The following is an 84,185-nucleotide window of genomic DNA, read 5'->3' on the forward strand; positions in this document are numbered from 1 at the left end:
ATCGCCCAGATGAAGGCATAGGCCTTGGTGCCCGATCCCATATGCACCGACCAGGGCGGCGAGATCACCGCTTCCTCATTGGCCATGACGATATGCCGCATCGCCTCGCCCTCGCCCATATAGTGGAAGACGCGGTCGGCCGGGCCATCCAGCTCGAAATAGAAATAAATCTCGCTGCGCCGCTCATGGATATGCGGGGGCATGGTGTTCCAGACCGAACCGGGCTTCAGCACCGTCAGGCCCATCACCAGCTGCGCGCTGTCGCAGATGCCCGGGATCACCATCTGATAGATGGTCCGCTCGTTCGATTCCTCCAGGCTGCCCCGCTCCAGCGCGGTCGCATCGGCGACCGAGATCAGCCGGGTCGCGAACCCCTTATGTGCCGGGCAGGAGGCCAGATAGAAGCGCGCACCAGCGCCAGCGAAGATCACCTCCTTCGCGCCCATCGTTACATAGAGGCAATCCTTGTTGCCCAGCGTGAAGACCTCGCCATCGACCGTAACGGTGCCTTCCACGCCCGATACATTGACGACCGCCAGCTCGCGCCGCTCCAGAAAGGGATGGCCTGCGGCAGACGCGGGCTCGGTCTGCGCGGGCAGCGCCACCGGCGCATCGACCACCACTACGCCGCCGATCACGAACCGCTCGGCATGGGTATAGTTCAGCACGCACTCCCCGTCGCGGAACAGGCCCCCGATCAGATAGCGATCCCGCAACTCCTTGTTCGACACGCACTCCATCATGTCGGGATGCGTCGCATAATAGGTCTTCTCGAACATCAGCTATCCTCTCCCTCCTATGTCCACACGGACACCGGTGTCATAAGCATCCGTCTATCAGCTTGCGGAAGGTGGCGCAACCGATCCGCGACGGATCAGCGTCGAGCTGAACATGGAAGGTTCGTTGACATCCTCGTCTTCCCCGATTGCCGTGCCGATCAATTTGAGCGCAGCGGCCCGTCCCATCGCCACGATCGGCCAGCGCACGGTCGTCAGCGGCGGCCAGACCCTGGTGGTGACCGGCGTGTCGTCAAAGCCAATGATCGACAATTCGTCCGGCACGGATATGCCGCGCAAGCGTGCAGCATAGAGAACCCCGGCCGCCATTTCGTCATTGCTTGCAAAGATCGCCGTCGGTCGCGGGGACAGGTCGAGCAGGCTTTCCGAGGCGGAAAGACCGGATTCGAACGTATATTCTCCCTGGGCGATCAGGCTGCGCGGCAAGCCGATCTCCGCTTCCGCCAACGCCAGTTCGAACCCTTCACGCCGCTCCTGCGCAGACCGAAAACCATGCGGCCCGGCAACCAGGCCGATCCGTCGATGCCCCTGACTGATCAGGTAGCGAACGGCATCTGCCACCGCCTCCCTGTCGTTCGAAACCACCATATGCTCCGGATCATCCAGCACGGCAGAGCCCATGCGAACATAGCGGCACCCCTGTTCGTCAAGCATTCGCGCCAGGGCATCATTTTCGGACAATGGCGGCAGGATGACAACGCCGAACAAGCGCTGTCGGGTCACAAATCCCTGAATATCCTCCATCACCTGCCGGGAGCCGCGATCGACCGGGCGAATCACCAACTCGAACTCGGTGCCGTGCAGCGCCTCCAAAATGCCCTTCTGCATGCTCAGGATCATCTGCACATTGGGATTGTCGTAGACGAGGCCGATCAGGAAGTTGCGGCCCAGCGCCAGCGCGCGCGCCTGCGGATTGGGAACATAGCCGGTTTCCCGGATGATCGCCTCGACCTTGTCGCGGGTTTCGCGGTTCAGAAGTGGCGATCTATTAATCACCCGACTGACCGTCTTCTTGGACACCCCGGCCATACGGGCGATGTCGTTTATCGTCAGTTTGGGCGCCTGCCCCTCATCCTGCTTCTGCTTTGCCATGGCGCCTTATAGCGTAGAATTGACCGGACGCCAGAATGACCCGCTTGCCAATGACACCGGTTTCCATTACTCAGCCGATCAATAGCGAAGGCAAAGGACAGGCGAGTGAACGCTAGCAATGATGCAGAGAGGATTGCGGCCTTTTTCCTGGACGCACGACGGACCACGGTCGGCTTTACAGACTATCCCGGCCCGGTGCCGACCACGCTAGAGGAAGGTTACGCCATTCAGGCAGAAGCCCTTGCGCATAGCAATGATCCGGTAGCGGGCTGGAAGGTCGGGCGGATACTGCCTCCCTTATCGGATCAGTTCGGCTGCGATCGACTCGCGGGTCCTATCTTCGCCCCAACCGTCGTCGCAGCGGACGCGGATGCCGTCGGCCTGACTTTCTCCCAGGGCTTCGGCGCTGCCGAAGCCGAATTTCTGTTCCGCATCGGCACGCCACCCCCCGCCGGGAAAAAGGAATTTACGCTGGAGGAAGCCGCCTCTCATATCGACGCCGTCCATATCGGCATCGAGATCGCCAGTTCGCCATTTCAGGGGATAAACGGCATGGGGCCTGCCGTCACCATTTCCGATTTCGGTAACAATAATGGATTGCTCGTCGGTCCGGCAGTTCCAGATTGGCGTGATGGCACCTATGCGCTGCAATCCGTTTCGACCCGCATCGACGAGGTGGAGGTTGGGACAGGAACAGCATCGGCTTTCCCGGACGGCGCGATCGGATCGGTCCGCTTTCTTCTGGAAAATCTCGCCAAACGCGGAATCATCATACAAATGGGCTGGTGGATTTCCACCGGGGCGGTTACCGGTGTGCATCCGGTTCAGCCCGGACAAACGGTGGAAACGGATTTTGGCCCCCTGGGCATCCTTTCCTGCCGCATCGCAGCGCAAGAGCCGCGCTAAGACGGCCAGCGGAAAGAGGACAGGAGCAGGATGAAAAAGGATATGGACATCGCAGCCCCGCCCCCCGGCCGCTATCGGTGGGTCGTGGTTGGCTTGCTGTTCGCGGCAACGGCGATCAACTATGTCGACCGCCAGATGATCGGCGTGCTCAAGCCCACCTTGTCGGCGGAGATGCACTGGTCCGAAACCGATTATGCCAATATCGTCTTCTGGTTCCAGGCCGCCTATGCGGTCGGTTATCTGGGCTTTGGCCGGATCGTCGACCTGATCGGAGCGCGCTTTGGCTATGCCATCGCCGTGGTCATCTGGACGATCGCGCATATCGCCCATGGCGGCGTCCATGGCGTCACCCAGTTCGCCATGGCCCGCTTTGGCCTGGGCGTGGGCGAATCCGGCAATTTCCCTGCTGGCATCAAAGCGGTAACCGAATGGTTCCCGCAGAAGGAACGCGCCTTCGCCATCGGCCTGTTCAACGCCGGCGCCAATATCGGCGCTATCGTCACGCCGCTTCTCGTCCCCTGGCTGACCCTGGCTTATGGCTGGCGCGTCGCTTTCTATGCCACCGGCATCTTCGGCATAGTCTGGCTGATCGCCTGGCTCATCTTCTACCGCCGCCCCGAAGATCATCCCAAACTCACCGCCGGTGAACTGGCCTATATCCGTCAGGACCCGGCCGATCCGGTCAAGCCGATCGGCTGGGCGCGGATCATCACCGTCAGGGAAACCTGGGCCTATGCGATCGGGAAATTCTGCATCGATCCGATCTGGTGGTTCTTCCTCTTCTGGTTGCCTGGCTATCTGGGCACGCGATACGGCCTCGACCTTGTCAGCTTCGGCCCTCCCCTTGTCGCCATCTATATCCTGTCGGACGCTGGCAGCGTGGTCGGCGGATGGATGTCGGGGCGCATGATGAAGGCAGGCAAGAGCGTCAACGCCGCACGCAAGCTGACCATGCTGCTCTGCGCCTGCGCCGTACTGCCCATATTCTTTGCCCAGTCGATCGACAATCTGTGGCTGGCCGTGCTGGTGATCGGTATCGCCACCGCCGCGCATCAGGCCTTCTCCGCCAATCTCTACACCTTGCCATCCGATCTTTTCCCTCGTGGCGCCGTCGGCTCGGTCGTCGGGATCGGCGGCACATTGGGTGCAGTCGGGGGCATGGTGATGGCGAAATATGCGGGCTATATCCTCGATAGCATCGGCAGCTACACGCCCCTGTTCGCCGTCGCGGGCAGTGCTTATTTCGTTGCCCTTGCCATGGTCCATATCCTGTCCCCGCGCCTTGAGCGTGTGACCGTCGCCGAACCGGATAGATGAACGCCATGTCCGAAACCCCTGCCATCCTGCTGGTCCATCCAGACGACAGCGTCGTCATCGCCATGGCGCCCATCCCCGCCGGCACGCAATTGATGGTTGGCGAGGAAACGCTCCTCGTTACGCAGGATATCCCGCAGGGACACAAGATCGCACGATATGCCGTTAGGACGGGCGATCCGGTGCTGCGCTACGGCTTTCCTTTTGGTGTCGCCACGACGACGATCCAACCGGGTGACCATGTCCATAGTCACAATGTCCACACGGCGTTGAGCACCGGCAATGCCTATCGGTACAGCATGCCGGACAAGGCATCAGAAGACCGGGGGCAGGAAAGGCATTTCCAGGGCTATGTGCGCCCAGACGGCTCTGTCGGCACCCGGAATGAAATCTGGATCATCCCGACCGTCGGCTGTGTCGGCCGCACGGCTGAGCGACTTGCGGCACAGGCCAGCCGCACTTTGCCGCCGGGGATAGATGGCATTCACGCCTTCCCCCACCCCTTTGGCTGCTCCCAATTGAGCGACGACCTTGAGGGGACAACCGGCATATTGGCGGCGCTGGCGCAGCATCCCAATGCCGGCGGCGTGCTGTTGCTGGGGCTGGGCTGTGAATCGAACCAGATGGCTCTGATGCTGGAACATATCCCGCCCGAGCGACGCGCGCGCATCCGCATGCTGGGCGCGCAGGCATCAGTGGACGAAATGGAGGAGGGGCTTGCTGCCATTACCGAACTCGCGGCAATCGCCGGACAGGACCGGCGCCAACCGGCGCCGCTTTCTGCGCTAAGACTAGGAGTCAAATGCGGTGGCTCCGACGGGCTCTCGGGGTTGACGGCCAATCCGCTGATCGGGCGCATGGCTGACGCGATAGGCAAGGCCGGCGGCCGCGTGCTGCTCACCGAAATCCCCGAAATTTTCGGCGCCGAACAGATATTGATGGACCGTTGCGTCGATGAACAGACGTTCGACGCGCTGGTCGATCTGGTGTGCGGGTTCAAAGACTATTTCGTCGCCCATGGCGAGCCGGTGTCCGAAAATCCCAGCCCCGGCAACATTCGCGGCGGCATCACCACATTGGAGGAAAAGTCGCTCGGTGCCGTGCAGAAAGCTGGACATGTGCCCGTTACCGACGTCCTGCCTTATGCTGGTCGCGCAAGCCGGGCCGGGCTGACCGTGCTGGAGGGGCCGGGCAATGACGCGGTGTCGACCACCGCTCTGGCGGCGGCTGGCGCCACTGTCACGCTCTTTTCCACCGGGCGTGGCACGCCGCTCGGCAGCCCGATTCCGACCGTCAAGATCGCCTCCAACAGCGCATTGGCGACGGCCAAGCCAGGCTGGATCGATTTCGACGCAGGAACTGTCCTGAACAAGGGCATGGACGCCGCAGCGGAAGACCTGCTGGATACCGTCATCGCGATCGCATCTGGCAAAGCCGCCCGCAACGAGATCAATGAAGAACGATCCATCGCCATCTGGAAACGCGGTGTGACACTGTAAATCGCACCGCTCTTCAGTCCCTCGCAGTCCCTTCAGCCGGGACCGTGATCGTTACACGCAGCCCCGGCTCCGCATCGCTCAGGACGAGATCGCCGCCGTGCAGACGTGCAACCGCGGCCGCCAGCGACAGCCCCAGCCCCGCGCCGGTAATATGCCGTGACGCATCCAGCCGGGCGAAACGCCGAAGTGCCTCGACCCGGCGCTCCTCGGCAATACCGGGGCCATTGTCGGACACCTCGATGACGATCTGCCCATCCTGTCGATAGGCAGAGAGATGGATGCGATCCCCACCATATTTCAGCGCATTGTCGATCAGATTGGACAGAACCTGCCCGAATATCTCGCGATGAGATCGAATGCTCAGGGCCGGTTCCGCCTCGACCGATATGATGATGTTCCTGTCGTCAGCGACAGCGCCATACATGTCCTGAAAATCATAAAGCAGCGCGGCGACATCGACCGGTGCAAAGCTGTCGCGCCCGATCCCGGCCTCAGCCCGGCTGATCAGCAGCGCCGCATCCAGCATGCGAAGCAAGATATCCCCTTCATCCAGCGCGCGCTCCAGCGCTCCGATCGCACCATCATCCTTGCTTTGCGCCAACGCTCGTTCCAGCACCGCCCGCAATCGGGTCAGCGGTGATCGCAAATCATGGGCCAGCCCATCCGTCACCAACCGCAATTCACCCACAAGTCCGGTAATCCGGTCCAGCATGGCATTGATTTCGCTACCCAATGCATCGAACATATCGCCGCTGTCGGTCAGCGCGATGCGGCGCTCCATCGCCCCCGTACCCACTGCGGCCGCTGTATCTATGACCGCACGCAACCGCCGCTGGATGATCGCGGCTGACACCCATGCTGCCCCCGCAGCCAGCGGCAAGGCCAGCAATATAGCCCCCAATAATGCCGCCTCCAGATAATGGTCGAAGCGGATGTCCCGTTCGATCACATGGCCTGTCAGCAGTCTGGTACCGTCAGGGAACCGCGTGCCCACAATGCCGATCGCCTGCGCCTTGCCTGCGCGGCCATCAGGATGGAATGTCACCGGTCGCCAAGCCCCTGCGGTCCCGACATCGGCAGGCCAACGGTCCAGATTGCCGGCAATGCGATGGCCGTCGGGCGCCAGCAGCAAGATCACCGCACTGCCACTCGGATCGGCAGCAATCCGGTTTCGTACGGTCGCCCCGGCCGCCGCCAGTCCAGCCGCTGCATAGGTCGCTGCGATATCATCGCGCAAACCGATCGCTATCTCCCGACTGGCATGATCGACCGCTCGCCCCGTGAATTGATGCACCGCCCACAGGGCCAGCAGAACGCACGCGATCTGCATTAGAAAAACGAGCGCTGCAAAGCGCCAGATCACAGAATGGCGCCAACGCATCGGCAGCGTCAGCCCTTCTCGCTCAACCGATATCCCGCCCCGCGCACGGTGTGGATCAGCGGCATGTCGCCTTCCTCATCGATCTTGCGCCGCAGACGGCTGATATGAACGTCGATGACATTAGTGCCGGGATCAAAATGATAATCCCACACGCCTTCCAGCAGCATGGTGCGGGTAACGACTTCATCCCGATGACGCAGCAGATAGTCTAGCAGCCGGAATTCCCGCGGCTGGAGATCGATGGCGCGCGCCCCGCGCCTGACCTTGCGTGACAGCAGGTCCATTTCCAGATCGCCGCACGCCAGCCGCGTTTCGACCGCCTGCGCACTGGCACGGCGTCGCAAGACGATCCGCAACCGTGCGAGCAATTCGGCAAAGGCAAAGGGCTTGGCGAGATAATCGTCCGATCCTCCCGTCAGCCCCTTCACCCGCTCGTCTGCCGTGGCCAATGCGGATAGAATGATCACAGGCGTCTCGATCCCGGCAGCCCGCAGAGCAGCCAACACCGCCAACCCATCCATGCCCGGCAGCATCCGGTCCAATATAATGGCGTCGTGGCTCCCCTCTGTCGCCAGAAACAGCCCGTCACGGCCATTGTCGGCACGGTCGACAATGAAGCCTTCTTCCTCCAGTCCCTTGGCAATATAATCGGCGGTCGTGGCGTCATCCTCGACCAGCAGCAATTTCTCACTCATGACGCCCCTTGCCCTCCATCTTCATGCCGCGCGGCGGCAACCTGCTGCATTCTGGCAGCAGCGCTTGTCTTTCCACCGCCGATCAACCGCTGCAAGTCGACCATCGCCCGCGCCATCGACACACCCTGTGGCCCGGCGATGAAGCGCGGTTCCCAGTGCGGCGCGAATTTCGACTTATAGGCCCGAAGCCCGCCAAAGCCATAGAAGCTGTCGCCATGACGATAGAGAAAGGCACCCGCCTTCGCCCATAGCGGCGAGAGCCGACGTGCCTCCAATCCCGACAATGGCGCCAGTCCCAATGTAAACCAGCGATAACCCTGCTCCTGCCCCCAGAGCAGGAGGCAGGAAAACATGAAATCCATGACCCCATAGGGAGCATCCGCATCATGGCGCATCAGATCTACGGACAATTCATTCCCGTTCGCGGTCGACAGGATGTTGGCAAAGGCCACGATGCGCTCGCCGCGTCGAACGATGGCACAATCGAACTGCCTCATATAGGCTGCATCAAAGCGGCCCACGCTGAAGCTCTTTTCGGTGCTACCCTTGCTGGCAAGCCAATGATCGGAAATCGTCTGCAATTGCGGCAACAAGTCCGGCACGGCGGCGGCTGGAACGATCTCGAACAGCGCGCCATCACGCTCCGCACGCCGGGCAGCATGACGCAGCGGTCGGGCATCCGGCCCGGCCATTGTGAACTGGCGCAAATCTATACGGGCCTCTTCGCCATATTTGACGATCGACAAGCCTAGCTCAACGGCCAGCGGCAAGGCGTCAAGACTCACCTGATAGAGAAGCAAGCGCCCCTGCGCCGCATCGGCCTGCTCTCGCATCTGCCACAATAGATCGCGCCATTCCGCCGGATCGCCGACCGGATCGCCCATGACTATCCAGCTATGCCCCTGAGTCTGATACATCAGAAAGGCCCGCCCCGTCGGCGAAATCAGGAACAGCTTGTCGGCAGTCAAGGACAAGAAAGCATCAGTGCGCTGGGCAAGGGCCAGCGCCGTCCCGCTCGGCCCCGGACAAGCCCCCCGTGTCGCTAGGTTGAAAGGGGCAGGGCGCAGCAGACTGCGAACCGCGACGCCAACTACCAATATGCCCGTCAGCAACGCCGCCCGCAGAAATCGCGATGCATCCTGATGGCGTCCAAATTGCCACCATAGCTCGCTCTGATAATCGACATGGCGGTAGGCGATAAAACCGATCCAGATCGACAGGCCTACCGCCACAGCAAGAGCGGCTGTCCAATAGGGCGTCAGGATCGCCGACGTCAGACTGGTCCGGCGATAGAAGGAACGCCGACACCATTGCAGCAGTCCCGCGATAACCAGAAGGACCAGCGCCTCCTCATAGTCCAGCCCCTTGGCAAGAGAGAAGAGAGCGCCGGCGATCAGCAACAATCGCGTCAGCCAGAAAGCACCGTCAAGTCGACGATAAAGGCCGGATGCCAACAGCACCAGCATCGCCCCCGTCATGCTAGCGGCCAGATGCGATGCCTCGACGAAGGGCATCGGCGCGATTTCGCTCAACGCCCTGAACCGCACTGGCATGGCGGGCAGAGACCCCGACACCAGCAACATCATCCCTCCGGCCGCGACCAGCGTCGCCAGCACCGTGGGGGCCATGCCCCGCACTATTATCATACCCCCCTTTATCAGGCGTCGCGCGGGACGAGCCCAGGCGCGGCCTTCATGACCCGCCATCAGCAGCAGGGCGATAGCGAGGGGAAGCAGATAATAGATGCATCGATAAACGATCAACGCGGCGATGAGGCCTGGCCGATCGACGTTCGGTAAAGCCGCCAGTACGATAGCTTCGAATACCCCAAGCCCACCCGGCACATGACTGATCAGCGCCAGGATGATCCCAATCACATAAGCCAGAAAGAAGGTAGGATAGAGCGCCAATCCGGCATCGGGGACCAGAACAAACAGCGCCGCGCTGGCCAGAGCCAGATCGACACAGGCAATGCCGATCTGAACGATCGCCTGACGACGGGACGGCAGCCGCAACGCCCAGCCCAGCAGTCGGACCGCCACCGGGCGATCGCGCAGCAGGAAGAATATGATCGCGATGCCTGCAAGCATTACCCCGCCGATCGTGCGCTGAATCGCCGAGTCAAGCGGAAGCCCGCCGAGCGTTACCGGATGGAGCGCCATTACCAAGGCACCCATCGAAAAGACACCACCCCAGAATGCCAGGCTGGCTGACGCGATAACCCGCGCGACATCCCCCGGTCCCAGTCCTGCCGCGCCATAGATCCGCAAGCGCGCCGAACCGCCTGTAATCAGGCCAAGGCCCAGATTGTGGCTGAACGTGTAACTGCAAAAGGAAGCGAGCGCGGCCGTCCTCCACCGGACCGGGTGCTCCCCAATCTGCACAGCGAGATGATCATATAAGGTCAGCGCAAGATAGCTGCATATCGTAAACAGCAAGGAGGTGGCGATGGTGATCGGCGCCATGGCGTAGACAGCGATGCGCACATCAGCCAGATGAACCTGCCCAAATAGATGATGCAAGGCGGCAAGACCAAGGGCCGTGACCGCCAATAGCGCCAGGATTGCAAGGCGGGGCTTATACGCCCGCCCAAAAGAGGGCTGGGCTAGTGCCGTCATGCGCGCCGGGCGCGGGAAGCAAGAGCCTGATCGACGGCCGGCAACAGCACGGCTGCAACCGCGTCAGGATCATGCGCCAGAGCATGACCGCCGGGCAGGCCCATGCGCACCGCGTTGGGCTGACGCAACGATGGGCAAAGGCTGGCCCCTTCTGCCACCCCATAGATGCAGAGCAGCGGCACCCAGCTCAATCGGCGCGCGGCAGTCACGGAATCTTCTTCCGGTTCTCCGATCGAAAAAATCTCGGACGGAGAAGCCCGCCATTGCCGAGTGGCGCCAGGCACAATCAGGCCAATGAAGGCTATGCGCCTTCGCAGCGCAACCGGTACATAAGGCAAGGAAGGCGCGATGACGTCAGCACCGAAGGACTGCCCCAGCAAAAGTAACTGAGCATCCGGATCAATCGCCAACGCACGGCGAAGCCCTGCCGTGATCATCGCGCCAGCCTCTTCCGGCGTTCGGCGCGTGCGGAAGAAATGCAGGCTGTTCTCTGCCACCACCGCGATACCTCGCTGAGTCAGTCGCTCGGCCATGTCCGGCCCCAGTCCGGCGTGGAACCCCATGTCGCCGGACAAATAAAGCGCAACTGCGCGCCTATGCTGCTGCGTGGATTTTGCAGGCAGTACGTCAAACAACGCACCGCCAACATAGCCGACGTGCCACAAAAAAAGCAGCCCCACGGCCAGCAGGATCGACAGGACGCGGACCGCTATCCTCACGCCGCCTGGCTCCATCCATCAGATCCGCCGGTCGAAGCCTCTGCCGATTGAACGCGGCCGCTACGCTCCAGTTTGCCCCAGCCGACCCACGGCCCCAATATCGCGGTAAAGACGGCACGGATCACCACGCCATACATGATCTGGCGATAGATGAAGCGCTGCGCGATCAGCAATAGAGCGGGATAGCGCCGTTCGCGCGGTTCAAGGCGATAGGCCACGGCACCGCAGGCAACATCGATGGCGGCGAAGGCAAGCCAATAGAGCGCCATGCGCAAAACATCGCTCTGTGTCTGCGACCATCCATGTTGCTGTACACGTACGACCGTATCGATGCCGCTCACGATCAGGGCCAGGTCGATGATCGGCGAGACCACTGCAAATCCGATCTGGAACAGCCATGCCTGCGGCAGGCCAACCCAGGCCAGTCCGGCAGGCCGCCCAGCGCGCCAGACGCCTCGGTGCTTCCACAGGCATTGCAACGTGCCATAAGCCCAGCGGAAACGCTGTTTTGACAGGGCACGGAAGCTTTCCGGCGCCTCGGTCCAGGCCACCGCTTCGGTGTCATAGGCGATACGCCACCCGGCCCGCTGCACAGCGATTGTCAGGTCCTGATCTTCGGCCAATGTGTCCGTCGGGTAGCCGCCCACCGCATCCAGTGCTTCCCGACGCCAGGCGCCCACCGCGCCTGGCACGACCGTAATCGCACCAAAGCGAGCCAGCGCGCGACGCTCCAGATTCTGCGCGGTCACATACTCGACCGCCTGCCAGCGAGTAACGAGATTGATGCGATTACCCACCATCGCATTGCCAGCAACGGCTCCAACCTCCGCATCGGCGAACCAGCGCGCCAGTCGCGCGATCGTCAGCGGCTCGAATTGGGTATCCGCGTCGAGCGCTACGATCATCGGCGCCTTTGCCAATGTCAGCGCCCGATTGAGCGCCACAGCTTTTCCACCGTTGACCAATGTCAGCAACCGCACGCGCGGGTCTGCGGAGAAAGCATGCGCGACGATCTCGCTTGTCGCATCTGTCGATCCGTCATCCACCACGATCACCTCGATCGCGACCTCCTCGCTTGCCAGCACACGCCGCACGGACGCTTCGATCACCTTCGCCTCGTTGAAAGCGGGAATGATGACCGACACGAACAGACCCGGTTCTATTGCCGGCGGATCGACACGGTTCCGGCGCGTCCGGCTACCCAGAGCCAACCAGGCAAGTAGAAGCGCCCGACCGATCCCGAACAGGATGACGGCGAAGAACAGCCATTTGAGGACCATCACGATGCCGGCCATGATCAGGAAGATGGCGACGTCGATCCGGACAGCAGTCAGGTCGGCTCCATGTATCTGCGGCATCACCTGATCGCGCGTCAGACCAGCAAGCGTCGAAACAGTTACAAAATGATAACCACGGGCCGACAAGGCTTTGATGATCTGCGGCAGGGCGGCCACGGTTTCTGCCCGGTCGCCGCCGCTGTCATGCAGCAGAATGACTTGCGCCGAGCGATCCGCGTCTCCGGCCTCCACCTGTTGCACGGTCCGTTTGACGATGGCGTCGACGCCGGGGCGTGTCCAGTCACCGGGATCGACATGCAGCCCGACATTCACATAGCCTCTCTTCTGCGCTTCCAGAGCAGGCCCGATTTCATCGGCAGTGGTCGGCTCCGCATCCCCGAAATAGGGGGCCCGGAACAAGCGCATGGCACGACCCGTATAGGCCTCCACCAGACGCTGCGTGCTATTCAGTTCCAGCGAAACCCCGCGCCCTGAAACCTGCGCCATATTGGGGTGCGTATAGCTATGGTTGCCAATCTCGCTGCCCTGGGCAACGATCCGACGCAGCAGGCCGGGATGCATCATGGCATTTTCGCCGATAACGAAGAATGTCGCCGGGACATGCGCGGCCTTCAATATGTCCAGGATCGGCGGCGTCCATACCGCATCCGGACCGTCGTCAAAGGTCAACGCGACCATGTGCGGCCGATAGCCTGTCCGACGGATGACATAGGGGGTCGGCAGACTGAGATACTGTTCGTCCACGATCAGACCGGCACGCGGCCCCGTACCCGTTCGGACAATGCGGCGGCCGATCGTCGGCACGTCATCCACGCGCAATATCTCGCCATTGCCTTCAACATCGACGGAATTGAAGCTGGTCAACCGCCCCAGGGCCGGAGGGGGCATATCGCTATGATCAGCAAGCGTTGTCCAAAAGCCGGGATCTTCCGATCCCAGTCGCCACAAAGCGACACCGCCTGCGCCAGACAAATGCGCTGCCCGGACCTGATTCCAGCCGCTCGCCGCGTCCAGCATCCACACATGATGAACATGCCCATCCTGTTCATAGTCGAAACGGGCGTTGCCGGTGACTGCATCGAAGCGGATCGGCGCGCCAGCATCATGTGCTGATAACCATGCATCCTCGATGGAAAGGGCATCTGCCGTACCGCCACCCTCGGTCCAGTCATAAGCGTAGTTGCCGACGGCGACGATAGTTTTGGCGGACGGCACGACGCGCAGCGCAGCGCGCAATCTCTGTACGAACCAGGGCTGCGCTGCGATCGGGCCGGGCTTGTCGCCGATATAATGCTGGTCATAATCCATCAGGATCAGATGGTCCGCCACGCGCCCATAGGCGGCGAGGTTCCAGTCCGCGTCATCCACCGGGACCGTCAGCGTCAATTGCAGATGGCGAGCATGCAACACCGGCGCAGCTTGGCGGAGGAAGCCGAGATAATCGCGTTGCGCGCCGACAGGTAGTGCCTCCAGATCGAAGATAACCCCTGACGCATGCAAGGTCTTGAGAGCCGGGATGAGTTGGCTAAGCAACGCATTGCGGGCCGCATGGTCGTGCAGCAATGCAGCCGTTCCCTTGCTGTCCCAGTTCCCATCGGAAACATTCTGCACCACCGGCATGACCTGTGGCCGACGGCGCGCGGTTCGCATGACGGTGGAAAAGATCGGGTCCGACTGGATATGCAGAACATGCTTTTGTCCGGTGACAGAGAGTAGCGCAGGCGCAACCCAGTCGATCTGTTTGACATGCTGCCGCAGCGATGCACGGCTGGCATCGTCCCATGGCACATAGAAAGCCACTCGCACCGGATGCGCGGGTAACGCATTGCTATGGCGGGGCAGCCACTCTGCCAATTGGTGATGCAGGGAGGCGCGCAGATGATCGAAACGCTGCCCGATACCCTCGACCCGAGGCCGCTCCATCTGTAATGGCATCGGCGCAGGTACAGGCACGTCGACGATCGTCAGGGCAAAGGCAATGGCAGCGACCAGGATCGCTATCAGACCCACACCCATCATCGGCAGCGTCAAACGCCGGCGCCGTCCGCTGGCATCGTAGAATATCGGCCTGTCCATCATCCCGCCCGACGACATGGAAAGGCGGTACGACAGGGGAGACGTACCGCCTTTCACTCAAGTGGCCATGTGATATGGCCGCCTTCCTGATAAGCCGCCCTGCCCATCACGCCGATGAGCGTCGGATTACAATTTTGTCACCTTGCGGGTGAAAGGTCGATATGAAGCGCTTCCGACGGAGTGCGAGGATCAGGCCTGATCTTGTTACATAAACCGTAAGGCGGCGTAGGCCCATTCCGATCAACCGGAAACTGGCTATAAAGTGACAAAAGAACAGCAAAATGCGTCTGATATTGTCGCCTTATGTCGCTTTTGAATGTTCGCGAGGCAGCGCGTTACGCGCGAATATCTCCACGCCGCCAAAGCGCCGGCAATTCATGCAGGACATTCGTAAGCGGCCTCACGCGTCAGGCGAGTTTCTCGGGTCCAGTCCGCCCATCAGCACCCTCACCATCGCTTTAGATATCTGCGACGGCGTCAGTTCGCCCTCGGGATCATACCAGCGCCCCGGCCAGTTGAGCGCGCCAGCGAGCGTGAACGCTGTCATCTTGACGTCGATCGGGCCGATCGATCCATCCTCCACCGCTTCGGTCAAGATCTGGCGCATGGCGACGTCGATCTTCTTCTTGAGCGCACGATAGCGCGGCAGGCTGTCGCGCGACAACGCCTCTTCGCCGGTGCGCGACACGCAGATGCCGAAATCATCCATGTTGATTTCAACATAGCGGTGCAGGAATTTGACCAGCCTGTCGCGGCCGCTGCCCGGCTCCGCCCGCGCTTCATCAGCGGCCTCCAGCAATTGCTCCAGCCCGATGGTGATGCATTCCAGCAGCACCTGATCCTTGTTCGCCAGATAATGATAGATGGTGCGTTTCGATATGCCGAGGCTGGCGGCCACATCGTCCAGCGATGTCGCGAAAAACCCGCGTTCGTTGAACATCCGCACGGCCGCACGCAGCACGGCGTCGCGCTTGGCCGCCCGGTCCGCTTCCCGCTGCGCCGCATTTCTGAAGGGTGAATTCTGCATGGGCAGAGCATTGACAGGAAACCCACAGAAGCACAATACACTCGTGAGTGCATATTGATCGAACAAGTTTCTTGATTCGACCGGAGCGAGAAGAGGATTGCCGATGGACATCAACGGAGTGGGCGCGATCGTGACCGGCGGGGCTTCCGGGCTGGGCGGCGCGACGGCAGCGCGGCTGGCCAAGGCTGGCGCCAAGGTGACGATCTTCGACCTGAACGCGGAACTGGGCGAGGCCCATGCCAAAGCGGTCGGCGCGCGCTTCGTGCAGGTCAACGTGACCGATGAAGCGGCGATAGAGCAGGCGATCGAAGAGGCGGAAGCGCTGAACGGCAAGGCCCGCATATTGGCCAACTGCGCCGGCATCGGCCCGCCGGCCAAGGTCATCGGCCGCGACGGCAAGGCGATCCCGCTGGCCGACTTCTCGAAGATATTGACCGTCAACCTAGTCGGCAGCTTCAACGTCCTGTCCAAATTCGCCGCGCGCCTCATCGATGCGGACACGGTGGGGGTCGAGGAACGGGGCGTCATCATCAACACGGCCAGCGTCGCCGCCTATGACGGGCAGATCGGTCAGGCGGCCTATAGCGCGTCCAAGGGCGGGATCGTCGGCATGACCCTGCCCATCGCGCGCGAATTTGCGCGCTATGGCATCCGCGTCATGACGATCGCGCCGGGCATTTTCCTCACGCCTTTGCTCGCCACATTGCCGCAGGAGGCGCAGGATTCGCTGGGCAAGCAGGTGCCCTTCCCCACGCGCCTCGGCCAGCCGGACGAATTTGCGCTGATGGTCGAGCAGATCGTCGCCAACCCGATGCTGAACGGCGAAGTCATCCGGCTGGACGGCGCGATCCGGATGGCGCCGCGATGAGCGGCGCCCAAAATGGGGCAGGTGCAGAGCGGACGGCGGCCATCGCCGCGAAGGTGGAAGCCTTCGTCCGCGATATCGTCGCCCCCTATGAGCAGGATCCGCGCAGGGACCATCATGACTGCCCCAGCGAAGAGCTGATCGACGAATTGAAGGAGAAGGCGCGCGCGGCCGGCGTGCTGACGCCCCATATATTGAGCGACGGCAGCCACCTCAACCAGCGGGAAACCGCGATCGTGCTGGCAAAGACCGGCTTGTCGCCGCTCGGTCCGCTGGCCTGCAACACCGCCGCGCCCGACGAGGGCAATATGTATTTGCTGGGCAAGGTCGGCAGCGCGGAGATCAAGGAGCGCTTCCTGAAACCGCTGGTGGAGGGGCGCACCCGTTCGGCCTTCTTCATGACAGAGCCTGCGGCCGAGGGCGGCGCCGGGTCCGACCCATCGATGATGCGGACGACCTGCGTGCAGGACGGCAATCATTGGGTCATCAACGGGCGAAAGGCGTTCATTACCGGGGCGCAGGGGGCCGGGATCGGCATCGTCATGGCGAAGTCCGCGGACGGCGCCTGCATGTTCCTGGTCGACCTGCCCGACCCGGCGATCCGCATAGACCATATTCCCAACACGATCGACAGTTCGATGCCCGGCGGTCATGCCGTGCTGACCATCGACAATCTGCGCGTGCCGGCCGACCAGATGCTGGGCCACTCAGGCGAAGGCTTCCAATATGCGCAGGTGCGGCTCAGCCCGGCGCGGCTGTCACACTGCATGCGCTGGCTGGGTGCCTGCGTCCGGGCCAACGAGATTGCGACCGATTATGCCAATCGCCGCATGGGCTTTGGCAAGACGCTGATCGATCATGAAGGCGTCGGCTTCATGCTGGCGGACAATCTGATCGACCTGAAGCAGGCCGAACTGATGATCGACTGGTGCGCGGGCGTGCTGGATGGCGGATCGCTCGGCACAGCGGAAAGCTCCATGGCGAAGGTTGCCGTCTCCGAAGCGCTGATGCGGGTCGCCGACCGATGCGTGCAGGTGATGGGCGGCACGGGCCTGACCAGCGACACGATCGTGGAACAGGTGTTCCGCGAAATCCGCGCCTTCCGCATTTATGACGGCCCGACCGAGGTGCATAAATGGAGCCTGGCCAAGAAGATCAAGCGCGACTGGAAAAAGGCGCAGGAGACGGCGGCATGAGCGCGCTGGGTGACGATGCCAATGCCGGCACCACGGCGGTGCGCGATGCCTATCGCTTCGACGAGGCGGCGCTGGCGCGGTGGATGGCGGATCATGTCGAGGGCTATCGGGGGCCGCTGACCGTCGAGCAGTTCAAGGGCGGACAGTCCAATCCGACTTATAAGCTGGTGACGCCGGGTCGCAGCTATGTGCTGCGCCGCAAGCCGCCGGGCGACACGCTGAAAGGCGCGCATGCGGTCGATCGTGAGGCGCGGGTGCTGAGCGCACTGGGCAGTGTCGGCTTTCCGGTGGCGCGGGTCTTTGGCCTCTGCACCGACGAAAGCGTCATCGGCAGCTGGTTTTATGTGATGGACATGGTCGAGGGGCGCATCTTCTGGGACGCGACCTTCCCGACCGTCTCCAACGCAGAACGGCCGGCCTATTTCGACGCGATGAATGCGGCGATCGCTGGGCTGCATGGCATCGATTATGCGGCGATCGGACTGGAAGATTATGGCAAGCCGGGCAATTATTTCGCGCGGCAGATCGGTCGCTGGTCCCGGCAATATCTGGAGGATCAGGATGCCGGGCGCGATCCGGACATGGATGCGCTGATCGCCTGGCTGCCGGACAATATTCCGGCGGGTGAGGAAAGCAGCATCGTCCATGGCGATTTCCGCTGCGACAATATGATCTTCCACCCGACGGAGCCGCGCGTGCTGGCGGTGCTGGACTGGGAATTGTCGACGTTGGGCCATCCGCTGGCCGATTTCGCCTATCATGCGATGATGTACCAGATGCCGCCGGATATCGTGGCCGGGCTGGGCGGCGTGGATATCGCCGCGCTGAATATTCCGAGCGAGGCGGACTATGTCGCGGCCTATTGCGCGCGGACCGGGCGGAGCGGCATCGTCAATTGGGATTTCTACATCGCCTTCAACTATTTCCGGCTGGCGGCGATCTTCCACGGCATCAAGGGACGCGTGATCCGGGGCACGGCAGCGTCCGCCCATGCGCGCGAACGGGCCAAGGCCCTGCCCCGCCTGTCCGCGCTGGCGCGCCAATCGATGGAGAAATGCGCATGAGCGATACGCCTGTCACCGTCGCGATCGACTGCTCCATCGCCACACTGACGCTGAACCGCCCCGCCGCTGGTAATACCGTCAATCAGGCACTGGCCGATGCGCTGCTGGATGCGGCGATCCTGTGCGACAATGATCCGGCCATTCGCTGCGTCATATTGACCGGCAATGGCAAGCTTTTCTGCGGCGGCGGCAACATATCCGCCTTCGACGCGGCGGGCGATCAGGTGCCGGCTTTTCTCAGCCGGCTGGCCGGTACGCTGCATATGGCGGTGAGCCGCCTGCTGCGGATGCAGAAACCTCTGCTGGTTGCGGTAAACGGCCCGGCGGCGGGCGCGGGCCTGAGCCTCGCCATATCCGGCGATGTCGTGATCGCGGCGCAATCGGCGCATTTCATCGCGGCCTATGGCAGCGTCGGCTTGACGCCCGATGGTGGCATGTCCTGGCTGTTGCCGCGCCATGTGGGCTTGCGCCGCGCGCAGGAGATCATCCTGACCAACCGCAAGGTCACAGCCGACGAAGCCGCCGCGATCGGCATGGTGACGCGCACCGTAGCCGACGATGATTTCGCTGCGGAGGTGGCGAAGACCGCGCGGATGCTGGCCGATGGTCCGACCGGCGCGATCGCGGGCGCGCGGGCGCTGTTGCTGGAAAGCGCCAGCAGCCCGCTCGAAGCGCAGCTGGAGCGCGAGACGCGCAGCATCGCTGCGGCAGGCGGCAGCGGCGAGTGTCGCGAGGGCGTCGCCGCCTTCCTTGGCCGCCGCAAGCCAGACTTTTCAGGAGACGCATGACATGACCGACGCTTATATCGTTGAAGCCGTCAGAACCGCCGGCGGACGCCGCAATGGCGCGCTGGCAGGCTGGCATCCGGCCGACATGGGCGGCGAGGTGCTGAACGCACTGGTCGACCGCAGCGGGATTGATCCGGCCGCGATCGAGGATGTGATATTGGGCTGCGTGACACAGGCGGGCGAGCAGGGTTTCGCCTTTGCCCGCAACGCCGTGCTGGCGTCCCGCCTGCCGCAGAGCGTGCCCGCCGTCACCATCGACCGCCAGTGCGGATCGTCGCAACAGGCGCTGCAATTCGCGGCGCAGGCTGTGATGTCCGGCACGCAGGATGTCGTCATCGCCGCCGGCGCCGAAAGCATGACGCGCGTGCCGATGTTCTCCAACATCAGCTATCATCAGCGCGAAGGCGTGGGCGTGGGGCCGTTCAGCGATCGGATCAAGCAGCGGTTCGGCGTCGAAACGTTCAGCCAGTTCGAAGGGGCCGAGATGATCGCGGCCAAATATGGTTTCGATCGTGACGCGCTGGATCGCTACGCATTGCAAAGCCATCAGCGCGCCGCCGCTGCGACGCAGGCCAAGCGCTTCGCATCGCAGATCGTGCCGCTGGAAACCGAAAACGGCCTGCATGTCACGGATGAAGGCATCCGCGCCGACGCCACGCTGGAGGGAATCGGATCGGTCAAGCTGCTGAAGGAAGGCGGCGTGGTATCGGCCGCCAATGCCAGCCAGATTTGCGACGGGGCGTCGGGCATATTGGTGGTCAACGAGCGGGCGTTGAAGGCGCATAACCTGACCCCGATCGCCCGGATCGTGAACATGACGGTGACGGCCGGCGACCCGATCATCATGCTGGAGGAACCGATCTTCGCGACACGCAAGGCGCTGGAGCGGGCGGGCCTGACGATCGGCGACATCGATCTATATGAAGTGAACGAAGCCTTCGCGCCGGTGCCGATGGCCTGGCTGAAGGCGCTGGGCGCCGATCCTGAGAAACTGAACGTCAATGGCGGCGCGATCGCGCTCGGTCATCCGCTGGGCGCGACCGGCACGAAGCTGATGGCGACGCTGGTGCATGAACTGCGCGCGCGGGGCCAGCGTTACGGCCTGCAAACCGTGTGCGAGGGCGGCGGCATCGCCAATGTGACCATCGTGGAGGCGCTGTAATGGCGATCGGCACACGCATTACCGAGTTGCTGGGCATCGAACATCCGATCGTGCAGGGCGGCATGATGTGGGTCGGCAGGGCGGAACTGGCCGCTGCCGTCTCCAATGCCGGGGGTCTTGGCATATTGACGGCGCTGACCCAGCCGACGCCCGACGATCTGCGCCGGGAAATCGACCGCTGCCGGTCGATGACGGACAAGCCGTTCGGCGTGAACCTGACCATATTGCCGTCGGTGACGCCGCCGCCCTATGCGCAATATCGCAAGGCGATCATCGATAGCGGTGTGCGGATCGTCGAGACGGCCGGGCACAAGCCGCAGGAGCATGTCGAGGATTTCAAGGGCCATGGCATCACCGTGCTGCACAAATGCACCGCCGTGCGCCATGCGCTGTCGGCGGAGCGGATGGGCGTGGATGTCATTTCCATCGACGGCTTCGAATGTGCCGGCCATCCGGGCGAGGATGATATTCCCGGCCTGATCCTGATCCCCGCTGCGGCGGACAAGGTGACGGTGCCGATGCTGGCGAGCGGCGGCTTTGGCGACGGGCGCGGCCTGGCGGCAGCGCTGGCGCTGGGGGCCGAGGGGATCAACATGGGCACCCGTTTCTGCGCGACGGTCGAAGCGCCAATCCATGAGGCTGTGAAGCAATTCATCGTCGCCAATGACGAGCGCGCGACCAACCTGATCTTCCGCCGGTTCCACAACACAGGCCGCGTCGCGAAGAACAGCGTGTCGGATCAGGTGGTCGCCATCAGCCAGCAGCCCGAAGCTGTGTTCGAGGACATCCGACCCTTCGTGTCCGGCGCCAAAGGGCGTGAGGCTCTGGAGACGGGCAATCTGGACGCGGGCCTTGTCTGGGCCGGGCAGGTGCAGGGTCTGATCCATGACATTCCGACCTGCCAGGATTTGCTGGCGCAGATCATCGGGGACGCCGAACGGATCATCGCGGGGCGCCTCGCCGGCTTCCTGCAACGCCAGCCCGGAAAGGTGGCCGCATGACCTATCACTATGTGGACGTGTCGCGGGAAGGACCGTTGACGATCGTGACCCTCAACCGACCCGAAGCGCATAATGCCCTGAATGCCGAGGCGCATCTGGAGTTGCAGGCGGTCTTCGATGATTATCAGGCCGACGACAGCCAGTGGGTTGCGATCATCACTGGTGCGGGGCCGAAAGCCTTTTGCGCCGGGCATGATCTGAAGCAGCAGGCGTCAGGCGGTGGTATGGCCACGCCGCCCAGCGGTTTTGCCGGCCTCACCAGCCGTTTCGGCCTGCACAAACCGGTCATCGCAGCAGTAAACGGCGTCGCCATGGGGGGTGGTTTCGAGATCGTGCTGGCCTGCGACATCGTGGTTGCGTCGCAGAACGCGCTGTTCGCGCTGCCGGAACCAAGGGTCGGTATCGCTGCCCTTGCAGGCGGGATGCAGCGATTGCCGCGCATCATCGGCTTGCAGCGCGCCATGGGCCTGTTGCTGACCGGACGGCGCGTGCGTGCGCAGGAAGGCTATGCGCTTGGCTTCGTGACGGAGGTGACGGAGGGCGATGTGCTGGAAGCCGCCCGACGCTGGGCGGGCGAGATATTGGCGTGCAGCCCGATGTCGATCCGCGCGACCAAGGAAGCGACGCATCGCGGCCTGACCATATCCGTGCAGGATGGCATGGAAGGAGAATGGGACTATCCCACGATGAAGGCGCTGCTGGCGTCGGAGGATTTTGTCGAGGGGCCGAAGGCCTTTGCGGAGAAGCGCACGCCCAACTGGCTGGGCCGGTAAAAGCGACCTTTGCGTTCCCCGGCGCAGGCCGGGGTCCAGTCACCCGGCCTGCGCCGGGGAACGCTTCATAAAAGCCAATAGGTCTACGGGCGCCCAAGTCTGTCAGGCCATCAGCCCGCCGCCATTGGCGTGCAATATCTGGCCGGTGATGAAACTGGCGCGGGACGAGGCGAGGAACAGTATCGCTTCGGCGATCTCGCGCGGTTCGGCAAGGCGGCCGAGCGGCAGGACGCTGGTGACGGCGTGAACCGCGCCGGTCGTGTCGGATGCCATCAGCGCATCGACGGTTTCGGTGCGGGTGGGGCCGGCCGACACCGCGTTGACGCGGATATACGGCGCCCCTTCCGCTGCCAGCGTGCGGGTGAACGCCTCTACCCCGGCCTTGGAAGCGGCATAGGCGGACAGGCCCGGCGTCGGAAAACGGGCGGCGGTGGACGACATATTGACGATCGCCCCACCCCGCTCGCGCAGGATCGGGAAGGCCGCGCGGCAGAAGATCATGGTGCCGCTCAGGTTGGCGGCGATCGTATCGGCATAGAGGGCGTCGGTCGTCTCCTCGATCCGGGCGGTGGGGAAGATACCCGCGATATTGGCAAGGATGTCGAGGCCGCTGCCATGGCCGATCGCCTTTGCGACGGCGCGTGTCGCGGTATCGGCCTGCGCTATGTCGCCGACGATCATGGTGGCGGCTTCGCCCAGCCCTTCAGTTGCCTTTGTCAGAGCAGACGCATTCCGCCCCACCAGCACCACCCGCGCACCGCGCTCCACCAGCAGGGTCGCAACGGTCAGGCCGATGCCTCTGGAACCGCCGGTAACTATGGCGGTCTTGCCCGCAAATTCCCCCATCACGCCCCCTCGCCTATCCGCTGATGGTGCGATGGCGCGTGCCGTCGGCGTCGATCACCAACCGCACGCTCTGTTCCCCGTTCATGCCGCACATGGCGGCATAGACGACATGCTGGCCATGCAGCCGCGACCAGCCGATATCGGCCAGTTGTGCGATATGGGTGCCATGGTCGCGATAGAGCCAGATGCCCACGCCAGCCAGTTCCACCACCAGCAGCGCCGCCACCGCCATTCGCACGCGCGGGCGGCGCAGGACAGCAGCGATGCGGGTGAAGATGGTATCGGCCACCTCCCCTTGCGGCACGGGCAGCAGGCCCCAGAAGACGGCCCAGCGCCGCAACATCGCCATCGCCTGCGCGACCAGAAAGGCAGCGATGAGGCAGCAGGCCATGTCAGGCCACCGGCACGATCGTCAGCGACGTGCGGCCTGCCAGAGCGACGGTCAGCCGCGCCTTGCCATCCAGACCCGCGGTAAAGCGCTCGTCCGTCTCGATCACGCGATAGCCGCGCCCCGGCACCAGCCGGTCGAGGCCGATGTCGCTCCGCATCGCTCCTGCGCCCGGATGCAGCACCAGTTCCAGTGCCGCGCCGTCCGTCACCGCGTGGCCGACGATGACATCGGGATAGACGGCATCGGCCAGGATCGGCCCCTTGGCCCAGGCGTCGGGCAGGCCCCGGTTCACCATATCGCGGATCGTGTTGCGCCCGCCCCAGCTTTGCGATGCTGCGACGCCCTCGCCCGATCGCTGGTCGATCGCCTTCATCGTGGCCTCGACGATGCGCTCGTCGCCCATTTCCTGCGCCGCCCAGAGCGTCACCATCAACGGGTTGAGTTCGGGCCAGCGCGAGAAATCGGCCGGCTTGCGCGTGTCCCAGCCCAAGGGCAGCAGGCGGAAGTCGAGCGACCCGTCAGGCTTCACGCTGATGAAATCCTGCTTCATCACTTCCCAAAGCCGCTCTGCACCGGCTGGGTCGTAGGGGGTCATGAAGCGCACGCCCCATGTCTCGCCGAACAGGCCGGAGAGGCTGGGCACCTGAAAGCCGAAGGGGGACGACGTGCAGACCTTGATGCGGCCATCGGCCATCATCATTTCCTCTTCCATTGTCCGGTCGAACCGGTCGCCGACCCGGGCCAGCATGTCGGTGCCGTGTCGCGCATCGTGTAGTGCCAGCGAGGTGCGGCCGACGAGGTTGCACATGGAATAGATCCAGCGCGGTTCGCAGGGGAACCAGCCCAGATCATAGCGTTTGAAATTCTTGACCACCTCTTCCAGCATGCTCTCATGGCTGTAGGGGAAGGCGGTCTTTTCATCCCAGCGGAAGGTGAGCGATCCCGGCGCGGTGAAGGGTGACGTGCCGCTCGCCGTTTCGAACAGTCCGAGCGAGACGCCCAGGAAGCCCGAAAGCATGATATTGTCGATCGTGACCGGGTTCTTCTCGATCTTGAAATTGCCCCACAGGCTTTCCCAATACCAGTAGTTCCAGGTCTTGCGGTCGATATGCTTACGGATCAGATTTTTCTGCGCGGTATTCAGATAGCCGTGAAAAGCCGGCAGGCGGGTATATTGGCCGAGCGCCAGATTCCAGGACATGGTGCAAATCTGATAGCGCAATGCGCCGTCCTGCCATGTATCCTCGGTCGAAAAACCGTTCCAGCTGTCGACCGGCTGGAGTGCGAGATCCATCATGCGGCGAAATTCGGCGACCTGTGACGGCGGCATTTCCGGTTCTGCGGTAATGGGTGCGTCGCGCATGACCGGCTGGGTCTTGGTGAGGATGGCGTTGAGTTGCGCACCGCGTGCCTTGGCAGCGGTGAAGCCCTTGCGGCGACCGAGCGCCAGACAGCCATGCAGAGCCAGCACGGCGGCCGGGATCGCCCATTCCATCCATGATACACCGCTTCGCCCCTCGATCCAGGCTGCGGAGAGCAAGGCCGTACCGACCATCACGGCAGGCGGGCCCAAGATCACGCCCCGCGCCCACCAAATGAAAATGATGACGGCAAAGGCCGCCACGGAGAGCGCCGCGCCAAGGATACCGACGCCGTCGCCGGCATAAAGGAAGCCCGCACCGGGGAAGATGAGGCCGAAGCCGAACGCCTTCCACTGCGCGCTCATGCCCAGCAGCACGGGCGCCACGCCGATCAGGAAGACGAGGCCCAGCATCGCATAGAAGCGATAGAGCCGCCGTGCCGTCAGCCGGCCATGCAGCGTCTTGCGTTCCGGGATGAGTGGGATGCGATCGACCAGCGGCGCCAACGATGGCGCGGCCTCCTCTCGCACGAAATCCGCTTCAAATGGTAGCGTCCGGGCGGTCATGGACCTCTCCTTTTTCCTTCCCGTTTAGGCCGGGAATCTTGCCATTATCGTAGAACGATTGCGTTCGACGTTCAACCGTCCATTCCTCAAGGCGGACGGCGCGCTGTGGCACGCCGTCCCAGGGGAGGATCGCGTTACATATGCCAACTGACCTGCACGCCATAAGTGCGCGGCATGCCGGCAAAGCGGGAGATCGACGCCAGATTGTCCTGCACGTTGGTCCAGTAATAGGTATTTCCGACGTTGCGGATGTAGATGCCGGCCCGCACATTGCTGTCCGGAAATTCGAAACCGGCGCGCAGGTCGACCAGTGCATAGGCCCTCATGTCGAAGCGCGGATCGGCATCGACGAAGGCGGTGGTGGTGTTGGCCAGCGCCGTCGTCGTCTTGCTGTTATATGTCAGGGATATGCCGATATAGCCTTCCGCCGAACTGCTGATCGGCGCCTGATATTCCGCGTCCGCGACCGCCGTCAGCTTGGGCGCATAAGGGAATTTCTGGCCCGAAAAATTGCGCAGGTCGCCAAAGGCGTCATAGCCTTCGAACTCGGTGATCTTGGTGTTGATATAGGTGCCGCCCAGGCTGATGCGCAGGCCATCGACCGGCCGACCGACGATCGAGGCTTCCACGCCCCAGATGCGGCTCTTGGGGATCTGCACCAGACCATCAAGCGTGCCGAAGACCGGATCGGGCTTCCGACCGCGCAACTGCTTGTCCTTATAATCATAATAGAATCCGGCCAGCGCATATTCGATGCGGCGGTCCGCCAGCGGCCCCTTGATACCCACTTCATAGGCGGTGACGGATTCCTGCTTCACCGGCACATAGCCCGAATAGCTGGCGACCGAGGCTGTCGGGAAGCTGCCCGATTTATAGCCGCGCGCGACGCGGGTGTAGAAGAGCGTGCCGCCATTCGTCTTGTAATTGGCGCCCACGTTCCAGCTGACATTATCCTCGTTCAGATTGTCGAACGCGGCCGGATCGAAGATATCCGGGAAGTTGGGCGTGAAGGTCAGGCAACCGCCGGGCTGGACATTGGTGCCGAAGATCGCGTTCCACCAGGTTGCGGTATCTCCGCCAAAATCGTTGGTGCAGCCTTCGAAGCTGCGCTTGCTGTCGGTATAGCGGATGCCGCCGATCAGGGTAATGTTAGGCGTGACCTTATATTCCGCATTGGCGAAGGCCGCGAGATTTTTCACGTCCTGCCGCGAATAGTTGAAGGTCAATATGCCGCGCGGCGCGCCGGGGATCATCCAGAGCGGGTTGGACGAGGGGCCTTCGGAGAAATTGTAGAAGAGCCGATCGTAGGTCTTGGACTTATTGTAATTGCCGCCAACGATGAAGGTCAGGCTGTCAAACTCGCCGGTGAGGCGCAGCTCCTGTGCGACATCCTTGATATAGCCGGTCGTGTTGGTGTCGACCGAGGCATAGGTGGTGCCATCGAAATCCTGCACCGAGTCCGTCTGGTAATGGGAGTAAGCGGAGATGGAGGTGAAGGTCAGATTGTCGTTCAGCTCGAAATCGGCGCGCAGGCTGGCCTGCCAGAAACTGTCGTCGCGGGCCGGGCGTCGGCCGAAAATGCCATAGCCCCAATCGGCGGCGCGCGGCGTGCGCGGGCTGCGCGGATAATTTTTGAAATTGGTGGCGTCGGGACTCCCGCAGGTGCCCTCGACCGATCCGGCGCAATTGTCCGACACGATCTGCGCGGCCTGCGTATCGCCCTTGTCGCGCCAGCCATTGAGGTTGAGCAGGAATTTCACCTTGTCGCTCGGCTGCCAGTCGAGCAGCACGCGGCCCTGAAGCATGTCCTGCTTGCCCAGTTCGTCCGACCGGGTGAAGCTTTTCTGCCAGGGGCCGGATTGGATGGTGCGTATCGCGACGCGGGCTTTGAGCGTATTGCTCATCGGGCCGGAGACATAGCCCTGCACGTCATAGGTGGAGAAACGGCCGAAGCTGGCTGTGGCGCCTGCCTTGAAATCGTCGGTCGGCTTGGCGACGATATAGTTGATCGCGCCGCCGGTGGTGTTCTGACCGAACAGCGTGCCCTGCGGCCCTTTAAGCACTTCGACACGCTCGATATCGAAGGCGGCGCCACGGGTCGGCGCGCTGAACGGCAGCGCGACTTCGTCGGTATAGACGGCCACGGTCGGCGCGGCGGACAGGGTCGTTTCGTAGAAGCCGACGCCGCGCAGCGTATAGACCGGCGTGTTGAAGGGCGAAGGCTGGACGGTCAGGCCCGGCACGATCTTGCCGAGGTCAGTCGGTGAATTGATGCCGCGCTGGAGTAGCGTGTCGCCGGTTTCCGCCGTGATGGAAATGCCGACGTCCGACAGCGACTGTTCGCGCTTGTTGGCGGTCACGATGATGTCGGCATAGTTGTTGCCGCCCCCTCCCGCCTGTGGATCGGCGGCCTGCGCGCTGGCGGTGCCAGTCCCGGCGACCAGCGCGATCAGCGATGCGCCGATGCCATATGCCATGCTGCCTGTTCGGATCATGCCCATGTCCTTCTCCCAGATTTTGCGCCCGCTTCTTGCAGGTCGCCTTCATGATCTTGCGAAAAGGCCCGCCATGGACTTGCCATGGCGGGCCTTTTGATAGGTTCACATCTTGAAGCTGGCGGTGACGCCATAGGTGGCCGGCATGCCGGTCAGCCGCCAAATCGTGTCGTAACCGACCTGCACATTGTACCAATAATATTTGTTGGTGATGTTGCGGCCCCACAGCGTCGCCGACCAGCGGCCGTCTCGCGCCCCGACACCCACCCGCGCACCGAACAAATTATAGGCATCGATGCGCAAGGACGGCGTCTGCGCCAGATCGGCGTAGGTGCTGCTGTTATAGGTCATGTCAGCGCCGATGATCAGGTCGGTCCCGCCGCCCTGAATGGGCAGGCGATATTCGATATCGGCCGTACTCGTCCATTTGGGTGAGAAGTTGAAGGATTTGCCCGACAGGTCGGTCGGCATGTTGAACGCGTCGAAGCCTGCGAAATTCTTGATTTCCGAGTCCGCATAGGACAGCGCGCCGCGCAATGTCAGCCCGTCGGACGGCTTGACGACTGCGTCGAGATCGAAGCCCTTGACCGTCGACTTGGGCACATTGGCCAGCACGGGTAGCAGGCCGAAGACCGGGTCGGTCGTGTTCGTCAGCAACTGCTTGTCGCGATAGTCGTAATAATAGCCGGCCAGGTTGAACTGGACCATGCGGTCGAACAGGCTCAGCTTCGTGCCGATTTCATAGGATGTCAGCTGCTCCTGTTTTACGGGCGCGAATTGCGAGCGGGCGGTGGCGTTGATGACGGGATAATTGCCCGCCTTGTAGCCGCGGCTGACCAGCGCGTAGAGGAGCGTGTCGCGGCTGGGCTTGAAGTTCAGGCCTGCGCGCCAGCTGACATTATCCTCCTTGAACCGCTGCACCGGGAAGGGGGCGGTGAAGGTGGCATTGTCGAGCGTGATGCAGCCGCCCGGCACGGTCAGCGGTCCACCGAACAGGCCGTTGATGACGGCCGAGAAACTGCCGTCGCCGGCATCCGCGCTACAGGCCTGATTGCTGTGCTTGAGCGAGGTGTAGCGAATGCCGCCGATCAGGGTGATCTGGTCCGTCACGGCATATTCGACATTGCCGAACGCGGCCCAACTCTTGTTCGTCTGACGCCCGCGATTGTCGTTGAACAATATGTCACCGACGCCATCGGGGTTTTCCGGCGTCGCACCGACATTGGTGGTGCTGGACAATATGCCGCCGAAATCCTGCAACGAGCTTTCATAGCTGTTGTCGGTGCTGTAATTGCCGCCGACCGTCACCAAAGCCCCGCCAAACTGGCCCGCCAGACGGAATTCCTGATTAAACGCCTCCACATGGCCGCTGGTCGTGACGTAGCTGAGGCCCAGGCTGGTGCCGTCATTGTCGAACACGCTATGGATCTTGGCATAGGCATAGTTGGACAGGGATGTGAGCGTGACCTTGTCCGCCACCTCATAATCGACGCGCAGGATCGCCTGCCCCATCTTGTTGTCGCGGTCGAAATCGCGACCCGCATCCCAATCGGCCTGGCGGGCATTGCGCCGGGGACTTGGCTGGGTGAAGAGCGCGGGGCTCGCCTGTGTCGCGACGCGCGGCGAAGCGGCGAAGAATTGCGGGATCTGATTGTCGGACTTGTCGATCCAGCCGTTAAGGTTGAGCGACACGGTCAGCCGATCGCTCGGCTGCCAATCGAGCAGCAGGCGGCCGGCGACCTTGCGCTGCGCACCGATGCTGTCGCTGCGGGTATAATTTTCCTGCCAGTCGCCCGACCGGGTGCCGGCCACCGCCAGACGCGCCGACAGCGTCGAACTCAAGGGACCACTGACGAAAGCTTCACCTTGGAACGTGTTGAACCGGCCGAATGTGCCGGTCGCGCCGGCGGAAAAATCCTTCGTCGGCTTGTTGGCGATATAGTTGATCGCGCCGCCGGTGCTGTTCTGACCGAACAAAGTGCCTTGCGGACCTTTCAGCACTTCGACGCGCTCCAGGTCGAATATCGGTCCCTGCGTCATCGGGCCATAAGGCAGCGCCGCCTGATCCAGATAGATGCTGACCGTCGGTTGCGCGCCAAGGTTGGAGGAATTGAAGCCGACGCCGCGCAATGTGTAGACCGGCGTGCCATCCGCCGCCGCCGCCACGGTCAGGGCCGGCACCACGCGGGCCAGATCCTGCGAACTGGCAACGCCCTTGTTAACGAGCGCGTCGGATGACAACGCCGTGATGCTGAGGCCGACATCGTTGATATTCTGCTCACGCTTGTTGGCGGTGACGATGATGTCGGCATAGTTTCCGGCGGATTGCGGCGCTCCGCTGTCCTGCGCCTGTACCGGATTGGCAGCCGCCAGGGCCGTGAATGAACAGCCAAGCAGCCAGGCTGATGGGGACATCAGTCGCATGGGTCTTCCTCTCCAGAAATTTGCCTGCTGTGCAGGTCGGTGCCGGAGGCCCAATCACTCCGGATGGCTTGTGTTTTCACATCACAGCTTGTTCGTCAATATCGTTCGACGATTTTATCGGAGAAAAACGCCAAACCATGAAGCTCGACTCTTCGCGCCACCATATGGACGCGGCGCCCGTAGGACGGTATTGCCGGACGAGAAACTTGATGGACCGATGATGACCAAAGCCGCGACAAAACAGGCGCCAACCGCCAAGGACACCCCTTCCGTGACGGAGAATGAGAGCGCGACCGACAAGGTCGCCGAAGCCATCACCCAGGGCATCCGTACCGGCGTGTTCGTGCCGGGGCAGCATTTGCTGGAGCCGGACCTGACGCGCCGCCTGGGCATCAGCCGGGGGTCGCTGCGCGAATCGCTCAAGCATCTGGCGGCGGCCGGCATCGTCACGCTGAACCGCTATCGCGGCGCCTATATCGGCCTGCTCGACCGCACGGCGTCGCTGCAACTGCTCGATACGCTGGAGCCGCTGGCGCGGCTGGCGGCACGACTGGCAGCAGAAAATTGCACGACATCTGCCGCGCGCAGCCAGATCGAGACAGCGATCGCCGATCTGGATCGCGCGGCTCGATCCGGCAACCGCGCCCATTATCTGGAGTCGCGGCGCGGCTTTTACGACGCGATGATCGATCTGGGCGGCAACCGCGAACTGGCGCGCGTCATCCCTCTGTCCCGCACCGACCTGTTCCGTGCGCAGATCGAGACGGTCCAGTCCGATACGCAGCGCAAGCGCCATGCGTCGGGCTATGGCCCAATCGCCAGGGCGATCATCGCCGGCGACCCGAAAAAGGCCGACCTGGCGGTGAAGAAACATTTCGACGGCACGCGCAAGACGATGACAGAATTGCCGGAAGATATATTCCCAGCCATGGGATGAACCGCAGAAATCCGGGCTTCCTGCCCGGATGACAGCCACGGTCACATCGATTAACCGATGTTTTGGCTGGACGAAATCGTCAGACACATTTAGCGTTCCAGCCGACCCCGAACGAATCGGGGCATCGGTCAGGAGAGTTTCATGCTGCGCGTTTCGGCCATCTATCCGAACCTGCCGGGCAGCCATTTCGATGGCGACGACTATGTCGGCCGCCATGCCCCCTTCGCACGCGCGCTACTTGGTCCGCATGGCCTGCGGGACTTGCGCATCACGATCGGTACTACCGCACTGGACGGCGCGCCCCCGCCCTATTGGGCGCTCAGCGAACTTATCTTCGACGACCGCGACAGTTTCGATCGCGCCATGGGCATCTGTGGCGCGACGCTGATGGGGGATGCCCCCCGCTACACCAATGTCGATCCGGTGCTGCAAATCAGCAGCCTGATCGACGCCTGACACCATAAAATCCGGGAGAATGCGATGCGGAACTTCGTGCGTCATGAAATGGACGATATCGGTCAGCTGATCGGGCTGGACGAACTGCTCAATCACCAGATCGTCGACACTTTTTCTTCCACCGCCACGGCCGATCTGGGCTGGACGGAGAAGATCTGGACGGCGCTGGTGCGCAAGGATGGCAGTCTGTCGATCGACTTTGGCCTGGGCCGTTATCATAACCGCGGGGTGATGGATGGCTGGGCCGCCGTCGCGCGCGGGGTGGAGCAATGGACCGTCCGCGCCAGCCGCGAACTGCGCGACGACCCCACCGAAACCAGCGCTGGCCCGCTGACCTATGAGATTATCGAGCCACTGCATAAGGTCCGCTACGCGCTGGCAAAAACCGACGCGCAACCGATCGCCTTCGACGTGACCTTCACGTCCGAAATGCCGCCCTTCTTCGAGGATCGACACAAGCAGCGCGAGAAGGACGGGTTCCGTATCGGCTCCGACGTGGTGCGCTATCACCAGATCGGCGTGCCGTCGGGCTGGGTCGAGATCGACGGGGAGCGGATCGAGATCAATCCCGAGGAATGGACCGAATATCGCGACCATAGCTGGGGCCAGCGGCTCGATGTGGGCGCGCACAATGCCGACGTCCGCCCCTCGTCCGACTTTGGCGACGTGAAGTTCGGCGAAGGCGAATTCGTGCTGATCTGGAGCCCGTTCATGCTAACCGCGCCAAATGGCGAGAAGCACGCCTATCACTTTTATTTCATGTCGAAGCAGGGCCGCATCTTCTACTCCTCGGGCTACCGCAACCATCCCGACGGGCGGCAGGAAAAAGTCGCGCGGGTGCGGCCTGAACTGACCTATGACGACAAGACACGGCGCCTGCTGGGCGGCAAGGTGCATTTCGACATGCTGCAGGGCGGCAGCCACACGGTGGAGGTCGAGGTGGCCGGGCCGACGGCGGTGCATCTGGGACCGGGCCTGTATCTGGGCTTCGACGGGCGCAAACATGGGTCGTGGAAGGGCAAGCTGGAGGTCGAGGGCGAGAAGTTCGACGACACGCTGGACGTCACCACATTGAAGCGCATCCGCCAGTTGCGGGATTGCCCGATTTTGGTGCGGGAGGGTGAGGCGACCGGCCATGGCATCATGGAAACCATCATCCATGGCGCGCATCCCGACATCGGCCTGACCGCCGAAAATTCGCTGATTTAAGGGGAGGCCAAGGATATGGCGCGCGACACCGACCGTCTTGCGGAAGGGCTGCGCGCCTTTCTGCCCCGTGGCGCCGGCATTACGGGGGTCAAGACCCTGTCGGCCGGCCACAGCAACGAAACCTATCTGATCGAGGGGCTGAACGAAATCCTGCGCATGCCCCCGTCCGAGGAGGGGCTGTTGCCGCCCTATGATATGGCGCGGCAGCATGCTGTATTGTCGGCGGTGAAGGCGCATGCTCCGGCGGTACCGCTGCCCGCGATGCTGGAACTGAGCACCGATCCGTCGGTGATCGGCGACGATTTCTTCCTGATGGAATGTGTGCCGGGCGAGGCGTTCGAATATGTGACGCCGGATTGGGTGAAGGCCGATCCGGTGGCGGTGCCGGACAGCATCTGTCGCCAATGGTTCGATGCGGTGATTGGCCTGCACAACATGCCTGTAAGCGAAATGCCGCCGGGCGGGCGGACCGTGCAGCAGGAGGCGCAGCACTGGCTGGACGTCGCCCGCTCTGCCGAGGCGACGAGCGACCTGATCGGCGTGCTGGAGGATCTGACAGCTCGCCCGCCGCGTCCATCCGGCGTACCGACGCCGGTGCATGGCGACCCCAAACATGGGAATTGTTTGTGGCATCAGGGGCGGTTGACCGCCCTGCTCGACTGGGAAATGGCGCAGATTTCGGAGCCTTTGCTGGACCTCGGCTATATCCTGATGTTCCATGATCAGGGGGAAGCCTCTTTGGCCGACGCCGGGTTCGAGCAGCCTGGATGGTGGTCGCCCGAGCGCATGATTGCGGAATGGGAGAAGGGCACTGGTCGGACGGCGGTGGACGTCGCGCGCTATACCGTGCTGGGTCAGGCGAAGGTCGCGGCGATCATCGCGCTGGGCGCCTATCTCTTCACCAGCGGCAAGGTGGCGGACGTGCGGTTCAAGGCGTTCGGCGCCGTGCTGCCGGCCTATATCAAATTGCTGGTGGAAAGGGCGATGGCGGCGGCCTGAATAGTGCGTTAGCCCGAAGTTCACAGTGTCGTCGGGCGATTTTGGGCCGATTGCGCCTGTGCCGCGTCAGGAAAGCGATCACCACGCACCCCCGACGCGCCACCGGCCCGGAATTTGGGTCATGGCGACGCGCCCCATAAGCGCCAGTGACGCGTCAGCAACGCGTCATCCATGCAACGGGTCGACGATAAGGCGAAGGGTTTTGGAGATTTCCTCTGATCCATCCGACAGGATAGATCAGAGGAAATCCTATATGGAAAGCGCAATAGGATGGCGCGTCATGCACCGGTGCCAATCACCGATATCGCATAAGCGATCATCTGCGCATTGGTCCGGGCCAGTACCTGCTGTTCCGGGGAGTTGGCGATCTGCGCCGCCTCAAGATACGCCTTCCACCATGGCAGCAACGCAAGCAGGTCCTGATACAGGACGACCTGTACCGCCGCCGATATCTCAGCCGCCGATGCATTGCCGATTTTCGGTAACTTGGCCCGGACAAGCGCGAGGAACACGGCATTCTGGGCCTGATTGGGCGCTTCAGGCAGCGCGATCTGGTTGGTGAGCGGCGGCACCGCCTGGAAGCGGGGCGGAATGCGGCTGACATAGGTTACGCGGTGCAGGATGCGCCATGGCGCGGTATCGCTGCTTCGCGTGCTTGCCTCGCGCAAGGCGGCCGCGTTCGGGTCCTGCGAATGGAGCAGCCAGTTCTGATCGATCACCTTGTCGAACAGAGCTGAGGCATTGTCCGCGCGGTTTGCCAGGAAGAAGGTCATGAAGCGATAGCCGTCGACCTTGCCAGGGACGGGTTCAGGCACGAACTCGTCATCCTTGAACATATAGGGGAACGGATCGGGTTCGGCCTCGACCTCCAGCTTGAGCCCGCGATTGCGCGCAAAGCTCTTGGTCGTGGTGTAGGCGGTGGCGAAGCTGTGGTTCACCTCCCCCTCGATCGTCACACCGATTCCGAAGATCGTGAAGAAGAGATTGAATTTGAAGCCGACGCCGATCTCGGAGGACTGGCCAAGGCTGTAGCTTTCGGTCAGTTCGGTGCTGTAACCTTCGCTTTCCGAATAAATGCCCCCATCCGCCGACCAGACATAGGTGTTGACCATGTCCCGCGTCGGTATCGCCAGATCGGGACTGAAAAGCGGGTTAGCGGCAATGACAGGCGCCAGATCCGCGCCCTTGCCAAGCTGCGCCTGAAGATTGGTTTGCGTGAAATAGGCCGCAAGCCGCTGTCGCTGCCGTTCGATGTCGCGTTTCAACGTATAGGCTTCGCGCGGGTTGAAATAGCTGGTCTGGGTCATCGGCGCCTGTTGCAAACCGATCCTGCCGTCCAGTGAGCCGGCCAGTTGATAGGAGGGATCGATCGGGAAACGGATGATGTTGACGTCGACCGGTATGTCCGGGTTGGGTTCCGCGGTGAGCGAGACAAGCGCCCCGCTGCTCGGAATCTTGAGCGCATACAGGTCGGCCACCTGCGACTTGACGAGCGCCGATCCGACATTGCCCGGAATGAAGCGGCGCTCGCCGCTCTCCAGGAAATAACCGCCTTCAGGATCCTTGCGCTCCCACTCTCCGCCATTGGCCAATGCCTGCGTGATCGAGCGCTCGGCGCTCGCGGTGATGGCGCGCTCGGCGCTGGAGGTCGATTCAAACGATCCGGTGACCTGCGCGCCCAGTTCCAGCTTGAACTGGGTCGACTGTATGGCGCTCTGGATCGGCGGGATGCCGATCACCTCGTCCTTCTCCAGCGACCCCGCCCCGCCGACGCTCAGACTGAAGCTCGTCTTCTGCGTCGCCTCGCTACCCGACGACGCGGACATCGCCTCTCCCCATTCATCGGTCAGCGTCACACTGGCGATACCGGCATAGCTGTCGACATCCGATGGAGAGGTCAGCGGCCGTGTCAGATTCTCGCTAGGCAGGGGCGGCGCGCCCTCGATAAAGCCGACCACGGTCGGATCGGTCTGGACCTGCCCGATATAGATGCGTTCCAGATCACCGACCTTATAGCCGGTATCGTCATTCATGCCGCTGATGCCATCATAGACATAGCTGCGCTTCAGCACGCCTGCCGACGTTCCATCGAACAGCCGGATCGTGTCGCCATATTCGAAAACGGAGATGGTCGCCGCGCCCTGCGCCAGCGTCACCGCTTCCGGGCTGGGCCGGGTATCGAGCGCATCGTTGACGATCGGCGCATCGAAACCGACTGGCGCCGCGGCACTGCTCCAATTGATCGGGACCGGCGCGCCGGCGGCGTCGAGATAATGAGCGTCACCGCGATGAATGGTCCGATCGGCAACCAGATCGCCCGAACCTGCGTCGAAGCGCCAATAGCCCATCAGGCCCGCTTCCGCGCCGGTCAGATAGGCGCTCATATTATTGGCGATCTGTTCGCGGCTGCGCTGCCCGCTCCACAGCCGCAACTCATCGACATCGCCCTGTAGCAGCGCTGTAAGCGCGGTCGATGTCTCGTCGAGAACCCCACCGATCCGCATCTGCCGTGGCGTCTGCGCAAGAGGCGCCTCTGCAAGTCCGGCCGAGGGGATCGGCTGACCATTGACGTAGATTGTGGTCCCCGCCCCGTCGAACCAGGCCCAGAGCGTGCTGGAGGTGAGCGTCAGGTCATTATCGCCCACATTGTCCTTGGCGAGGCGTCCGGACTGTTCGAGGAAAGGCCACCAGGAAATAAGCTTGTCGTCGAAAGGCGTCGCGCCCGGCTGGGTTGCGATTTCATCGACCTGCGCAGCGCTGAGCGCCTCCGACCATTGGCGCAGGTCCGAAATCTGTCCTGAAAGCCAGCCATCCGCCGCGCTACCGTTGCCCGACAGGCCCGCACGAGTGGGCGTAGTCGGTGCTGCAAACTCAACCGGATCGATGAAGGCACTGGCGGCGAGAATCCGGTCCACGAAAGCATCGCCACCGGGCATGGTGAATTGCGCTTCCGGATTATTCGCAACAGTGATGCCGGCAAGATTGCCGAACCAGCGATCGAAATGGGCGGGGTCATAGGCCTTGATCGTCACGATGTCGCCGGCGCGATAATAGCCCGAACCGCTGCCCCCCATCACGCTGATCAGGCGATAGGCGCCCAGATCGGGGTCGCTCGGCGGGGAGATGACGCCGTTGCCGATACCATCGACATAGACATCGCCGGCCAGCACCGTCACATCGCGCCGGCTGACACTGTCATTGACGGTCATCAGCGACGCAGTGGCCGCGATATGGTGGCTTTTCCCGGCCAGTATCCGCTGGTCGGCTGCGGAGAGCAGCGTCACGAGACCCTGATCGGGGCTGGCGAGGCGACCGCCGCCGACCGGGCGCAGGCGCACCGTCAGATAGGCGCGCGCATCCTGTCGTACCCCCATTTCATAGACCTGCGCGCCCGCATCCGCACCGAAGCGGCTGACGATGACCTGTCGCGCATTGCCGATATCGGTGAGCCGGATACGGGCATCGACCGCAAAGCTGCCGCCAAGCCGGGTTTCCTTGTCGCCACTGGCGGCCGCCGAGCCACCGCCCGAAAGCGCCAGCGCGCCGCGTCGATTGAGGACGGCGGCGACATGCAGCCATCGGCGCGGCGCAAGCGCAGGCGTGACCGTGCAACTCGCCTGCGCGCCAAAGCCCGCGACCAGATCGAAGAAGAGCCCGGTTGCCGTGAAGAAAGGGTTCCCTGCAAATTGCGAATTATAGATGGTGGTGGTCCAGCGCGCCCGGTTCGTCAGGCGGAAGTCGCGCTCGCGCCGCGACAGCGGGAAGAGAACGACAAGGCCAGGCTCGGCGCCGCTGAGCGGACGCAGGAAGGTTTCGCCAATCTCCTGCGCCGAACAGGCCCGGTTCCAGGCGGCGAATTCGTTGGGATCGAACTCGAAAAATTCATTGTCGGCCGGATTGGCGATTGTGTAGGCAGTGGCGGCGATGTCGGGTTGCTTGAGGTCGTCGCGCCGGGTGGCTTCGACCCCGTCAATATAGAGAATGGCGGTACTGCCGTCGCGCACCAGCGTCACCAGCGCCCATCGCCCTGCCGCTATATCGACCGGCGCCTGCATGTCCTGACCGAGAGCGGTAAAGCCCAGTCGCCAGCTGCCTGCCCCCTCGGCGACGATGATGCTGAGACATTCCTCGTCCCCGCTTCCCGATGCGTCCTGACGCTTCCAGAACCATTTGCTGCCCCCCGCGAGGAGAGAGGGGCGCAGATAGAGCTGCACCGTATAGCGGCCCTCCCGCACGAGCCGATCTTCCGCCTCCGGCACGGGCACCGTCGCTTCACTGACCGTGAAGGCGACCTGCGCGAAGAAACGGGGCGTCTCGACCGGCGCATAGGCAAGGCCGTAGGAAAGATCGTCATGGCCTGCGGAGAAATGCAGCAGGCTCTGCAGCGTTTCCTCATCATTGTTGACAGCACGCCGCGATTCAGCCGGGCGGACCCAGCCTTCGATCGTGACGGCACCAGCGATTTCGTAGACATTGGGCGCGGGCACCAGCCTGTCGAGATCGACGGACAAGGCCGCCTTGCCATCAAAGGATTGCGAGTAGCGCGGCACATCGCGCAGCCATCCCCCATCCCTGCCCGGCATGGCCAGCAGGATGGTGCCCGGCGTACCGCCCGGATCGACGACCGCCGGATAACCAGACGTCGGCGCGGTCATCGACTGGACCGAAATGATCGCCGAGGGAAAAACGCCATCTTCATCGACCCGCGGAGGCGAGACACCCTGAAGCGCTGCCGCTGGCAGATCGAATTTTTCGGGCAGTATCCCGCCGCCGCCCTCGCGGAAGGCAGCGATCAGCGCGGTCACATAGCGCAGGTCCGACTCGCTATCGACCGTCACCTTGTCGCCATTCAGCAGCAGGCCCTGCGTCCGGTCCAGGAAGACGAGTTGCGCCAGAACGGCCTTCTGCTCGGCAGAACCGCCCGCCTGCAAGGCCGCGATGAAACCGGAGGCATCGCGCGGCACATCCGCCCAGCTGGCATCGAGCGTCTTGTCGGCAAGGGTCAGGGTCGCCGCGAAATCGACGCGCTGCGCATTGATGCCCGCCGTCAGCGTGAACACGGCCTTTTGCACGACAGGCGCGCCGTCGACCATATTGGGGGCGAGCAGGAAGAGGTTGTTGCTGCCGGCCGGCAGGGCCCAGGCAGGCGTCGACGCCTTGCCCGGCGCATAGACGGCGTCTGCCAAGCGCCCGCGCAGAAGATCGATAATCGTATCGGCAAGAGCGGGAACCGGGCCGAAGGCGGCCCTGATCGAAGCCCCTTTGCCATTGGCGAATTCGAGCGTCAGCGCGATCGCCTTTCCATCTCCGTTAGCTGCCACCCGTTTCAGAGGAAAATCGCCATCCAGAGTGCTCACGAAGCGGAGTGCTGGCGAGGAGGCAGAGGCACCGAGTGGGAGATAGGCCTGAAAGCGGGTTCCTGCATAATCGTAGAAACAGGCGCGGCCTTCGCTGATGCGCGGATCGGAAGGATCGGTAACGGCCTGCCCGTTGACGATCGCGCTGAAGGTCTCAAGCCGCCTCGGCACGCCGCTCCATTTCTCCTGCGCCGCATCCTTCACGCGCACGAAAGCCCGCAACTGGCTTGCCTCGATCGTCGGCCCGGCGTCCGGGCCGGAGAAGAGGCAATCCATCACAGTCTCGCTGGTACCGGGCGAAAGGGTGATGCCGGTAAAACTATTATAAGCGCCGGTCTGGCGGGTGATGAAGGCAATGCCGCCTGTCTCGACCGGGCTCGCGCCCGAATCATAGGCGCTCCAATGGCCGGTGAAGAACGCGCGTTGGGCAAGGCCCGAACGGCGCGCGACGGTCAATTTCTCGTCACTGCCCGGATAATAGAGATGGATCGGCCCGTCGCCTGTCGGAAGCACCGTCGGGCGGGCATCCTTGCGCACCGGCCCGAAGCCGGGGAAAATGTCCGACGGTTTGAGATAGCCGACGCTCAGGCCGCGATTGGCTGCATCGATCTGGTTGATCGGTTGATCGGGCCGGGCCATGGGCGCGGTGCCGGGATTCCAGACGGCGCCCACCATCACGGCATCATGCTTGTTGCCGGACAGGTCGGCGATCAGCGTGCCGGTCCCGCCATCCATGGGCCAATAGGCCGCAAGCCCTTCCAGCCCCGCCGGGTTTTCAAGCGGTGCGATGATGTTCGCGCGGATTTCCGCTTCGCTGAGCGCCCGCGACCAGAGGCGAAGCTCCGTGAGCTGGCCCACAAAGCCGCCGGATGCGTGCCCGATCCGGTCGATCGGACCAGCCGGCGCCGCGCCCGGCGTGCCGCTGGTAAGGAGCGGCACGGCCGCGCCATTGAGGAAGATGGCAATGTTGGTGCCGTCACAGGTGGCGCTGATATTGCTCCAGCCGCCATAAGAGAGGATATTCTCGGACGTCGTGGCGCTGACCACCGCCTCCCCGGTCCCATAGCGCACCCGAACGCGGAACTGGTCGACGATTTCCAGGGTCAGCCCGCTCTTCTCGGGCGTATCATCCGTGGAATGGGACAGGATGATGCGGGGCTGGCCCGCCTGCTCGGCCGTCACCGGGCCATTTTGCGGGCATATCCATGCCTGGACCGTGAAGAGGGCAGTCGGCGGAACCGGCTCTGCGATGCTGGCCGACGACGGCAGGGCGAAATCGACGCTCAGGGCATCGGGGCCCGTATCTCCTGCCAGGATCGGCTGGTTCTCCCCCCCGTCGAAGGCGATACCGCCGCTGCCATCCACCTCGAAATCGAACGTCAGGAGACGGGCCGACCCGCTCTCCCCCCCGGCTGGGATAGCGGGACAGGCCAGCATGACACGATTGGCGGTGCGCATCTGCACGGCCGCGCCGCTCTGATCGACCATCGGTTCGAGCCGCTGGTAGAGAGAGGCAGCGACATGTCCGGTGAGGCTGAGCGGTGTCGGATCGCCCTCCCCTTCAAGCTTCGGCGCGATGCTGCTGACCGGCAGGACCATGCCCTGCCCATCCCGTTCCACCGCGCCAAGATCGAACCATCCATCCTCCAGCCGGGGAATGGCATAGCCGAGCAGTTCGCCGCCATCCTTGCTTCGTGCGAAGATCCGCCACTGAAGCCGGCCGGGTTCGCTGGCGGGCAGCAGCAGCGCAGTAAAGCCAAGAGTCAGATCCAGCGCATCCGGGCCGGGCGCCAGCGACAGATAGCGGCGCGGATCGAGAAAAGCCGTCCCGTCGGGGTCGCGATAGGCGGAGATATCATTGGCCGAAGCCGGCAGGTCGGGACTGGCGCTGCGCCGGAACCGCACTTCCCAATCCGGCACCAGGCCAAAGCCGCGTCCGTCGCGCGCATTGGCGTCGACCGTTTCGACCAGCAGGAAGCGCTCGACGAGCAGGCTATGGCCATCCGCCCGGAAGATATAGATATGGGTTTCGTCCGACACGACCTGTGTCGGGCCGCTCGCCTCCGCCACGTCAAGAAGGCGCAGCACGCTGAACCCTGCCAGGCTCGTCTGCCGGTCGCTGTTGCTGGGCAGCGGCGCAAAGCCCTGCCAGCCCAGACCGTCGTCGGTCATGTCGGGATTGAGCGCCAATATGTTGTAGACGATGGCGCGGGCTTCGACGCCGCTTTCCGGATCGGTTTCGATGCGCTCGGCGATGAGGACGCCCCGTCCCTGATGGCGGACGGTGGTCGGGTTGACATAGCGGATCATGGCATTCCCTCTCGATAGGATGGGATCGGGCGCCTGCCGGCAAAGGCAGGCGCGCGCAGGTTCAGGCCGCGCGGACCTTGATGAGATGCTGGATGTAAAGATTGACCGGACGGCTTTCCTGGTCGCCACCTGCAACGTCGAGCGTCTTGTCGCCGTCGAGCTTCATGAGCCGTGTGCCGGTCCCATAGTCGATAATGTCGCTGCGGCTGTCGCCGGGCCAATTGGCAAGGGTGAGGGCGAAGCCCGCGCGCGGCGCGCCTGTACTATTGGTCTGGGTAGCGCCCGCCTTCCCGTCTGGCGCGCCGCGCGGACGGGGGTAGACAATATCGGCAGCCCCGGCCCCGCGCAGGATTCGACCGCGAAGATCGGGAAGACAGAAACTGGTCTTGCCGTCGCCGCCAAAGGCCGTCCCGATGATCTTGAAGAGCGGGGCATATTCGTTGATCAGCAGGGTCTGGCCCTGGCAGGGTTGCCAGCAGCTCAGCTCCTCGATCGTCCCGGCGAGCAGGATCGCCCCCAGCGGGATTTCGTCGCCGGGCTTCGATCCGCTGGGCGAGGACTGAAACCGGCAATACCAGTGCACGAGGAAAGTCTCCGGCCGCGTTTCCGTGTCGCCACCGCTACTGCCGAATGTCGTGCTGCCGGACCCGAACGACGACGCATTGGCCACACCTGCCTGATAGCCTTTGGTGGAAGAAAAGGGATAGGAGTTGATCGAAGCCTTGAAGCTCTTGTCGCCGCGCGGCATCGCCGTCGCCCAATCCTGATAGGAACCGGGCCGGTTCCCCTCATTCCCCTGAAGGGCAAGATCGGGGCGCGGCGTCATACGCTTGTCCCGATCGGGATCGCTGCCATTGCCCTGTCGGTCGCCGGCTACGCCACGGATGAAGAGGCCGCGCAGATCCGGCACCGCGAAATGGCTGACGGCGCCGGCATCATTCAGCTTTCCGCCATGGATAGTCTCGACGACCTTGTAGAGGGGATAGAAGCTGCTGCCGTCCGCGGAGACGAAGGTCTGCCCGTTGCAATAGCGCCAATAATCATCAAGCAGCCCCTTGAGAGCAAGGTCGATGCCGTCAGCCTTCGAATCCTGATCATAGGGCAAGGCTAGTCCGCTACCGAGCGGGAGCTGGCCCCGCTTTCTGTCCGTGGAAATGTTCGGCCTTGCCTTGATGATAAAGAGACCGTTGAAGTTGACCGGCCGGCTTTCGGCATCGCCGCCACCCAGTGCGACCATGGAAGCGTCGGCGCTCTTGATGCGCGTGGAATCGCTGCACCCGTCATGGGTCTTGTTGCCGCCAAAGTCGAACCTGCCCGACAGCTTGAAGCCGCCACCTGTCGGCGAGGCCGTGGCGTCGAGTTGCAGGCTGCCGACATTGTCACCGCTGCCGCCCGTTCCGTTGGGGCCCGAAGCCGTGCGTGTCGCAACGTCCTTGTCGCGCCCGGCACCGGCGTCGGGCGATCGGGCGAAGAGGCCGCGAAGGTCCGGCAGGCAGAAATCCACATCCGATGTCGTGCCGAACGCCGTACCGATCGCCGCAAAAAGATCGGCCCACGCTTCTCTGGCCAATATCGCCCCATCGCATGGCAACCAGCCATCAGCCCTGGCAACATCAAGATCCTGCCCGAAATAAGGTGCAATGGCGCCGACCGGCGCGTCTGCTTTCATGTCCACTATGGCCATGGTCTGCTCCCAGGAAAAATGCGCAAAAAAGGCTCCGGCGAGAACCGGATCGGAAAAGAAGCGACGATGTCGCGAAAATCAGGCGGCGCGGATGAGCGTCAGCAGATGCGCGCGCAGCCAGTCGTCCGCGCCCCCGCCGGGAAACAGCTCCAGATAATGAAAGGCCGCACCGGCGCCGGCCTCATAGCCGTTCGGGTCCAGCGCGTCATAGACGCTGCTACAGCCCGCTGCTGCCCGATCGCTGGCATGAAGGCTATGGTCGAGCACGGCCTGCCGGACGGCGGCGCGCAGCGGTTCAACCGAGCGGGCATTATTTGTCCCGGCAAGATATTGCGCCTGCGCAGCCAAAGCAGCGGTCAGGCGAATGTCGCTGAGCGTCCCCTCAAATGCCAGCCGTTTGACGACCTCCTGCGCAACGAGGAGGGCAAATCGCTGCATCATCTCCATCGGAAGAACGCCGGGCTGACGCGCGAGCCAGAGTTGGCGAAGGAATTTCGTGCGGGCGCTGAACAACTCCTCGATCCGGAAGCTGCGCGCGCCGGGGACCGGGTCGCCTTGCGCATCGGGGTCGACCTCATGCGATTGCGTGAAGGCGACAAGCGCGGTGGGACTGTAAATCTTCAATGCGCCCAGGCGCCTGAAGTCATCGATCGAAAGTAACTTGTCGGCGATTTTCATATCCACCTCCTCATTCTATAACGATCAGAATTTGTTGTTAAATAATCGTCCAAATTATCCAAAATATACAATCCATATTTCTGGATCATATTCAGATTTATTCAGTTTTCTTGAAAACGATTCTCTTTAACAACGAATATTTCTGCATATCAATTCAATGAGAGTCCAGAATATTTATCACTGTAATTTCATTAACCATTAAATTAAACAGTGTTGACCGCAGACAATTTCATTGATTATTGCAAATTTATCACGCTTGAGGCCGAACCGCTGATCTGAGGCGGGAGCGAACGGGGCATGCCCGTGCGAATGATGGCAGGGCCAGCTTCAACGGGCGCTGAGCGCGCACCATCCCAAGGCCCGTTGCACCGCATTGGGGCTACGGGTTGAACGGAGGGATTTCAGGCGTCTGATCGACCGCATCAGGGGCGGCATGACCAGCAAGCTTCAGCCCTTGCAATATGAGGCGCTGCCAGATGACAGTCGCTGGGCATCCGCCAGTCGACCGCGGGCCCGAAAGCCTTTTTACCTGCCCTCTGCCAACGACCCGATATAGGCCGCAATCGCATCCGCCTGATCATTCGTCAGCGATGCGCCACCAGCTGGCGGCATGGGCGCCGGGAAGCGTTTGGGCCGGGCCACCCCCTTGACGATAGTGGCGCGAATATCGGCCACGCTACCATTGCCCCACAGCCATTGCCGGTCGGCAAGGTTCGGGCCGACGGGCGTCCCCTCCCCTGCCGAGCCATGACAGCCGGCGCAAGGCGCACCGGCAATCTCCCCTGCATAGAGGCGGCGGCCCAGCGCGATCTTTGCGGAGTCGGCCTTAGCCTGCCCTTCGCTTTTTCCCTCGCTGGCCAAAACCTGTCCTGCTTCTGCCGCCTTGGCCGCGATCAGGGCCGCTGCCTTGTCGCCCCGATAGCGGATACGCCAGATACGCCCCTGCTTGTCGTCCGAGACATAGAGCGATCCATCCGGCCCGATCGCCAGGCCGGTCGGCCGATAATTCGCCTTGCCGCTGGCGCGCTCCGGTCCGGCGAAACCATCCGCGAACAATATATATTTTCCAGAAGCGCGGCCATTTTCCATCGGCTGGAAGATGATGTTGAAGCCTTGTTGCGGTCCCGGCGCCCGGTTCCATGAGCCATGGAAGGCGATGAAGGCGCCATCCCGATAGCGGGTCGGGAACAGCGTTCCTGTATAGAATGCGACAGCGTTGGGCGCCCAGTGGGCGGGGAAGGCGGCGACCGGCCCGCGCCGCGCCGCGCAAACACCGACCGCCGTTCCACCATCGCCACCATATTCGGGGGCCAGCACCAGACGCCGGGCGGCGGGGTCATAATAGCATTCCGGCCATCCATAATCGGCGCCCGCAGCGACTTCGATCAACTCCTCTGCCGGCAGTTCCTGCCCTTGCTTCGCCGAATAGAGATGGCTCCAATTTTCGTGCAGTTGATCGCGCCCATGCTGGGTCGCGAACAGCCGCCCAGCGCCATCGACCGTAAGGCCGACGGCATTGCGGATACCCGACGCGAAACGCGCGGCAGGGCCAAAGCGCTGTCCCGTGCCAGCAGCATCGAAGCGCCAGATGCCAGCGCGCAGCGCCTTTTCGGTACAGGGCGTCTGGCCCGACGATCCGCTCTGTCGATTGTCGACCTGGCAGGCGTTGGTGGCGCTGCCGCTGTTGACGAACAGGCTGCCATCGGCGCGTAGCGCGATGCTGTGGCTGTCATGATCGCCACCGCTGGGCAATCCGACGACCACGTGATCGGCCGCACCCATGGGCCTGTGCGTGGTCCCATCCAGCCGGTAACGCAGGATATGATCGCCATTCTCCAGAAACAGCCTGTCATGATCGAGCGCAATGCCGGTGCCGCCGGTCTGGCCGGAGAAGGGGCGCTCGATATGATCGGCACGGCCATCCCCATCCCGGTCCTGTAACAGGATCAGGCCGGACACTATATGACCATCCTCCCGATCGGGTGCGCTATTGGCATAGAGGGTGCCGTCGGCCCCAGCCACAATGTGACGGACATGCCCAAGCTTGTCCGCGAAAATCTCGGCACAGAAGCCGGGCGGCAGCGTCAATCCGTCGGAGGGACTGGCGCAGCCCGCATCGGCCTGATCGGTGGGCGCCGAATGACCGGAGCAGCCAGCCGCGAAGGCAAGCAGGCTCAGGGCGCCGGTTGGGAGTAGGCCTTTGAGCGTCATGCAAATCCCGTTCCGCTAAAGTTGGGCGCGAAGGCAGGCTTGCCGCCGGGTTGCTGACGGCCCTAATCTAGTATGAGAAATAGATCAACGCTGCTTATAACATGCCCGCATCAGTCGACGCGTTGCGGATCAGGGCCAGCATCTTCAGCCGCGCCTCTTCGCCTTCGCCGCGCATGATCGCGTCGAACACGGCATCATGGTCGGGCATGGGATCGCGCGATTCCTTGCGCTCGTCGCGGGCAAAGCGGGTGGTCCAGGCAACCACCGCAGTTACGGACGTGGCCAGCGTGATGAGCGATTCGTTGCGCGTCGCGTGCAGGATCAGGCGATGAAAGCTCTGATCCGCAGCACGCCCCTCGGCAGTTTGCAGGCCGAAACGGCGCATTTCCTCCAATGCATGACCCATGCGGGAAATATCCTGCCCGTCGCGCCGCAGCGCCGCGAACTGCGCGGCCGCCGGTTCCACCACGATGCGTAATTCGAAGATATCGCGGAGAAATTCGGCGGTCGGCCCGGCCTCGAACATCCAGGCGAGCACGTCCAGATCCAGCATGTTCCACCGCAACCGGTCGTTGATGCGGGTGCCGCTCTTGGTTCGGCTATAGACCAGCCCCTTGGCGGAAAGAACGCGGACAGCCTCGCGATAGGCGGTGCGGGATACGCCCTGTTCCGCGGCGTAGCGCTCTTCGCCCGGCAATATGTCGCCCGGCTGGTAGCGGCCACCCACAATGGCAATGCCCAGATCATGGGCGATCCGGTCATGCACCGCCCGCTGCGCCGGGCTGGAAGGGCGGGATAGCGGGTGATCATCTGCTTGCGTCATGCCGCTTTCGTCAGCCCTGCCGCCCCGATCGTCAAGCCTGATCCGGCCAATTTCGGGCATTTGGTATGAGGAAAATTGCCGATGCACCGTCCAATCTCCATTACTCCGTCAAATTATGGCTTGAAACGGTTTCAAAATCTCTTCATCTAGTATGAGAAATAAAAATGACTCGGAGGGGATATAAGATGAAAAATGGAGTGAAGCTGTCCATCTCGATGTTCGCACTGCTGGCGGCGCAATCGGCACTGGCGCAAACCAGCGACGGCCAGGATGCCAAGGATGTGAGCGATGGCGACATCATCGTCACCGGCATGCGCGCCAGCCTGTCGTCGGCGCAGAATATCAAGCGCAATGCCCAGCAACTGGTCGACTCGGTCGTGGCCGAGGATATCGGCAAGCTGCCCGACAATAATGTGGTCGAGGCGCTTCAGCGCGTGCCCGGCATCCAGGTGTCGCCCCGTGCCCGCGGGGAATCCGCGACCGTGCTGATCCGCGGCCTTCCCGACGTGGTCACGCTGGTCAACGGCCGAAACATCTTCAGCACCACCGGCCGGTCCCTGTCGCTGGCGGACGTGCCGGCCGATCTCGTCGCGGGCGTGGACGTCTACAAGTCGCGCTCCGCCGATCAGCTGGAAGGCGGGATTGCCGGCCTGATCAACGTCCGCACGCGCCGCCCCTTCGACTTCAAGGGCTTCGAATTCGCGCTGGCGGGCCGCGAAGTCTATAGCGAGCAGCCGGACAAGATCGATCCCTATGCCAGCGCGCTGATCAGCAATCGCTGGTCGACCGGCATCGGCGAGATCGGTGCGCTGGTCAGCCTCTCCTACCACAAGACCCGCTATCGCGACGAAACCATCTATAGCGGCGGCTATTTCGGCTATAATCTCGACAATAGCCGCGCGCCTTATACGCCGGGCGTTCCGCTGGACCCGCGCGGCACCAGTCCGACCGATCCGAAAGTGTTCCGCACCGACGTCATCGGCGCCTTCGACCGGATCGGCACGCGCACCCGCCCGGCCGTCAACGCCACGCTGCAATGGGCGCCGGACGACCGGCTGACCATCCACGCCGACGGCCTGTTCTACGGCTATCGCGAACGCGGCAACAGCAACCAGAATTTCACGTCGATGAACGGCACTTTATTGTCGCCGCTAGTCTTTGTGGACGACACGAAGCTGGTCCAGTCGCTCAGTATCGCCAATGGCCGCGTCGCCAATTTCGGTGGCGCCTATCAGAATAAGGCCGATCGCTGGCAGGGCGCGTTGGGTGCGGACTGGACCAGCGGCGACTGGAAGGCGGCGACCGAATTTTCCTACACCCGGTCCAAGGCGACCGATGTCGGCAATAATCTGGATGTGGATTTCATTGCGTCTCGCACCGACGCCGTGTTCAATGATGGATCGGGCGCGCCGCATTTCACCCTGCCCAATGACGATATGGCCGATCCATCGCGCTATTATCTCTCGCGCCTGTCCACCACCCGCACGATCGGCGATGGCAAGGAACTGGCCTGGCGCGGCGACCTTTCCTATCGCGCGCCCTTCCTGATCTTCTCGGGCCTCGACGCCGGCCTTCGCCTCAGCAAGCGCGACGCCAGGTCCGACAGCTTCACCCAGACGATCAACTGTTCGGCGACCGGCGCGGTCCGATGCTACAGCATCAAAGCGGCGAGTCTGCCCGGCCTGATGACGGTGACGCCCGGCGATTTCTACTCCGGCACCCGCCAGTTCGTGCGGCAATGGGCGTCTCCCACCACCGATTATCTGCTGAACAATATCGGGTCGTTGCGCCAATTGTTCGGCCTCGCCCCCGGCGATCCGGCGTTTCAGGATACCCAGCATTTCGACATCGAAGAGAAAAATTATGCCGGCTATGGTCAGGCCAATGTCGACGTCGGCCGACTGGACGGCCAGATCGGCGTGCGCGTCATCCGCACCGACATCACATCCAACGCCTTTCTGGTCCTGCGCGGCGCGACCTCGCCCGTCACCATCCGCAACAAGAGCACCGACATCCTCCCCAGCCTGGCGCTGCGCTACAAGCTGAAGGACAATCTCTTCCTGCGCTTCGCCGCCAGCAAGACGATCACCCGGCCCAGCTTCGCGCAGCTCAACCCCGCATTGACGCTGACCCCGCCGGTGCCGGGGCAACAGCCCTTCGGCCGTGGTTCCAGCGGCAATGCCGATCTGAAGCCGATCCGGTCGGACAATTATGACCTGTCGCTGGAATGGTATATCGACCGGTCCAGTTCGATCACCGCCACCATCTTCCGCCGCGACGTCACCGGCTTCATCCAGTCCGTCACCAGCAATTTCGATATCGACTATCTGGGCGCGGACAATGGCGTCTATCAGATCACCCGGCCGGAAAATTCCGGGTCCGGCAAGTTGCAGGGGATAGAGGGCGGCTTCACCTTCTTCCCCAAGGGCCTGCCAGGCTGGCTGGACGGCATCGGCATCAGCGCCAACGGCACCTATATCGACGGCAAGAACAAGGCGTTGTCGCCCCTGCCCGGCGTCACCGGCTATATGGACATCCCGTTCCAGAATGTGTCGAAATATTCGGCCACCGGCACCTTCATCTATGAAAAGGGCGGCTTCTCCGCCCGCGCCTCCTATGTCTGGCGCGACACCTATAATGCCGGGCTGCATTTCACCGGCGTCAATCCCAACTTCATCACCAACGGTCAGATCAGCAATCTTGACCTGTCCTTCTCCTATGAGGTCAATCCCAACTTCACCATCGTCGCCGACGCGACCAACATATTGAAGAATCTCTACCAGACGTCGTTCAACGACCCCGGCCTCTACCCGCGCGATACCGTTCTTTACACACGCACGTTCGCCGTCGGGTTCAGGGCGAAGATCTAATGTTCCTATCGAGAGGATGCCATATGACGATTTCCAGGGTGATCGCTTCGCTGTCCGTGCTGATGGCGCTGCCGCAGGGCGCCGGGGCGCAGGACGCAAGACAGGTCGCGATCAGCGTGGACGCGGGCAAGGCCGTGGGCAAGCTGCCGCCCGTCTGGCGCTTCTTCGGCGCGGACGAACCCAATTATGCGACCATGAAGGATGGCCGCAAATTGCTGGTCGAGCTGGGCGAACTGAAAAAGGGGCAGGTCTATTTCCGCGCCCATAATCTTCTAAGCAGCGGCGATGGCACCGCCGCCTTCAAATGGGGCAGCACCAACGCCTATACCGAGACGAAGGACGGCAAGCCGGTCTATAACTGGGCGACCGTCGACGGCATCATCGACGCCTATCTGGCGGAGGGCATCCGCCCCTATCTCCAGATCGGCTTCACTCCCGAAGCGATGGCCAACGCCCCGGCGGGCACACCCTATCGCCATAGCTGGCGTCCCGGCTTCGACTATAATCTGATCGCCACGGGCTGGACCTATCCGCCCAAAGATTATGAGAAATGGGCGGAACTGATCCATCAATGGACGCTCCACAATATCGAACGCTATGGCCGGGCCGAGGTCGAGAAATGGTATTTCGAGGTCTGGAACGAACCGAACTCGCCCTTCTACTGGACCGGCAGTCCCGAGGAATTCTACAAGCTGCATGATTATGCCATCGCCGCCGTGCGCAAGGCATTGCCGACCGCGCGCGTCGGCGGACCGGATGTTGCCGGGCCGGGCGGCACCTTCATGGACGGCTTCCTGAAGCACGTCTCTTCCCGCAAAAATTATGCGACCGGTGAAACCGGCACGCCGACCGACTTTCTGTCCTTCCATGCCAAGGGCAAGCCGACCTTCGTCGACGGTCATGTCCGCATGGGCATTGCCACCCATCTGCGCGAAACCGATGGCGGCTTTACCAAAGTCCTGTCGATCCCCTCGCTCGCCGGCAAGCCGGTCGTGATCGGCGAGAGCGACCCTGAAGGGTGCGCCGCCTGTCCGGGGCCGGCCAACGCCTATCGCAACGGCACCATGTATAGCAGCTACACCGCCGCCAGCTTCGCGCGCATCTGGGAACTGGCTGAAAAGCGGAAGGTCAATCTGGAGGGCGTCGTGTCCTGGTCCTTCGAATTTGAGGACCAGCCCTGGTTTGCGGGCTATCGCCAGCTATCGACCAACGGCGTGGACCTGCCGGTGCTCAACGTCTTCCGCCTGTTTGCGCAATTGGGCGAAACGAAGCTGGCGACCACCAACAGTGCGCAGGTGCCGCTCGACACGCTGATGAAGAATGGCGTGCAGGGGGATGCCGATATCGGCTCCATCGCCACCCGCACCGCCGACGGCAAGGTCGCGCTGCTCGTCTGGCATTATCATGACGATGATGTCGCCGGGCCGGACGCCCAGATCAGGCTCAGCCTGAACGGGATCAAGGGCAAGCCCGCACAGGCCAAGCTGTGGCGGGTCGATGGCGATCATGCCAACGCCTTTTCGGCCTGGAAAAAGATGGGATCGCCCCAGTCGCCCAATCAGGATCAGTATAAGCAACTGGAGGCCGCTTCGGTCATGCACGCGGAAACGCTGCCCGTCGAGACGGGCCAGCGCGGCGGCGCCAGCGTCGACCTGCGTCTGCCGCGTCAAGGCGTCGCCCTGATCGTCCTCGACGGCCAGTAAGGGCAAGAGATGGAGGCCATGACACTGGCGCGGGCGACGGCCCATCGGGGGGGCTGGGCGATCGCGGCGATGATTACCGTCGCCATCGCCATCAGCTATCTCGATCGGCAGACGCTGCCCTGGGCGATCAAATATATCGAGGCCGACATTCCGATCGGCAACCAGACCAAGGCTTTCCTCGATTCCGCTTTCCTCGCCACCTATGGCCTCATGTATCTGGGCGGTGGCTGGCTGCTGGATCGGGTGGGGACGCGCAGGGGCTTTCTGGCGATCATGATCTTCTGGTCGCTCGCCTGCGCCAGTCATGGGCTTGCCGGTGGCATAGCGGCGCTGGTGGTCAGCCGGTTATTGCTGGGCGTGGGCGAAGGTGGCGGTTTTCCCGCTGCGACCCGCGCCATCGCCGAATGGTTCCCGCCGCAGCGTCGCGCCGCCGCCATGGGGCTGGTCAATGCCGGGACGGCAGTCGGCGCGGTGATCGCCCCGCCACTGATCGCGGGCATATTGGCCTATGGCGACTGGTTCGGCCTGTCGAGCTGGCGCTGGGTCTTCTTCATCACTGGCGGCTTCGGCCTCGCCTGGGCGCTCTGGTGGTTTGCAACCTATCGCTCGCCACCGCCTCTGGACACAGACACGCGCGACGCGGAGGGGCCTGCGCCCACCATCGCGATGCTGCTGTCGCGCCGGGAAGTGCGGGGTCTGGTCGCCGCCAAATTTCTGAGCGACGGGGCTTGGTATTTCTACCTCTTCTGGCTGCCCAAATATCTGTTCGAAGCGCATGGCTTCGACCTGAAACAGGCCGCGACGATCGGCTGGATACCCTATGCGGCCTCCGGCGTGGGCAGCCTGTGCGGTGGCTGGCTCTCCAGCCGCCTCCTGTCCGCCGGCCGATCGGTCGACGCCGCGCGCAAGATCGCCCTGGGGCTTAGCGCCGCCTGCATGCCCTGGGTCATGCTCGCGCCCACGACCGGGTCGATCGCTGCCATCATCGCGATCTTCAGCCTCGCCTTCTTCGGGCAACAAAGCTGGTCGACGCTGGTCATGACATTGCCGACGGACCTTGCCCCACGCAGCGCGCTTGGCCGTCTCGCTGGCCTCGTCGGTCTGGGCGGCGCCTTCGGTGGCATCGTCATGGGGCAGGCGGCCGGTTGGGCGCTCGATGCCGGGTTCGGCTACACGCCGGTCCTGACCGTCGCGGCCACCCTGCACCTGATCGCCTTCGCGCTGATCTGCCTCACCATCCCCCGCATTTCTCTCCTCAACTTCTCCCGAAAGGTCGTCTCTTGAAAATCACCGAAGTCCGCACCCGCGTCGTCCAGTGGGAAGGCGAAACAGTCCCGCTGCCGCCGCATTTCTGCACGAACCCGATGGATCTGGTGTCGCCGATGCTGTCGCCGGAAACGATGGGGACGTTCACCTTCCACGGCTGGCTGATCGTGGAAATTTTCACGGATGAAGGGCTGGTCGGCATCGGCAACGCCGCGCTGGCGCCGCTCGTCACCAAACAGTTGATCGACCAATATCTCAGCCCCTTGCTGATCGGCCAGAATCCTTGGGACAGCGAATTCCTGTGGCAGCACATGTATCGCAAAACGATGGCCTTCGGGCGCAAGGGCGTGGCGCTGGTCGCGATCTCCGCGCTGGATATCGCGATCTGGGACTTGATGGGCAAGGCCGCCAAGCAGCCCGTCTTCCGCCTGCTCGGCGGCCGGACCAAGGCGAAGATCCCGGTCTATGCCAGCCGGCTCTATTCGATCCCGCTCGATGAGCTGGCGCAGGAAGCCGCCAACTACAAGGCGCAGGGTTATAAGGCGATGAAACTGCGCTTCGGTTGGGGACCGATCGACGGGGCGGAAGGCATGGCCCGCAATGTCGAGCTGATCCGTACCGTGCGCGAAACGGTGGGCGACGAAATCGACATCATGGCCGACGCCTATATGGGCTGGAGCCTCGATTATGCGAAGCGGATGATGCGCCTGATCGAACCGTTCAACCTGCGCTGGCTGGAAGAGGCGATCATCCCCGACGACATCAACGGCTATCATGAACTGCGCCGCTTCGGCACCACGCCGATCGCGGCGGGCGAACATGAATTCACCAGCTATGGTTTCCGCCAGATGATCGAGGCGAAGTCGCTCGACTATTTCCAGTTCGACACCAATCGCGTCGGCGGCATCACCGCCGCCCGCAAGATCCAGGCGCTGGCTGAGGCTTATTCCATCCCCGTCGTTCCCCATGCCGGGCAGATGCATAATTATCATGTCGTGATGGCCAGCCTGAACAGCCCCATCGCCGAATATTTCCCGATGGTCGATGTGGAGGTCGGCAACGAGCTGTTCTGGTACATCTTCAAGGGCGAACCACAGGCGGTGGACGGCCATATCGATCTGGACGACAATCTTCCCGGCCTGGGCCTCGAAATCGACGAGGCCGCTCTCTCGCGCTTCAAGGTGATCGGATGACGAACAAGATTGCAGTCCTGGGTTTGGGCATCATGGGGTCCGGCATGGCGCGGCAATTGCTCGCCGCCGGGTTCGACGTGGCGGTATGGAACCGCAGTCGCGAAAAAGCCGAGGCACTGGGCGATGCCGGCGCGCGCGTGGCTGCTACGCCCGCTGATGCCGCCATCGACGCGGACATCGTCGTCGCGATGCTGGCCGATGATAGCGTGTCGCGCGCGATCTGGACCGGAGAAGATGGCGCGCTGCCCGCGATGAAGCCGGGGGCGGTCGCCGTCGAATCCAGCACATTGACCGGCGACTGGGTGTTCGAACTGGCGCGCGAAGCCGCAGCACAGGGCGTCCGCTTCATCGAAGCCCCCGTCACCGGCAGCCGCGATCAGGCCGCACAGGGGCAATTGCGGTTTCTGGTCGGTGGCGAGGCGGATGCGCTCGCCGCCGCGCGCCCCGCGCTGGAGGCGATGGGGGGCGCCATCGTCCATCTTGGTCCGGTCGGCAGCGCGGCGACGGTCAAGCTCGCCAATAATTTTCTGTGCGGCGTACAGGCGGCCAGCCTCGCCGAAGCCATCGCGCTGTTCGAAAAGCATGGCCTTGATGTAGAGCAGGCCATGTCCATCCTCTTCGACGGCGCACCCGCCAGCCCGATGGTGAAGGGCGTGGGCCGCCGCATGCTCGACCGTGACTATGCCCCCCATTTCCTCGTGCCGTTGATGGCCAAGGATCTGGGCTATGCCGCGCAGGCGCTCGCCGATGTCGGCATACAGTCTGCCATCGCGCAGGCGGCGCGGCAGCGTTTTGTCGACGCCGACGCGGCGGGGGAAGGGCATCGCGACATAGCGGCGATCGTGGAATCGCTCAGAAAGGCCTGAAAGAACAAGGGAGAGGATCGAATGAAAAATCGCCTGATATTGTCCATCGCGCTGTTAACGGCGGCGGTCATGACCGCGCCCTCCCCCCTATCGGCGCAGGCCAGCGCGCCAGCCGCCACGGCCTTGACCGCCAGCGCCACGCTGCATGCCGACAAGCCCGGCGCGATCATCGACCGCCGGATATTCAGCCAGTTCGCCGAGCATCTGGGCTATGGCATCTATGGCGGCCTCTGGGTCGGGCCGGGATCGAAAATCCCCAATACGCGCGGTTATCGCAATGATGTGGTCGCGGCGCTGAAGGCGCTGGCCGTGCCGCTGGTCCGCTGGCCCGGCGGCTGTTTCGCCGATGAATATCATTGGCGCGAAGGAATCGGCCCGCGCAATCGGCGCCCGACCAAGATCAACACCCATTGGGGCGGCGTGACCGAACCCAATAGTTTCGGCACGCATGAATTCATGGATTTCGCCGAACTGATCGGAGCGGAGGCCTATGTGTCCGGCAATGTCGGCAACGGCACGCCTGCGGAAATGGCCGAATGGGTCGAATATATGACCGCGCCCGCCGGCACGCTAGCGGACGAACGGGCGAAGAATGGTCGCAAGGCGCCATGGAAGCTGCCGATGTTCGGCATCGGCAATGAGCTATGGGGCTGCGGCGGCAATATGCGCGCCGATTATGCCGCCGATGTCACCCGCCGTTACGCAACCTTCGTGAAATCGCCGCGCGGCACGAAAATCCTCAAGATCGCCAGCGGCGCCAACAGCCGCGACTATGACTGGACCGACGTGATGATGCGCGGGGCCGGCAAGTCTATCGATGGCATCGGCCTGCACTATTACACCCATCCGACACGCGGAAAGGTGAAGGGATCGGCCACCCAATTCACCGAAACCGACTATGCCCGCACGCTCGTCAGCACCCTCGTCATGGAGGAGTTGCTGGAAAAGCACGGCGCGATCATGGACAAATATGATCCGGAAAAGCGGGTCAATCTGGCCGTCGATGAATGGGGCATCTGGACCGATGTGGAGCCAGGCACCAACCCCGGCTTCCTCTATCAGCAGAACAGCATGCGCGACGCGATCATCGCCGCGCTCAACATCAATCTGTTCGCCCGCCATGCCGACCGGGTGCGCATGACCAACATCGCCCAGATGATCAACGTACTTCAGGCGATGATCCTGACGAAAGATGATCAGATGGTGCTGACGCCCACCTATCATGTGTTCGACATGTACAAGCCGTTTCAGGACGCCACCTTCCTGCCACTCGATCTGGCGTCACCCTGGTACAACAAGGATCAATGGACCGTGCCGGCGGTCAGCGCGGCGGCGGCACGCAGCAAGGCGGGGCAGGTCTATATCGCCCTGACCAACACCGATCCCAACCGGTCCGCGACCGTGACGGCGAAACTCGAAGGCGTGCAGGCCTCCATGGTGGAAGGGCGCATCCTGACCGCGCCCGATATCCAGTCCCACAATGATTTCGGATCACCGGACGTAGTGCGGCCGGTGGCGTTCGACGGCGCGACACTCTCACCCGATAGCCTTTTGGTGACTTTGCCGCCGCACAGCGTGGTCATGCTTGCGGTCCGGTAAAGAGTGAAGCGGCCGCCCTGCACCGGTGCCGACATTATGGTCGGCCGCCCTTCTTCATCAAAGGCGCATATCATCCCCGTGTAAATTCAATCTCGCACCCAGGAAATCCACAAATACCCGAAGGCGAGCGGGCACATTGGCGCCGCCCAGAAAGACGGCATGAATAGTTTCCACGTCACCCGGATTATAGGCTTCCAAAACCGGCACCAGCTGACCGGAAGCAAGTTCGGGTTGGACGCTGAACCGACCAACGCGGGTAATGCCGACGCCGTCCGCCGCAAGCTGCCCAAGCGTCTCGCCATTATTGGCCTCGATCGTGCCGCGGACGCTCAGCGCATAATCGAGGCCTTCCTTGCGGAAAGGCCAGACCGGTTCGGCCCGTCGAAAATTGAAGTTCAGGCAATTATGGCTGTGCAGATCCTCCGGGATGATCGGCGTGCCATGGCGTTCCAGATAGGCTGGCGAAGCGACGATGACACGACCATTCTCGCCCAGCTTGCGGGCCGTCAACGGGCTGTCGGCGAGCGGCCCGAAGCGGATCGCGACATCGGCCTGGCCGCCGGCAATGTCAACCAGCCGGTCGCTGAGGCTGATGTCGACCAATATATGCGGATAAAGTTGGGCAAACTCGCCTAGCAAGGGCACGATACATAGCCGACCATGGGAATGGGCCGCACTCACCCGCAATCGTCCGCGCGGAGCACCCCGATCGGCGATCGCCTGCTCCGCCTCATCCAGGTCGGCCAATATGCGTCGCGCGCTACTGAGATAGGCCTGGCCCTCGGCCGTCAGCGTCAGAGCACGGGTGGAGCGCAGCAGCAACCGAACCCCCAATCGATCCTCGATCCGGTCGACCGCGCGACTGACCGCCGAAGGGGTGAGGCCCAGCACCCGGCCGGCAGCCGAGAAACTCCCTTCGGCAACCACGGCCGCGAAGGTTTCCAATGCCCGTGCCCGGTCCGTATGGAAGAGCGTCTTTTCATCCATTGCAAAGATCCTTCGCCTGACAGCCCACTAAACGGCGGCATCCTTCCACTCCATCTATGCGCCTATCACAGAATGGAAAGGGATGACGGTGGAATATCGGCAATTAGGAACCTCAGGCCTGCGCGTGCCGGCGCTGAGCTTTGGCACCGGCACCTTCGGAGGTTCGGGGCCTTTATTCGGCGCCTGGGGCAACAGCGATGCCCAAGAAGCCCGACGTCTGATCGACATATGCCTGGACGCCGGCATCACCCTGTTCGACACCGCCGACGTCTATTCGAACGGCGCGTCAGAGGAGGTGCTGGGCGCGGCGATCAGGGGACGGCGCGATCGGGTGCTGATATCCACCAAGCTGGGCCTGCCGACCGGTGAAGGCCCCAACGACTGGGGCGTATCACGCGACCGGCTGATCGGCGGCGTGGAGGCTGCTCTCCAGCGGATCGGCACCGACCATATCGACCTGCTGCAACTCCACGCTTTCGATGCCTCGACCCCGGTGGAGGAATTGCTGGCGACGCTCGACCAGTTGGTCCGCGCCGGAAAACTGCGTCATGTCGGCGTCTCCAACTATCCCGGCTGGCAGTTGATGAAGACGCTGGACGTGGCGGATCGCCATGGCTGGCCGCGTTTCGTGGCGCATCAGGTCTATTATTCGCTGATCGGCCGCGCCTATGAGGCCGATCTGATGCCGCTTGCCGCCGATCAGGGCGTGGGCGCGCTGGTGTGGAGCCCGCTCGGCTGGGGACGCCTGACCGGCAAGATAAGGCGCAGCAGCCCGATCCCCGATGGCAGCCGCCTGCACCAGACCGCCGCCTTCGCTCCGCCGGTGGAGGATGAACATCTGTACCGCGTCGTCGATGCACTGGACGAGATTGCGGCGGAAACCGGCAAGACGGTGCCGCAGGTCGCGCTCAACTGGCTGCTGCAAAGGCCGACTGTCTCGTCGGTCATCATCGGCGCGCGCAACGAAGAACAGCTTCGTCAGAATCTGGGCGCCGTCGGCTGGGCGCTGACCCGCGACCAGATCGCCCGGCTCGATCAGGCCAGCTATCAGATGCCGGCTTATCCCTATGCCCCCTATCATCAGCAGGCCGGCTTCGCCCGTCTGAACCCGCCGCTCGTTTGACGAGAGAAACATCATGAAGATCAATCCCCCCCTTCTCGCTCTGGCGGCCGGCGCCTTTGGCATCGGCGTCACCGAATTTGCGCCAATGGGCCTGTTGCCCGTCATCGCCACCGATCTGGGCGTTTCCATTCCTGCTGCCGGCCTGTTGATCAGCGCTTATGCCATCGGTGTGATGCTGGGCGCGCCTTTGATGACGCTGACTACCGGCCGGTTGCCACGTCGCACCTTGCTGATCGGTCTTGCCGCCATTTTCGCGGTCGGCAATCTGATCGCGGCGCTCTCCAGCAGCTATGCCATGCTGCTGTTCGCGCGGATCATCACTTCGCTCAATCATGGCGCTTTCTTCGGCGTCGGATCGATTGTCGCCGCCAGTCTGGTCCCGCCCCAGCGGCAGGCGGGCGCGGTTGCCGCCATGTTCATGGGGCTGACGATCGCCAATGTCGTCGGCGTGCCGCTGGCGACCTGGGCTGGCGAAGTCATGGGCTGGCGCTCCGCCTTCTGGGGCATTGCCGCGCTGGGCGTCCTGACCATAATCGCGCTGCGCCTGACCCTGCCGAACATGCCGGCCCCGACCGAAGGCGATGCGCGGTCCGAACTGCGCGTGCTGATGCGCGGACCGGTGCTGGCAGCGCTGGGGCTTACCGTCGTCGGAGCCAGCGCCATGTTCACCGTCTTCACCTACATCACGCCGATCCTGCGCGAGCAGACGCATGGCTCGATCACTTTCGTGACCGCCATGCTGGTGCTCTACGGCGTGGGCCTGACCATCGGCAACTGGCTGGGCGGACGCTTTGCCGACCGGTCGGTCGACAGGACATTAATCGTGACGCTCGCCGCGCTGACGGTCATTCTGGTCGCTTTCGCCTGTGCCATGCCCTTTGCCGGGCCAACAGCGATGCTGATCTTCCTGTGGGGCATTGCCAGCTTCGCGCTCGTGCCACCACTCCAGGTGCGGGTGATGAGCGCGGCCGCCGATGCGCCCAATCTGGCGTCGTCGATGAACATCGGCGCCTTCAATCTGGGTAATGCCATCGGTGCGGCACTGGGCGGCGGCGTTATTGCGGCAGGGTTGCCGCTTCCCTTCGTCTCGATCGCGGGCGCTGCGGCATCGGGCGTTGGTTTGCTGGCCATCCTGATCAGCTCTCAAAAGGCCTCAATCCGTGATGCAGCCCCTACGGCGACGTAAGGCGCGGTGTTCTCCGCTTCGGTTATGCCGCCAGCAGACGGACCAGTGGGGCGGCATATTCGATCAGGGCGCCGGGTTCTGCCAGAACTTCCGTGACGAGGCCCGCTTGATCGGCGCAGAGGTCGATCGGTTCACCGAGCAATTCAATCCGCGCCACTGAATCGCCCGCCGCCACGGCACTGCCCACCGCCAGCGCAGACACGAAGGAGGCGATATGCGGGGCGGCTACGAGGTGTTCGACCTTGGCCGTTTCTACCGGGACGACGGCTGGTGGCGCAGGTGGAGCCTCTACCGCGACCGGCGCGTGAAGCGGGTTGGCCCCGCCGCCCGGCCTGGCGACGAACAATTCATAATCGCCGGAGCGCAGATGGATGTCGGCATAGCCGGACTGGCGGAACAGGCGCAACAGGGCGCGCGTGTCGGTGATGATATCGGTCATGCGGCTTCCCCCAGCAAGGCGAGCAGCGCGGGCAGCACCGGCTCGGTCACAATGGTCCGCACCCCTTGCGCACGCGCAATGCGGGCGGTGTCGGGATTGGCGAGCGTCGCGCCGCGCGCGGCGGCTGCGCCATGCAGCAGCGCCGGCAGTTCGCCCGGCTCGCCGCCCGACCAGAGCGCGTCGATATCGACCACCCCGTCGATCCCCGCTGCGTCGGCCGGGCGCAGGACGCGCACCGGGCTGCGCGCCCGCGCCCATTCGATCAACTGGGCGAGCCGGGCGTCGTCAGCTTCGTCAGGCATTTCGACCGGCAATTCACCGGCATAGACGCGGCCCGTTTCGCCATCGACGGTGACGAGGGCGCCGGGCTGCGGCCCCTTCCCGTCGCCGACACCGACTATGCAGGGACGGCCGAGCGCGCGGCTGACGACGGCGGCGTGAGATGTGGAACCACCTTGCTCCGTCACCACCGCCTTCGCTGCGATCATGCCATGGATATCGTCGGGGCTGGTGGTCGCGCGGACCAGGATCACCGCCTCGCCAGCAGCGGCGCGCCGTTCGGCTTCGTCGGGATCGGTGACGACCGTGCCGCAGGCGACACCCGGACAGGCCCCCTCCCCCTGCGCGACGATGGCGGCATCCTGCGCGCCGATGCCCAGACGCGGAAGGAGTAACGCGCGCACCTGTTCGGAGCTGACGCGGGACAGCGCCTGGTCGATATCGATCAGGCCTTCGTCGACCATCTCCACCGCCGCCCGCACCGCCGCGTCGGGCGCGCGCTTGGCCGATCGGGCCTGAAGCAGATAGAGGGTGCCGCTCTGCACCGTAAATTCGATATCCTGCATGTCGCGATGCTCGCGCTCCAGCCGGGCGGTGGCGTCGAGCAGCGCGGCATGGGCGGCCGGATCGAGGTCACGCATAGCGTCGAGCGCGAGCGGCGTGAACTTGCCGGACACGACATCCTCCCCCTGCGCACGGGGCAGATATTCGCCATAGGGCAAGGCTTCGCCGGTCAGCGGATTGCGGCTGAACAATACGCCGGTGCCGCTGCGATCGTCCAGATTGCCGAATACCATCGCCTGAATGGTGACGGCGGTGCCCATGTCGTGCGGGATCCCATTATGCTCGCGATATTTCTTCGCGCGGCGCGTGTTCCAGCTGTCGAACACGGCACGGACGGCGCCGGTCAGGCATTCTCGCGGGGTGGCGGGCACATCGACCTGCGCGCGCCAGTCGGCCGGGTCGGCATCATGATTCAGCTCGACTGGCATCTTCAGCACGATCGAGGCATAGAGTTCGAGGAAGCGACGATGCGTGTCGCGGGCAAAATCCGGCAGACCGGATTCGGCGGCGAGCGCGCTTTCCGCCGCATCGTCGATGCCCAGGTTCAGCACCGTATCCATCATGCCGGGCATGGAAATGGCGGCACCGGAGCGGACGGAGAGCAGCAGCGGCTGGTCCGCGCCGCCGAAGTGGCGGCCGGTGGCGGCGTTTAGCCATTGCAAGCCGGCTTCGATCTCCGCCTCCAGCCCTTCGGGGAAATCGCCCTGCGCCAGATAGGCGTTGCAGGCCGCGGTCGTGATGACGAAAGCCGGGGGCACGGGCAGGTCCATGCCCCGCATCCGCGCGATCGACCAGGCCTTGCCGCCGATCAGGCTGCGGTCGGGCAGGCTCGTGCCGTCCAGCAGGACGGTCCAGTTGGATGACATCAGCTTATTCCTCCCGGACCCGGCCCATGATGCGGAGCAGATCCTCGTGCAGTTCGAACCAGATGGTGTGATAGCTGTCGCGGCGGATATCGCTGACCCATTCATGGTCGCCATCCTCGGCCGCTTCGAGCGCGGCGAGCAGCTTTTTCGCGTAGAAGGTCATGCGCGGCCAGCCTTTGGACAAAGCCGCCAGGATCGGTTCGACCTGCTCCTGCACCTCGCCCAGACGGTCGATCACCGCTTCGTCATGGGCGCGGTCGCTATGGTCGTTGGCGACCTTGTTGCCGCCGATGCTGATCGTCTGCCAATCGGTGATGACCTGTTTCAGGGTCTTGTTCACCCGCTCGAAAGCGAGATAGGCGTTCTCGAACGCCTTGTCCTGCCGCAGGGGCGCGAAGTGCAGGCCATAGCGCGCCTCCAGCGCCACGCGGGTCAGCGGGGCGAGGATGAAGGCGTCGCCGGTATCGACCACGCGACCGGTCGCGACGGCGTCGGCGAGCAGGATCGACACGCGCGGTTCGGGCAGGCCGACCAGAGCGGCAATGGCGGCGGCGCCGGCATGGCGTTTGATGGCGACGCCGTGGAACACCAGATCGCGCTCATCTATCTTGGCGGCGTCGATCATGCGTCAGCCTCCTCTTTGGCGAGGCGCCAGACGCGGCCGACGCGGTCCACGCCCTGCTGATAATCCTCGGTCGTCTTGGCAGCCGCCGTCGCTTCGATCGTGACGGTATCGCCATCGGCGATGCCGGCGATCTTCGCGTTCATCAGGCAGGGGATATTATATTCGCGGGTCAGGATGCCGAGATGCGATCGCACCGTGCCGCCCGCGCAGATGACGCCGGTAAATTGTTCGATGATCGGCGCGGTCAGCGTGCCGCCGCTATCGTCGATCACCGCGATGATGCCGGACGGAACGCCGTTGGTCAGATAATCCAGCACCCGTTCATTGGTGCGGATGAACCGGGCGATGCCGGTGATGTCGGCGTCATGACGCACGACATTGTCGCCCACGCCGGCGAGCGCACGGCCCGTTTCGTCCGGATCCCCTTGCGGCGCGTCGGGATGCGAGAAACTCTCGTCCACCTGATCGCCATCACCGCGCGACTTGTAGATATCCGGCCGTTCCGCGACCGAAATGCCGGCCGACCAGTCGAAGCGATGACCGGTGCCAAGCAGCCGCCGTTCGACATCCGCCAGATCCGCCTTGGTCAGGGCCGCGCCGCTGACACGAAAGCCGTCCCAATCCTGTCCCGATTGCGCGAAACTTGTCCGCAGCCTTTCCTGCACAAGGCTCAACGTCGCCTCCACCAGCGGCGAAGCCGGCGGGCGCCCCTTGTGCGCGCTATCGATGGGCAACCCCATGCATCTCTCCTGTTCTTCACGAGTCTGCGCTCTCCCCTTCGATGTGCCGGGTCGCGGCTTTGCTGTCAAGCATCTGACAGATGAAATCGTAGGACGATATTGACGGAAATCTTCGACTCATCTAGCTTGAACGTCAAAGAAGTCGATCCGGGAGAGAATGTGTGACCGCCAAGCCCAATCCGCGCGTGTTGATCGTGAATGACGATGGCATCGATGCGCCCGGTATCCTGTTGCTGGAAGAAGTGGTGCGCCAGTTCAGCGACGATGTATGGGTGGTGGCGCCGGACGAGGAACGGTCCGGCGCGGGGCACAGCCTGTCGCTATCCTACCCGATCCGGGTGAAGCAGCGCGACGAGCGGCATTTCGCGGTCAAGGGTACGCCGACCGACTGTGCGCTGCTGGGCGTCTATGAACTGCTGGGCGATCGCAAGCCCGACCTGCTGCTGTCGGGCATCAATCGCGGGCCGAACCTGGCGGAGGATATCACCTATTCGGGCACGGCATCGGCGGCGATCGAGGGCGCGATGCTGGGGATTCCGTCGATCGCCTTGAGCCAGATATGGAGTTACCAGACGCCGGTCCATTGGAATACGGCACGCCATTATACGGCGCAGATCTTGCCGCATCTGCTCGGTCTGGAATGGACGCAGGGCAGTTTCGTCAACGTGAATTTCCCGCATTGCCCGCTCGATCAGGTGAGCGGCGTACGGGTCACTCGCCAAGGCATGCGCCCGCCCGGCTCCTTCCGCCCGATCCCGCGCGTCGATGAACGGCATGTGCCCTATTATTGGATCAAGATCGCCTTTCCGGACGGCGGCGCGGCAGAGGGGAATGATCTGGCCGCCGCGCGCGACAATGCGGTGTCGATCACGCCGATGCAGCTGGACATGACGGCGCACGATCAGTTGGCGCATTTCCGTTCGCTGTTCGAAACCGAACCGGTGGGGGCATGAACGCGCCCGCCACGATCGGCACGACCGAAAAGGTCGCCGACGCCATCCGATCCGGCATCCGCACCGGCCAGTTCGTACCGGGCCAGCATCTGGTCGAGGCGGAGCTGACGCTACGGCTGGGGATCAGTCGGTCTTCGTTGCGGGAGGCGCTGCGGCATTTGTCGGGGGACGGGATCGTCGCGATCCATCGCTATCGCGGGGCGCATATCAACCGCCTGACCCGGCGGGAAGTGCGCGACCTGCTGGAGGTGCTGGAGCAACTGGTGCGGCTGGCGGCGCGTCTGGGTGCGGCATCGGGCCATGCCAATCGCAGCCTGATGGATGCGGCGCTGGATGCGGCACGGCGACATGACGAGGATGGCGACCATCGCAGCTATATCGCGGTGCGGCAGGCCTTCTATGATTGCCTGTTCGAGGTGGCGGGCAACCGGGAATTGCCGCGGGTGACGCCGTTGCGGCGTGCTGATTTGTTCCGCGCGCAGATCCGCCCCTATCAGACCCGCGCGCAGCAGGATTCCCATACGGAAGGCTATCGGGCGATCGCGCAGACGGTGAATGACGGCGATGTGGAGGCAGCGGAAGCAGCGGTCGCGGCCCTGTTTGCGCAGACCCATGCGATGGTGGACGAGTTGCCGGATGTGGCGTTCGATGTGGATTAAACAGGCCCGTTCGGGCCGAGCGAAGTCGAAGCCCATTGCTGAGCAGAGGCGAAGCAGCCTCGCTTTGCTCGGCATAGCCCTTCGACTTCGCTCAGGGCGAACGGAGGTCAGTGACTGGCGAGGATCGTCACAGCGCTCAGCCCGTCCTCCACGCCATAAAAACCGCCGCTATTTTCCGCCAGCGCTATGCGCGCGCCTTCCGCTTGGCGCTTGCCAGCCTCCCCGCGCAATTGCGTCACCAGTTCGTGGATCTGGCCCAGTCCCGTGGCGCCGAGCGGATGCCCCTTCGACACCAGCCCGCCCGACACATTGACCGGGATGCGCCCGCCCAGCGCCGTCACGCCCGCTTCGGCATCATGCCCCGCCTGCCCCGGCGCGCTGAGGCCGAGCGCTTCGACCTGCACGATTTCGCCCGATGAGCTGGCGTCATGCACTTCGGCGACATGCACGTCCTGCGGGCCAATGCCGGCCTTTTCATAAGCACGTGCCGACACGATACGAGTGACGTGGCGGGCATAATCGTCGGACGCCCGGTCGGTGCCGCTCTGCGATTCCGTCGCCAGCACGCGGACCGCGCGCGCCTGTGGAAAGCGGTCGAGCAGGTCGCCGGCGCACAGAACCGCCGCCGCCGCACCATCGCTGATCGGAGCGCACATCGGGACGGTCAGCGGCCAGCTGACATTGGGGGCGGCCAGCACATCCTCAATGCTCATGGCGTTCTGATATTGCGAGAGCGGGTTATATTGCGAATGGTTATGGTTCTTGGCGGAGACGGCCGCGATCTGCCGCTGGGTCGTCCCATAGGTCGCCATGTAAAGCCGGGCCTGCGCGGCATAGGCGTCCATCATGATATTGGGTCCGGGGCCGTCCAGTCCCTCCGGTGCGGGGGCGAGCATCCCCTGTGTCGAGGTGATATAGCGTTGCGCTTCCACGGCATCCAAAGGCTGCTGAAACACGGCGAAACGCTTCGCGCGATCGGTGCTGTAGAGCTTTTCCACGCCCACGATCAGCGCCACATCGGTCAGGCCGGCGCGAATATAGTCAGCCGCGACATGCAGGCCGATCGTCGCGCTGGCGCAGGCGGCTTCCACATGCAGCACGCGCAAGCCCTGTATACCGAGCGGCCGCAGCGCATATTCGCCGGGGATCGACATTTCGCCCGCGAAGAAACCCTGAATGACATTGCTGTAGATCGCCATGCCCAGGTCGCTGGCCTTCGCCCCGGCATCGGCCAGCGCTTCGCCGACCGCCTGTTGCGCCAGGTCGGTGTGGGTAAGATCCAGGTGCCGGCCAAAGGGCGTCATGCCGACGCCGATGATATGCACGTCGCGCATCAGATCGCCCTCCCGGCGTCATCCCAATAGGGTTTGCGCAGTTCCGCGCGCGATACCTTGCCTGCATTGGTGCGGGGCAGTTGGCGGACGATCTCGATCCGCTTGGGCGTCTTGACCGCGCCCAGCGCCTCGCGGGCAAAGGCGATCAGGGTCGCTTCCTGCGGCTTGTGGCCGGGACGGGCCTCGACGAAGGCGATCACCGCCTCCCCCCACTTCTCGTCAGGGATGCCGACGACCGCACAATCCTGCACCGCGTCATGAGCCAGCAGCGCCTTTTCCACCTCGGCCGGATAGACGTTGAAGCCGCCCGAAATGATCATGTCCTTCTTGCGGTCCACGACATAGAACCAGCCGTCTTCGTCGCGCACGCCGATGTCGCCGGTGTGGTGCCAGCCATGGGTCGAGACTTCGGCCGTCGCCTGCGGGTTCTTATAATAGCCCGCCATCACCAGCGGCCCGCGCACGACGATTTCGCCGCGCTCGCCGGGCGGAAGGATGTTGCCGTCATCATCCATGATCTCGACGATGGAGAGCAGGTTCGGGCGGCCGCAACTGCCCGGATGCGCGAGGTCGCCCGCGTCGTTCAGATGCTCGTGGGGCGGCATGGCGGTGACGCACATGGGCGCTTCGGTCTGGCCGAAGCTGGCGTTCATCACTGGGCCGAAGACGGCGATCGCTTCTTTCAGCCGATCGAGCGACATGGGGGCGCCAGCATAGCTGATATATTGCAGGCTGGAGAAATCCGCTTGCGCCACGCCGGGGTGCGACAGCAGCATGTAGATCGCGGTGGGCGGCAGGAACATATAGGTGACGCGATGCTGCTCGATCGCCTCGATCACCGGGCCGGGATCGAATTTCGGCAGGATGACGACCGTGCCGCCCAGCGCCATGCTGGCCAACGCGAGCGGGCCGGCAGCATGGGTCATGGGCGCGGCCACCATGTTCACCGGGGGAGTGGTCATCGGCATGGACGCGACCAGGCTGGAGACGAGCGCCTGCCAGTTGCCGTTGGTCAGCATCACCCCCTTCGAGCGTCCGGTGGTGCCGCCGGTATTGGCGAGGAAGCCGAGTTCCTCCACCGCGCCGGCGCGGCGTTGCGGGACGGGTGGTGCCTCTGCATCGATTCGATCTTCCAGGAAGAAGTCGGCTTCGTCGAAAGGCCGGTCGAGCGCGATATAGCGCCGGATGTTCGGGCATTGCGCCCGAAACTCGGATATGCGGTCAGCCACTTCGGAATGGACGAACAACGTGTCGATATCGAGCAGGTCGAACAGATAGGCATTCTCGCTGGCGCTGGCCCGGTTATTGGCCATCGCCCAGACGCCATCTGCGCGCAGGATACCCAGCACCGCCTCGAACGCGACCATGGCGTTGCCGCTCAGCACGGCGGCATGGGCGCCCGGCGCGAAGCCGTCCGCGATCAGCAGCGCGGCGATGGCGTTCGCGCGGGCCGCGACCTGCGCATAGGTTTTTTGCCTGTCGCCCTCGATCATGCAGGGCTTGTCATGCGCGATGCGCAGGCCGCGATCGAAATAGTCGATCATTCGCATGGGGTGGCCCCTTTCGTCATTGCGAGCGTAGCGAAGCAATCCATCGGCGCGTCATTGGATTGCTTCGCTACGCTCGCAATGACGGAGAGGTGTTCAACGCCGCAGCGTCAGGTCCAGCGCACTCGACTTGATCTGCACCAGCGGCGCGGTGGCGAGCTTCATCAGCTTTTGCACCTGCGCCAGTTCGGGCGAGGAGAGCGTGGGATAATCCCGCGCCACCGGGCCGGCCTTGCGCATCCGGTCGATGTCGGACGCGGGGACCAGCGCGCGCAGGATCAGTTCGTCGTCATCCTCCCCGGTGCCATGGCGGCGGCGCAGTTCGGCCAGGTCGGGCTGTTCGGGCGGGTTGTCCAGGATTTCCTTCGCGCGCGGCTTGGACAATATCTGGTCCAGCACATCGCCGTCGATCGGCGCGACCGGATCGCCGTAGAAGCCCGCCGCATATTGGATCACCTCGTCCGGAACGACCGAATAGCGCTTGCCGGTCACGATATTCAGCACGGCCAGCGTACCCACCAGCTGCGCGAAGGGCGTGGCCATGCCGGGATAGCCCAGCTCCCGCCGCACCAGCGCAACCTCCGCCAGCACGGCCGGCAGCCTGTCGAGCATATTCTGCTGCACCAGCTGCGCGCGCAGCGTGCCCATCATGCCGCCGGGGATCTGGTGCTTGAGCGCGGTCACATCATATTCGAAATGCTGGTTGACCAGGAAGCCGGCGGCCTTGCCCACCCGCTCGAAATGATCGGCGACGGGCTTAAGCTTGGACGTGTCGATATTATGGGTGTGGCCCATCATCTCGACATTCTTGGTCATGATCTCGATCGAGGGGATGGACGGCCCGTTGGCCATCGGGCGCACGGCGGTATGCAGCACGGTCACGCCGAATTCGATCGCATCCATATAGGTTTTGGCCGATTGCCCCAGCATATTGTTGGCGTGCATCTCGATCGGCTTGCCGCGCGCCTTGGCGACGATGGCGGGGACGAGCGTGGAGATACGGTCGCGATCCAGCACGCCGCCGGTGTCGTAAAGCAGCAGGCTATCGACTTCGGGCAGCGCCGAGAGCTTGTCCGCCTTGTCCGCATAATAGTCGTCGGTATGGACCGGCGACAATGTGAAGAGCATCGTGCCCGCCACCTGACAGCCATGGCCCTTGGCGATCTTCGCCAGCCGGTGCATCTTGTCGATGTTGAACAGCACATCGTAGAGCCAGAAGCTGCGGATGCCATGGACACACAGGCGATCCACCCACAGGTCCATCAGCACATCGGGCGTGAAGCCGAATGTCACCGACCCGTTGGAGCGGCAGCCCGCGCGCAGCGGCGTGTTGGGCATGGAGCCGATCAGCAGGTCGAGGCCCGCCCAGGGATCTTCCTGGCAATGGCGGGTCAGCACTTCGAACAGCGAGGAGCCGGCCAGACTGATGATATTATAGCCGGTCTGGTCGATGATCGGCGTCACCGGCAGCGCCATGCCGGCCTGCATCCGCATGCCCCACAGGCTCTGCTGCCCGTCGCGCATGGTTTCGTCGAGGAATATGATATGGGCCATGCCTTTTACTCCGGGGAAGCGAGCAGGGTCTGCTCAAGCCAGCGTGTGTGGATGCGGTTTTCGATGAAATCTGGGTGGCGCACGATGCGGCGATGCAGGTCGATGGTGGTGGGCACGCCTTCCACCTTGAAGGCGTCGAGTGCCTCCGTCAGCTTCGCCACCGCGTCGGCGCGATCGCTGCCATGGACGATCAGCTTGCCGATCATGCTGTCGTAGAAAGGCGGGATCATCGCCCCTTCCGACATATGGCTGTCGAGGCGGATGCCCTCGCCCGTCGGCACCTGCCAGCCGGTGATGCGGCCGGGGACGGGAATGAAACCCTTCCCCACATCCTCCGCGTTGATGCGACATTCGATGGCATGGCCAGTGACGCGGACATCGTCCTGCGCCACCGACAGCGCCGACCCGCCGGCAATGCGAATCTGTTCCTGCACCAGATCGAAACCGGTGATCATTTCGGATACCGGATGCTCGACCTGGATGCGGGCGTTGACCTCGATGAAATAGACTTCCTCGCGCGCGACGTCGTAGAGGAATTCGGCGGTGCCGGCGTTGCGATAGTGGACGCTAGCGGCGAGCGCGACGGCCGCTTCGTGAAGCTGCTTGCGCACCCGGTCCGGCATGGCGGTGCAGGGCGCTTCCTCGACCAGCTTCTGGTAACGGCGCTGCACCGAACAATCGCGTTCGCCGAAATGCACGACCTTGCCGGTGCCGTCGCCCATCAACTGCACCTCGACATGGCGCGCTTCGGGCACGAAGCGCTCCATGAACAGGCGGCCGTCGTTGAAGGCGGCAAGGGCTTCAGCCGACGCCTTGTGGAAACCGGCCTCGACTTCATTCGCATTGTTGGCGATCACCATGCCGCGTCCGCCACCACCGGCCGACGCCTTGAGCAGCACGGGATAGCCGATGCGGTCGCCTTCACGGCGGGCGTCGGCGGCCGACGCGATTTCCTCGCTGCCCGGCACCAGCGGCACGCCGGCGGCCTTGGCCATGGCGCGGGCTTGCAGCTTGTCGCCCAGCGCGTCGATCATGTCGGGTTCGGGACCGACGAAGGCGATGCCATGTTCGGCGCATAGGCGCGGCAAGATGCTGCGCTCCGACAGGAAGCCATAGCCCGGATGCAGCGCGTCGCAGCCAGCAGCCTTGGCCGCATGGACGACGAGGCGCGGGTCGAGATAGGATTTCGCCGCCGGGCCGGGACCAAGGACCAGCGCTCGGTCGGCTAGCCTGGCGGCGGCGCTGCCCCGGTCGGCGTCGGATATGCCCACCACGGTTTGCGTGTTCAGCCCTTGGGCGGCGCGCACGATGCGGAGGGCGATTTCGCCGCGATTGGCGATGAAGAGGCGGTTGACGGCCATCTTTCTTACCCCGGAATGACGGCGAAGAGCGGCTGGTCGGCCTCCACCATCGCGCCGTCGGTGGCCAGGATGGCATGAACCGTGCCGGACAGCCCTGCGCGAACGGCGGTGAACAGCTTCATCACCTCGACCAGGCACATTTCGGTGTCGGCGGTGACGACCGACCCCACATCGACATAGACCGGCGAACCGGGCTTGGGCGCGCGATAGAAAGTGCCGAGATAGGGCGCGCGGACGATGACGGCATTGTCGGGCAGGCTGGACGGCGCGGCGGCCGGGATTGCGGCTGACGCTGGTGCCTCAGCCGCCGGCGCAGCGGCAGCGGGCGCAACCGGCTCCACCCGCACAGCGACGGCCTGCGCACCCAATCCGGGCGCCGACGCATCGGCCGACAGATAAATTTCAAATTCCCCCGAACGCACATGCAGTTCGCGCATGCCCGACGCCTGGAAATCGGCGATCAGCGCCTCGATATCCGCCAGCGCTGCGCCCTCTGTTTTCGGCCCGCTCATGCCTTATCCTCCCGCATGGCTTCTATCTGGTCGCGTGTCAGCCCGGCACCCCTGCCCTTCAGGAGGCGCGACTGTTCCTGTTCCAGCGCATAGAGCGCCGCGACGTCCGCACTGTCGGGCGCGCCGCGCACGCTGCTGTCGCACAGGAAACGATAGGGTTGCTGCATCTGCGCCGGGCGGAATGCCGCCGCGCGCGCATTATAGTCGGCCAGGGTCAGCGCCCCCTCGCTCGTCACATAGCGATCGACCTTTTCGGTCAGATGGGTGACGCCGGGCGCGACATGCGCGGTGCTGGCGGGAATGTCGCCGTTCAACACGCCATGGGGAATATGCGATATGTAGCGGGCCGGGCGGCCGTTATGCATCATCATCGCATAATCATGTAGTTGCTGGCTGGGCAGGTCGACCAGTCCCACCAGTTCGCCCAGAAAATCACGGCCGAATTCGTCGTTCAGCAGCGGCCGGAAGCGATCGGCCCGCTCGTCGATCTTCATCCAGTCATCGACGTCATAGACGCCCGCGACATGGGCGAAATCCTTGATCAGGCTGAAATAGACCAGCGCGCCCGCATCCATCATCTGGTCGCGCGACCAGCCAGCCATAGTCTTCCACAGATCGACCGTGGCGGTGCGGAAGGTTTCGGTGAGCGTTTCGAACGTCTCGGCCAGTTCCTCCGCTGATCCCATGCCGACAGGCGTGTAATTTTCGGTCAATACGTCCGACGTATAGAGGCCGATGCCGGTCAGCTTTTCCGCCGTAAATTCCGGCTTGGATTCAAAACTGCCCCAATCGTCCATCAGGTAGAAATGGCAGTCGGTCGCCTCCATCGTGACGGTCAGGTTGGGATAGGGAATGGCGTCGGCCACGCCATCCAGCCAGGGATAGTCGCCCTGCGCCAGATCGGTGAAGTCACGGATCACCAGTTCGCGATTGTCCGCCAGCTTGTAGGGGCCGCTATTGTTGAGCGTGCAGCGGCTCTCGCAGGACACGAGGAAGCCATATTGGGAGATGGTGGCGAGGAAGGTCTGCGCCGCCTTGTGCAAACGGTCGCCATTTTTGCAGGCGTGCAGGTCGGCATGGAAACGCTGAATGCGCCGTTCGGGCAGAAGCTGGACGCGCTGGCCGAACTCGCGGGCGTTGAGATGCCCGTCCTCGCGCTGCTGCGCCAGTTTGAAGCGGCGCCAGAAGTCCATGACATAGGCGACATCCTCGGCATCGTCCGCCGGCGTCTGAAGCCCCATGTTGACCAGCGTCTCGCGCCCCAGCAGGAAGAAGGTCGGCAGTGCCCAGCCGGGCAGGTTGCCGAACTTGCCGCCCATCGCCCGCGCGCGGTCGCCAATCTCCTCCGCCTTCATCTTCGATTCGATCTTCCGCAGCAGGGCGGGGTAGCGATAATAGCAGCAGAGATAGGAGAGCAGCATATAGGAGGGCACGGGAAACAGCTTCGATTCCTGCACCGTGCGGGTCACGCACAGCCAATAGGTATCGTCGCCGATCGTCTGGATAGCGTTGTTCGCCTCCAGCAAGCGCACATAATCCAGCGCCATTATTGCACCGGCCCCTGACCTGTGACGGCAGCCATGATGCCCTCCTCTCCATTGTCTTTTTGATTCGTACAGACTTTATAGTCTATCAATATCGTCTGACAATCCTAAAAGGCAAAGAGAAGCTTTACGGGGCGATATTGACTATCTGGCGGATGGTCGGGTGGTGCCACAGACATCGTGCAGGCGCGTAGAGGCAGCGGGCGGAACAGGGCAGTTCCACCACGCTGCATGTCGAGAAGAATGGCAAGATTGGGCCGGCAATGGCCGGCCAGTCAGCATTACGGGCGAGACCAGCCCGCCGCGTCCGTCAGGGGATCAGCACGGCCTTCACGCAATCGCCGCGTGCCTGCGCGGCCACCGCTTCGTTGATCTGGTCCAGCGGGAAGGTCTGGATCAGCCGGTCGAAGGGGAAACGCCCTTGCCGGTACAGGTCCACCAGCTCGGGAATGAAGCTGTCCAGATCGCTGTCGCCTTCAATGATGCCATGGATGCGATGGCCATAGGTGATGAGCGCGGCGAGATTGATGGACAGGCTGCTGTCCGGTTTGGGCGGCACGCCGACCAGCCCCAGCAGGCCATGGCTGCCCAGCGAAGCCAGCGCCGCCTCCACCACGGCTTCCCGGCCACTGGTTTCAAAGGCGAATTCCACGCCATCGGGCAGGATGGCCCGGATCGCATCGGGCAAAGATGCCACCGACAATGGATCGACGACATGGGTAGCGCCCAGCGACAGGGCGAGATCACGACGGCTGGCAACCGGCTCCACCACGATGATCGTCGCGCATTGCCGGATCACCGCGCCCATCACCGCCGCAAGTCCCACTGGCCCGGCGCCGAAGATGGCGATGGTCGACCCGGCCGGGCAGGCGAGCGAGCGCATCACACCGCCAGCGCCGGTCTGAAAGCCACAGCCCAATGGGCCGAGCAGCTCCAGCGGCACGTCCGCCGCGTCTATCTTCACGACATTGCGTTCATGCGCCAGCGCATGGCCCGCGAAGGAAGATTGGCCGAAGAAATTGCCAGAAAGTGCCGCGCCGCCCTGCGTCAGGCCGGAACTGCCATCGCTCCGTGTCCCGGCATAGTTGAGGACGGGAAAGTCGCGGCAATAGGAGGGCAGATGCTCGTCGCACCGCGCGCAATGGCCGCAACTGGCAAAGCCGATCACGACCCGGTCGCCCGGCACGACTTTGGTCACGCCCTCGCCCACCGCCTCGACGATGCCGGCCCCTTCATGACCCAGCACGGCGGGCAGCGGGATCGGGATGAACTGGTCCCGCGCGACCAGATCGGTATGGCACAGCCCGACCCCGGCGATCCGCACCAGCACCTCGCCCGGCCGGGGCGGTTCGATAACGATCGGCTCGACCGTGAAGGGGTGATGCGGCGCGCGGGCGATGGCGGCGATACTATCCATGTCGGTTCCTTCAGGCTGCGGTATAGCCACCATCGGCGACGAACTCCGCGCCGGTGATGAAAGCGGCGGCGTCGCCCGCCAGGAAGGCGACGAGCGGGGCGATATCCTGCGCCACGCCCAGCCGGCCCATCGGGATCAGCTGCGCCCAGCCGGCCAGCGCGACCTCCGGCGGGATCAACGCGCCCGTTTCGTCGCGGGGCGGCTCCCAATCGGCGCCCAAATTGGTCTGCACCGGTCCCGGCAACACGCAATTGACGCGGATGCCGGTCTTCGCCAGCTCGAACGCGACCGCGCGGCTCAGCGATCGCACCGCGCCCTTGGTGGCGCTATAGGCGGCGAACTGCGCGCCCGCGACCATGCCATAGACCGACGCGATATTGATGATCGACGCGCCCTTCGCCCCATCGGCAATGGTGCGGCGCATCAGCGGCAATGCGGTCTGCATCCCGATATAGACGCTTTCCACATTGATGCGATTTTGCCGGCGCAGTATCTCGACCGGCGCTTCCTCGAACGGCTGGGCCATCATGATGCCGGCATTGTTGACCAATATGTCGAGCCGGCCGGAACGGGCGTCGATCGCCGCCGCCCCATCCGCCCATGCCGCTTCGCTGGTGACGTCCTGCGTCAGCGACAGGGTCGCCGCATCGCCGCACAGCCCGGCCGTTTCCGCCAGCCCCGCCGGATTGATATCGCCCAGCACGACGCTCGCGCCCGCCTGCGCCAGCGCGATCGCGGTCGCCCGGCCGATGCCCGATCCCGCGCCCGTGACCCAGGCGGTCTTGCCATCCAGATTGCTCATCTCATTCTCCGATATTGGACCGCGCGAAACGCTGGTCGGTGATGGAGGGCATCCAGTTCAGGGCACTGTCGCAATAGGCCTCCAGCACCGGTGGCCACTGGTCGGGCGTGTCGAGCGTTCCCGCCTTGACGATCGTCAGCCCCGGCAGCGCCGCCGCCATCGACCGGATCGGCGACCCGCATGTGGCGCAGAAATGGCGATGGACCGCCGCGCCGCTTTCGCCGCGATCCTCATAGATGCGGGTTTCGCCCTGTTCGCTATAGGCCTCGTCCGCCACCGCGCAGACCAGCGAGAAGGGCGCGCCGCCCTGCTTGCGGCAATGGGTACAATGGCACAGCGCCACCAGCAGCGGATCGCCGGTAAAGCTGTAGCGCACCTGTCCGCACAGGCACCCGCCTTCATGCACATTGGCATCACTCATAATGCCACCACCACCGTCTTGGGTTCCAGATAGGCGTCCAGCACCTCGCTGCCATTTTCGCGGCCGATGCCGGACATTTTCATGCCGCCAAAGGGGAAGGCCGGGTCGGCCAGCATCACGCAATTGACGAACGCCGTGCCCGCCTCCAGCCGGGCCGCCGTGCGGTGCGCGGTCGCCAGGTCGCGGGTAAAGACATGGGCGGCCAGACCGTAGGGGCTGTCATTGGCCAGATCGATAGCCTCGTCCAGATCGTCGAAGGCCGCCGTGGCCAGCACCGGGCCGAATATCTCCTCGCGCCCCGCCTCCGCATCGCGGGGCACGTTGCGCAGCAATGTCGGCGCGAAATAATAGCCTTCGCCGGGCAGCGCGACATTGGCCGCCATCGCCTCCATCCCCGTCGCCCGCGCCCGATCGACATAGCCCGTCACCCGCTCATGCTGGCGCGCGCTGATCAGCGGGCCGAGCGCGGCGGTGCGATCGGCGCTGCGCCCCAATGTCAATCCGGCGGCAAAGGCGGCGATCCCCTCCACCACTTCGTCATAGAGTGACCGATGCACATAGAGGCGCGTGCCGGCATAGCAGACCTGCCCGCTGTTGAAGAAACAGCCCATCGCCGCCTGCGGAATGGCGACCGACAGGTCCGCGTCGGCGCAGATGATGGACGGCGACTTGCCGCCCAGTTCCAGCGTCACCCGCTTCAATTCCGGCACGGACGCCCGCAATATCCCCTGCCCCGTCGCGGTCGATCCGGTGAAGGCGACCTTGGCGATCAACCGATGCTCCACCAGCGCGGCACCGGTCGCCCCATCGCCCGTCACGACGCTCAGCACCCCGTCCGGCAAGCCCGCCTGCCGCGCCAGTTCCACCAGCCGCAGCGCCGACAGCGGCGTTTCCGGCGCGGGCTTCAGAACGACGGTACAACCGGCCGCCAGCGCCGGTGCGATCTTCCACATCGCCAGCACCAGCGGGAAATTCCATGGCGTGATCGCCGCCACCACGCCGATCGGCTCGCGCCGCGAATAGACATGCCACTGCCCCGGCGTGGCGGACAATGTGCCCGCCCGGCCCGCCAGCTTGGTCGGCCAGCCGGCATAGGTGCGCAGCCAGCCGATCGCGGCCGGAATATCGACCGTCTCCGTCACGCCGATCGGCTTACCGGCGTCCAGCGCTTCCAGCGCCGCCAGCCGGGGCAGGTCCGCCTCGATCGCATCGGCGAAGCGATGCAGCAGCCGCTCGCGCGCCAGCGGCGTCAGGTCGCGCCAGGCCGGATCATGAAACGCCCGGTGCGCCGCCTGCACGATCGCATCGACCTGGCTCCCATCGGCCACCGGCACCTGTGCAAAAGCCTGCGCCGTGCAGGGATCGATATCGGGGATCGTCGCCCCGGTGGCCAGCCGATCGCCGCCCGCCTGCAAAGCCAGATCCGGCAGGACCAGTCCTTCAAAACCCTGAATAGCACTCACTGAAGCGTCTCCTGACGGCGCCTGCGAAAATCGCTCGGCGTTTCGCCGGCAAATTGGCGGAAGGCGCGGGTGAAATGGCTCTGGCTGGTAAAGCCCAGCGCTTCGGCGATGGTCGCCATCGACGTGTCCGACTGTTCCAGCATCTGCTGCGCCCGGTCGAGCCGCGCGCGCATGACATATTGATGCGGCGACACGCCCGTCGCCTTCTTGAACACGCGGCAGAAATGGGTCGGCGTGATACCCGCCTGCGCCGCCAGCTCCTCCAGATGATGGCTGGCTTCCGGCCGTTCCAATATGGCGTTCATGATCGCATGGATGCGATAGGAGGAGAAAGCGGCGGTCGGGATGTCCGCGCTGCTGGCGCTCACCGGCCCGCGCATCATATGCGCTTTAAGCGCATCGACCAGCGCGCCGACATAGACGTCCCGCTCCTTGGTCTGCGGCGCATAAAGCTCGCCCAATACCTGCCGCGTCAGCGCCACGCCCAGCGGATCGGAAAAGGCAAAGCGCATCCGCCGGAACTGGTCCAGCGCCGGCGCGCGTTGCAGGTCGGTCGACGCGACGCTCAGCGTCACGACGTCCAGTTCGCCATCGACCAGCCACCCGGTCGGATGCCCCGACGGCACGATAGTGGCGCATCCCGGCAGCGAACTCGTCTCGCTCCACCCGTCCCTTTCCCAGGTGCGCACATTGGGCTTGCCCGCAATATGCACGACGAACATCGGATCGGGCAGCGCCGGCAGCGTATAGCTGCCCACGAACTGGCGCCAGCGGCACAGGCGCCAGCGGCCATGATCGGCGCCCAGCTGGATATCGGGCGCGCGGCCCAGCGCGTCCGAAATGATTTCCTCGTCGGTCGATCCCCGGACCAGGTCCATCACCCTCTCCTCATGCAGCGACCATCTGCACGTCCAGATTCTTCAGTCCGTTGATGAAGTTGGACCTGAATCGGCGTGGCGCCGCCATCACCTTGAACCCGCCGACGCGCTCCGCCAAGAGACTGAAAGCCACCCTCAGCTGCATTTCGGCAAGGCGCGATCCCACGCACACATGCTGACCGGTGCCAAAGCCCAGATGCTGGATATTCCCCCGGCTGATGTCGAACCGGTCGGGGTCGGGAAAGACGCTCTCGTCGCGATTGGCGGCGATATACCACAGCACGATCTTGTCGCCTTTACGGATCGCCTGCCCGCCAATTTCCGTGTCCGCCGTCGCCGTCCGCCGCATGTGCATGACCGGGCTGGCATAACGCACCATTTCGCGCACGCCGTTTTTCAGTAGCGTCGGATCGGCACGGACCAGATCCCACTGATCGGGATTGGCAGCAAAGGCCGCCACGCTGTGGCTTAGCGAATTGCGCGTCGTCTCGTTCGCGCCGACCAGCGCCAGGATCAGGTTGCCGACAAATTCCTGGAACGTCACCGGCTGGCCGTTGACCTCCATGGTTGCGAGCAACGTCGCCAGATCCTGCCCCGGCGTCGCCCGCCTTTCCTCGTACAGGCTTTGCGCAAAGCCCATGAACTCGCTTAATATCGCCGCCATCGCTTCAGGCGACTGGCGGAAATCGGGATCATCCTCGCCGACGAAGGCATTGGTCCAATCGTACAGCTTCACCCACATATCGGTCGGCAGGTCGAGCAGCTCGCACAGCGTCAGCAGCGGCAGCGGCGCCGACAGCAAGGGCACCAGATCAACCGTCTCCCCCAACGGAATCTTCTCGATCAGCGACAGGCAACGGTCCCGGATGCGCTCCTCTATCCCCGCCAAGCGCGCGGGCGACAGAGCGGGCATGATGAACTTGCGATATTGGGTATGGACCGGCGGATCGACCGAGATGAAGGGGATGCCGATCGCCGCTTCCCCCGCCCCGGTCAACCCGACTTCATTCTCGTTGAATATCCGATGCCCGCCATTTTCGTACGCGGACGAGAAGAGGCCCGGATTGCGCGACACCGCGACGATGTCGGCATAGCGTGTGAGCGCCCAGAATCCCGCCCCGTCGCTTTCCGGGTTCCAATAGACGGGCTGTTCGGTCCGCAGCCGCGCGAACAGATCGTGCGGCGCCCGGTCGAAATAAAGGTCGGGATCTTTCAGGTCCGGGGCGGTTGCGGTCGCGGTCATGGGGCTCTCTCCCGGCGTCAGAAGCTGAACCGGCCGGTCACGCCGAATGTGCGCGGCATGGCCGGAACCAGGAAGTTGTAGGGGAAGCCCGCCCCGCGCAGGTCCAGACCATAGCTGTAGGTCTTGCGGTTGAAGGCATTGTTGATCCACCCGCGCAGCTGGAACGGCCCATGCGCCCAGGCCAGCGTGGCGTTGACCTTGGCATAGCCCTTTTGCTGCAATTCCGCATTATTCTGCGCCGTGCCGACCGCGTCCGTGCCGTTGAACGGCGAAAAATACTGCCGGCTGAAATAATTGACGGTGGGCGAGAAGGTCAGGCTGTCGCTGCCGGTATCGAAGATCGTCCAGTCGAACCCCGCCGTTCCCGTCCAGCGCGGCGCGAAAGGCAGATCGTTGCCGGACAGGTCCGTGTCCTGCAACGTCAGATCCTTGTAGGTGGCATGAAGGTAGCCGCCCGACAGGTTGATGACCAAGCCATCGAACGGCCGCAGGCTGGCTTCCACTTCGCCGCCATAGACTTGCGACTTGGGCGCATTGACCAGGAAGGATACCGGGCCGGGCCGGGTATCCTGCACCTGCTGGTTGCTATAGTCATAATAGAAGCCGGCCGCGGACAGGGTCAGCTTATTGTCGAGGAAGCGACCTTTCACGCCGACTTCATAGGCATTGACCCGTTCGGGATCGATATAGGTGATGCCGACCGACGACGTATAGCCGCCGCCATTGAACGCACCGGACCGATAGCCCCGGCTGTAGCTGGCATAGACCAGAGTGCCACCATCGAAGGTATAGCTCAATGCCGCGCGACCGGTCAGCGCCTTGTTGCTGCCGTCGATCGCATAGCGTGCCGCAGGGTCATAGGCGCAGGTGCCCGCCACCCCGGCGCAAGGCACGGTGCTGGCGATGGGCGTCCCCGCGCTGCCGAAGGGACCGGCGAACAGATAGGCATAGGCGTCGCCATATTTCGCCTTATCCCAAGTGTAGCGCGCCCCCAAAGTCAGCACCAGCTTGTCGGTCAGGTCATAATCGCCCTGAAGGAAGGCGGCATAGGATCGCCGCGTCTGGCGATAATGCTGGAAGAAGCCGCCATCGACACCGGGCGCCAGGGCACTGCCGATATTGAAGCGATTGTCGGTGATCGTGCGGTCCCAGCCGTAAAAGCCGCCGCCTACCAGCTTCAGCCGCTCGCCCTCATAATTCAGGCGCGCTTCCTCGCTGAACTGGCGGAAATTGGAGCGCCAGTTGATGTTGAGCACGTTAAGCGGCGACCCGTCCGCCGCCTGCTGCAAATTCTGCTTGCCGCCATCATAGGATGTGATCGACGTCAGCGTGACCGTGGGGCTCAGCTCCAGCGCGACATTGGCCGCCACGCCCCAGGCATCGGTGCGGTTTTCGCCAACGTCATTTTCGTTGATGTCGAAAAAGCCCTGTCCCGGCGTATTGGGACCGGTCAGGCCATGGATGGCCGCCTGTGCCCCGCGATCGCGCCCGGCATAGGCGCGGATCTTGATATCCAGCGGACCATTGCCCGGCTTCATGCGCAGATAGACGCGGCCCTGCGCCGTATCGACGCTGTTGGAATCCCGGCCGCCCGGCGCGACATTGTGCAGCATGCCGTCGCCCTTTTCATAATTGCCAGCGACTCGGATGCCCAACTCATCCTCGACCATCGTGGTTTCGATCGCGGCCTGCGCCTTGAACGTGTTGAAATTGCCGTAGCCGACCTCGGCATAGCCGTTGGTGCCCGACAATTTGGGCGCGCGGGTGATGAAGTTGATCGCGCCGCCGGTCGTGTTGCGACCGAACAAGGTGCCCTGCGGCCCGCGCAGCACTTCCACCCGATCCAGGTCGAACAGGCCCATGCCATGGCTGGTCCGCGCGGCGATATAGACATCGTCGATATAGACGCCGACGGGCGAGGCCTGGTTGCTGTTATATTCGTTGGCGACGCTGATGCCACGCAGCGAGAAATTGGGCTGGGTGCTGCCATAGGGGCTGCTGACCTGCAAATTGGGCACCGCCGTCGCCAGCGCGGCGGAATTGGAAATCCCCTTATTCTGGAGCGTCTCGCCACCCAGCGCGGAAATCGCCAGCGGCACGGACAGCATGGATTGCGACCGGCGCTGCGCGGTGACGATGATGTCTCCATTATCCACTGCCGGCTGGGGCGCGCTTGCCGCCTCCTGCGCCAGCGCGACCTGCGATACGCCGCTGCACAGCAGAATCGCCAAAGCCTTGGTCGTGATGAACCTCATTTACCCTCTCCTCCATCTTCCCCCTTTTTGGCGGGGGATGCGGTTATGATGAAGCAGACCTAGCCCAGCCGAACCGGGAAGGCTTTACCCAGAGTTGACGCCAGATTTGGCATTTCTTGCGCTCGCCTTGAACTGGCGCACAAACCGGGCCTCTGTAGCCATCAAGCAGAAGACGTGAGCGCTAGCGGCCCCGGCCGACCATGCGCCGCGCATCATGCTGCATGATTTTTGGAGAGGCTATTCCATGCACCCCAGGCTATTTGCGATCAGCGACCCGGATCGACCGGCGATCATTCTGCCGGCAACCGGCCAGACCATCACTTACGGCGAACTGGAGCGCGCCGCCAACCGCGGCGCCCATCTGCTGCGCGCGCTCGGCTGCGTGAAAGGGGATGTCGTCGCGCTGCTAATGGACAATGACGCCGCAATCTTCGAGCTGGGCTGGGCGGCGCAGCGCATCGGCCTCTACCTCACCAGCATATCGACCAAGCTGTCCGCCGCCGACATCGCCTATATCCTGCGGGATTCGGGCGCACGCATCCTGGTCGCATCCGACCGGCTCGCCCCGCTGGGCCAAGCCGCATTGGCGGAGGCGGAGGGCGTACAAGGCTATCTGGTTGCCGCCTCTGTCGGTCCGCTCAAAAACTGGTCCGCCAGCGCCGTCCGCTATCCCGAAACGCCCGTCCCGGACGAAAGCGCCGGCACCGACATGCTCTATTCTTCCGGCACGACTGGCCGCCCCAAGGGCGTGAAGCCCCCCCTGCCCGACGGCCCGCTGGACGCGCAAACCGCGCTGGAGGGCATGGGCACCGCCCTCTACGGCATGGGGCAGGACTGCGTCTATCTCTCCACCTCGCCCCTCTATCATGCCGCGCCCCTGCGCTGGGCGATGACCATCCATAGGCTCGGCGGCACCGTGGTGGTGATGGACCGGTTCGATGCGGAAGACTCGCTGGCGCTGATCGAACGCTACCGCATCACCCATGCCACCTGGGTGCCGACCCATTTCGTGCGCCTGCTGAAATTGCCGGACGACGTCCGCGCCCGTTACGATCATGGATCGCTCAAAGCGGTCATCCACGCCGCCGCCCCCTGCCCCGTCCCGGTCAAGCAGGCGATGATCGACTGGTGGGGGCCGATCGTCCACGAATATTATTCGGGCACCGAATGTTGCGGTATTACCGCCCTTTCCGCCCCCGAATGGCTGGCGCGACCCGGTTCGGTCGGCCGGGCGGTGCTGGGAACGGTCAGGATCGTCGGGGAAGATGGGCGCGAAGTGCCGGTTGGCGAAACGGGTGACGTCTTCTTCTCGGACGGACCCGACTTCGCCTATCATAATGATCCGGATAAGACCGCTGCGGCCCATAATGACCGAGGCTGGGCAACGCTGGGCGATGTTGGCCATCTCGACCCGGAAGGCTATCTCTTCCTGACTGATCGGCGCAGCTTCATGATCATATCGGGCGGCGTGAACATCTATCCGCAAGAAATCGAAAATATCCTCGTCACCCATCCCGACGTCGCAGACGCCGCCGTCATCGGCGTGCCGGACGAGGATATGGGCGAAAGCGTGCTGGCCGTGATCCAGCCTGTCGAAAACGTGACGGGTGATGCGGCTCTTGGCGAAAAGCTGACCTATTTCGTCCGGGCCGCGCTGGGCAGTGTCAAGACGCCCCGCGCTTTCGTCTGGCGAACACAATTACCCCGCGAACCTACGGGTAAATTGATGAAGCGCAAACTGATGGATGAATTTCGCGGATCAGGCGCTAAGCTGTGAGAATAAGAAGGAGAGAGAAGATGATCGGTCCATCCGCCAGAGCCATCACATCATGATGGCAGCCTCTCATCGGAATGGCACATGGCATGCCGAAGCGATCATCGCCGATACGCTGAAACGCGGCCCGGAGGTGAAACTGGAGTCCTCCGACGGCCGCTGGCGTTTCAGTCGCTGGCGCCAGTTCGTAGGCAGCTATGCCCTGCCTGGCTCGCCCGATCCACTGTTCGTTGTGCAACTGGCCGGCAAGACCAATGTGCGCACATGGGATCGCGACGGATGGAGTGACACCACATCCTTCCCCGGTGCCGCGACGATCGTTCCGGCGACGATGGGCACCAAATGGCTGGTCGATGGCGAACTGGACGTCGTAACACTCAGCGTCGATGCAGGTGATCTACGCTCGGCCTCGGTGCTGGAGCAATTCTCGCGGATGCGATTTGCCTTCAATGATCCGCTCGGCGCTGCGCTCGCTCGGCAGATATTGGCGGAACTCTACACTCCTTCGGACGGCCCGCGTGACCTCTATGTCTCAGCCCTGATCGACGCGCTCAAGGCACATATGCTGCGCGGCCCGGTCAGGGCGGCGGCGCAAGAGTTTCCTGTGTCAGCCTTCTCCGCCTATCGCATTCACCATATCATGAATGCGATCCGCGACCGGCCGGAAGCGGAGCATGGGCTGGAGGAAATGGCGGCGCAAATCGGCATCACCCCCTCGCACCTCTGCCGCATTTTCAAGAAGGCGACGGGTGTCAGCCCGCATCAATATGTGCTGAAGACCCGGCTGGAGCGGGCGCAGGAGATGCTGGCACAGTCCGATGTTTCGATGAATTATATTGCTGAATTTCTGGGTTTTGCCAGTCAGAGCAGCTTCAACCGGGCGTTTCGCAACATGACCGGCGAAACCCCATCCAGCTACCGGAAGCGCCGGCTGGATGCGTGATGTTGATCGATGTGGCGCCACTGCGGCTATCTTAAGCGCCGTGATAGCGGGGAACGCCAAAAAGGGCGGTCCTTCACCGGATCGCCCTTTTTGAGTGTTTGTTTTGTGAATGGGTTTTGTGCGTGTGTAACAAAGCGCGAGCTATAATGCCTGGCGACGCCCTACTCTTCCGGGGCTTGAGCCACAGTACCATTGGCGCAG

General features: G+C 63.4%; 62 protein-coding genes and 1 pseudogene. 26 read left to right on the forward strand and 37 right to left on the reverse strand.

Going from position 1 to position 84,185, the window contains the following annotated elements; genetic code table 11:
- Both kduI and BMX92_RS19390 read right to left on the reverse strand, forming a co-directional pair.
- On the reverse strand, positions 1-779 hold a 779-nt coding region (gene kduI / locus BMX92_RS19385), incomplete at its 3' end, for a 5-dehydro-4-deoxy-D-glucuronate isomerase (protein ID WP_093019575.1).
- 57 nt (positions 780-836) lie between these two features.
- Positions 837-1,889, reverse strand: a complete 1,053-nt coding sequence (locus BMX92_RS19390; RefSeq protein WP_093019577.1) for a LacI family DNA-binding transcriptional regulator — start codon at positions 1,887-1,889, stop codon at positions 837-839.
- A gap of 105 nt (positions 1,890-1,994) precedes the next feature.
- On the opposite strand from BMX92_RS19390, the gene BMX92_RS19395 reads away from it, so the two are divergent.
- The 3 genes from BMX92_RS19395 to BMX92_RS19405 are packed head-to-tail and all read left to right on the forward strand — an operon-like array spanning position 1,995 to position 5,608.
- Positions 1,995-2,795 carry a 2-keto-4-pentenoate hydratase gene (locus BMX92_RS19395; protein WP_093019579.1) on the forward strand — a complete coding sequence of 267 codons (801 nt, stop codon included), beginning with the start codon at positions 1,995-1,997 and terminating at the stop codon, positions 2,793-2,795.
- Between the two features lie 30 nt (positions 2,796-2,825).
- Positions 2,826-4,112 (forward strand): MFS transporter, encoded by a 1,287-nt coding sequence (locus BMX92_RS19400; RefSeq protein WP_093019581.1) that lies wholly within the window; start codon positions 2,826-2,828, stop codon positions 4,110-4,112.
- Positions 4,113-4,117: 5 nt separating this feature from the next.
- Positions 4,118-5,608 (forward strand): UxaA family hydrolase, encoded by a 1,491-nt coding sequence (locus tag BMX92_RS19405; RefSeq protein ID WP_093019681.1) that lies wholly within the window; start codon positions 4,118-4,120, stop codon positions 5,606-5,608.
- 13 nt (positions 5,609-5,621) lie between these two features.
- Here BMX92_RS19405 and BMX92_RS19410 read toward each other — a convergent pair whose 3' ends face one another.
- The 6 genes from BMX92_RS19410 to BMX92_RS19435 all read right to left on the reverse strand — a co-directional run bounded on the left by BMX92_RS19410 (position 5,622) and on the right by BMX92_RS19435 (position 15,422).
- Complete coding sequence (locus BMX92_RS19410) at positions 5,622-6,938, reverse strand: sensor histidine kinase (RefSeq protein ID WP_093019583.1); 1,317 nt, start codon at positions 6,936-6,938, stop codon at positions 5,622-5,624.
- A gap of 59 nt (positions 6,939-6,997) precedes the next feature.
- Positions 6,998-7,684 carry a winged helix-turn-helix domain-containing protein gene (locus tag BMX92_RS19415; protein WP_093019585.1) on the reverse strand — a complete coding sequence of 229 codons (687 nt, stop codon included), beginning with the start codon at positions 7,682-7,684 and terminating at the stop codon, positions 6,998-7,000.
- On the reverse strand, positions 7,681-10,302 hold the full coding sequence (gene mprF, locus BMX92_RS19420) for a bifunctional lysylphosphatidylglycerol flippase/synthetase MprF (RefSeq protein WP_093019587.1): 2,622 nt from the start codon (positions 10,300-10,302) through the stop codon (positions 7,681-7,683). The genes BMX92_RS19415 and mprF overlap by 4 nt, the downstream gene beginning before the upstream one ends.
- Entirely contained in the window at positions 10,299-11,021 is a 723-nt protein-coding gene (locus BMX92_RS19425) for an AcvB/VirJ family lysyl-phosphatidylglycerol hydrolase (protein ID WP_177185154.1), read from the reverse strand. The genes mprF and BMX92_RS19425 overlap by 4 nt, the downstream gene beginning before the upstream one ends.
- Complete coding sequence (locus tag BMX92_RS19430) at positions 11,018-14,395, reverse strand: glycosyltransferase (RefSeq protein WP_093019683.1); 3,378 nt, start codon at positions 14,393-14,395, stop codon at positions 11,018-11,020. The genes BMX92_RS19425 and BMX92_RS19430 overlap by 4 nt, the downstream gene beginning before the upstream one ends.
- A gap of 400 nt (positions 14,396-14,795) precedes the next feature.
- On the reverse strand, positions 14,796-15,422 hold the full coding sequence (locus tag BMX92_RS19435) for a TetR/AcrR family transcriptional regulator (protein WP_093019591.1): 627 nt from the start codon (positions 15,420-15,422) through the stop codon (positions 14,796-14,798).
- A 103-nt stretch (positions 15,423-15,525) separates the two neighbouring features.
- On the opposite strand from BMX92_RS19435, the gene BMX92_RS19440 reads away from it, so the two are divergent.
- The 7 genes from BMX92_RS19440 to BMX92_RS19470 are packed head-to-tail and all read left to right on the forward strand — an operon-like array spanning position 15,526 to position 22,271.
- The gene (locus BMX92_RS19440) at positions 15,526-16,290 is read left to right on the forward strand and encodes an SDR family NAD(P)-dependent oxidoreductase (protein WP_093019593.1); all 765 of its coding nucleotides are present in this window, start codon (positions 15,526-15,528) and stop codon (positions 16,288-16,290) included.
- Positions 16,287-17,483, forward strand: coding sequence for an acyl-CoA dehydrogenase family protein (locus BMX92_RS19445; RefSeq protein ID WP_093019595.1), 1,197 nt, complete (start codon positions 16,287-16,289; stop codon positions 17,481-17,483). Before BMX92_RS19440 ends, BMX92_RS19445 begins: the two co-directional genes overlap by 4 nt.
- Positions 17,480-18,547: a phosphotransferase gene (locus BMX92_RS19450; protein ID WP_093019597.1), complete on the forward strand. Its 1,068-nt coding sequence runs from the start codon at positions 17,480-17,482 to the stop codon at positions 18,545-18,547. The genes BMX92_RS19445 and BMX92_RS19450 overlap by 4 nt, the downstream gene beginning before the upstream one ends.
- Complete coding sequence (locus BMX92_RS19455; protein ID WP_093019599.1) at positions 18,538-19,335, forward strand: enoyl-CoA hydratase/isomerase family protein; 798 nt, start codon at positions 18,538-18,540, stop codon at positions 19,333-19,335. Before BMX92_RS19450 ends, BMX92_RS19455 begins: the two co-directional genes overlap by 10 nt.
- Before the next feature lies 1 nt (position 19,336).
- Positions 19,337-20,497, forward strand: coding sequence for an acetyl-CoA C-acetyltransferase (locus BMX92_RS19460; protein WP_093019601.1), 1,161 nt, complete (start codon positions 19,337-19,339; stop codon positions 20,495-20,497).
- Positions 20,497-21,498: an NAD(P)H-dependent flavin oxidoreductase gene (locus BMX92_RS19465; protein ID WP_093019603.1), complete on the forward strand. Its 1,002-nt coding sequence runs from the start codon at positions 20,497-20,499 to the stop codon at positions 21,496-21,498. The genes BMX92_RS19460 and BMX92_RS19465 overlap by 1 nt, the downstream gene beginning before the upstream one ends.
- Complete coding sequence (locus tag BMX92_RS19470) at positions 21,495-22,271, forward strand: enoyl-CoA hydratase-related protein (RefSeq protein WP_093019605.1); 777 nt, start codon at positions 21,495-21,497, stop codon at positions 22,269-22,271. Before BMX92_RS19465 ends, BMX92_RS19470 begins: the two co-directional genes overlap by 4 nt.
- 102 nt (positions 22,272-22,373) lie before the next feature.
- On the opposite strand, the gene BMX92_RS19475 is transcribed toward BMX92_RS19470, so the two are convergent.
- The 6 genes and pseudogenes from BMX92_RS19475 to BMX92_RS28435 all read right to left on the reverse strand — a co-directional run.
- Complete coding sequence (locus tag BMX92_RS19475; protein WP_093019607.1) at positions 22,374-23,117, reverse strand: SDR family NAD(P)-dependent oxidoreductase; 744 nt, start codon at positions 23,115-23,117, stop codon at positions 22,374-22,376.
- A gap of 13 nt (positions 23,118-23,130) precedes the next feature.
- The gene (locus tag BMX92_RS19480) at positions 23,131-23,508 is read right to left on the reverse strand and encodes a hypothetical protein (protein WP_093019609.1); all 378 of its coding nucleotides are present in this window, start codon (positions 23,506-23,508) and stop codon (positions 23,131-23,133) included.
- A gap of 1 nt (position 23,509) precedes the next feature.
- Positions 23,510-25,435 (reverse strand): linalool dehydratase/isomerase domain-containing protein, encoded by a 1,926-nt coding sequence (locus BMX92_RS19485; RefSeq protein WP_093019611.1) that lies wholly within the window; start codon positions 25,433-25,435, stop codon positions 23,510-23,512.
- A 134-nt stretch (positions 25,436-25,569) separates the two neighbouring features.
- Positions 25,570-27,930: a TonB-dependent receptor gene (locus BMX92_RS19490; RefSeq protein ID WP_256213516.1), complete on the reverse strand. Its 2,361-nt coding sequence runs from the start codon at positions 27,928-27,930 to the stop codon at positions 25,570-25,572.
- A gap of 105 nt (positions 27,931-28,035) precedes the next feature.
- Entirely contained in the window at positions 28,036-29,931 is a 1,896-nt protein-coding gene (locus tag BMX92_RS19495; protein ID WP_371262481.1) for a TonB-dependent receptor, read from the reverse strand.
- A 6-nt stretch (positions 29,932-29,937) separates the two neighbouring features.
- Positions 29,938-30,138 (reverse strand): annotated as a pseudogene (locus BMX92_RS28435) (hypothetical protein); the annotation flags it as partial.
- 433 nt (positions 30,139-30,571) lie between these two features.
- Here BMX92_RS28435 and BMX92_RS19500 point away from each other — a divergent pair.
- The 4 genes from BMX92_RS19500 to BMX92_RS19515 all read left to right on the forward strand — a co-directional run bounded on the left by BMX92_RS19500 (position 30,572) and on the right by BMX92_RS19515 (position 33,955).
- Positions 30,572-31,291: a GntR family transcriptional regulator gene (locus BMX92_RS19500; protein WP_177185155.1), complete on the forward strand. Its 720-nt coding sequence runs from the start codon at positions 30,572-30,574 to the stop codon at positions 31,289-31,291.
- A gap of 141 nt (positions 31,292-31,432) precedes the next feature.
- On the forward strand, positions 31,433-31,747 hold the full coding sequence (locus tag BMX92_RS19505) for an EthD family reductase (protein ID WP_093019619.1): 315 nt from the start codon (positions 31,433-31,435) through the stop codon (positions 31,745-31,747).
- A gap of 24 nt (positions 31,748-31,771) precedes the next feature.
- The gene (locus BMX92_RS19510; protein WP_218145807.1) at positions 31,772-32,956 is read left to right on the forward strand and encodes a hypothetical protein; all 1,185 of its coding nucleotides are present in this window, start codon (positions 31,772-31,774) and stop codon (positions 32,954-32,956) included.
- Between the two features lie 15 nt (positions 32,957-32,971).
- A complete protein-coding gene (locus tag BMX92_RS19515) occupies positions 32,972-33,955 on the forward strand; it encodes a phosphotransferase family protein (protein WP_093019621.1) in 984 nt (327 codons plus the stop codon).
- Between the two features lie 278 nt (positions 33,956-34,233).
- On the opposite strand, the gene BMX92_RS19520 is transcribed toward BMX92_RS19515, so the two are convergent.
- The 5 genes from BMX92_RS19520 to BMX92_RS19540 all read right to left on the reverse strand — a co-directional run bounded on the left by BMX92_RS19520 (position 34,234) and on the right by BMX92_RS19540 (position 47,018).
- On the reverse strand, positions 34,234-41,622 hold the full coding sequence (locus BMX92_RS19520) for a LamG-like jellyroll fold domain-containing protein (protein WP_093019623.1): 7,389 nt from the start codon (positions 41,620-41,622) through the stop codon (positions 34,234-34,236).
- Between the two features lie 61 nt (positions 41,623-41,683).
- Positions 41,684-43,306, reverse strand: coding sequence for a phage tail protein (locus tag BMX92_RS19525; protein ID WP_093019625.1), 1,623 nt, complete (start codon positions 43,304-43,306; stop codon positions 41,684-41,686).
- Positions 43,307-43,384: 78 nt separating this feature from the next.
- A complete protein-coding gene (locus tag BMX92_RS19530) occupies positions 43,385-43,984 on the reverse strand; it encodes a hypothetical protein (RefSeq protein WP_093019627.1) in 600 nt (199 codons plus the stop codon).
- Positions 43,985-44,509: 525 nt separating this feature from the next.
- Positions 44,510-46,195 carry a PQQ-dependent sugar dehydrogenase gene (locus tag BMX92_RS19535; protein ID WP_093019629.1) on the reverse strand — a complete coding sequence of 562 codons (1,686 nt, stop codon included), beginning with the start codon at positions 46,193-46,195 and terminating at the stop codon, positions 44,510-44,512.
- Positions 46,196-46,289: 94 nt separating this feature from the next.
- On the reverse strand, positions 46,290-47,018 hold the full coding sequence (locus BMX92_RS19540; RefSeq protein ID WP_093019687.1) for a FadR/GntR family transcriptional regulator: 729 nt from the start codon (positions 47,016-47,018) through the stop codon (positions 46,290-46,292).
- 185 nt (positions 47,019-47,203) lie between these two features.
- Here BMX92_RS19540 and BMX92_RS19545 point away from each other — a divergent pair, with 185 nt between their 5' ends.
- The 6 genes from BMX92_RS19545 to BMX92_RS19570 are packed head-to-tail and all read left to right on the forward strand — an operon-like array spanning position 47,204 to position 56,515.
- A complete protein-coding gene (locus tag BMX92_RS19545; RefSeq protein WP_093019631.1) occupies positions 47,204-49,888 on the forward strand; it encodes a TonB-dependent receptor in 2,685 nt (894 codons plus the stop codon).
- 23 nt (positions 49,889-49,911) lie between these two features.
- Positions 49,912-51,591 (forward strand): GH39 family glycosyl hydrolase, encoded by a 1,680-nt coding sequence (locus tag BMX92_RS19550; protein WP_093019633.1) that lies wholly within the window; start codon positions 49,912-49,914, stop codon positions 51,589-51,591.
- Positions 51,592-51,600: 9 nt separating this feature from the next.
- The gene (locus tag BMX92_RS19555) at positions 51,601-52,875 is read left to right on the forward strand and encodes an MFS transporter (RefSeq protein WP_256213517.1); all 1,275 of its coding nucleotides are present in this window, start codon (positions 51,601-51,603) and stop codon (positions 52,873-52,875) included.
- Positions 52,872-54,050 (forward strand): L-rhamnonate dehydratase, encoded by a 1,179-nt coding sequence (locus BMX92_RS19560; RefSeq protein WP_093019635.1) that lies wholly within the window; start codon positions 52,872-52,874, stop codon positions 54,048-54,050. Before BMX92_RS19555 ends, BMX92_RS19560 begins: the two co-directional genes overlap by 4 nt.
- A complete protein-coding gene (locus tag BMX92_RS19565; RefSeq protein WP_093019637.1) occupies positions 54,047-54,916 on the forward strand; it encodes an NAD(P)-dependent oxidoreductase in 870 nt (289 codons plus the stop codon). The genes BMX92_RS19560 and BMX92_RS19565 overlap by 4 nt, the downstream gene beginning before the upstream one ends.
- A gap of 21 nt (positions 54,917-54,937) precedes the next feature.
- The gene (locus BMX92_RS19570; protein ID WP_177185156.1) at positions 54,938-56,515 is read left to right on the forward strand and encodes an alpha-N-arabinofuranosidase; all 1,578 of its coding nucleotides are present in this window, start codon (positions 54,938-54,940) and stop codon (positions 56,513-56,515) included.
- A 57-nt stretch (positions 56,516-56,572) separates the two neighbouring features.
- Here BMX92_RS19570 and BMX92_RS19575 read toward each other — a convergent pair whose 3' ends face one another.
- A complete protein-coding gene (locus tag BMX92_RS19575) occupies positions 56,573-57,502 on the reverse strand; it encodes a LysR family transcriptional regulator (protein ID WP_093019639.1) in 930 nt (309 codons plus the stop codon).
- 88 nt (positions 57,503-57,590) lie between these two features.
- On the opposite strand from BMX92_RS19575, the gene BMX92_RS19580 reads away from it, so the two are divergent.
- Positions 57,591-58,625, forward strand: a complete 1,035-nt coding sequence (locus BMX92_RS19580; protein WP_093019693.1) for an aldo/keto reductase — start codon at positions 57,591-57,593, stop codon at positions 58,623-58,625.
- Positions 58,626-58,638: 13 nt separating this feature from the next.
- The gene (locus BMX92_RS19585) at positions 58,639-59,811 is read left to right on the forward strand and encodes an MFS transporter (protein WP_093019641.1); all 1,173 of its coding nucleotides are present in this window, start codon (positions 58,639-58,641) and stop codon (positions 59,809-59,811) included.
- Positions 59,812-59,833: 22 nt separating this feature from the next.
- Here the strand turns inward: BMX92_RS19585 and BMX92_RS19590 are convergent, their stop codons facing one another.
- From BMX92_RS19590 to BMX92_RS19605, 4 genes are read right to left on the reverse strand one after another with little or no spacing between them, the layout of a single operon-like run.
- Positions 59,834-60,250 carry a biotin/lipoyl-containing protein gene (locus BMX92_RS19590; protein WP_093019643.1) on the reverse strand — a complete coding sequence of 139 codons (417 nt, stop codon included), beginning with the start codon at positions 60,248-60,250 and terminating at the stop codon, positions 59,834-59,836.
- Positions 60,247-61,959, reverse strand: coding sequence for a pyruvate, phosphate dikinase (locus tag BMX92_RS19595; RefSeq protein WP_093019645.1), 1,713 nt, complete (start codon positions 61,957-61,959; stop codon positions 60,247-60,249). Before BMX92_RS19595 ends, BMX92_RS19590 begins: the two co-directional genes overlap by 4 nt.
- A 4-nt stretch (positions 61,960-61,963) precedes the next feature.
- Positions 61,964-62,584: a hypothetical protein gene (locus BMX92_RS19600; protein ID WP_093019647.1), complete on the reverse strand. Its 621-nt coding sequence runs from the start codon at positions 62,582-62,584 to the stop codon at positions 61,964-61,966.
- Positions 62,581-63,324: a PEP-utilizing enzyme gene (locus BMX92_RS19605; protein WP_093019649.1), complete on the reverse strand. Its 744-nt coding sequence runs from the start codon at positions 63,322-63,324 to the stop codon at positions 62,581-62,583. The genes BMX92_RS19600 and BMX92_RS19605 overlap by 4 nt, the downstream gene beginning before the upstream one ends.
- Positions 63,325-63,485: 161 nt before the next feature.
- On the opposite strand from BMX92_RS19605, the gene surE reads away from it, so the two are divergent.
- The gene (gene surE / locus BMX92_RS19610) at positions 63,486-64,277 is read left to right on the forward strand and encodes a 5'/3'-nucleotidase SurE (RefSeq protein ID WP_093019651.1); all 792 of its coding nucleotides are present in this window, start codon (positions 63,486-63,488) and stop codon (positions 64,275-64,277) included.
- Complete coding sequence (locus BMX92_RS19615; protein WP_093019653.1) at positions 64,274-64,936, forward strand: GntR family transcriptional regulator; 663 nt, start codon at positions 64,274-64,276, stop codon at positions 64,934-64,936. Before surE ends, BMX92_RS19615 begins: the two co-directional genes overlap by 4 nt.
- Positions 64,937-65,043: 107 nt before the next feature.
- Here the strand turns inward: BMX92_RS19615 and BMX92_RS19620 are convergent, their stop codons facing one another.
- From BMX92_RS19620 to BMX92_RS19680, 13 genes are all read right to left on the reverse strand, one after another.
- Positions 65,044-66,270, reverse strand: a complete 1,227-nt coding sequence (locus BMX92_RS19620) for a thiolase family protein (protein ID WP_093019655.1) — start codon at positions 66,268-66,270, stop codon at positions 65,044-65,046.
- Positions 66,270-67,820, reverse strand: a complete 1,551-nt coding sequence (locus tag BMX92_RS19625; RefSeq protein ID WP_093019657.1) for a class I adenylate-forming enzyme family protein — start codon at positions 67,818-67,820, stop codon at positions 66,270-66,272. Before BMX92_RS19625 ends, BMX92_RS19620 begins: the two co-directional genes overlap by 1 nt.
- Positions 67,821-67,913: 93 nt before the next feature.
- Positions 67,914-69,371, reverse strand: coding sequence for a pyruvate carboxylase (locus BMX92_RS19630; RefSeq protein WP_093019659.1), 1,458 nt, complete (start codon positions 69,369-69,371; stop codon positions 67,914-67,916).
- A 5-nt stretch (positions 69,372-69,376) separates the two neighbouring features.
- Entirely contained in the window at positions 69,377-70,732 is a 1,356-nt protein-coding gene (locus BMX92_RS19635; RefSeq protein ID WP_093019661.1) for an acetyl-CoA carboxylase biotin carboxylase subunit, read from the reverse strand.
- A 5-nt stretch (positions 70,733-70,737) separates the two neighbouring features.
- Positions 70,738-71,244, reverse strand: a complete 507-nt coding sequence (locus BMX92_RS19640) for an acetyl-CoA carboxylase biotin carboxyl carrier protein (RefSeq protein ID WP_093019663.1) — start codon at positions 71,242-71,244, stop codon at positions 70,738-70,740.
- Entirely contained in the window at positions 71,241-72,791 is a 1,551-nt protein-coding gene (locus tag BMX92_RS19645; RefSeq protein WP_218145808.1) for a hypothetical protein, read from the reverse strand. The genes BMX92_RS19640 and BMX92_RS19645 overlap by 4 nt, the downstream gene beginning before the upstream one ends.
- A gap of 307 nt (positions 72,792-73,098) precedes the next feature.
- Positions 73,099-74,205, reverse strand: a complete 1,107-nt coding sequence (locus BMX92_RS19650) for an NAD(P)-dependent alcohol dehydrogenase (RefSeq protein ID WP_093019667.1) — start codon at positions 74,203-74,205, stop codon at positions 73,099-73,101.
- Positions 74,206-74,215: 10 nt separating this feature from the next.
- Positions 74,216-75,007: an SDR family NAD(P)-dependent oxidoreductase gene (locus BMX92_RS19655; protein WP_093019669.1), complete on the reverse strand. Its 792-nt coding sequence runs from the start codon at positions 75,005-75,007 to the stop codon at positions 74,216-74,218.
- 1 nt (position 75,008) lies between these two features.
- Positions 75,009-75,428: a GFA family protein gene (locus BMX92_RS19660; protein ID WP_093019671.1), complete on the reverse strand. Its 420-nt coding sequence runs from the start codon at positions 75,426-75,428 to the stop codon at positions 75,009-75,011.
- The gene (locus BMX92_RS19665; protein ID WP_177185157.1) at positions 75,425-76,891 is read right to left on the reverse strand and encodes an aldehyde dehydrogenase family protein; all 1,467 of its coding nucleotides are present in this window, start codon (positions 76,889-76,891) and stop codon (positions 75,425-75,427) included. Before BMX92_RS19665 ends, BMX92_RS19660 begins: the two co-directional genes overlap by 4 nt.
- A complete protein-coding gene (locus tag BMX92_RS19670; protein WP_093019673.1) occupies positions 76,888-77,769 on the reverse strand; it encodes a helix-turn-helix domain-containing protein in 882 nt (293 codons plus the stop codon). The genes BMX92_RS19665 and BMX92_RS19670 overlap by 4 nt, the downstream gene beginning before the upstream one ends.
- Positions 77,770-77,779: 10 nt before the next feature.
- Positions 77,780-79,012: a cytochrome P450 gene (locus BMX92_RS19675; protein WP_093019675.1), complete on the reverse strand. Its 1,233-nt coding sequence runs from the start codon at positions 79,010-79,012 to the stop codon at positions 77,780-77,782.
- Between the two features lie 17 nt (positions 79,013-79,029).
- Positions 79,030-81,267 carry a TonB-dependent receptor gene (locus BMX92_RS19680; RefSeq protein WP_093019677.1) on the reverse strand — a complete coding sequence of 746 codons (2,238 nt, stop codon included), beginning with the start codon at positions 81,265-81,267 and terminating at the stop codon, positions 79,030-79,032.
- A gap of 244 nt (positions 81,268-81,511) precedes the next feature.
- Here BMX92_RS19680 and BMX92_RS19685 point away from each other — a divergent pair, with 244 nt between their 5' ends.
- Complete coding sequence (locus BMX92_RS19685; protein ID WP_093019679.1) at positions 81,512-83,044, forward strand: acyl-CoA synthetase; 1,533 nt, start codon at positions 81,512-81,514, stop codon at positions 83,042-83,044.
- Between the two features lie 52 nt (positions 83,045-83,096).
- Positions 83,097-83,984 carry a helix-turn-helix transcriptional regulator gene (locus BMX92_RS19690; RefSeq protein WP_256213518.1) on the forward strand — a complete coding sequence of 296 codons (888 nt, stop codon included), beginning with the start codon at positions 83,097-83,099 and terminating at the stop codon, positions 83,982-83,984.
- Positions 83,985-84,185: the final 201 nt, after the last annotated feature.

The organism is Sphingobium sp. YR768 (assembly GCF_900111125.1).
GTDB lineage: Bacteria > Pseudomonadota > Alphaproteobacteria > Sphingomonadales > Sphingomonadaceae > Sphingobium.

Bases quoted from the DNA above. Each gene is read 5' to 3' on its own strand.
- mprF (WP_093019587.1), bottom strand. From the start codon at position 10,302: ATGACGGCACTAGCCCAGCCCTCTTTTGGGCGGGCGTATAAGCCCCGC.
- BMX92_RS19515 (WP_093019621.1), top strand. From the start codon at position 32,972: ATGGCGCGCGACACCGACCGTCTTGCGGAAGGGCTGCGCGCCTTTCTG.
- BMX92_RS19555 (WP_256213517.1), top strand. From the start codon at position 51,601: ATGGAGGCCATGACACTGGCGCGGGCGACGGCCCATCGGGGGGGCTGG.
- BMX92_RS19635 (WP_093019661.1), bottom strand. From the start codon at position 70,732: ATGGCCGTCAACCGCCTCTTCATCGCCAATCGCGGCGAAATCGCCCTC.
- BMX92_RS19475 (WP_093019607.1), bottom strand. From the start codon at position 23,117: ATGGGGGAATTTGCGGGCAAGACCGCCATAGTTACCGGCGGTTCCAGA.
- BMX92_RS19460 (WP_093019601.1), top strand. From the start codon at position 19,337: ATGACCGACGCTTATATCGTTGAAGCCGTCAGAACCGCCGGCGGACGC.
- BMX92_RS19585 (WP_093019641.1), top strand. From the start codon at position 58,639: ATGAAGATCAATCCCCCCCTTCTCGCTCTGGCGGCCGGCGCCTTTGGC.
- BMX92_RS19480 (WP_093019609.1), bottom strand. From the start codon at position 23,508: ATGGCCTGCTGCCTCATCGCTGCCTTTCTGGTCGCGCAGGCGATGGCG.
- BMX92_RS19545 (WP_093019631.1), top strand. From the start codon at position 47,204: ATGAAAAATGGAGTGAAGCTGTCCATCTCGATGTTCGCACTGCTGGCG.
- BMX92_RS19405 (WP_093019681.1), top strand. From the start codon at position 4,118: ATGTCCGAAACCCCTGCCATCCTGCTGGTCCATCCAGACGACAGCGTC.
- BMX92_RS19520 (WP_093019623.1), bottom strand. From the start codon at position 41,622: ATGATCCGCTATGTCAACCCGACCACCGTCCGCCATCAGGGACGGGGC.
- BMX92_RS19510 (WP_218145807.1), top strand. From the start codon at position 31,772: ATGCGGAACTTCGTGCGTCATGAAATGGACGATATCGGTCAGCTGATC.
- BMX92_RS19680 (WP_093019677.1), bottom strand. From the start codon at position 81,267: ATGAGGTTCATCACGACCAAGGCTTTGGCGATTCTGCTGTGCAGCGGC.
- BMX92_RS19575 (WP_093019639.1), bottom strand. From the start codon at position 57,502: ATGGATGAAAAGACGCTCTTCCATACGGACCGGGCACGGGCATTGGAA.
- BMX92_RS19465 (WP_093019603.1), top strand. From the start codon at position 20,497: ATGGCGATCGGCACACGCATTACCGAGTTGCTGGGCATCGAACATCCG.
- BMX92_RS19415 (WP_093019585.1), bottom strand. From the start codon at position 7,684: ATGAGTGAGAAATTGCTGCTGGTCGAGGATGACGCCACGACCGCCGAT.
- BMX92_RS19390 (WP_093019577.1), bottom strand. From the start codon at position 1,889: ATGGCAAAGCAGAAGCAGGATGAGGGGCAGGCGCCCAAACTGACGATA.
- BMX92_RS19565 (WP_093019637.1), top strand. From the start codon at position 54,047: ATGACGAACAAGATTGCAGTCCTGGGTTTGGGCATCATGGGGTCCGGC.
- BMX92_RS19535 (WP_093019629.1), bottom strand. From the start codon at position 46,195: ATGACGCTCAAAGGCCTACTCCCAACCGGCGCCCTGAGCCTGCTTGCC.
- BMX92_RS19445 (WP_093019595.1), top strand. From the start codon at position 16,287: ATGAGCGGCGCCCAAAATGGGGCAGGTGCAGAGCGGACGGCGGCCATC.
- BMX92_RS19630 (WP_093019659.1), bottom strand. From the start codon at position 69,371: ATGGCCCATATCATATTCCTCGACGAAACCATGCGCGACGGGCAGCAG.
- BMX92_RS19605 (WP_093019649.1), bottom strand. From the start codon at position 63,324: ATGGGGTTGCCCATCGATAGCGCGCACAAGGGGCGCCCGCCGGCTTCG.
- BMX92_RS19655 (WP_093019669.1), bottom strand. From the start codon at position 75,007: ATGAGCAATCTGGATGGCAAGACCGCCTGGGTCACGGGCGCGGGATCG.
- BMX92_RS19670 (WP_093019673.1), bottom strand. From the start codon at position 77,769: ATGGACCTGGTCCGGGGATCGACCGACGAGGAAATCATTTCGGACGCG.
- BMX92_RS19455 (WP_093019599.1), top strand. From the start codon at position 18,538: ATGCGCATGAGCGATACGCCTGTCACCGTCGCGATCGACTGCTCCATC.
- BMX92_RS19640 (WP_093019663.1), bottom strand. From the start codon at position 71,244: ATGAGCGGGCCGAAAACAGAGGGCGCAGCGCTGGCGGATATCGAGGCG.
- BMX92_RS19645 (WP_218145808.1), bottom strand. From the start codon at position 72,791: ATGGCGCTGGATTATGTGCGCTTGCTGGAGGCGAACAACGCTATCCAG.
- BMX92_RS19590 (WP_093019643.1), bottom strand. From the start codon at position 60,250: ATGACCGATATCATCACCGACACGCGCGCCCTGTTGCGCCTGTTCCGC.
- BMX92_RS19525 (WP_093019625.1), bottom strand. From the start codon at position 43,306: ATGGCCATAGTGGACATGAAAGCAGACGCGCCGGTCGGCGCCATTGCA.
- BMX92_RS19550 (WP_093019633.1), top strand. From the start codon at position 49,912: ATGACGATTTCCAGGGTGATCGCTTCGCTGTCCGTGCTGATGGCGCTG.
- BMX92_RS19500 (WP_177185155.1), top strand. From the start codon at position 30,572: ATGATGACCAAAGCCGCGACAAAACAGGCGCCAACCGCCAAGGACACC.
- BMX92_RS19450 (WP_093019597.1), top strand. From the start codon at position 17,480: ATGAGCGCGCTGGGTGACGATGCCAATGCCGGCACCACGGCGGTGCGC.
- BMX92_RS19435 (WP_093019591.1), bottom strand. From the start codon at position 15,422: ATGCAGAATTCACCCTTCAGAAATGCGGCGCAGCGGGAAGCGGACCGG.
- BMX92_RS19570 (WP_177185156.1), top strand. From the start codon at position 54,938: ATGAAAAATCGCCTGATATTGTCCATCGCGCTGTTAACGGCGGCGGTC.
- BMX92_RS19410 (WP_093019583.1), bottom strand. From the start codon at position 6,938: ATGCAGATCGCGTGCGTTCTGCTGGCCCTGTGGGCGGTGCATCAATTC.
- BMX92_RS19430 (WP_093019683.1), bottom strand. From the start codon at position 14,395: ATGGACAGGCCGATATTCTACGATGCCAGCGGACGGCGCCGGCGTTTG.
- BMX92_RS19595 (WP_093019645.1), bottom strand. From the start codon at position 61,959: ATGTCATCCAACTGGACCGTCCTGCTGGACGGCACGAGCCTGCCCGAC.
- BMX92_RS19530 (WP_093019627.1), bottom strand. From the start codon at position 43,984: ATGAAAATCGCCGACAAGTTACTTTCGATCGATGACTTCAGGCGCCTG.
- BMX92_RS19470 (WP_093019605.1), top strand. From the start codon at position 21,495: ATGACCTATCACTATGTGGACGTGTCGCGGGAAGGACCGTTGACGATC.
- BMX92_RS19485 (WP_093019611.1), bottom strand. From the start codon at position 25,435: ATGACCGCCCGGACGCTACCATTTGAAGCGGATTTCGTGCGAGAGGAG.
- BMX92_RS19620 (WP_093019655.1), bottom strand. From the start codon at position 66,270: ATGCGCGACGTGCATATCATCGGCGTCGGCATGACGCCCTTTGGCCGG.
- BMX92_RS19690 (WP_256213518.1), top strand. From the start codon at position 83,097: ATGATGGCAGCCTCTCATCGGAATGGCACATGGCATGCCGAAGCGATC.
- BMX92_RS19440 (WP_093019593.1), top strand. From the start codon at position 15,526: ATGGACATCAACGGAGTGGGCGCGATCGTGACCGGCGGGGCTTCCGGG.
- BMX92_RS19625 (WP_093019657.1), bottom strand. From the start codon at position 67,820: ATGCGAATGATCGACTATTTCGATCGCGGCCTGCGCATCGCGCATGAC.
- BMX92_RS19540 (WP_093019687.1), bottom strand. From the start codon at position 47,018: ATGACGCAAGCAGATGATCACCCGCTATCCCGCCCTTCCAGCCCGGCG.
- BMX92_RS19615 (WP_093019653.1), top strand. From the start codon at position 64,274: ATGAACGCGCCCGCCACGATCGGCACGACCGAAAAGGTCGCCGACGCC.
- BMX92_RS19650 (WP_093019667.1), bottom strand. From the start codon at position 74,205: ATGGATAGTATCGCCGCCATCGCCCGCGCGCCGCATCACCCCTTCACG.
- BMX92_RS19660 (WP_093019671.1), bottom strand. From the start codon at position 75,428: ATGAGTGATGCCAATGTGCATGAAGGCGGGTGCCTGTGCGGACAGGTG.
- BMX92_RS19505 (WP_093019619.1), top strand. From the start codon at position 31,433: ATGCTGCGCGTTTCGGCCATCTATCCGAACCTGCCGGGCAGCCATTTC.
- BMX92_RS19685 (WP_093019679.1), top strand. From the start codon at position 81,512: ATGCACCCCAGGCTATTTGCGATCAGCGACCCGGATCGACCGGCGATC.
- BMX92_RS19675 (WP_093019675.1), bottom strand. From the start codon at position 79,012: ATGACCGCGACCGCAACCGCCCCGGACCTGAAAGATCCCGACCTTTAT.
- BMX92_RS19400 (WP_093019581.1), top strand. From the start codon at position 2,826: ATGAAAAAGGATATGGACATCGCAGCCCCGCCCCCCGGCCGCTATCGG.
- BMX92_RS19490 (WP_256213516.1), bottom strand. From the start codon at position 27,930: ATGATCCGAACAGGCAGCATGGCATATGGCATCGGCGCATCGCTGATC.
- BMX92_RS19600 (WP_093019647.1), bottom strand. From the start codon at position 62,584: ATGATCGACGCCGCCAAGATAGATGAGCGCGATCTGGTGTTCCACGGC.